This is a genomic window from Bacillus cereus group sp. BfR-BA-01380 (assembly GCF_022663535.1).
Classification (GTDB): domain Bacteria; phylum Bacillota; class Bacilli; order Bacillales; family Bacillaceae_G; genus Bacillus_A; species Bacillus_A cereus_BB.
Genome location: NZ_JAKUFS010000018.1, coordinates 1 through 106,459, shown reverse-complemented (window position 1 = coordinate 106,459; position 106,459 = coordinate 1). Strand labels below are relative to the sequence as shown.

Sequence of the window (106,459 nt, the reverse complement as noted above, 5' to 3'; positions counted from 1 at the left end):
GTCCGCCGCTAACTTCTTAAGAGCAAGCTCTTAATCGGTTCGCTCGACTTGCATGTATTAGGCACGCCGCCAGCGTTCATCCTGAGCCAGGATCAAACTCTCCAATAAAGTGTTTGTCTAGCATCATAAATAAAAATTGACGTTTCACGTTGTTTGTTTCGTTCAGTTTTCAAAGAACTTGTCCGTCGCTCATTTGCGACTTTCTCATGTTAACATCTTTGTTTTTCGATGTCAACATTGTTTTTTACTTCTTTTTTCATTTCGCTTTCTGCTTTCGTGCAGCAGCGACGTTTATTAATATATCATCTACTTTTTATAAAAACAAGCATTTTTTTAAAAAATATAAAGTTTTTTATGCTATCCATTCGATTCTTTTATAAACCTTTAGCTAACCATACAAGAAATACCTTACTTAAGAATTTTTTTAGGAATTTTTTACATGTTCTTAACTTTAATTCCCCGGCATTTGTTATATAGTAAAACAGTAACTAACAAACCCTATCATGGAGGAATTCATTTATGGAAAGATTAACAAAGTTTTCATTAAAAAATAGGGCCGCCATTATCATCATGGTTTTTCTCATCTCTGTATTAGGTATTTATTCCGGCTCTAAATTACCGATGGAATTTTTACCAAGCCTGGATCAACCAACTGTAACAATTACCACTTTATCTGAGGGGCTAGATGCTGAAGCAATGACGAAAGAAGTGACAGACCCTCTCGAAAAGCAATTCCGAAACCTTGCACATGTCGATACCATTACATCGTCAACAAGTGAAGGCTTATCAAAAATTGAAATTATGTATAAAGCAAAGACGAATATGAAAGATGCAGCGCGTGAAGTCGAAAAACTCACAAACGGAATCACACTTCCAAAAGACGTCATGAAACCTGTTATCAGCCAACTAAATACTTCTATGATTCCACTCGCACAAATTACAATTCAAAAGAAAAATGGCTTCACAAAAGCTGACGAGAAACAAATTGAAAAAGAAATTGTCCCACAACTTGAAAGTATCGATGGCGTTTCTAATGTTATGTTTTATGGGAAATCAACATCTGAGTTATCTATTGTATTAGATCCCGTTAAAATGAAAGATAAAAACATCGCAACATCACAAATCGTATCCGCCCTGCAAGGAAAAGAAGCTTCTATACCAGCTGGGCAAATATCTATAAATAATGAAAATTACCTACTTCGCGTAATTGGAGAAATAAAAAGCGTTGATGATATACAGAATGTTACACTAACACCTGAACTAAAGTTACGCGACATCGCAAAAGTTGAATTAAAACAACATCATGATGCTATTTCTCACATTAACGGCGATGACGGCGCTGTACTAGTCGTTGCGAAAGAACCGAGCAAAAATGCCGTTACAATCGGAAAAGAAATCGAGAAAAAGGTTGATGATATAAATAAGAAATATAAAGAAACTTTCACTATAAAAACACTTATGTCTACACACGAACAAGTCCAAAATGCTGTTACAAGTATGGGGAAAGAAGTTGTGCTTGGCGCGATTGCCGCTACATTCATCATTTTAATTTTCTTGCGTAACATTCGTACTACTCTAATTTCGATTGTTAGTATCCCATTATCCATACTTCTTACACTCTTTTTACTTAATCAGTCTAATATCACTTTAAACATTTTAACTTTAGGTGGATTGGCAGTTGCTGTCGGACGTCTCGTCGATGATAGCATCGTTGTAATTGAAAACATCTTCCGTCGTTTACAAAAAGATTCTTTCTCAAAAGACTTAATTATTGACGCTACGAAAGAAGTAGCAATCGCAATTACGTCTTCTACCTTAACAACCGTCGCCGTATTTTTACCAATCGGTCTTGTATCAGGCGGAATCGGTGAATTTATGTTGCCTATGGTATTAGCAGTTGTTTATTCAATTCTTTCATCTCTATTAGTGGCTTTAACAGTTGTGCCACTCATGGCTTTTCTACTTTTAAGGAAAACAACACATACAGAGCAAAAAGAAACGAAACGTTATACAGCCATTTTAAAATGGTCGTTATCACATAAATTTATTATTTTACTTACCGCTTTTTTATTATTTGTCGGTTCAATTGCAGCTTACATTCTACTCCCAAAAGCGAACATTAAATCTGATGATAACACCATGCTTTCTATTAATATGACATTCCCTGCTAATTACGATTTAGAGAAAGGGAAGCAGCAAGCTTTTGAATTTGAGAAAAAATTACTTGCAGATCCAAATGTAAAAAACGTTATATTACAAATGGGTTCCGCTGCAGAAGATGCACAATGGGGACAAACGAGAAAAAACAATCTTGCAAGTATATTTATAGATTTTAAAAAGGGCATTGACCTTGAACCGTACATTAATAAGCTAAAAAAAGAACAGAATCAATTTCAACCAGCGACATTTGATTATATAAAAGTAAGCTTTTCAAGTTTCGGCGGTGGAAACGCATTACAATTTAATATCACCGCAAACAATAAAAATGATTTAAAACAAGCTTCTGACCTTGTTACTACAAAGTTAAAAAGCTTAAATAATCTTTCAAAAGTAAAAACGAATACAGAAGAAGAGAAAAAGGAATGGGTTATTAACGTCGATCAAACAAAAGCAGAAAAGGCAGGCCTAAATTCTGAAGTCATCGGACAACAAGCTGCATTATTAATGAAAAAATCGCCAATTGGCCAAATCTCACTCGACAACGAAAAGACGACTATTATGATAGAAAACAAAAAAACAGAAACTCCTAATAAAGATTCAATTTTAAATGCAAATATTTTATCACCAATTACTGGTTTAATCGCATTAAAAGATGTGGCAACAATTTCTGAAAAACAAATACAAACAGAAATATTCCACAAAGATGGAAAAGAAACAGTTCAAGTGACAGCAGAAGCAAAAGGTGAAGACTTAAGTAAAGTAAGTGCAGAGGTAAACACAGCTATTGCAGATTTAAAATTGCCTGATGGAGCGAAAGTTAACATTGCCGGGGCAACAGAATCGATGCAAGAAAATTTCACTGATTTATTTAAGGTTATGGGAATTGCGATTGGCGTCGTTTACTTAATTATGGTTATTACTTTCGGGCAAGCACGTGCACCATTTGCAATTTTATTCTCTCTTCCATTAGCAGCTGTCGGCGGAATTTTAGGTTTAATTATTTCACAAACACCTGTCGATTTAAACTCTCTTATCGGTGCTTTAATGCTAATCGGAATTGTTGTAACGAATGCAATTGTATTAATAGAACGTGTTCAACAAAATCGCGAAAAAGGAATGGCAACAAGAGAAGCACTATTAGAAGCTGGTTCAATACGACTACGTCCGATTATTATGACAGCTATTACAACCATCTTCGCAATGCTTCCTCTATTATTCGGTGATGCACAGGCCGGAAGTATGGTATCAAAAAGCTTAGCTGTTGTAGTCATTGGCGGTTTACTAGTTTCTACATTACTAACACTAGTTGTCGTACCCGTTATGTACGAATTGCTAGATAAAATCGGTAGTAAAAAGCATCGCAAAAACCGACACGAACCTTATACAGATGTTCCTAAATCTTAACGTTACAACAGCCGTATTCAGACTTCTGAACACGGCTGTTGTTTTTTCTCTCAAAATTGTGTAGAACTCGCTCACTCCTTTGGCAAGAGGCAGAAAAAAGGACCTGACCGCTTCTACGCACGGCCAGACCCTCTCACCCATCTAAAAGAAAGTTCTTTTATCTCTGCTTTTCAACTTGTATTTATATAGAAGCAATTCATTGTTATAAAAAATAATATGAGGGAATGTTGTATAGAACAATCTAACAGCATTCCCTTATATACAAATCGTAGCTATACAAAACAAAAAGTAATCCCCACTCGCTTTCTCCCTTTGGTTTAAACCTTGCACATGGCAGAAAAAGGACCTGACCGCTTCTATGCACGGCCAGACCCTCTCGCCCACCTAAAAAAAGGAGTTTTTTATTCACTTTGTTTATAAAAGCTATGCTGCTTTTACCTTACTACTTTTACGTGAATTTTTCGCACCAGTAAAACGCTTATGAAGTACAGACGCAGTAAAACGAGCAATAATATTAAATAGTAATACCATAATAATTAATACTGCTGCTGACTTTGTTGCAATTAGTTTTGCATCAGGGATAATTCCCTCAGAATTCAACTTCCAAATATGCACCGCTAATGTTTCTGCAGGTCGAAATGGATTCAATGGATGTGAAGGGCTTGAAAAGTCTGCTGCCGAGTTTAAAATCGGTGACGTTAATCCAGCTGTGTAAATGAGTGCCGCCGCTTCACCAAAAATACGTCCAGCCGCTAAAATTACACCTGTAATAATTTGCGGCAATGCAGATGGAAGCATAATTCTTACAATTGTTTGCCACTTTGTTGCACCTAACCCGAGACTTGCTTCTTTCACATTCGGTGGAATTTCTGTCATTGCATTTTCACAAACGCGTGTTAAACCTGGTAAATTTAAAATCGTTAAGGCTAAAGCTCCGCCCATGACAGTATATCCCCAACCTGCCGTTGTAACGAACACAAGAAGTCCAAATAGACCAACTACAATAGAAGGTAAGGAAGCCATTGTTTCAATACATAAGCGAACAAAATTTAAAAACCGACCTTGTTTTGCATATTCCGCCAAGTAAATTCCTGCACCGAGGCCTAAAGGAATCGAAATAATCAATGTAATAACAAGCATATAAAAGGAGTTAAATAATTGAGGCCCAATCCCTCCTCCTGCTCTTGTATTACTCGGTTCTCCAAATAAAAAGCTCGGATCCCAAAATCCCCAACCTTTTTGTAAAATTTCATATACAAGAAAAACAAGTAGAGTGACTATAAAGAAGGCAATTGCATACAAAATACCTGTCCATATATTATTAACTGTTCTAGCATTCATCGTTATTTTTCACCTCTTTGGCCAATCGCTCGAATTATTACAATAAACAAGAACGAAATTAAAAGTAGTATCATCGCTAACGTCCATAGCGCATTATTCCAGGCTGTTCCATTTAACGTATTTGTCATATCCATTGTTAAAATACCCGTTAAAGTTGAAGTTGGACTATATATTCCTTCTGGTAATTTTATTGTATTTCCTATTACCATCTGTACTGCTAATGCTTCCCCAAAAGCTCGAGCTACTCCAAGAACAACCCCTGTTAAAATACCTTGTTTTGCAGCCGGAACAATAATACGACTAATCGCTTGCCATTTCGTCGATCCTAAACCATAAGAGGCTTCTAAATACTCAAAAGGAACCGAACGAATTGCATCAGAAGCAATACTTGCAATCGTTGGCAAAATCATAATACTTAGTACAATAATACCGGCGATTAAACTAAATCCTACACCACCAAAAGAATCACGTAAGAGTGGAATTAAAATCGTAACACCTAGTAAACCATATACAACAGATGGAATCCCTACCAACAATTCTAAAACTGGTTTTAACACCTTGTTTCCAAACTTTGGAGAAATTAGATTCATAAACACTGCAAGTGCAATTGCAATTGGTGCACTAATGATTACCGCACCAAGAGATACTAGCGTAGATCCAACTATGAAAATAACAGCTCCAAAACTTCCATTTCCTTCATTCGGAGCCCATTTTGTTGATGTAAACACTTCGGAAATCGAGATATTACTTTGTGTAAATGATTGAATTCCCTTTGCACAAATGAATGCGATAATAGCTAATGTAATAGCAACAATTAATAAACCACAAAGCGTCACAAGTGTTCTTCCAATATATTCACTTTTTACGTAGTTAATTTGTTTTTTCCCCTTCATCACAAGACCACAACCTCACTTCATATATTGAAATGAACAGGACTGGCTAAACAGCCAGCCCCGCTTTATCCCTCTATTCGCGAGCAGTAATACTCCCCCCCACATTCTGAACGAGCCGCTTCCGCATTTCTTAAGAAGTTAGGCGGGAGATAAACTGCTGGCATGCGCCCAATTGGTTCAACTAATAATCAGTGGGAGATAAAGAACCCCCCACTGATTAAAGTTTCACTTTATATTATTACTTTAATTTAGACATTGGGATGTAACCCATCTCTTCTACTTTCTTTTCAAAGTCTTTACCTTTTACATAATCAATGTAGCCTTTTGTTGCATCTTTCGCTTCACCTTTTGTAATCATGTATTCATAAGACCAGAACGGATATTTACCAGCAGAAATATTTTCAGTTTTTGGTTCTACACCATCAATTTTTAATGTTTTTAACGAGCCTTTTTTGTCACCAGTCATGTAGGACATAGCCAAGTAGCTAACAGATCCTGGTGTAGAGTTAATTGCTTGTTCTACTGCACCATTTGAATCTTGTGTTGTACCTGTAGCATCGTTAATTTTCACGTCTTTCATAACTGTTTTTTCAAACGTAGCACGTGTACCAGAAGCTGCTGGACGATTAACTATATTGATTTTTTCATCTTTTCCGCCAACTTCTTTCCAGTTTGTAACTTTACCAGAGAAAATATCTTGCACTTGTTTTAATGTTAAGTTATCAACCTTTACATCTTTATTTACAACTAATGCAAATGCGATACCTGCAACTTTGTTATCTACTAATTCTTTCGCTTTATCTGCTTCTTTTATTTTATCTGCAGCAGGAACATCGGAATTACCAACTTGAACAGCACCAGAAGCTACTTGGTTAATTCCAGTTCCACTACCGCCGCCTTGAACTGTAATTGATACTTTTGAATTTTTGTCCATAAATTCTTTAGCTGCCTCGTCTGCAAGTGGTTGAAGCGCTGTAGAACCAGCCGCTGTAATTGTACCCGATAATTCTTGCTTCGCTTCATTACCGCCTTTAGCAGTTTCCTTTGTGCTTTCTGATTTGCCGCACCCTACTAAAGCACCAGCAACTACTAATGCCGCTAAAGAAAATTTCAAGCCTTTTTTCATAACCATGTTTTGTACCCCCATTTAATTATCGCTTTTCATTTCCACGTTATTATGTTCATAATCCGTAATACAAATTCATTGTAGGACAATAATATTATGTCAGTGTTAAGCGTTTTTAAATTTTAAGTAAAGGTAGTAGATTCTTAGAAAAAGCTATATATATTCATTGTTTCTCTACAAAATAAAGTGAAAAATCTTAAGAAACCGTACATATTGTAAATTTAATTTTAATAATGTAAATTGAATGTAAATTTCAATTTATACTTCTACGATTTTAGTTTCTTCTTTTCAAACACCTAAAACCTCAGCGCGCAATTAATAAAGTGAAACTTCCATCAGTGGGGGATTTTTTCATCCCCCCACTGATGGTTAGTTGAACCAATCGGGCTTTTACGGGCAGTTTATCTCCCACCTAACTTCTTTGCTTTCGCTGAATTTTGAGGTGGGAGTATTACTGCCCACGAATAGCGGGATAAACTGGTTAGGACTGAAAGGAACACGATGTATTGCAAGGCTACTGACAATCCCATCCATATACGGAGAACGAAAAAGAAGATAACCAACGATACAAATTAGATGGTTATCTTCTTTTTCTCTTTAAACGGTCCTTTTCAATTCCCTCCGTATTACTCATGTTTCTTTTTTTGCTGCATTTGTTTTTGCCAAGGCTGTGCACCATATTCTTGTATTTTCTTATGAAGAAAATAAGCTGTATACGGTAGAGTTGCCATTAAAACCGTACATATAATCCCTAGAGTTGTAAACATGACGCTACTCCTTTACTCACTTCTCATCGGTAACACAGACCCTGTATGTTCAATACTTGGATGTACACGAACGATGATATTACTAGTACTAAAATAATTTTGGCCTTGATCCCAATTTCTTTTGACTTTTGTCCATTGCTTATAATTTTTGCGCTTGTAATACTCTCCTAACTCAAGTACATCCACTTTCAAATCTTTTTGAACAACTTTAACTGTTTTTTGTAGCTGTTCTTCCATTCCACTTGCAAGGTATTTACTGATTTCTTCAGAGCTCATCGCCTTATTATCTTTCCTTAAATAAACTTCTGCTAATGTCCCAGCTACATATACATCAATTACAAATTTAGGTTTTTTAGAATCCGTTAAGAATGTATGAATTTTCCGGTGCATGGAACGAATTTCAAATACAATCTGTTGATTTCCTCTTTGGATTTTAAAAAAACCTCCTGCTTTTTTCCCAATAATATAATTTAGTCCTAATGTTTCCATCCCATTTAATCTACCTACAAGTTTTTTGTCTTTCCCACGAAATACGGCTGCTCCTTCCATTTTAATCCCCTGACGCGTTAGTCCTAAGACTGGAAGAACAAAACTTCTGTCAGCAGACATTTTCTCTTGTAAATCACCGATTCGAATCGCTTCTAACATTTGGGCATTCTTCTGTGCATGATTTGATATCATACTTATATATTTAGCTGGTAAATTTTCTGGTTTTGCACTCTGTTTTAATACTTCTTCCGCCCTTTCTTTTGAAACGAAAATACGAATGTTCCTGCGCATCTCATGATCACGAAAAAACACATCTAATGTATCTTCTAAAACGAAAGGTTTTTTCAATCATTGCAGATGAAATACCATCGAGTAACACAATTGTATCTCCTGCTAATAGTGCATTCATAACATCCGGAAATGTCTTTGCGATACTCACTTCTCCAACTGACAAAAATTGATCCATTACTGTTTGCATAATTGGTGCTTGTTGAGGAATTTCTTCATACTGCAATGGCCGAATAATAAAACGATGAATCATATCTTTATTACTGAGTCCGCATAAAAAGATGACTGCACACCGATTATTTGTCCCCGAAAGAGAAAATTCACGCACAGTCAAGTCATTAGGTGAATCTAACTTATTTCGAATTTCGCTTGTTATTTTCGATAAGTTAGTATCTAATTCAATCATATATATCACCTAACTTTCTGTCACAAAATATTATAGTTATATTTCTCCACCTTAAACAAATATATACAAAAAGAGTTATCCTTTACTAACAGGATAACTCGAGCGAAACATGATCTTATTCTAGGCCTTTCATGAAATTCAAAACTGACGAAACAAATATGCTTACACCAATTGGCAAGGCATCCTCATCAATCGTAAAACGCGGATGATGATGGGAATATATAATCCCTTTATCTTCATTTCCAGCCCCTATAAAGAAAAATGTTCCTGGAGCTTTTTGTAAAAATGCTGAAAAATCTTCTCCAGCCATTGTTGGCTGTAAACGAACAACACACTCTCTTCCTAAAAGTTGCAACGCCGTACTCTCTACATGCCTTGTTACAGTCTCTTCGTTTACAACTGGACGATATCCATATTCGTATGTAAATGTATAAGATGCACCGTATACCTCTGTAATACTTTTTACAATTTTCTCAATACGCTCTGCTGTTTGCTTCCGAAGTTCATTTCGTAAGCTTCTCACTGTCCCGCCAATTGTTGCACTATCAGGAATTACATTATGAGTTGTCCCTGCATGGAACTGCGTTACCGATAACACCAATGAATCTAACGGATTCGTGAGCCTTGAGACAATTTGTTGTAATTGAGAGACAATTTGTGTACCAATCGCGATACTATCAATTGTTTCATGCGGAATACCAGCATGTCCACCTTTCCCAATAATCGTAATCGAAAATGCATCTGGAGCAGCCATCGCTGGACCAGATATAACGCCAACTTTTCCAACTTCAAGCGGTGACCAAAGATGTGCACCAATAATGCAATCAACGCCGTCCATAACACCAGCGTCAACCATTTCCTGTGCACCGCCCGGAAAATTTTCCTCAGCATGTTGAAATAAAAAGCGAATTTCCCCTTCAATTTGATCATATTTTTTTGAAAGTGTGTATGCTGTTCCCAGTAACATCGCAATATGTCCATCATGTCCGCACGCATGCATAACTCCTTTATAACGGGAAACAAAGTCAAACTGGTTTTCTTCTTCAATAGGCAATGCATCCATATCAGCACGTAGCGCAATTGTTCTTCCAGGTTGCTTACCAATCAATCGTGCCATTACACTATATTGCGTGGGACGCGAAACTTCTAGATGAGGAAAGGTTTGCAGTATATCATAAACCCTTTGAGATGTTTTTTCTTCAGCATAAGAAAGCTCTGGGTACATATGAAAATATCTTCTCCATTGAATAAGCTGTTCTTTTGAAATAGATGCCTCTTGGATTAGATCCATATACAATCATCCTTTCTTCATTACATTAACTGTATTATAACTTGTATACTAAGGAAAATAAAAACTATTCTGATGATTCAATTGATTCTATAGCCATTTTAATGTTTTGACATATAGTGGCAGAAAAAGCCCTGACCGTTTCTCTCCACGGCCAGATGCTCTCCCCTAAAAAGAAAGAATTCTTTTAACTTGTATACATAATCTCTAGCCAATGATCAATAGCGATTTACTCAAAGATTCGCCTTATCTATGAGTTGTAAAAAGAAATAAGCGGGCGCTACACAAAGTCCTAATACACTACTCGTTCCAATAATAAGAGAAAATAAGATACAAGAATATTTTAATGTATTTGTTTTTTTCCACCCATAACTCCAAATTTCAATGCTTAAGCCAATTAGTATAATTGCAACAAGTACTTCCCCAAGTAATAAAAGAGCTAAAGTTGATATTGACATGTATTAACACTTCCTTAGTTATATAATAGTAATATTTTACCATATACAGAAGCGAGTCTTAAAGAATATTATGAATCTCTTAAACAATGAAGGCTTTATGAAATTTGGTTATTAACATATGTTTCTTTGTAGCAAGGAGTTTGTTTTCTATTGCCAAACTATGCATCTATAAAAAAAAACCTGCTGAGACAATGTCCCAACAGGTTTTTGAAAGCATATTACATAGAGAAGAAAATCCAAACTGTACCAACAACCGTTATTGCTGCGATGAAAAAGTGGAATACGATTGTCATTGTTTGAATGACTCCCTCTCCTTCTGTCATGTGCATAAACATAACTAATTGCAATGCTGCTTGTGCCACTGCCATTACAAGAATACTTGTTAAGATTGTCGAAAGTGGCAAGCTTGTTTCTAACGTTACATATAAAGCAAGGAACGTTAATGCAAGCGATAAAATAAAGCCAAAAACGTGTGACCACGGAAATCCGCTATGAGCGTTTGTATTGTTTTGTCCCATTTTTACGCCACCATCCCGTTCAAGTAAACTAGTGTGTAAATAAAGATCCAAACAACATCAAGGAAATGCCAGTATAAGCTGATAATAAATACTTTACGAGCTGTAACTGGTGTCAGTCCTCGTTTTAAAATTTGGATAATAACACAAGTTGCCCAAATGATACCACCTGTTACGTGGGCACCGTGCGTTCCAAGAAGAACGAAGAATCCAGATAAGAATCCGCTTGTTTGTAGTGTAGCACCTTGGTGCACATACATCATAAACTCTTCAATCTCCATATAAAGGAAGCCAGCACCTAATAGTAACGTAAGGATAAACCATAGGAGCATACCATTTTTGTTTTCTTTACGCATTTCATGAATTGCAATCCCGCATGTGAAACTACTTGTTAAAAGTAGAAGTGTTTCAATCATAACAGGCTTTACTTCGAAAAGATGTGCTGATGTCGGCCCGTCTGCCGTGCGACCAGCTAATACTAGGTAAGAGGCAAAAAGCGTTGCAAACAGCACGATTTCAGCCCCAAGGAATATCCAAAACCCTAAAATATTCAATCTGCTTTGTTCAGTTTGATACTCTAGAGGTAAGCTTTTATCTAAAGCCGCCATTTCGTTTCACCTCTCATGCAACATGTTCTGTCTTTTTAATTTCATCTACACTAACGTAGTATCCGTCGTCGTAATCAAACGAGCGCCAGATCATACAACCTAACATACCAATACCACCGACAATTGCTAACCAGAACCAGTTAAATACTAGTGCAAAACCTGCAAGACCGATAAAACAAGACATAACAATTGGAACACCTGAATTGCTTGGCATATGAATTGGTTTTACTTCTTCAGGTTTTGGTATAATAGACTCTCCATTTTTCTTCATTTCCCAGAATACATCGCTATGCTTAATTTCTGGTAATTTTGCGAAGTTGTAATGTTGTACTGGAGATTGTGTTGCCCATTCAAGTGTACGACCGTCCCAAGGATCCCCAGTTAAGTCGCGCTCACCATGACGAATGCTATAAACTACGTTGTAGCATAATAGAATGAAACCAATCCCCATCATTACTGCACCGACAGATGCGATTTGGTTTAACAAGCCCCATCCAAGGTTTGCAGAGTAAGTGTACATACGACGAGTCATACCGTCTAAACCTAGGAAATACATTGGGAAGAAACAGATGTTAAATCCGCTCATAAAGATCCAGAATGTCCATTTACCAAGGCGCTCATTTAGCATATGCCCTGTGATTTTTGGATACCAGAATGTAAATCCAGCAAGCATTGCAAATACTGTACCTGCGATTAATACGTAGTGGAAATGAGCGATTAGGAAGTAGCTGTTATGGTACTGATAGTCAGCTGCTGCCATCGCAAGCATAACACCCGTAACTCCACCAATTACGAAGTTTGGAATAAACGCCAATGACCAAAGCATTGGAACTGTAAAACGAATACGACCTTTATAAAGTGTAAACAACCAGTTAAAGATCTTAACACCGGTTGGAATTGAAATTGCCATTGTTGAAATCGAGAAGAACGAGTTAACTGCTGGTCCTGCACCCATTGTAAAGAAGTGATGGAGCCATACAAGACCACTTAAAGTTGCAATAGCAACCATTGAGTAAACCATTGCTGTATATCCAAATAAACGTTTACGTGAGAATGTACTTACGATTTCAGAGAAAATACCGAATGCCGGTAAAATAACGATATATACTTCAGGGTGACCCCATACCCAGAACAAGTTCGCCCAAAGCATTGGCATACCGCCGCTCGCCATCGTAAAGAAGTGAGAATCAAATAGACGATCAAATGACATTAATGCAAGAGCAACTGTTAATACTGGGAAAGCAAAGATAATAATTATACATGTGATTAAGATAGACCATGTAAACATTGGCATTTGCATTAATTTCATGCCTGGTGCACGCATTTTTAAGATAGTAACAAGGAAGTTAATCCCTGTCATCAGTGTCCCAAGACCTGAAATCTGCAATGCAATTGCATAATAGTTGTTTCCTACGCCAGGGCTAAACTCTGTACCAGCCATCGGGAAGTATGATGTCCACCCAGCGTCTGGAGAACCACCGATAACGAAGGAGATGTTAAATAACATAGCACCTACAAAGAATAACCAAAAACTTAGTGAATTTAAGAAAGGAAATGCAACATCACGTGCCCCAATTTGAAGAGGTACAACAATGTTCATTAATCCCATAACGAATGGCATTGCCATAAAGAGAATCATGATAGTGCCGTGTGTTGTAAAAACGCCGTTATAGTGTTCAGCGTTTAAATATGTTGTGTCAGGAAATGTTAATTGGGCACGAATCATCAATCCGTCCATACCGCCACGGAACAGCATTACAATCGCTGAAAGAATATACATAGTCCCAATTTTCTTATGGTCAACAGAAGTTAACCACTCATCCCAAAGCCATCTCCACTTTTTGTACTTTGTTAGCACGAAAAGAATTGCTAACGTCATAAGTACAATAGATGCGTCCGCTCCGTAGATAAGCGGATCACCTGTGACAAAAAATTCATCAAGCTTCACTGTGTTCACTCCAATCTGTTGGAATAGTCGTTATTACTTTTTGTTTTTATAGTAGTTGTAATCACAATATTCAAGTGATTTTGGATCTACATATTTTAAATGTGTATTAGAGAATGTCATACGACCTACTACACCTGGTTGAATAATTTCTTTATATTTGTTTTCTGATAACTTAGGAGCACCTTTTGCTTCTTTTACCCACTTGTCGTATCCTTCTTTTGTTTTAGCTTCAAGTTCAAATTCCATGTTTGTGAAGCCTTCACCAGAGAAGTTTGCGCTACGTCCAGTGTAAGAGCCTGGTTTATCAGCTTGTAGGTATAGATCCATGATCATACCATCCATTGTGTATTTCATTCCACCCAGCTCTGGAATCCAGAAAGCGTTCATTGGACCAACAGAAGTTAATTTAAATTGAATTGGTACACCTGCTGGTACATTTAAATAGTTAACGGTTTCAATTCCTTCCTCAGGATAACTGAATAACCATTTCCAGTTAGCAGATGTAACGTAAATTTCAACAGGTTTTATATCCTTTGTTTGCTCTGGTGGTTTTTCCGATGCATATGTTGCTTTCACTGTTGGAATTGCTAACGCAACCACGATGATAATAGGGAAAATAGTCCAGATAACTTCTAAAAGAGTATTACCGTGTATATCAGGTGGCTCATAGTCCATATTTTCTGGTTTTTCACGGTAACGAATTAAAATAATTGTGAACAGGACGAATACGACTACAATAATTACTGACATCAGTATGAGTGACCAAATAATTAAGTCATACTGCGTTTTTGCAACAGGCCCTTGTGGATTTAATACAGCGATTTTTTCGCATCCACCGAGGAACAAGAGTAATGATAGTGGAAGAAGAGAAGCCAGCTTCCAAAATTTTTTTTTCAGTTGCACGATTGAAAATCTCCTTTCTCCTTGGATTGAAACTATGCCAATAAAACAATATAAACCTATTAATTTATAGATGGCAATAGTTTTTAAGATATTGTTAAAAAATAGACACAAATAAACCGTTTTTACGTTGAAAAACATTTGTAACTTGCTCATATTGTAAACTATTTTTGAACACATATATTGATTTTTAAAATTTTAAGATAAATAAAGTTATACCAGAATACCCAATAAATAGAAAAAAGTTATCTCATAATAGAATGAGATAACAGAAGATTCTATATATTTAGTTTATCATTCATGAGACGTTTTTTTGCTGCTCAAATGTGACAATTTTTTTATATTTTACTTTATAAAAAATGTAACAAATAATCATAAATGGAATGCCGCAATATAAAGCAATACGTTGATCTGGAATAAACGCTAAGCTTATAAATGTAATGAAGTTTAACGAGAACGCTAAAATAGGAACAAGCGGATATAGCGGCGCACGATATTTTAAGTCTCGTATATCCCCACCGTTCTTAATAAATTCTCTTCTAAAGAAAAATTGAGATGCAGCAATGGACATCCACACAACGACAGCTGCCATGGCCGCAATCGATGTTAATACTAAAAAGACAGTATCAGCGGCAAATACACTTGTTAACAGAGAAAGGCCCGCAAAGATTAAGCTGAAAATTAAAGCATTGATCGGTACCCCTTTTTTCGTTAATTTTGTAAAGCGCTGACTTCCCATTCCTTGTTTTGCCATCGCCCAAAGCATACGAGAGTTTGCGTATAAACCAGAGTTTGCCACCGATAATACAGCCGTAATAATGACAAAGTTCATAATGTCTGCTGCATATGGGATTCCAGCCGTGTCAAAAACGAGTACGAACGGGCTTTCTACAAGATTTGCTTCTTGCCATGGTAATAATCCTACGACTACAGAAATGGCAAGAACGAAAAAGAAAAGTGTTCGCCAAATTGTACTTTTTATAGCACGTGGTATTGTTATTTCCGGCTGCTTACTTTCACCCGAAGCAATACCAATTAATTCTGTTCCTTGAAACGCATAGTTAACGGTAATCATTGTAAGAAGAACAGCTGGAAGTCCGTTTGGAAATAATCCGCCATTTTCTGTGAAGTTATGGAACATTGGTGCCGGCTTACCGCTAAAGTCTAATACACCAAACATAACAGCGCCGCCGAGTAAAATAAAAAGAATAATTGTTATTACTTTAACACTTGCAAACCAAAACTCGGCTTCAGCATACGCACGCGCAGAGGAAGCGTTTACAATAAAGAGTATGACTGCAAATATAACACACCATATCCAAGATGAAACATCTGGAAACCAGCGCTTCATTAAAATACTGACAGTTGTTAATTCAACTCCGACGGTTACAGCCCAGTTTAGCCAATACATCCATCCAACCACAAATCCAAAACCAGGTGAAATATATTTGCTAGCATAACTTTGAAAAGAACCTGCTTCAGGCATTGCAACTGTTAATTCACCAAGACAAAGCATCGTTAAATACATAACAAATCCGCCGACTAAATAGGCAAGAATGGCTCCGCCAGGTCCAGCATTGTGAACCGTTTGTCCAGATCCCATAAATAATCCGGTTCCGATAACTCCTCCTAGAGCAATCATGAAGAGGTGTCTGCTTTGCATCGTACGTTTTAGTTCATTTGACTGCTTCTCCTTTTGGATCATATACCCCTCACCTCATATTTTTATGTTGTTAAGCGAAAATCATCAGTAAACCACTAATTAAATTTCTCCTCATTGAAGAAATTTAACTAAGTTAAACATATTTTACTTTAACAAAATATTCTAAAAATGTATATTTATTTTTCTTTTTATTTAAAAAAGTAAGAATCTTTAGACCTTAATATCGGAATAACAATCTATAGAATCGTTCTAGTAAACTAGCAGAAACAAAGGTACAATGAAGTGAGTATCACTTTCGAAATCTATAGAAAAACCCTCTTTCTTTTTATGTGGGCGAGAACATCTGGCCATGCATAGAAGCGGTCAGGGCCTTTTCCTGCCACATGCGAGGTTTAAAACAAAGGGACCAAGCAAGTAGTAGTCATATTGTATTCTGCATAGCAGCGACTTATAAAGAAAAGCGGAAGCGGCTCGTTCAGAATCGCAGGACGCCCACGCCCCCGACAGAGAGGTGCTTTTCACCTCGTCCGAGGGGGCGAAACGACCGGAGATTCTAGCCGCTGGAGCTAGACAAAGATATCGAAAATCAAAATGGATATATAGAGAAAAATAATTATGTAATGGAGTAGAGATATGTCTAGGAGTATCAAATATGTATGTATTTTAAGTATTGGAGTTATTCTTTGTGTGGCATGCAATAAAGAAGTTATGGGAGTCATTGAAACAGGGAAAAATAAAATCGTTCAAAAAACGCAGGAACTTCGCATAGACTTTTCATTTAAAGTGAAAGAACAAGTGATGATTGAAAATGTCCCATTTATAAAACAACTTCCTGAATTAGAACGCGGTTGTGAAGTGACAAGTTTAGCAATGTTACTACAATATAACGGGATTCAAGTGGACAAAATGAAGCTAGCGAGTGAAATTGCTCGTGTTCCATTTACAGCAAACGGTGTAAATGGAAACCCACATGAAGGATTTGTTGGAAATATTTACACAAAGTCTGAACAAGGCTATGGTGTATACCATCAGCCAATTTTTAAATTAGCACAAAAATATGTTCCAGATAAAACAATTGATTTATCCGGAAGAGAGATCAAGGATATATATAAAGTACTTAGTGCTGGTTCGCCAGTATGGATTATTGCTAATACAACTTTTCAGCCGCTAGATGCGGATAACTTTGAAAGTTGGAATACAAATGCTGGAGAATTAAAGATTACATATTTTGAACATAGTGCAGTTATTATTGGTTATGATAAAAACTTTGTATATGTAAATGATCCACTAGCAAATAACCCGCGTAAAAGTATTCCGCGTACTGAATTTGAAAAAGCGTGGGAACAAATGGGGAAACAAGCAATTACTATTCTTAAATAATAAAAAGCCATCGAAATCGATGGCTTTTTATTATTTCACAATTTAAAACCGACATAAAAACCCCTTTCTTTTGAGGGGAGGACGAGAGCATCTGGCCGTGCGTAGAAGCGGTCAGGGCCTTTTTTTGCCACATGCGAAGTTTCAAGCAAGCGCGGGGCATGGTGTATTCTGCATAGCAGCGACTTATGTGCCGAAACATGTAAATGGATTTATATATAAGGTGAAAATCGACGTCTCCCCTTTCTTTTTCAGGAGAGCATCTGGCCGTGCGTAGAAGCGGTCAGGGCCTTTTTCTGCCACATGCGAAGTTTCAAGCAAGCGCGGGGCATGGTGTATTCTGCATAGCAGCGACTTATATGTCGAAACATGTAAATGGATTTATATAGTACAGAAAACATTGTCTTTTTTTGTAGCATAACAGATAGAAATGTTTTATAATTTTAAATAGTTAAATAAATATGCAAGCGGATACAACATATTTCTTACTAATAAAGGAGGGTTACTATGCAGCACACAAACAAAGAAGAAAACTTAAACCGCGGGTTAAAACAACGTCATATTACTCTTATGTCACTTGGCTCTGCTATTGGGGTTGGACTATTTTTAGGATCCGCTTCCGCTATTAAACTCGCAGGACCATCTATTTTATTCGGTTATATCATTGCAGGCCTTGCGATCTTTTTTATTATGCGGGCACTTGGAGAAATGGCAATTGAACAACCTGTTGCCGGTTCATTCAGTAAATATGCACATGACTATTTAGGTCCGCTAGCAGGTTATATCACAGGCTGGAACTATTGGTTCTTATGGGTTGTAACTTGTATGGCTGAAATTACAGCAGCAGGAATTTATATGCAATATTGGTTCCCAAATACGGAACGTTGGGTCTGGGCGTTACTTGCTCTTGTATTAATGAGCGCATTAAACTTTTTATCGGTTAAAGTGTATGGAGAACTTGAGTTCTGGTTTGCTTTAATTAAAATTGTCACAATTATCTGTATGATCGTGATTGGTGCTGGTATTATTTTATTCGGTTTTGGAAATGGCGGCGTAGCGACTGGAATTTCAAATCTTTGGTCACACGGTGGTTGGTTCCCAAATGGATTTTCTGGCCTTCTTCTATCATTACAAATGGTACTATTTGCTTACTTAGGAGTAGAGCTACTTGGTGTAACAGCTGGTGAAGCAGAAAATCCGAAAAAAACATTATCTAAAGCGATTGATAACGTTTTTTGGCGCATTTTAATCTTCTACGTAGGTGCCCTATTCGTTATGATGGCAATCTATCCATGGAATGAACTTGGTGACAAAGGTAGTCCATTTGTACTAACGTTTGAACAAATCGGCATTGCGAAAGCAGCAGGAATTATTAACTTTGTTGTATTAACAGCTGCTCTTTCTTCTTGTAATGGCGGTCTCTTTAGTACAGGCCGTATGCTATTTACATTAGCACAGCAAAAACAGGCACCAGAAAAATTTGGTCAGCTAAATAAAAATGGAATTCCAAGCAAAGGAATTTTAGCAACAGCTTTCGTATTATTAATAGGCGTTGCATTAAACTACGTTGTTCCTGCAAAAGTATTTACGTGGCTAACGAGTATTTCCACGTTCGGAGCAATTTGGACTTGGGGTGTCATTGTAGTTGCGCAGCTTCGTTTCCGCAAGGGGCTATCACAGGAGGCGCAAAACAAATTAACGTACAAAATGCCATTGTATCCACTTAGCTCCTACGTTACGCTCGCTTTCCTTGCTTTAGTATTGGGAATTATGGCATATTCCGCTGATACACGTATCGCATTAATTGTTGGACCAATTTGGCTCATCGCTTTAGTAGTTGTTTATTATGCAAAAGGATTTCATACAATAGATAAAACATCGAAATCTTCTTCAAAAATCGGGTAATGCTACTCCCTTTCTCATATGAGGAAGGGATTTTTTCTCCTCTACTGCTGCATACAAAAATATTTCTCAACAAAATTTATCTTATTTTTAAAAGATTTTATAAATTCCCCCTTTCTTCTTCCGTTATATTCCGGTAAAGTAATATAGGGACACTTTTATTCGTAGGGGCAGCTGATAGTTAGTTGAAAGAATCGCACTCTTACTTAACTAAACGTACTTTAGGGGGATTATTATGAAGAAAGAAAAATGGCTGAAGCTCACATTAGCAACAGGAATGACTTTAAGTATGGCCACCATGTTTAGTTCAACAACTTTTGCTGAAAGCGCTGTAGATCCAGCTCCACAAATTGCAGCAAAAATTGTGAACGAAAACGCTGGAAAAAAAGTATTATTTGATAATACACATGGTCAAACAGCAGGAACAGCTGATTGGGTTATTGATGGGGGATTTTCTGATTTCGGAAACGGCATTGCAAACAAAGGCTTTTTTGTAAAAGAACTACGTAAATCAACACCTATTACATATGATGACTTAAAAGATTACAATGTGTTCATCATTCCAGAAGCAAACATTCCTTATAAAAAGTCAGAACAAGATGCAATGCTTCAATATGTAAAAAATGGCGGCAGTATCTTTTTTATCGCCGATCATTATAATGCTGACCGTAATAAAAATCGCTGGGATTCCTCAGAGGTTTTCAACGGGTATCGCCGCGGAGCATGGAGTAATCCCGCAAAAGGAATGTCTTCTGAAGAAGCATCTTCACAAGCTATGCAAGGTGTAGAAAGTTCTGACTGGCTAGCAAGCAACTTTGGCGTGCGCTTCCGCTATAATGCAATTGGCGATGTTTCTACAGATAAAATTGTAGCACCCGATCAATCATTCGGAATTACTACAGGTGTTTCATCTGTTGCTATGCATGCCGGATCTACAATTGCAATTGTAAACCCGAATTTAGCAAAAGGAATTGTCTACTTACCAGAAAGTTTACCTAAGTGGAATAACGCCGTTGATAGTGGTGTATATAACGGCGGCGGTATCGCTGAAGGTGCTTACGTTGCGGTGGCAAAAGTTGGTTTAGGAAAAGCAGCCTTTATCGGTGACTCTTCGCCAGTTGAAGATGCAACGCCAAAATATGTTCGTGAAGATACAGGACAGTCTAAAAAAACATATGATGGATATAAAGAAGAAAGCGATGCTACTTTATTAACAAATGTCGTAAAATGGCTCTCTGCAAAAGAAACATATACTAGCTTAGATCAAGTAAAAGGATTACAACTAGACACACCAACATCATTAAAAACATTTGAACAACCAAGTGCATCAACTGAGCCGCAACCAGAACCATGGGGTGCTCCTAACCAAGGATATCAATGGTTTAATCCAAGTACATTTAAACCTGGTTCTTACGGCTATAATACTAACAGCAATAATACTGATGATGGAAACGTCTCAACAAATGATTATAACTTTATTCACCCTAGTATTCTTCCAAACAGCGGTGTATTTCAACTAAAAATACAAGCAAATCATTTGTTACCGAATACTACTTACAATAATTACTCTTTAGGTATTTATACAAGTGGTGGTACACAAGTAGCAAAAGTTCAAAATGAAAACGGAATTTGGCCTTCTTCTTACGGTTATAGTAATTCATTTTCCTTTACTACAAATAGCCAAGGTTCCGCTGAAAAAGTCGTGAATGTACAAATTGCTCCTAATACAGTAGGACAAGCTACATTACGCCTTCGTCAAAATACAACTGTAAAAGAAAATAAAACAGTTGCAATTGGAACATCTGCTATTCGATAAAAGGAGCCCCCTTTCGTGATGAAAGGGGCTTTTTTTATGCATTACCCCTCCTTTATCATTATATAAGAATATTTTTCTACAAAAATAGACCTTTATTGACTTCACAAATTTAATAAAGTAAACTATTAATCAGATAAAATTATTAACTTTGTTTTTTATGTTAGGAGGAATTGCATATGGAAGCTGCGCTGCAGTTTGATGAAAAAAAACAGCAAAAAAAGAAACATCCTCCAGGTTTATACTTACTCTTTTTCACAGAAATGTGGGAACGATTTAGCTATTACGGATTACGAGGATTATTAACATTATATTTAACAACAGCCTTAATAAACGGTGGTCTTGGTTTTAGTAAGAGCTGGGCACTTACGATTTACGGCTTTTATACAGGCGCTTGTTATTTCACTCCATTAATTGGCGGATTTTTAACAGATCGTTTTCTTGGTAGACGATTAGCGATTACGCTCGGTGGTATAACAATTGCAATTGGTAACCTTACGTTATTTGCACTGCAAAGCCAATTAGGGCTATACCTCGGATTAGCGCTTATTATTATCGGGAACGGTTTCTTCAAACCAAATATTTCTACCCTTGTCGGAGAATTATATAAAGAAAATGATCCGCGCCGTGATGGTGCCTTCACAATTTTTTATATGGGAATTAACGTCGGTTCCTTCCTTGCTCCACTTGTTTGTGGATATTTATCAGAAGATTTGTTTAAAACAACAGTAGATGGCGTTATGCATTACGGTTTCCGATATGGATTTTTAGCTGCGTCTATTGGGATGATTGTCGGACAAATTTTATTTACAACATTATCAAATCGTTTTCTTGGTGATATTGGTAAAAAACCGACAGCAGCTTTACAAACAGGAACAGGCAACAAAACAGCTGGTAATACACCATTAACGAAAAAAGAAAAACAACATACAGCCGTGATTATCATTTTAACGTGTTTTGTTGTTTTCTTCTGGGCTGGATTTGAACAAGCTGGTAGTTCTTTAACATTATATACAAATAGCTTTGTAGACCGCTCTATATTCGGTTGGGAAATTCCAACATCTTGGTTTCAATCTGTAAACCCACTATTTATTATTTTATTAGCACCAGTTGTTTCTGCACTTTGGACAAAGCTTGCTTCTACAAAACGCGGTGATTTAAAAATCCCAACAAAAATGGGTCTCGGTATGATCTTACTTGGAATTGGTTATATGGTTCTTGTTGCTGCTACGTTAAAAACAGGAAGTAATGAACAAGCAATTACAGAAAAAGCAAACCTGCTCTTTATTGTCTTTACTTACCTATTCCATACATTAGGGGAATTATTCTTATCTCCAGTCGGACTATCAATGGTAAGTGCACTTGCTCCTATCAAACTCGCATCTTTATTAATGGGCGTTTGGTTAGCAAGTACAGGTGTCGCTAATGTTTTAGGTGGACAGTTAGCAAACTTTACAACATCATTAGGTTACTCAGAAGTATTTGCTGTTATTGGAGCTGTCGCTATTTTCTTAGGATGTATATTACTATTACTTTCAAAAAAATTAGTAAAGTGGATGGACTAAAAAAGCTGAGGGGTTGCCCCTCAGCTTTTTTTACGCATTTTCTCCTTTTTCTATCGCTTGCTTATAGAAGAAAGAAATTCCACCCTCAACGAAGGTGGAATTTCTTTTTAATTATTTCATTTTTTTCGTTTGCACCAAATTCCCAGATACTACATATCGCTTTGAATTATCAAGTACAGACGTACATGTAATAAGGGTTATTTCATTTTTTCCGTGATCTTCAACAACTTCCCACTTATCCGGAGTGACTTCTGTTACTTGTTGTACCGCATACTCATATTCATTTTCACTATCATATAAATATACTTTATCATTCTTTTTTAGTTTCGAAATATCGCTAAATAACACACCTTTTTTCGACATGTTATGTCCTGCTAATGCATAATTCCCTTTTCCCATCTCTTGTTTCTCTTTTACTGTTGCTGCACCTGATAATAAATTTTTCTCTGTTGAACCATTTAAAATTGGTAATTCTAATCCCATGCTCGGAATAGATATACGCCCAATAACTTGCTTTTTATCTAATGAAGCATTTGCCACATCTGCTAAATCCGGTTGTTTTATTTTAGAAGCATCAACAAATTTCGTTTCTTGTTTTTCATACTTCATTTTCTTAATAGCTTGTGCGTTTTCGCCTTGCATCTTTCCAGCTTTATAACCATCATAAAATGGTTTGGCAATTAAAATGCCACCTACAATAAATAAAAGAAGTGCCAGTATACTATAAATCTTTTTCTTATTCATACTCCAATTCCTTTCCTTCACAAAATTTTCCTTATATAAAATGATAAAGTAAGAATGCTAGATATACAAGTGACATATACAAGACAAAGGAAATGGCACTCCTTATTAGGAAGTGCCATAATTATCATTTTTGCAAACAATAAAAGCTCAATGTTCCATCTGCTTCATCTGCACTTACAAACATATTACGGTTGCTAATCTTATGAATCCCTTCCGGTGCTTTGCCTCCTGAAGGAACAAGACCAATATAAACAGGGAACATCGGGATTGTTATATCAAAAAAGAGTACTGCATTTGCCCTTTCAGCAGCAACAGCCATAATCGGACTTTCTTGTATTATTCCTGTCGCAACATTTTCCACTTCACTGCCTCGGCTATTACTACGACTATCTAAATATAAACCTTTAGCTGCCACTTTTTCATCAATAAGATTCATACTATCATATACAAGCGAACCATTTTGACTCCATACAGATATATTGCGTCCACCTGATTTCACACCATCTTTAAATTCATTTTTCCCTAGGTCGCCTTCATTAGCAGTAATTACAAAACGCCCCGATTGATCCCACGTTATACCATCTGGTTCTGGTCTTGCAATCAGTTCATCTTGAAAAGAAACAACACCATCATTTTGCAAATCTGCTTTATGCTTTGTTGTTCCAAGGCCAAATATTGTTTCAATGTTTTGTCCTTGCAAATTAACAATAGCAACTGCATTGTTTTCCTGTAATGTAACAGCTGCTTTTTCTCCATTTGGACTAATCGCCACATATTCTGGCTGCGGATCATGCTTGTACACTGTTCCATTTCCAATCTGACTTATATCAATTGATAGCTCATGGTGAATTCCTTTCAATACATCTCCATTAGGGAACGTGATGATAGAAATTGTACCCGGTCGCTTTGTTTTTTTCATATTGACTTCATTTCCGTCATTTGGATCTCCTTCTTCATCCTCATTACAAACAACAAGCTTTGTCCCATCTTTTGATAAAGCAATAGAATCTGGCCCTACACCCACCTCGTATATTTTCACAATATTTTCAGATGATAACTCTATAACTGCTATCTTTCCTCTATGCGCATTATACAAGTTATCCCCGGTACGAAAAGCAACGAGTGCATACTTACCATCTGGTGTAACTGTTGTACTCGTAACCTCTGCTTCGGAATGAATTCCTTTCAAACTCACTGTCCCTTTCAATTGAATGTCTTGTAAATTTTCAATTGAAAGGATGCTAATTTGTCCTAAGTCTGCTTCTGTTACAACTAACGCCTTACCATCTGGTGAAGATGCCGCGATTTCTGCTTTTTTGCTTGGCATTGAAAAAATGGCCGTTCTTTCTATTTTTGTATTCTTATGCTTATTACTAATGAATTTATTTACCATTTCCTCTACTTGCCCACGAAATGCTGGATTTGAAATACTCCCTTTTGGTAAACTTTCTATTTGATTGGCAAATTGTTTCGTTTCTTGATTGATTTCTTCTGCGTTTACATGATTGCCTGTCCATAATACACTCGCCATAATTCCGCCACAGAGCAAAGCCTTTCTCATTCTCTAATCCCCCCAATGTCAATACTTCTTCTATTGTAAAAAGGATTTGTAAACTCTCCCTATAGCATTTCATTAAACTTTTGTAAAAACACAGAAAAATCCCCTATATTCAAAAAAAAAGATGTGCTCTTTGGCACATCTTTTACACAACCTTATTACGATATAAAGAAATATGAAAGACTGTAGTTTGGATTAGCCAAATGAAGAATAGTACGTATAGTGGATATTCTGGAATGTTTTGATTGAATAGTGGATAAAAAACGGACAAGGCGACTGCAAAAGGCATAATAATTACTAATGAAAGTACGGTAGTTCGGCACGCTTTTGCTGTTAATATTTCTTCTCTCTCATCTTCACTTGGAAATAATAATGGAAATGTCCAAAATGATAATTTCTTATATTTCTTTTTTTGCACCTTGTAAGCAATGAAGATCCCTACTGCTATAATCAGCATTAATGTGATTGGTGTTAAATTCATCGTAACATACCACGTTTGCTTTTCAGTACGAATAATGTTTGCAAGTTCCGTAATGACATGAAAATACTCAACAAATACCCAGCATGTTATAGCAAGTATACCTATATTTATTACATAAGAAAGACCGATTCTATTCATTTCCTTCCTCCTCCTTTTGTAACACAAATACCTCTTCCATCTGCATACCAAATACATCACAAATCATGAGCGCTAGTAATAATGATGGGACATAATCCCCCTTCTCAATAGCAGCGATCGTTTGTCTCGTTACCCCCACCTTTTCAGCCAATATACTTTGTGAAAAATGAAAACGGGCTCGTAATTCTTTTACTCGATTATAAATGGTCAATTTTACCACCTCTCACCATTATTGTATGCTAAACTTTACAAAATGTAAAGTTAACTTAACATTTGATATAAAAAAATCTACTTTGCTTTTGCAAAGTAGACCTTTTGCTTTAATCTAAAATAATAACTTTAACCTGTCTTCTACCCCAAGAGCTAGAAGCCCCTTTATCTGGTACGAAAACATCAATGCGATATCCTTGAATTGCACCACCAGTATCAGCAGCAATAGCTTCGCCATATCCTTGAACCCATACGCGTGATAATGGCGGAATAACTGCTGGATCAACGGCAATTACTTTCAGATTTGGATTTGCAGTTAAATCGTATCCTCCCCATCTAGTATGTACATGTTCACCTGGCTGTTTACCATTTTCTGCTGGATCATTTGTATAAGCCGTAGCCTCTACAAAAATTTCACGACCGCTAGATGGTTTATCTAAAGGCTTGTCACTTGCTTTTGGTGCTTGTGAAGCTTGTGCAGCTTGTGCAGCTTGTGGTGCTTGTGGTGCTTGCAAAGCTTGTGCAGCTTTTGCAGCTTTTTCACGCTCTGCAGCTGCTGCCTGTTCACGAGCAATTGTATCTTGTACGCTCTTCATATCTGCTTCAAGCTTTGCTTTTTCTTGCGCAGCAAGCGTCAGCTGACTAGAAATTTGATTATACTTTGCTTGTACAGATTGTAGATTATCTTGACGTTTCTTTAAGTTGTCTTGTAAATCAGCTTGTACTTTTGCTAATTTTTGTTTATCGCCTTCTAAAGACTTTTCTTTTTCATCAATTATCTTTTTATCGGCTTCAATTTGGCGAAGATCTTGTTCTTGTAAACGAAGAATCTCTTTATCTGCATCCATAATTGTAGAAACCGCACTCATACGTTGCAGGAGCTCTGCAATGTTTTTTGAGTCTACAATTACTTCTACTACTAAATTTACATTTGAGTTATCTTGAACAGAGACCATACGTTTTTTCATAATACCTTTACGCATAAGTACTTTATTTTCTAAATTAATAATCTCTTTCATTTTTTGCTCAATTTGTTTATGCGTTTCATCGATTTTACGCTGAATTGCATCTTGTTCTTCTTTGTTTTTTGAAATTGTATTATTTAAGTCCGATAATTCCTTTTGAATTCCTTCAATGTCTTTCATTACAGCTTGCTTTTCTTTTTCTTTTTGCTGCATGTCATTATTATTATTTTGCAATTGCTGCTGCATGTTGTTTAATTTCTCGTCGTTTGACTCAGCTTTTACAGCAACTGTACTAGTGAAACAAACAAATCCAGCTAATACAAAACTACTGATACGCTTAAAATAGTTCATAATCCGACTCCCTTCTTCTACATTTATACATGATTTATTTTACAGTTTGTTTACAAACTCATTAAATACAGTTTATTTTTTATAACAAAATATAACGAATCATAGAAAAACTGTAATAAAATCATTCAAATATTTCCATTAATTTTTATATTTATATATAAAAATCTAATACTAAAATCTTAATATAAAGTGAAAAATTTCTCAATGAGAAGTTTTCGACATATAAGTCACTGCTATGCAGAATACAACATGACCTGCTCTCGCTTTCTCCCTTTGTTTTAAACCTCGCATGTGGCAGGAAAAGGTCCCGACCGCTTCTATGCATGGCCAGATGCTCTCGTTCTCCCCTAAAAAGAAAGGGGTTTTTATGTCGGTTTTTCAATTTGTATTTATATATGTTTACCAAAAGCAAAATCAAGTACAGGAATTAGAACATCAAAATGTTATCACTTCATTTTTTTTGTAAAAAATTGTCGTCCCCTTTACATTTACTCTGTTTTTTCTGAATAGTATTATACTTTATATGAAGTGAAACTTCCATCAGTGGGAGGGTTTTTTCATCCCCCACTGATGGTTACTTGAACCAATCGGGCTTTTATGGGCAGTTATCCCCCCACCTATCTTCTTTAGAAAAGCGGAAGCGGCTCGCTCAGAATCGCAGGACGCCCACGCCCCTGACAGAGAGGTGCTTTTTGCCTCGTCCGAGGGGGCGAAACGACCGGAGATTCTAGCCGCTAGAGCTGGACAACACTTCTCTCTCATTCTTGAGGTGGGGGTCTTACTGCCCGTTAATGCGGGATAAACACTTTTTGCTGAATCCATATGGAGCGGAGGAACCGTTATTGTAGGCTTACTAGGGGTGAATCTTTTACAGTAGGGTACCCTTCAAGACCCGAACCCGACAGCTAACTTCGTAAGCATAACTGGAGGGATTGCCTATGTTATGACTGAAGAAAAACAATGCTTATCTTATTACTTTACTATTTAAAAAAAGAGGGATCCATTATGTTCATTGTGACAAACACGCTTTATATAAAAATAGATTGCGAAAACGAAGTACTAAAAGTATTAAAACAATATTACCCATCTCCTAATACGCTAGGTTTTATTAATATAGAAGTCTCCTATACAAAACATGTTAGAGATGCTACTGAATTCTTCATTCGCACATTATGGAAAACGCAAGAAGACTATCGAGAATGGCTAACCTATAAAAAGAAATCTACTACAATTACGTGGCAGCAACAAATTCAACCGTATATTCTTTCTTCCAAATCCAATGTAACTCAACTACATTAGAAACCTACTAAAAAAGAGCATGGAAGCAATATAGTTCCCATGCTCTTCAAAATGAATATACTTTCTTTTCTTGATAATATAAGTGAATAACACATCATGTGTTATACCACCAGCTAACCACGGCAACTATAGCGCTTATATAAGGAGCCCTTCATCATGAAAAACATTCTAGTTATCCTTCTAGTAGAGGAAGGATGGCTTTATTCGATATTTAATGAAAATACTTTCGCTAAATATGGATTTAAAAACATCGCTGTTGGATCTACTGTTTGTCTCACTTCTAAAAAATGATGCCATTTTGGATATACTTGTTGCAACGTATCATATGTCATTGTATGCATTTTCCCCCAATGCGGACGTCCTTCATACTTTTGAAAAATACGTTCTACTGCTTGAAAATAAGGTGTGTACTGCATCCCTCTGTACATATGAACCGCAATATAAGCAGAATCTCTTCCATATGACGGACTAAGCCAAATATCATCTCCTTTTGCATAGCGACATTCAATAGGAAAATGTACTTGAAATTTTTTTTCGTAAATGAGATTATAAATTTCTTCTACCACTTCTTTCATATATTCTGCTGGAATACTATATTCCATCTCATAAAAGCGGACGTTGCGAGCAGTTGCAAACACCTTATAACTTGGACCTACGATTTTGGTATTTGGTACTCCTTTTGCTGATAATTGACTAACACTTTTACTTATAGAAGGAACAAGGCGACAACTCTCTGATAACAATGAAAAAGCCATATTTTCTATTAAAGCTGTTTTGAGTTTATGCCACTTTAGTTCTCCTCCTATTTCCTCCGTTACGTTTGTAATTTTCACTTGAACATCTTCAGAATATGGAAAAATAAAAAACTCAAAATGACGATTCTTCTTATATTCTTCCAATTTACTCATAACAGTAGCAAATGATTCTTTTTTACTTTCATAAGCAAGTGAATATGCTGGTATGACTTTTAGTTTAACTTTTACAATAATCCCCAGCATGCCAAGCGACAATTGAAACCCCTTCCAATATTGTGGATATTCTTTTTCAGAACACGTAATCACTTCTCCTGATGCAAGAACAGCTGTTACTTCCACAACTTGTGTTGCTAAATTTCCAAACGAAATCCCCGTTCCATGCGTTCCTGTACTAATTGCCCCAGCAATAGACTGCGCATCAATATCCCCTAAGTTCTCTTGTGCATATCCGTTCTCTTGCAATATTTCACCTAACTGAGACAGCTTTGTACCTGCCCATACTTCTGCGATTAATGATTGTGAATCAATCCCGCTGATCCCTTGTAATTCATCCAAAGAAATTAAAATCTCTTCTGTTTGAACAAGTGGTGTAAAAGAATGACCCGAGCCAACCACACGAATACGCTTTCCAACTTCTTTTGCAAATTTTACAGCCTCAGCAACCTCTTCAATGCTTTTTGGATACATCGTATACTGCGGCACCCCTTGTACATTCCCTGTCCAATTTCGCCACTGCCGGCCCCTTATAGGAAGCATTGCCCGTCCCCCCGATATGTTCGATATTCTCCTACTACTTCACCATCAGAAATACGATATAAAGAAGAAAACCTTTCACATAACTCCCCTGCTTTACTATGCCGAAACACAATGCCCTCTCCAATTCTTAATTGTTCTGTTCCTTCATAGTAAACAGGTGTTTGCACTTCACCTGCTCCTTCTAATGGAAGTAATTTTGCATCACTTGGCATATACGGCTGCGGTTGCTTATCCTTTCCAGTCATTCCCGATGCAATATATCCTCCACCTAAACATGTATAAACATGAGGTTCTGGCTGACGGACAATTGGTAATACAAATCCAACTGCTGGCTCAAATGCAATGTCTCTATAATAATCAAAAAGGGACGGAGAATAAAAAGCAGACCCAACCGTAATTTCTGTAACAGACTCATCTTGAACGGTTGTCTTTATACTCCCTGTTCCTCCGCCATTTACAAAACGTAATGAAATTCCTTTTTGCCCTAATGCTTGTACAATTAACTCTCGTCTGTTTGCAACTTCTCTTACTGACCGTCTTTTTAAATAAGACACCACTTTATTTTGGAAGTTTTGTTTTGGTACATGATCCCCTACACCTGCTATCTGTGCTTCATAGCCCATAACACCATCTATTTTCAAACAAGATGATTGTAAAACTCTATCAGCTACTTGTAGTACTTGTTCTGCAGTACGTAAAGGAGACCGTTTTACTCCAAAATGAAAGCCCAAAAAACGACTGCTCATATCAATATCAAAACAAATATGAAACGTTCCTTCTACTTGCAATGCAATATGCTCCAAATACAGAATATGCTCTTCGCAATCTACCATGCAAGTAATCTTGTATCCTTGTTTTGTAAGTATACTTATTTTCTTCAGAGACTCTTCATCCCAAACCGGATATCCAAGCAATAAATCATCAAATCCCTCTTCAATTAAAAACAGAACTTCCGCTGGTGAGTAACACATAATCCCTTGAAAACACGCATGTGATTGTAAAATTTTCTTCATCACTGAAACAGAGCGTAATGATTTGCTCGCAATCCGAACACGTTTTCCTTTATGAAGCTGAATAATAGATTGAATATTTCTCTCTAATGCATCTTCATTAAGAAAGGCACATGGCATTGAAAGTCCTTGAAATGTTCTACGATCCACATCTCTCCCTCCCCTTCTATATATTTCTTATATATATATTGGAAGGAACATGAAATTTTCCTCTTCAAAAGAAAAAAAGTTCCTTCTCATCGAAGAAACTTTTTCACTTATTTTATAGAAATTGTGGCTTGTACTGGATAATAATTGGGATACGCATATGTTTTGAACCAAGATTCGTCATTAACGATTTACATATGTATCAAACCATAAGTGAATATAACCAGCTATAACACGCTGTGCTTCCGTTAAGCGTTTTCCTGTCACCGGTGTCACTTCTGCTCGCCATTTATTTGCATATTCTTGAGATGTAACTGCTTTTACAAACCAATCTTTTGTTGAATCATTCACAACACCTGGATAATCTTGTTTAGCTGCTGCTGCCGCTTCGTGAATCCAATCTTCTGGATTTGTTCCCTTCCAGTTCCAATATCCGTTATTATCTGCAACTTTGTAGTTATCTTTAATTGTATCAACAAAATTTTCATACTTGGAGTGGAAGCCCATTGGATAAGAAAGATTCGTAAAGTTTGCTGCGTGCATCGGCTGAGTTACATCTCCTAAATAATGAAGAGATAATCCTAAATAGAAGAATGCTTGTTTCATATCTTTATTTTGGTATGCTTCGCCAGCAAGTTTAAAATATTTCGCACCCGTTTCTTTTGCCTGTTTTGCAGGAGAGATGTATGTTTTCTGTGTATCTGGATCATAAAAATGAGAAGCAAATGTAAAATTATCAAAATAAGGCTTCTCATGATCAGCAGAATAAATCCCGTTTTCTAAGTCGTCACGCCACTCATTTAATAAAGCAGTTTCATTTGGTTTTACAATTGTATGATTACGAGACATGATATCGATTGCACGGTTTACAATCCACAAATGAGAATTAACACCTTCTTTATGTCTATCCTCAGCAGACCATCTTAAAATTGGTGCCTGATTTCCACAATCATTTGTGTGTGCAAACGCTACACTTTGAACTGGAGCAGCCAAAGTAACCATAGCAGCTAATGCCAATACTTTCTTTTTCATAAAAAATCCTCCCATTTTATATTTATCTCTAACATGAAGTAATATCCTCTAGTGATATTCGGTTAACCTATAATAAGGATATATTATTTCCTAATCACTTTCTATCATTAAAATGAAATATGTAAATGTTCATATTTTGTTTTTTAGATTTATATTATAGAGGGTCTTGCAAAACCCCCATCAGTTTATTACTAACGTCATGAATAAATGATATAATCTATTTTTATCTGATGTAATAAATTAATTGAAAAGGTGAGAAGGCATGGAGAAATGGTTTACACTTCGAGAAATTTCTCGAAATACATCTATACCTATTCAAACGGTAAAGCGCTATGTAGAGGATTATCAGTCATATTTAAATATGCATGAAGAAGAAGAAGGAGTTTATATATTTCATGAAACATGTATTCCGACACTGCAAGAGGTTAGGAAATGCTATAAAAAAGGAAAGAATAAAGAAGAAATTGAAGAGATTTTGAACAAAGTTTGTAGCAATTCCACGGCAATGGTAGTCAAGAAAAGTACATGTAATGAGGGCCCTCTATTATTAGAAATACATAAACATTTTGAAAAAGAAAATAATGTTCATCAAAATCTTATCAATGTGATTCAAGAACAAAATAAAGAGATAATTAAGCTACATCAAAAATTAAATGAGCATTTAGTACAAAAAGAACGTATCGCAATAGAAGAAAGAGATCGTACATTAACACAATTACTTAGAGAGATACAAAATGTAAAAAGAGAACTAGCAAAATCAAAAAAGAAACCTTGGTGGAAGAAAGTTTTCCTTTCTGAAAAGAACTGAAATTACATTTATATACATATTCCTCGCGCTATTCGCGGGCAGTATAAGGCCTCCAGCGATTAAAGTTTCGCTTTCTTTTTAGTAGAATCGCGTATGTTTTCCTTTCTTTTTGAAAATGCTAGACTTTTTTTGACGATTTTATTAATGTAAATATTGTGCACAAAAAGGAAAGCTCAAATTTGAGCGTTGGGAGTAGTTTATGACACCAAGTAAACAACAAAAACGCTTATTATTCTTGCTAACCGCTGTGCTGGTTGCAGTATTCTTATGCGTTAGTTGTCAAAGCAAGAAAACAAGTTTGAAAAAGTCTCATGATGATGTAGCGGATGTACAAGAGGATAAAGATTCTGAAAAATCCAGTCAGAGCGATTCTTCTAAAGCAAATGTTAAAAATAATGTTTCTAATCAATCACCAAAAGACAATCTCTCGAATTCAGGAAATGAAGGTAATATTCCGAAACAATCAACTGAGACAAATCACGCTAGTGATTTACCTCAAAATAAGAATGATAGAGATTCAAGTGAAGAAAACTCTTCTAACGAAGTACAGAAGGAAGCTACTTTCGTTAAGTTAGGGCAAAACGACAACGACAACGATCAAACTTCAAACAACATGAATAATTTAATACAACCAGTACGAGTTAGTGAGGCACAAGAAAAAGAAAAGCTAGAAGCAGCTAGACAGCAAGCTGAAGAAGCTAAAAAGCAGGCAGATGAAGCTAGACAGCAGGCTGAAGAAGCTAAAAAGCAAGCAGATGAAGCTAGACAGCAGGCAGCAGCAGCTAGACAGCAAGAGGATGAAGCTAGACAGCAGGCAGCAGCAGCTAAAAAGCAAGCAGATGAAGCTAGACAGCAGGCAGCAGCAGCTAGACAGCAAGAAGAAGCTAAAAAACAGGCAGACGCAGCTAGACAGCAAGAAGAAGCTAAAAAACAGGCAGACGCAGCTAGACAGCAAGAAGAAGCTAAAAAGCAGGCAAACGCAGCTAGACAGCAAGAAGAAGCTAAAAAGCAGGCAGACGCAGCTAGACAGCAAGAAGAAGCTAAAAAGCAGGCAGAAGCTAGACAGCAAGAAGAAGCTAGAAAGCAAGAAGAAGCTGGAAAGCAAGAAGAAGCTGGAAAGCAAGAAGAAGCTAGAAAGCAGGAAGAAGCTAGACAGCAAGAAGAAGCTAGAAAGCAAGAAGAAGCTAAAAAGCAAGAAGAGGCTAAAAAGCAAGAAGAGGCTAAAAAGCAAGAAGAGGCTAAAAAACAAGAGGATAAAAATCATGTACTAAATGCGTTTGAAAAACGTGTTGCGGAGCTAGTTAATGTAGAACGAGCGAAAGCGGGATTATCTCCATTACAGATAGATACAGAGCTTAGTAAAGTAGCACGTATAAAATCAGAGGATATGTTGAAAAATAATTATTTTTCTCATACTAGTCCAGTTTATAATTCGCCATTTGACATGATGACACATTTTGGTATTTCTTATTCCGCAGCAGGTGAAAATATCGCTAAAGGGCAACCAACACCAGAAGAAGTTATGGACGCTTGGATGCACAGTCCAGGGCATCGTGCGAATATTTTAAACGGTGATTTTACCTATATAGGTGTTGGCTATGTGGAACAGGATAATATTTGGACGCAACAATTTATCAAAAAATAAATAAAAATTGTTGATAAACTCGAGTTTTTAGCAAAAAACTTTTTTGAATTTGCAAGTGATGGGATTTTAATTATGAAACGAATTCAACCGTTTGGTAAAAGGATTCCATAAAGAGTTCAATAAAAAGTTTTGAACGACAGAAGTCATTTTTACAAATGACTTCTGTTTTATTATTGTAAGCGTCAAATATTCCCCACCTACAATTTGTAAATAACCTATGAGAGAATCTCCTTACATACTCTATAAATACAAATTAAAAAATCGCCATGAAAACCCTCTTTCTTTTTAGCTGGGCGAGAGTATCTGGCCATGTATAGCAGCGACTTGTATGTCGGAAAATTAAAATAGATTGATATACATAGAATGAAGACATGCAAAAGTCTACTTTTCACTACCTTCTAATATCTTTCCTCTCCTATAATCCAATGCGTAAATTTCCAAACATGCCAATCAATTTCATTGCGGAGAAAATTAGCATTATGCCATAATAGCACAAGAGAGGTGAAAGAGTTGAAATACTTTATTTATTTTATTGTTATCATCGCATTTTTCGATACATTTTCACAATTGCCGATTATGAGTACATACGCACAAAACCTTGGGGGAACTCCTCTTATTATCGGTCTTGTCGTTGGAATGTACTCGTTTGCTAATATGATTGGCAATATTATTGCGGGTGCATCTGTTGATAAATATGGTGCCAAAAAAGTTCTTTATATTAGCATGGGTATTACAAGTCTCATAGTTTTGTTGTATATCTTTGTTCAAAGTGGAGAACAACTTATTATCGTTCGTTTTCTGCACGGATTTAGTGATGGATTTTTAATACCAGCCGCCTTCACTTTCTTATCAAAACAAACAAACTCAACAAAACAAGGGAAAGCAATGGCTTTATCTGGTGCAGCCGTTGGAACAGCAGCTATCATCGGTCCTGCTTTCAGTGGGATTATGAAAGCGAAAGCTGGTATACACTGGGTCTTCATTACAATTTCTATCTTAATGATACTTGGTACAATAATCTCACTTTTCTTGCTTCCAAATAATAGAACAAAAACAAAGCCATCACGGATACAAGCGATAAACAAAGAAGAGCTGCTCGAATTATTAAAATTCGAACCACTGTTACAAGCATATATCGGTGCTTTCACCTTAATGTTTTCACAAGGAATTGTCACATATATGTTACCTGTAAAAATAGAAGCTTTAGGACTAAAAACATCTACAACAGGAATGATGCTTAGTGTCTTTGGAATCACTGCAATCCTCTTCTTTTTACTACCTACAAATCGTATATACGATTTCTTTAACCGTCAAAAAATGATGGTTATCGGTATTGCAATCATGGCATTTGCACTATCATTACTTGGTATATTTACATCAAAGGGCATGCTTTTTGTTGTAATGATGATTTACGGAATTGGATTTGCAATTCTCTTTCCTTCTATTAATGCCTTGCTTGTTGAAAATACAACAGAAGACAATCGCGGAAAAGCATTTGGATTATTCTATGCATTCTTCTCATTAGGTGTTGTTGCCGGTTCATTTACAATTGGAGTAATCGGTGCCTCACCGAGCGTAAGCTTTGTAATTGGAACAGCTTTCTTATTTACCTTTGCTTCAACAATTTATGTACGAGGAAGATTAAAGAAGACAATGGTGGGATAGCCCCTATCGCCATCAAACTAATATTTGGGAGTATCCCCAAAACGAAAATTCGATCTCTTCATAGTTGACTATGAAGAGATCGAATTTTTTGTTTTTGGAACAATGAATCCCTTAAGTTGATAGGCATGTAATGCTGCCCCTATAGAAAAATTGGGTAGATCAGGAAAGATATTAATAACGTTTCATAAAATAACTTTCGACAATTCCCCCGGAAATATTTTTTCTCTCTGCACAACTCGATAAAATATTTAGGCATTTATTCCAAACTATACATCCATTTTAATTTTTCGACATACATGTACAACTTAATAATGTCGTTACTGCAAATGCCGAAAAAACGCGAAACGGTGTTTTCTTCCCTACTTCATACCTCTTCCATTTTTCTTTGAATTTAAACATCCTCATTTATTAATATAAATTATATTTGAAGAATTACTATGTATGAACCCCCGCTTTTTTTCGTTAATTCCCAATAAAAAAACTAGACTTTTGTCAGCTCCCTCTAGTGCACCTTGAATATTGGACATCGTCGAACCGCGATATATCAGTGGACATGTAAGAAGGAATTATCCATAAAAAAAAATGGTTCAACGTATCCGTTGAACCATTTTTTTTATATTATTTTCCTTGTGTTTTTTCCCAATCCGCTAAAAACTTCTCAATTCCTTGATCTGTTAATGGATGTTTCACTAATGAAGCGATAACGTTTGCTGGAATTGTTGCAATATGTGCACCGTTTAACGCTGCGTCTGTTACGTGAACAGAGTGACGTACAGATGCTGCAATGATTTCTGTTTCAATACCATGAATCGCGAAGATGTCAGCGATTTGACGAATTAAGTCCATGCCATTATGACCGATATCATCTAAACGACCTAAAAATGGAGATACATACGTTGCACCAGCACGTGCTGCAAGTAATGCTTGTACTGCTGAGAATACTAATGTTACGTTTGTACGAATTCCTAAATCAGCGAATGCTTTTACTGCTTTTAAGCCTTCTGTCGTCATTGGCACTTTCACAACAACGTTTGGTGCAATTTTCGCTAATTCTTTTCCTTCTTCAATCATTTTATCTGATTCTAAGCTAATAACTTCTGCGCTTACAGGTCCTGATACAACACTGCAGATTTCACGAATACGCTCATGAAAATCTACGCCTTCTCTTGCAACAAGAGATGGATTCGTTGTTACACCTGCTAATACGCCAAGGTCGTTTGCCTCTTTAATTTCGTCAATGTTTGCTGTATCAATAAAAAATTTCATGTTTTTTCTTCCTTTCTGAATGTGAGTATGTGTTTATTTTTTCTTAATACGGTCTAATTCAACCAAAATAATTTTTATTTTTTTCCTTTGCCACACTTACTACCGATGTAACTGCATTGGAATCCGTTGAAATGATACCGATTATATATTGCTTTTTAAACGAGATTTTGTACATCCACTACTATTCATTTAGCAGAAATATCAAAGCAATAACGAAGATTAGTTGTCAGACGTCTGTCCATAAAAATGAGTGTAAAACCCCTCAAAACATCATTTTCAATAAAAGGTACTCCTTTTCCTTTCTCAATGATGAGACCGGTTACAATTATCATTATAAGGACAGCAAGCAATCCCACTCCTATTGCAAAGAACGAATTCATACCAGCAATAAGTGTACGTAATAATGCTAAAATAGAACCTACTAATAAGTCAATACCTCTAAGTTAAAATTACGATAAAAGTCATAATCTTAAATGCATTTGACAGTTCCATATACGCTAATTAAAACTTCACCATCCTACAATTATCTGCACTTCTCGTAATTTATCTCTTGATGGCATACCACCTTGTGCTCCTAATTTTGTTACAGAAAGACCGGCTGCAATGTTTGCAAAATGAATTGCTTTTTGCAATTTTTCTCCTTCTGCAATCGCAACTGCTAATGCACCGTTAAATGTATCTCCAGCTCCTGTCGTATCAACAACTTCAACAGAGATGCTTGGTACATGAACAATTTCTGTCCCATTATGGAATCGAACACCGTTTCCGCCTTCAGTCATCAACAATTTATTAGGATATTTCTCAAGAAGTGATTCAATTGGTGATGTAAAGTCATCTAGAACGATTCGGCATTCATGCTCATTTGGTGTAATGTACGTTGCTTTTTGTAACACTTCTTCTGGCAATCTTTGCGCTGGAGCTGGATTTAAAATAACTGGAATTTGATGTTCTTCACAAATATTTAGTACATATTTTACTGTTTCAAGTGGAATTTCTAGCTGCAAAACAACCATATCCGCTTTCGTAAGAAGATCTTTTGCACGATTTATAAGGTGTTCATTTACAGAACGATTTGCACCTTGTACAACAATAATACTATTATCTTCTTCAGCCAATACGATATGGGCAATACCTGTCGTTTCATGCGTAATCGCTTCCACGTACTCAATAAAAATATGCTCATTCTCTAAATTTTTCCGAACAAATTTTCCGTAATTATCATTTCCAATTGCTCCAACCATCGCAACATTTGCACCTAAACGTGCTGCAGCTACAGCTTGGTTTGCACCTTTTCCACCTGGAACAGTATGAAAAGCTTCCCCAATTACTGTTTCACCAGCTTTCGGACGTTTTTTTGAGATGGCAACTAAATCTACGGAAATACTGCCAACTACCACAATATTTGGCAATTCCTCCCCCTCCTTATTGTACCGAATGCAATCAAATCATTCCCTGCTACGATACGATCAATTGCTATAACCGGCACTTTTACATTCATGTAATTACCGCTATTTTGCGGACCTTTTGCAGCAATAAAACCAGCGACATTATTTTGCATAAGCACATCGGTGTATTTTTTCTTTTTCTAAATTCCTATCAGAATCACATAGCACAACTGTATATCCTTGTTTATGAGCTACATCTTCTACCGCCTTGGTTACCTCTGGAAAGAATGGAGTTACGATGTTTGGGATGATTCATCCAATTAGACGAGAACTCTTCTTCTATAGAGAACGCGCACCGCACTTGGCTTATTATGCTCGCTTTACTTTTAGCGCACATTCTTTTCCCTCTCACCATATGTAACCGTTTACGAAAATAATATAACGTATTCATGAAAATCCGTCAATTATTTGTAAATGACAGGATAACACCAAACTCCTTTACTTTTCCAACATCCAAAGTCGCTCTCCCACCAGTAAAAATTGCGATTACATGTAAAAAGCATCGCCATTACCGGCGATGCTCTTCTTTATGATGATTAAGATACAATTGCATCTTTCTCTTCTATTTCACTCTTTTGTTCATCTGCTCCCTTTTTACGATCAGAAAGCTTGATTTTCTTCAAGAACAATGTAAATACAGCACCAACTAGAATAAATACTAATCCAGTTATAAATACATGATGAAGAGAATCTAATAATGATGTCTTTAATACAGGCACAATGCTATTTGCAATTGGTTCTGGGACTTTCTTCAATGCTTCTGGACTAAATAACATTGAATATAGCCCTTGTGGATCTGTGTGAATCATATCTTTAAACTTCGTCACGATTTGCCCTGCTTGTGGTGGGAACGTATTCAGTACAGGCACTAACTTATCTGTTAATACTGTACCAGATGTGTTATTCATAATGGAACCTAAAATCGTAATCCCAAATGTACCACCGATTTGACGGAAGAATTGACTTGATGAAGTGACAACTCCAAGATCTTTTTTCGGGAAACTTTCTTGTAATGCTAATGTTAAAGTTGGCATTACAAGACCCATTCCGAAACCAATGATCATCATGTACGACGTTGCAACAAGCTTACTTGTATGCATATCCATTGTCGTTAACATTCCAAATCCACCAGCCATAATCAGCATCCCAGTAATAATTTGTGGTTTTACTCCAACTTTTAACACAAGCTGACCACCAATAATACTCGTGATGATCATCGTGATCATCATTGGTGTCATAATCGTTCCTGATTCAGCAGCACTTACACCTACAATACCTTGCATAAAGAATGGAACAAACATGATTGCTCCGAACATTCCAATACTCATAAAGAAACCAATTGCATTTAATAATGTAAATGTACGATGTTTAAAGAAATGAACAGGTAAAATCGGTTCTTTTGCTTTTTTCTCGACCATCACAAAGCTTATAAGACCAATCACCGCAAGCACAAATAACCCAATGATTTGCCAAGAATCCCAAGCGTAGTCTTTTCCGCCAAATGTTAACGCTAATAATAAACTTACAACACCGACAATCATCGTGAAGATACCAGCAATGTCAATTTGAATTGGTCCTGTTTGTTTCTTCCCTTTTAAGCCCATTGCGATAAAGATGGTCGCTAAAATTCCAACTGGTAAGTTAATGTAGAATACCCATCTCCAGTTCATTGAATCAACAATCCAACCACCAATTTGCGGACCAATGACAGAAGCAAGACCATAAAGTGCTCCAAAAACCCCTTGCCATTTCGCACGTTCTTTTCCTGTAAACATATCCCCAATGATAATCATAGCCATCGGCATCATAATACCGCCGCCAAGACCTTGAATACCACGGAAAATAATTAGTTCTGTCATACCATTTGCCATACCACAAAGCGCAGAACCAATCATGAAGACGATTAATCCTGTCATATATACAGTGCGGCGACCTAATAAATCGGCTAATTTACCGGCGATTGGTACAACCGTTGTTGATGATAACATATATGCTGTTGTTAACCATGTCATTAAACTTAATCCACCAAGTTCACCGACAATACGCGGCATTGCTGTACCAACGATCGTCCCGTCCAATGCAGCAAATAGCATAGCGATAACTAAGCCAATTAACAGCAATGTTCTATTGTGATTTGCTTGTTGTTCCATATAATCTCCTCAGCTCTCTTTAGTTTGTCTCTTTCTTCTCCGCTGATTGGCAAATAATTGCTTCTAGTTTTTCAAATAATCGCAACAAGTCTTCTCTCTCTTGTACTTCTAATTCGGAAAAATACTTGGCAATATGTTGATTACGAGCAATCATTGCCTCTTCTAGTACAGCTTTCCCCTTTGACGTTAACTCAATTACAACAACGCGGCGATCATCTTGATCATGATAACGCAGAACTAACCCTTGATCGATTAAACGATCGATCATTACTGTAATTGCACTCGGCTTCACATACATTTTTTTCGCTAACTTTGTTGCTCGTGATGCACCGTAATGATCTAAAATTTTTAAAATATAAAATTGCGGTGGTGTTAGTCCAGATGATTGTAATTTCCCTAATAACTCCGTTTGCAATTTCTTTCCAATAGAAAATGCAAGAGCTTGAATTTTATCTATATGAGTCATGTCATTTTGCATATTTTCCACCTCTTATTTCAGCAATGAAATATTTAACGTCTTTAAATATTAAACTCTACAATTAATAATGTCAATGATTTTGTTTCTTACAAACTTTCGTAATTTTTTCAATAAAAACCCCCTTTCTTTTTAGGGGGGCGAGAGCATCTGGCCATGCATAGCAGCGGTCAGGTCCTTTTCCTTCCACATGCCATATTTTAAACAAAGAGAGCAAGCAAGTAGCGGTCATGTTGTACTTTGCATAACAGCGACTTATAAAGAAAAGCGGATCCGACTGTTTAGGCCCGTTGGCTAAGGTTCTTTCACACAGAAGGTGTTTTTTACCTTCTCGTGTGGAAGGTTCTTAGACATGAGGGCGTAGGAGGCAGAGCTAGACAAAGATGTTGAGAAATCAGAATGGATTTATATAGCTAAAATGCTAAGATGATTTTTCCACAACAAAAAACTACCATTACTATGCATATAAAACATAGCAATGGTAGTCTTCACCTTTTTATCCCGCTATTTGTGGGCAGTAATACTCCCATCTCAAAATTCGGCGAAAGCAATGTCCAGCTTCAGTGGCTAGAATGTTCGGTGGGAGATAAACTGCCCGTAAAAGCCCGATTGGTGAGGGCTGATAATCAGTGGGGGATGAAGAAAACCCCCACTGATGGAAGTTTCACTTTATGAAACCAATTCAATTGTTTCAATAATTTCGATGCTATCCTTCACAGATTGAAAAATTGTACAATTTTTCATCGCAAGTTCTAATGCCTTTTTTAACTGCTCTTGCGTAATTCCTTCTGCCTTTATTTTATAGTGTAAATGAACACTCTCCAATGGTTTCGGTAAAGTTTCGCTTCTTTTGATTTCAGTTTCCATTGTAAATTCATGATACGTAATACGTTTTTTTTCTAAAATCGTTCGAAGTACAATCGCACTGCACCCTGCAATTGAAGCAATCAAAAGTTCTAATGGTGTATACCCATTCTCTTTTCCAATCTGCAATTCACCATATGGAACCTTCGTTATGATTTCATCGCGCTTGACTATTAGTTGCACATGTATTCCCCATTTCCACCTTTTGCTGTCGCTTTTTATTTATATAATAATATATGTAGCAAAAAATAATAAATGGAATGCCGCAATATAATGCCATGCGTTGTTCTGGGATGAACGCTAAACTAACCACAACAACGCTGTTTAAAACAAGCGCTGCAATTGGAACAATTGGATACAATGGTGTCTTATATTTTAAATCTTCTAACTTGCCGCCGCTCTTTACATATTGTTGTCTAAAGCGAATTTGTGAAAATGCGATAATAATCCAACTCGCCACCGCAGATAACCCTGCAATAGATAGTAAATACATGTATACAGTACTTTCTGCGAATACACTTGTTAATAATGATAAAGCTGCAATAATCATCGTCACAACTAATGCTGTAATCGGGACCCCTCTTTTATTCACCTTCTTAAAAGAAGTTGGTGCCATTCCCTCATTTGCTAGCGACCATAAAATACGTGTTGCTGCATATAACCCTGAGTTTGCTACCGATAATAGTGCAGTGATAATAACAAAGTTCATAATATCCGCTGCATATGGAATACCAATTTTATCAAAAACAACAACAAACGGACTTTCAATAACTCCTGCTTCCTTCCAAGAAATTAATCCTACTAAAATCGTTATTGTTAAAATAAAGAACAACATAATCCGCCACACTGTATTACGAATCGCACGTGGAATTGTTTTTTCTGGCTCCTTACTTTCACCTGCTGCGATCCCGATTAACTCTGTTCCTTGGAAAGAGAAGTTTACCGTGATCATTGTTAGTAACACAGCTCCAATTCCATGTGGAAATAACCCACCATCATGTACAAAATTAGAAAAAAGCGGTGCTGCTGCTTTTCCATCGTATGGTAAAAATCCAAATAGTGCACTTCCCCCAAGAAGAATAAATGCAATAATGGTAATTACTTTAATACTTGAAAACCAAAACTCTAATTCTGCATAACTTTTTGCTGATACTGCATTTGAAATGAATAAAAGTCCTCCGAACACAAGGCACCATACCCAAACATTCACATCCGGAAACCATCTCTTCATCATTAAACCAATTGACGTTAACTCTAAACCAACCGTTACAGCCCAGCCTAACCAATACAGCCAGCCAATCATAAACCCTGTTCCAGGTCCGATAAATTTCGTCGCATATTTTTGAAACGATCCCGAAACGGGCATGGCAACTGTTAGTTCACCAAGGCAAAGCATCGTTAAATACATAATAAAACCACCGACTAAATAAGAAAGAATCGCTCCTCCTGGTCCTGCTTGATTAATTGTATATCCTGATCCGAGAAAGAAACCTGTTCCGATTACTCCTCCAAGTGCAATCATAAATAAATGTCTACTCTTCATTGTACGATGTAATTGCTCATTCGTTGCCTGATTCATTTTCTTCCTCCCCTTGCACACCCTCTATATTTTAAAATTTCAGATAATATAAAATATACAATAAAGCGTTTACAATTTCTATATAAAATTAAAACTTTTCTAAAAAAATAACTCTTGCATAAAATAAAATGCAAGAGTTATCCCACTATTCGTGGGCAGTAAGACCCCCACCTCAAGATTGAGAGAAAAGCGTTGTCCAGTTTCAGTGGCTAGAATCTTCGGTGGATTCGCCCCCCTACTGATGGAAGTTTCACTTTATCTACTTTCTAAACGTCTTGAAAAAAGAGACAAACTATAATTTACAATGAAATACATACATGCGACGAGGAGAAATGTTGGAATCATATAGTTTACATTTTGTCCATTAATAATTTGAGCATTATGCATTAATTCTGGCAATGAAATGACGACTGCTAACGATGTATCTTTTAAAAGAGATATAAATTGACTGACAAGCGGCGGTACCATACGCCGCAGCGCTTGCGGTAAAATAATATGCTGAAGCGTTTGTACATACGATAATCCAGACGCACGCGCTGCTTCAATTTGCCCCTTCTCAATTGAGAATAAACCACTGCGAACAATTTCTGAAATCATCGCTGCTTCAAATATCGTCAACGCCACAATGGCCGCTGTTGTAATTTCTAATTTCAATCCAGCTTCTGGGAGCGCAAAATATGTAAAGAAAATAATTAATAGCAACGGTAAATTACGAATGATTTCAACAATACAAGCAAGTATTGCTGATACAACCGGTATTTTCGCATATCGCAACGTACCAATTGCACTTCCAATTATAAAACTAAGAAAGATTGCGATAAGAGCAATTTCTAACGTAACAAGTAATCCTTTTAATAAAAAAATAAAATGATCTCCTGTATAAGCACCGCGAAAATCCATTTACACAGCTCCTTTCGCCAAGTGTTTCTCTAAATATCGAACACCCATGCTAAGCGGAACAGTTAAAAGTAAATAAAACATACCAACAAATATATATACATCAAATGTGACAAATGTTCTTGTAGAGATCAAATCACCTTGGTACATTAAATCCACCCCAGCGATAATACCTAATATAGAAGAGTTCTTCACTAAATTTAGAAATTGATTACCTAGCGGTGGAATTACAATTTTTATCGCTTGCGGCAAAATGATATGATACATCGCTTGTACATACGTTAAGCCAGAAGAACGCGCTGCTTCCATCTGCCCTTTCGGAACTGATAAAATCCCTGCACGAATTGCCTCTGTAATAAAAGCCGCTGTATATATCGTAAGTGCAGTTGTACCCGCAACAAAGCCACTTAATGTAACACCGATTACTGGAAAAGCAAAATAAAAAGCAAATGCTATTAGAACTAAAGGGATATTCCGAATAAACTCCACATATGCTGCACCCATCCAATTTAGAATCCGAATTGGCGCAATTCGCATCACTGCAATTATGATACCAAGAATAAAACTCCCAATTAACGCAATCAGACTAGACATCGCCGTATATTTGAATCCCTCTAAATACAAATCTAGATTATTTGAGAGAATAGAAAAATCGGGCACAAACGCTCCCCCTCTTTCTTCATAACAAGAGGATGATTATTTCTCATCCTCTTGTTATCCTATATTTTGTAGTCTTACTCTGGCTTTTTCCCAATCCACTTTTCATACAATTTATTGTATTCCCCGTTTGCTTGCATCTCTTTTAGTAACTCATTAATTACTTTTGTAAGCTCCGTTTCTCCTTTTCTCACCGCAATGCCATACGGTTCGTCAGTGAATTTTTTTCCAACCACTTCATAGTTGGCGTCTTGCTTTTCCATACCATATAAAATGGCATTATCTGTTGTTAACACATCGCCTTGTCCTGCTTTCAATGCCGTAAATGCTTCGCTATAATTTTCAAATTCAAGTACAGTCGCTTCCGGTGCTTTGGCGCGAATATTGTTCGTAGAAGTAGAACCTTTTACAGCTAACACCTTTACCCCTTTTTTCACGTCAGCTATATCTTTAATTCCACTTCCCTTTTTTACAAGTAAAGATTGCCCAGCTTTAAAATACACATCTGAGAAATCAACTTCTTTTTTGCGTTCCTCAGTAATTGTCATTGTCGCAATAATTGCGTCAATATCGCCGTTCTTTAGCATCGGGATGCGCGTTTTAGAAGTAACTTCTTTTAATTCTAATTTATTCTCATCGCCTAAAATTTTTTTCGCAAGTGCTTTCGCAACATCAATATCAAATCCTTCTACTTTTCCTGTTGCCGGGTTCTTTAATCCAAATAGATTCGTATCATACTTCACACCAACAACTAGTTTTCCACGTTTCTTAATTTGATCAATAACAGTTTCTTTCTCATTTTTTACAGCTTCTTTTTCTTTCTTATTTCCACAACCAGCTACAATCAGTACAAATAAACAGGCAAAAACGATAAGCGTAAACCACTTTTTCATTTTAATCATCAAATTCCTCCTTTAACGATTCAGCACACGACTTAAAAATAATCGAGCTCGTTCTTGCTTTGGATTTACAAAGAAATCAGCAGGTGCTGCTTCTTCCACAATTTCACCCTTGTCCATAAATAAAATGCGATCCGCTACCTCACGGGCAAATCCCATCTCATGTGTGACAACAACCATCGTCATGCCTTCTTTTGCTAATGCTTTCATAACGTCGAGTACCTCACCAATCATTTCAGGATCAAGCGCAGAAGTCGGCTCATCAAACAGCATAATCTCCGGTTTCATTGCTAGTCCCCTTGCAATAGCAACGCGCTGCTGCTGTCCGCCTGATAGTTGGTGCGGATAGGCATTTACTTTATCCGTAATCCCTACTTTTTCTAAGTAAAACATGGCAATTTTTTCTGCTTCTTCTTTCGGCATTTTGAGTACTTTTATCGGGGCAAATGTAATATTTTGAAGTACTGTTTTATGAGGATATAAATAAAAATGTTGAAATACCATGCCGATACTTCTTCTTAATTGATTTATATCCTTCTTTCCATCATGTATGTTTACACCATTTACAACCAACTCACCATTGGTAATCATCTCTAGTTGATTCATGCAGCGCAGCAACGTGCTTTTCCCTGATCCCGATGGGCCAACGACCACGACGACTTCCCCTTTTTCAATTTGTAAATTAATACTTTTTAAAACTTGAAAGTTGCCGTAATATTTATTGACATCGCGAAAAACAATCAACCTGCTCCCCTCCTTTACAACTCAAAAGGCCTGTATAGTTTTTTATATTCGAAAACATCTAAAAAAATAACTAGTAATCTTTTAGACATAAAGTGAAACTTTAATCAGTGGGGGTTTTCTTCATCCCCCACTGATTATCAGCCCTCACCAATCGGGCGCATGCCAGCAGTTTATCTCCCACCTAACTTCTTAAGAAAAGCGGAAGCGGCTCGTTCAGAATCGCAGGACACCCACGTCCCTGACAGAGAGGCGCTTTTTGCCTCGTCCGAGGGGGGCGAAACGGCCGGAGATTCTAGCCGCTAGAGCTGGGCAACAAAGAAATGTGGAAGTGGCTCGTCCAGAATGTGAGGGGGGATGGAGCTTCTGACGTAGAGGTGTTTTTTACCTCGTAGGAAGAAACGAAGCCACCGAACATTCTAGCCACTGGAACTGGACAATGCTTTCGTTGAATTTTGAGGTGGGAGTATTACTGCCCACGAATAGCAGGATAAAAAGAAAAACTGACCAAAACAACTATAATAGTGGTTTTGGTCAGTTTCTTGTATTTCTTACCATTCAACAATTGCTTTTCTCGCAACAATTCTCTTATAAATAGCATTTGTTAATGTTTGAAAATGCTCCGGCATTGCTTTACCGTTAAACTTTTTCATAATCGTTCCATATAGAGCAACATCTCGAAGGCGCATGAAAAGTGGTATCGTATCATATACGGAATCATCAAGAATATACTCTGTCTCATATCCTTCCCTCAATACTTGCAACTGGTGACGTGCAAAAATCGCCTTTTCTTCTTCTGACCAATCTTTTTGCAAAGCAGAATAATATAAAACCATTGCAAGATCATGTGCAAAATAATTGTACGTAGCATCATCAAAATCAAAAATGGTTAACTCTCCATTTTCATAGTGAAAATTCCCATGATGAATATCTCCATGAATCAATCCAAATGTACGATTTGTCACAGGTGAATTTTTAATTTCTGCTACAACTTCATACGCAATTGCCTGTAGTTCTTTATCTTCCTGTAACATATCAATAACAGTAATTTCATCGTCCATCCACGTAACACGATTCTCCGTCTTTGGATAATCCATCGTAAGTCGATGTAACTGCCCAATTGCTTTTCCCCAAGCGTAAAAAAGCGTATCATTCCAAACAGCAGAATCTACATCTTTCACTCTTTCTCCGTTTGCATAGTCAAAAAGTGAAACGTAAAAAGATGTTCCATCAGTTGCTTGTAGGCTTTCTACAAATATATCGTTCTGTGACCGATGCGGTGCCGCTACTTTCGCTCCGTTTTCCCCAAGATATGCTAGAAAATCTAATTCAGCTTCAATTTGCTTATATGTACGATGAGATGAATGTGTCAAACGCAAAACATATGATGTACAATCTTCTCCCTCAGCACGAAAAATATAATTTTCAAAATCTCCTAATGGTTCTTCCCTAACAGTTACACCGAAGCGTTTTGCCGCTTCTTGTAAAATTTCTTTTGTAAACACTTTTTCAACTGCTAATTCCATATGACCACTCCTCTCTTCTCTACATAATTCGTCATAAATCTTAAAATCACTGCTATAAAATATAAAAAAGAAGTAGAACATTCTACTCCTTTTCTATTCCAATAATAAGGAATTTATATCGATAACAGCATTACCATTTCCCTTCCAATATGAGCGTATAAATCCCCATACTCATAACAAACAGCGAAACCCCTAACGTAATAATCCAGAATGGAATTTTTAACTTTTTCACTTTAAAATAAGCTCCGTTCCCTTTATATTTAACAGAGCGATATAAACTGATTCCCCCTACGAAAATCATGAAAATACTTAAAATATGTACGACATACGGCAAGCTCCCACTCCTTTAAACAAATCCTCCCCCTAAGATTATCACACCTCCTTTTTCTATATCACCTTTTTTTTACAACATTACCTAAATAATACTTATTAAATATAAAAACAAATTTTCATGTATATAAATTCATTTAAATTTTTCAGCATATAAGTTACTGCTATGGAGAAAAAAGTGCCCTGCTCGCTCCAGTATACTTCTAAATTATTCTAATGTGAGTAAATAGTTGATTAACACATCTTGCTCTTGTTTTGAAAAACCTTTAGAAGAATCTACCCAATATTCATGTCCTTCCCCAGTAATATGTGCGTCTTGTAAATCCTTTGAATTTTTGTTTGCTTCGATTACTTTTCTTCTTAAGTTTTGATCAATTAATGCTCGTAAGCTGTTAAACGGATTAGGTTCAATTCCTTTTGATACTGTTCCTGTCATACCTAGTTCACTCTCCACGTTCTGGCCAACCGCAACGCCTCCATCATGTAAATACGGCGCTCCCCAATAAAGTCCTAACAAACTTGGAACTTTGTAACCACCAGGCGAACCATTTAACATATATGCTAAGTTAATCTTATCTTGATCTAATGAATAGGCTGGAACTTTTAACAATTTTGCTCCTTTTGGCACAGGTACAGGTGTATCCGATGAATAAATAATAGGCTCTGTTAAGTCTTTACCTATTGCTTCAAACGATTTTGCTCTTGATGGCTCGGTCTTAATTTCATTAACTGGAATAATTCGATTATTTGTGTAGGTTTGTCCCGCATGACAAGTAATACAACCTGCACGTGCAAAAATGGTCTTCCCTTTTTTCAGCGTCTTATCATCAACAGATAATGGTGGTTTCGGGGAAACAAATGTATTTTGTAATGCAGACATTCCATTATTTTGCTCCATAACCCGATAGCCAGGAGAACTTGATACTAAACCATTAGGAGAGATTAAAGACGGTCTTGGAAATGTCGGAAGCGCAATTAACTCATTTACGCCTGGGACTCCTGGAGTAGGGTCTACTGAAGCAAAAAACTCAGATGGTTTCTTTCCACTTTTAGGATCATATCGATATGTTAGATTCGCTGCATTTTGTAACATTGTTCCTAAATAAACTTCCTTGTCAATTTTGAAAAGGAATGGGCTAGCATGTGCTAATGTCGTTAAATCTGATCCTTGAATATTTACAGCACTATTAATTACACTGAGTCCTTTAAACGGACCAGCTTGTGCAAATCCATTCCACCCATAAGGATGATCTCCAAATGTAAAAGAATCTGGAATTTGTGTTGGATTATTCACCAAATCACTACTTGCATCAAAGTTTCCTCTTGGCCATTTTAATAAAGTACGATCTACAGCCTCCTCTATCATCTCTGGATCAGGAAGCGGAGCTTTTTTTCCATCAGAAGTTACTACTGTTCGTCCTAAATCTTTTATATAGTTTTGTAATGACTTAATTTCTGCACGAGAAAAATAAGCTGTCGAATTTGTTCCTAGTGCTAAAATGAGACCGCCATTAAAATCATTATTTGCAGCACCTTCAATAACTTGTTTTGTATCTCTAGTTACCGTTGCATGGCATGCGGCACAACTTACTCCTATCTTCTCTCTTCCTTCAGACTTAATAATAGGCATTCCTAATACTTCATTAGAACCTCTTGCAACATCTAAGCCAGTATCAACCTTTGTTCCTTTTTCAAACGTTTTATCTCCTATTTTCACAGTTTTCGCCAGTTCAACACGTAAATTTGTTGTCCCTTTTCCATGTAAGTCGTGAATTGCTTTTTTAATATTTTCTAAAGTTAACGCACCATTTAAAATACCCATTATGTCTGTAAGAAACACTTCATTTCCAAATGTTTCTTCATAAAAAGACTCTCTCCCCAAATTTAATAAATTCTTGTCAATTTTCACTGCTCCGTTTTGTGGTGATAATAAAGCTTTGCCTTCTTTCGTTTTCAACAACTCATTCGCCTTTTTTTGCGAAATCGTTTGTCCCCAAATATCATAGGCTGGTTGATTTTCCTCAGTTCCGTAATGATTTGGTTTGCTCTTTACAATTTGATCTTCAGAAGGAATATAAGCATATGTTGGTTTTGAAAAGTTAAAAAGGACAATACATACAAACATTATCCCCCCAACAAGAGATCTAGCCGACTTTCTATTTTCCATTTACTCTCCTCCATGTTCATCAAAAAATATTACAAATGCTTCCGTAGCAACCTTAATATTCCCTGTAAAAAAAGAAATACATACAAAACCATACTTTCATCGCTATAAATATTTAATCACTAATACGAATTTTCATAAAAAAATATATACATTTCTCTTCCCTTTCTAAAAAACATGTAGTATACTTACTTCAAAATCAGAGGAGAAAGGGAGCAAAGGACTATGCTTACAAATACAACTGTAGTTACATTTGCACAAAAACATCATCATCATACGTAAACCCTTGAAACCTAGCGGAAAAATTTACGCGTAGGTACAAGGGTTATTCCCGTTGTACCTACGTTAGGCAAAGAGCCATGTAGGTATTTTTTATCTACATGGCTCTTTTTTATTTCCAAAAAACACTAGGTACAATAAATCATAAAACAAAAAAACTATCATCAAAAGGAGTTAGACGATCATGGACACAAAAAAATGGGGTTTATGGATTTTAACAGCATTCGTTGTTGGAAATATGGTTGGCGGCGGCGTGTTTATGCTTCCGGCAAATTTAGCGCAAGTATCAGGACCAATGGGTTCCACGCTTGCATGGACAATTACCGGGCTTGGTGTATTCATGATTGCGCTCGTGTTTGGAAACTTAGCAATGCGAAAACCAAATTTAAAAGCAGGTCCGCAAAGCTATGCGCAAGCAATGTTCACTTCACCAAAAGCTGGGAAAGTTGCTGGTTATAGCATGGCTTGGGGTTACTGGGCGGCAAACTGGGCGGCAACAGCTTCTGTTATTATTTCATTTGCAGGATATTTATCTACATTTTTCCCAGTTCTGCAAAGTAAACAAGTTTTATTCACGACAAATGGTTTCTCATTAGAACTAGGAAAAGTCTTAACATTTGCTGTATGTAGTATTATGCTATGGGGCATTCAATATATTCTTTCTCAAAATATTGATCGTGCTGGTAATATGAACTTACTTGCAACAGTTGCAAAAATCATTGGATTTACGATGTTTATTATCATTACATTATTCATTTTTAATGCAGCGAATTTCGGCGATGGTCAAACCTTTATGAATGAGGCTGGAAAATCCATTCCATTAGGCGGACAAGTCAATGCTGCTGCCATCTCAACACTTTGGGCGTTTATTGGTATTGAATCAGCTGTTATGCTTTCAAACCGTGCAAAATCACAGCGCGATGTAAAAAAAGCAACAATTTTCGGATTAGTAATTGCGCTTCTTATTTATGTATCAATTACATTGTTAACAATGGGTGCTCTTCCGCAAGATGCGCTAAAAGGATCACAAAAACCATTAGTTGATGCATTGAATATGGCTATCGGTAATAAAGGTGCATACATTATGGCATTTCTAGCACTTGTCTCTCTATTCGGTTCTACAGTAGGTTGGATCGTTGTAAGTGCAGAAGTTCCATATCAAGCAGCAAAAGGTGGACTATTCCCTGCTTTCTTTGGAAAAACAAATAAAAAAGGAAGTCCGAAAAACTCATTATTATTAACAAATGTTATGACGCAAATATTCTTATTCTCTACTATTTCTGGGTCAGTATCAGAAGCGTATAACTTTGCAATTGTTGTCGCTACGCTTGCTTATTTAATTCCATATCTTGTTTCAACGTTGTATCAATTAAAACTCATTATTACTGGTGAAACATATAACAACATGCAAGGCTCTCGCAAATTGGACGGAGTCATCACAGTGCTTGCTCTTATCTATTCCATTTGGGTTATCAAAACAGGAACAGCTGATATGAAAACTTTCTTCCTGGGAATCGGATTATTTGTAGTCGGACTCATTCTTTATCCATTCATTATGAAAAGTTCATCAACATCCATGTCAGAAGCCAAATAATAGAACGAGTTAATCCCTAAAAAATGGACTGCTCGTAAGTCAATTACACTGACTTATAGAGCAGTCCATTTTTCTATCTCATACTTCCTATTTCATTTAATTAGAAGGATATTGAATATAATCTGGATTGTAATAAATCCATTCATCTCCACCTAAATTGAGCCAACCATTAAATACTTCATATACCGCATATTCAGTAATAGCATCCGTTTTGTTCAATTGTTTTATTACATCATAACCTCTAGCAGGACCTTTTCGTACATTTACTCCTATTCCATTAATTTTAGCAATACCAGGTGGATCTACAGAATCTTCATTTTCCAAAAAGATGATATAAGATTTATCATAATAAATCCATCCATCATCTTCTCCTTGTAACCATTGCCCAACTTGTTGAGAGATTAAAAAACTATCTGGTTTATTCACCTGTCGAATCACAGCCTCTCCAAGATTTGGACCTTTTCTTACGTTCACATGAGTTCCACGAATATAGGCTCGTCCTATAGATACCGTCATCATATCCCCTCCTTTCCTCTTGCTAATATTATATGAAGCATGTACTGATAAGTCCCTCTAACCAAACGTTCATTCGGCCTTTTTGTAAAAAATTTCTTTTCACTTTATAATAAAAATAAGCTTCTCCTCAAGAAGTTACTAACTTATTCGTATAAAGTGAAACTTTCATCGTCTAGGATTCTAAGAGTAGTTATCTTTTACATTCTCTCTTACTTTTCTCTAAATCTTAAAAGAGAGGGCTACTGACTACAAATAGCCAAATAAAATTTATATAAGAAAGAATAGGTGGAACTGATACATATGAAAAATCGCGTTCTTCAATTATTATTCGTTATTTCAATTTCAACTATTTTACTGATTGTATTAAACAGATCATCTATATCGTTATATACCTTCGCTGGAGCAGTATTCTTTATTACAGCTGTCGGCATTGCTTTTGTCATCTTTATTGAGAATCGCTCCCCGCAAAGTACGTTAGCTTGGTTTTTAGTATTAGCAGTTCTCCCTATTTTTGGTGTATTTTTGTATGCTTTATTTGGCCGAAGCAGATGGCGCCGAAAAAAACATTTACATCGTGCTGAAGAACAAAGAAAGCTATTCCGTGAAATTTTAGAAGGAAGACGATTGAAACAAGAAATACCATCATCTCTCAATGAACGCTCTGCCCATTTAACTACGATCATTCAAAAATTTGGCGGAGGTCCTATTGCTGATGAAACTAGAACGAAATTACTAACAAACGGAGAGGAAACATTTACAGAAATTTTATCCTCCATTCAAGAAGCAAAACATCACATTCATATTCAATATTACATTTATCGAGCTGATGAAATTGGAACAAAGATCCGGGATGCTTTAATTGAAAAAGCAAAAGCTGGTGTAATTGTCCGCTTTTTATTTGATGACCTCGGAAGCTATCCATTGCGAAGCACCTTTTTACAACCGATGAAGGACGCAGGAATCGAGGTAGTAGAATTCGATCCTGTCCTTTCTTCGTGGTTAATCGAAACTGTCAATTACCGTAATCACCGAAAAATTGTTATTATTGACGGGAAAATTGGATTCACAGGTGGATTGAATGTTGGGGATGAATATCTTGGTCGTTCTAAGAAATTTCCAATTTGGCGAGATAGTCATTTAAAACTTGAAGGAAAAGCATTATACAAACTACAAGCCATCTTTCTAGAAGATTGGTTATACGCACGTAGTGGATTAAATAACTATTCTTGGGAACCTTTTATGAATAAAGAGTATTTTCCAAGGTGGACGGCTCAGGCAGAAGGTGCTGTCCAAATTATCGCAAGTGGCCCGAGTGCAAATGACAAAACGATTCGAAATGCCCTATTAGCGGCAATGACATCAGCTAAACGTTCCATTTGGATTGCGACGCCATACTTTATTCCTGATCAAGAAACGTTAACATTACTACGTTTAAGTGCAATCGCTGGAATTGATATCCGTATTCTGTATCCTGGCATAAGCGATAGCGTTATAAGCGATCAAGCTTCTCAATCTTACTTTGCTCCGTTATTAGAAGCAGGTGTTTCTATTTATCGTTATAAAGATGGATTTATGCATGCTAAAATTGTATTAATCGATGAGGAAGTTGCAACAATTGGCACAGCAAATATGGACATTCGTAGTTTTGAACTGAATTATGAATTAATCGCTATGTTATATGATTCTCCGACTGTCCTTGATATTAAACGTGATTTCGAACAAGATTTTAAGGATTCGACAGAAATTCGCTGGGAAGTATTTTGCCAGAGAAGCATTCGAAAAAGAATGCTTGAATCACTGATGCGGCTTATTTCACCGCTTTTATAAAGTGAAACTTCCATCAGTGGGGGGCTTATGGAAAGCCCGCCCAATCGGGCTTTTACGGGCAGTTATCCCCCACCTATCTTCTTTGCTTCTCTCTAAATCTTGAGGTGGGGGGCTTACTGCCCACGAATAGCAGGATAAGGAAACATCTTCCAAATAGGGGGATGTTTTTTCTTTGCTTCGCTTATGAAAACACGTTATCATAAGAAGGATTGTTTACTTTATGAAAATAATGTTAGGTGGGAAATACATGTTAGAACAATTTCATATACATGAGGGATTAAAAGGGCAACTTGTAAATATTCATGAAACAAATAAACATACAGCTGGCAATGCGGCTACTTTAATTGGAACAAAAATGTATAAGGCATCGGATAACAGCATTATTGAAGATGCAATTACTGCGTTACTTCTTGGGAAAAACGTACTATTAAAAGGCCCTACTGGAAGCGGTAAAACCGTTCTTGCTGAAACGCTATCTTATCTATTCCAAAAGCCAATGCATAGCATTAACTGCTCTGTTGATTTAGATGTAGAAGGTATTTTAGGATACAACACATTAACAACAAAGGATGGTGCCTCTGAAGTTACTTTCGTAGATGGTCCGTTGATGAAAGCAATGAAAAATGGTCACTTCCTTTATATCGATGAAATTAACATGGCAAAACCAGAAACGCTTCCGCTTCTTCACGGTGCACTCGATTACCGAAAAATGATTACAAACCCATTCACACAAGAAGTTGTGTATGGCAGTGATGAGTATCGTGTAATTGCTGCGATTAACGAAGGGTATGTTGGAACGAGCGAACTAAATGAAGCGTTAAAAAACCGTTTCGTTATTATTGAAGTTCCTTATATTCAAGGTGAAACATTAAAAGAACTCTTATTAGCTGAATCAAAATTAAAGAGTGCAGCAACAATCGAAAAGTTTGTTGCATTCGCAAGTGACTTGATGCCGCTTGCTCGTGACGGCCGTGTAAGTGAAGAGGCTGCAAGTATTCGCGGTATTATCGATGCATGTGATTTAAGTGTGTATATTCCAGTGATGCGTGCAATTGAACGAAGCATTATTGCAAAATTAAGCGATGAGACGGAACAAATGACGGTACGTGAATTAGCAGAAAGCTATTTCTTTGAGGGATAATTCATGAGACAAATTTTTAGCGACAAAAAAATCGATGCGTCTCTGTTTCTGCAAATGGAAAATTTAATGTATGCTCTTCTAAAAGAAGAACATGCATATTTGGAATATGGTTATAAAGCATATTATGACGAAATCGAAAATAAAATTGTCATCAGTCATTTTTGGGATGACCGAAGCGAAACGGATAAAGTAATCGGCTTAAAAAGTGAAGTATATTTAAAAGCTCTTGGTTACAAACATCATTCCGATATGCAACTCATTCGTAATTATGCAAAAGAATTGCAGCAATCACCGCTTAAAAATTTTTTAACACAGCTATTCGTTCTATTAGAAGATTTACGAGTTGAAGAAATTGTGAATCGAGAACGCCCTGGTACAAAACCAATTTTTGCACGCCGAAAAGAAATGTATCGGAATTATTTCAGCTCACAATACGAAATTAACCGTATCCGGAATTATCATGCTGATATGCTCATTTGTTTATGTTACTTAACATTAACGAGCGACAAATACGAAATGTTTAACAACGACTACTTTGAGCACATTGAAGCAATCTTACACGAAACATTCCAAACACGTACAACAGAAGATACGATGTATGTTGTCGAAAAAATCCGCTATCGTTTAGAAGAACTTTTAGAACATGATATGATTAATAACTACTTTGGACTTGCGCCGCTCAATACTTCTGTCGTTTTTGAAAAAATTGAAGAACGAGTAGATGAATTAGCAAACGATGATGTTCAAATTGTGGACGATGATGATAATAAAAGTAAAATAAATGAAAGTTTTTCAACTTGGCATCGTGAAAATAAAAACAATGAAAACGAAAACTTCTTACGTTTTGAATTAGAAAGCGGTACAAAAACAAATATGATGGGTGATACTGCCCGTGAATCTGAGGATAGTGATCAAGCACTCGCTTCTGTGCAAGGTACTTCCCAGAAAAGTACGCAGTCGAATTTCGACGGAGCAGATGCTGAAGACACGAGAGCATCTCATGCTTCTAGCCAAAATGAAGGTGTATACGGTAAATATAACGCCGGCGCATCGCACATTTTTAAAGAAGCTCGCAAACCAAACCATGATGAAAAGAAAGACTATCAAGCTATCAAATCTGTCGTAAATAAAGATGTGAAAGAACTAAAGAAAATCATCGAAAAAACAATTGAAAATAAAACAAACGCAAATGCTGATAAATACTACGGAAGACTTCGTAAAAAGTTCTTACGTATTTATACAGAAAAAAAACCACGTATGTTTTATAAAAAAGGACAAGAATCACAAGAGCTTGACGTCGTCTTTCACCTGTTAGTTGACTGCTCTGGTTCGATGTATAATAAAATGGAAGAAACGAAAAAAAGCGTTGTTCTTTTCCATGAAGCTTTAAAATCGTTAAAAATCCCACACGCCATTAGCGGATTTTGGGAAGATGCTTCTAACGCAACACCCGAAAATAAACCAAATGTCATTCATGAAGTTGTAACATATCAAAACTCAACGCTTCCCAGTATTGGTCCGGAAGTCATGCAACTTCGTGAAGAAGAAGATAACCGTGATGGATACATTATTCGTATCGTGTCGGAAAAACTTGCAAAACGTCCAGAAAAACATAAATTCCTACTCGTCTTTACAGATGGCGAACCGTCTGCATTAGACTATCAACAAGATGGTATTTTAGATACACACGAAGCTGTAAAACTTGCTCGTAAAAGCGGCATAGAAGTCATCGGAATCTTTATCGAAGAAGGCGAAGCAAAAGAAGCAACCTATCAACTGATGAAGAATATTTACAACCACCACTTCTTAGTGGCGAATCATGCTGAAGACTTACGCTTGAAGATTAAACCGTTATTGAAGAAACTACTACTGAAGACGATTGAATAGAAACAGGAGCTGCGTGCAGCTCCTGTTTTTTAGTCGTTTTTTGTCAAAGAGTCTTTATTTCGTGTCGAAGCGCCGATAAAAAGTGAAAATTTTTTGGGCATATTAAGAATCAAATAGATGCGAAAGGATGGTTCTCCCCAAAAATGAAGGAACAATATACGGATGTTACTACTGCTGAAGCTAGACATCAATATGTCATTCCTGAGGAGTTTCCTGAAGGGCCTTACGGTTCTGCCTCTAATAAAAAATTAGGAAAATCAACTCCTTGGGATAAAGATCAAAAAACACATAAAGCATTTAACAACGAATATGAAAAACAATTTGAAGAAACGGAAAGGCAATATCCCGAAACCGAATGAAGTTAGGCCAACTAAAAAAGAACCGATTCAACACATTGAATCGGTTCTTTTCATATTAGCCAAGCACTAACTCAGCTTCTAATTTTTTTTTTAATTTTGCAAGCATATCAGCTGTCATTTTGTCTAAATCATAGTCTGCTTTAAAGCCCCACTCTTCTTTTGCTGCTGTTGCATCAATTGAGTTTGGCCAGCTATCTGCAATCTTTTGACGAGCTGGATCAACAGCGTAATCCATCGTAAATGTTGGAATGTGTTTACGAATAGATGCCGCAATTTGTTCTGGCTCGAAGCTCATTGCTGTAATGTTAAATGCATTGCGATGTTTTAACTTACTCGGGTCTGCTTCCATTAAAGAAATGATAGCTTGCAATGCATCTGGCATGTACATCATATCCATGTATGTTCCTTCTGCAATGTAAGAAGTGTACGCACCTTTTTTAATTGCTTCATAATAAATTTCAACTGCATAGTCAGTTGTTCCTCCTCCAGGAGGCGCAACGTATGAAATTAAGCCAGGGAAACGCACACCGCGCGTATCTACACCAAACTTTTCATAGTAATAATCACATAAAAGTTCTCCAGCTACTTTGTTTACCCCATACATCGTAGTTGGACGCTGAATGGTGTCTTGCGGCGTATTATCTTTTGGCGTTGTTGGACCGAATGCACCAATTGAGCTTGGCGTGAAAAACTTACAGTTTAACTCACGTGCCGCTTCTAACGCGTTTACAAGACCACCCATATTTAAGTTCCAAGCAAATAACGGATTTTTTTCTGCCGTTGCAGAAAGTAATGCTGCCAAGTGAATGATTGTATCCACTTCATTACGCTTTGCAATATCATGTAATTTTTGACCATCAGTTACATCTAAAATTTCAAATGGGCCAGACTTTACAACTTCGCTATCTGTTTCACGAATATCTGTTGCAACAACATTTGATGCACCGTATACATCACGAAGTTTCATTACAAGTTCAGAACCAATTTGACCTAAAGAACCGGTTACTAGAATTTTTTTCATTTTCCCCACTCCTCATTAGTAAGCTTTCTTAGATGTAATTGTGTTAAATAATACCCATTTTTTTTCCAACTTTTTCATACGTGCGAATTGCTTCATCAAGCATTTCTTTCGTATGTGCTGCTGTTGGCATATTACGAACACGTCCTGTTCCTTTTGCTACAGTTGGGAACACAATTGATTTTGCGTACACGCCCTCTTCGTTTAGACGTTTACTAAATTGTTGTGTTAATACTTCATCACCAATAATACAAGGTGTAATTGGTGTTTCACTTTCTCCAATGTTAAAACCAAGCTCTTTTAAGCCTTGTTTCAAATAGCGACCATTTTCCCATAAACTGTCATGCAGCTCAGTGCTTTCCATTAAAATTTCAATTGATCTCATACAAGCAGCTGCATCAGCTGGCGTTAACGCTGTTGAGAATAAGAATGGACGTGAGCGCACTTTTAACCAATCGATTAAATTTTTCTTACCAGCAACATATCCACCGATTACACCAATCGCTTTTGATAATGTACCGATTTGGAAATCTACTTTATCAGATAATCCAAAATGTTTTACTGTACCAGCACCTTTTCCAAGTACGCCAGAACCGTGTGCATCATCAACATACGTCATTAAATCTAGCTCTTCCGCAATTTCAACGATTTCTGGCAGTTTTGCTATATCGCCATCCATTGAGAATACGCCATCTGTAATAACCATTAATTTATTGTAAAGACCTGATTCCTTTGCTTCGATCGCTTTTTTACGTAAATCTTCCATATCGGAATGTTTATAAACAATAATTTTTGCTCTTGATAAACGAGAACCATCAATAATAGATGCATGGTTTAATTCATCAGAGAGAATTGCATCATTTTTATCCATAACAGCTGAAATCGCTGCCATATTACAATTAAATCCAGATTGATATGCAATTGCAGCCTCTGTATGTTTGAATTTCGCAATTGTTTCTTCTAATTTAATATGCAAATCAAGTGTACCGTTAATTGTACGAACAGCCCCTGCACCAACACCATATTTATGAATCGCGCCGATTGCTGCTTCTTTTAAACGCTCATCTGTTGCTAATCCAAGATAGTTATTTGAAGATAAATTAATATATTCTTTTCCGCCAATTGTGATGATTGGTCCATTCGAACTTTCAAGCGGATCAATAACGTTATAAAGCCCCTTTGATTTTAAATCCTCTAGGTTTTCTACTAAAAAATTGTCAAGTGTTTTGCTAGACATCGTGAAACCTCCCTATCATTCATATAAAGAAAATATTACCATAATACTCCCTTTATCAGCTTAACACGTTTTTAAAAATTGTTATAGGAAAATAGTTTAAAGTAAACGCTTTCAATTAATGATTATATCTTATATAATGACGGAAATCTATTATTATTATTTGGATTTTGATAGAATTAAAAAAACGCTTTCAAGGAGAGAATACAATGTCTTATACAGAAGCTGACGTTTACAATGAGGACTTATTTTTTGAACAATATATGAAACGCAGGCATCGAGCCGATAATCCAAACGACACGATTGAAAAGCCTGCTCTCTTACAGTTACTTGGCCATATAAAGGATAAAAGTATTCTTGATCTTGGCTGTGGTGATGCACAATTTGGAGTAGAGCTACTACAGAAAGGGTGTCAATCTTATACTGGAATTGAAGGCTCCCACCGTATGTATGAAGAAGCTCAAAAACAATTACAAAATACAAATGGAATTGTCCATCTTTTAAACCTCAAAGACTATACATACCCATCTTCTACTTTTGATATCGTTACATCTAGACTTGTCCTTCACTACATTGAACATATTGATGATACTTTCAAACAGATTTTTCAAACGTTAAAACCTGGCGGTACTTTTGCTTTTAGTGTTCAACACCCAGTTATCACCTCTGCATTTGAAAGCTTGCAAGCCACTGGAAAACGAACAAGCTGGCTTGTTGACGATTATTTTAAAGCTGGCAAACGCGTCGAGCCATGGATTCATGAACAAGTTGTTAAATACCACCGGACAATTGAACAATACTTCATATCTTTACAAAAATCTGGTTTTACGATCACTAGTTTACGCGAAGCAACACCAGATTTGCAGCATTTTCAAAATGAAGAAGAATATACACGTAGACTGCGTATCCCTTTGTTTCTATTATTCTCTTGCACAAAATAAAAATAAAGCCCCTTTCTTTTTAAGAGGGAGACGAGAGCATCTGGCCGTGCATAGAAAAAACACATCAACGATCCTTTATTTAAGAATTTAAACAATACAAAAATGGTAAATTATACAAAATAAAACTTCCATCAGTGGGGAATTACTGCCCAAAAGTAGCGGGATAAAATTGATGATGGAATTTGGAATACGACTGACGGTGTAATGGCTACTAGCTTAATATTAAATAATATTGAAAACACTTTGTAAGGTTAAAATCGTACTTTTCAACTCTCAATTTATTCCTATTAAAAACAACTTTCGTAATATAAGGGTTGTTTTTTTTTTGTATTCTTATGCAAAATATGTTATATTCTAAAAGTATCAAAAAGAATAATTCAGTATATCAGAAAAGTTTATTTAGTTGAAATTTTCTGATTAGTGATTATTTTACATTCTTTTTGAACGAGAAATAACACACTTGAAAACGCTTATTTTTAGTTTTTCATGGGAAAAATACGATAACGGAAGAAGTTTTCACAGAATTTACAAAATTTTTTATTCTATTTCCATATAATTCTATTGACTTCTAAATATTTTGTAAATTAAAATGATTACATAAATATCCGTTGATCAAGATTAGGAGGAATGAAGATGGATGCAGCTTTAAAGTTAGACAAGGCTGGAGAACAACAACAAAAAAAGAAACATCCTCCGGGATTATATTTGTTGTTCTTAACAGAAGCATGGGAAAGATTTAGTTACTACGGAATGCGTGGTCTTTTAGTTCTATATTTAACAACCGCTGTTATTAGTGGCGGTTTAGGATTTGATAAAGCAGACGCTGTACAGCTTTATGGTACATTTACAATGCTTGTATATTTTACACCAATTATTGGTGGATGGTTAACTGACCACTTTATCCCAAGACGTCTTGCCATTACTCTTGGCGGGATCATTATGGCAATTGGTAACTTTGTTCTATTCTCAATGAATACAACAACTGGACTTTATTTAGGTTTAGGATTATTAATTATTGGTAATGGATTCTTCAAACCAAATATCTCTACTCTATTAGGTGAACTATACAGTGAAAATGATCCACGCCGTGACAGTGCTTTCACAATCTTCTACATGGGTATCAATTTAGGAGCTTTCTTTGCACCACTTATTTGCGGTTTCCTAGCAGAAGATTTCTTTAAAACAAGCATCAATGGCGTTATGGTTATGGGTTATAAATATGGGTTCTTAGCTGCTTGTATTGGTATGATTGTCGGTCAGATTTTCTTTAACCTATTAGCTCCTCGTTTCCTTGGTGATGCGGGAACAAAAGTTATAGGTAAAAAATCAACAGACAAAAATGCAAAAGCTGTTGAGAAAAAACCTTTAACAAAACAAGAAAAGAGCCGTACTTGGGCAATCGTTATTTTAACTTGCTTCGTTGTCTTCTTCTGGGCAGGCTTTGAACAAGCAGGTAGTTCTTTTACTCTTTATACAGATAAGTTTGTTGATCGTACTATTTTCGGATGGGAAATTCCGACATCTTGGTTCCAATCTGTTAACCCAGCATTTATCGTTTTATTAGCACCATTTGTATCTGCATTATGGGCTAAGTTATCTAAAAGTAAACGCGGCGATTTAAATGTTCCAACAAAAATGGCACTTGGGATGATTTTATTAGGCGTCGGTTATCTTGCATTAACATTAGCAGTTCTAAAAACAGGAAGTGACGAAGCTCATATCGCAACAAAGGCTAGCTTAATGTTGGTTGTTATCACATACCTGTTCCATACAATAGGTGAATTGTTCCTATCACCTATCGGCCTATCAATGGTAAGTAAAATTGCACCTGTAAAATTAGCTTCTTTATTAATGGGTGTATGGTTAGCTGGTAGTGGGTTTGCTAATAAGCTATCAGGTATCTTAGCTGCTTACACACAATCTTTAGGTTATTTAGAAGTATTCTCAAGTATCGGTATTATCGTTATTATATTAGGTTTAATACTTCTTATGTTCTCTAAAAAAATTGCACATATGATGGAATAAATGTAAAAAGCGGAGAAAATTCTCCGCTTTTTTTTAATGCTCTTCTAATGCAGTGATGTCTACTTGTACTGTTTCATGTGGTGTTTTTATATCATGCACATTCGCAAGCCTACTTGTCTCATCACAGCTTTCAATCCAAACAGGCACACCTTGATATGTAACGTCAATTCTACTTGATGATGATAAAATTTGTTTTACTCGCTTTATATCCATCATTGTTCCCTCCTTATTCTTTTTTATCTTGCCGTGTCTGAATGAATTTTATCCCCTGTAACTTTCCCGACCCTCTCTTTATTTCTCAACAATCTAGAGATAAAGTGAAACTTCCATCAGTGGAGAGTTTTTTCATCTCCCACTGATGGTTAGCCCGCCCAATCGGGCGCATGCCAGCAGTTATCCCCCACCTATCTTCTTTAGAAAAGCGGAAGCGGCTCGCTCAGAATCGCAGGACGCTGGAGCCCCTGACAGAGAGGTGCTTTTTGCCTCGTCCGAGGGGGCGAAACGACCGGAGATTCTAGCCGCTAGAGCTGGACAACGCTTCTCTCTGAATCTTGAGGTGGGGGTCCTACTGCCCGTTAATACGGGATAAAGTTTCACTTTCTGCGAATAGCGGGATAAAAAAATAGGTATGTACAAGTACATACCTATTTTTTGTATAATATTTCAATTTTAAGAAAATAATGTTTTTAAAATTTCATTTACTTTCTCATTGTACACTTCATAATATACTTCTAAGCCACGTCTTTCAAAACGTACAACTTTATTTTGCTTTAATTTTGTTAAATGTTGAGATACTGTCGATTGTGGAATTTCTAATACTTCCTGCAACTGTGTTACGTTACAAACTCCACGCTGCATCAGCTCCATTACAAGACGAAGACGAAGCGGATGAGCTAATGCTCGTAACATTTGTACATCCTCTTCTGAAATACGACAATCAAATTGATTTTGATACATATTTTCCCCTCATTTTTTCAATTTATTTTATATTTATACATGTTTTATTTTTATATTTCTTATTCGTTATTCCATTCTATGTTCAATAACTTCCTATTAATAAAAACCACATTCCTCCTTTATATAGAGAGAAAACTCTCTTTTGATGTTTGAATATTATACTATACGACTTAGGGAAAAAGCAAAGTATCTACAAGGAAGTTCATTGCTTTCGAAAATAAATTTCTCAACATTTTTGTTATATTTTTTGTATCCTCTAATAGCACATCTCTCCAATTTATAGTAGAGAGCTAAAAATTATACAAGAATATATAAACAACATATAACATACCCTATCCGTATGCACTCTTTTCTGTATATCAATTCCCTTATTTCTCCCAATTTATTCATAAAGTGAAACTTTAATCAGCCCTCACCAATCGGGCTTTTACGGGCAGTTTATCTCCCGCCTAACTTCTTCAGAAAAGCGGAAGCGGCTCGCTTAGAATCGCAGGACGTTGGAGCACCCGACAGAGAGGCGCTTTTTGCCTCGTCCGAGGGGGCGAAACGACCGGAGATTCTAGCCGCTAGAGCTGGACAATGCTTTCGCCGAATTTTGAGGTGGGAGTATTACTGCCCACAAATAGCGGGATAAAATGTAGTGACATCTTTACAGTTACAGATTCTATGAAATAATTACACTTTACCACGTTGACAATAGTGTTTAAGGGGATTATACTAAAAACATAATTTGTTTGTGAATTATTTCACATTTTATGTGAACAAATTCACATTTTATACATAGGAGATGTCACAATTATGAGTACATGGACACAAATTTATGACCCCTTACACAATATTTGGCTATCAGCACTTGTAGCTGCAATACCAATTATATTTTTCGTACTATGCTTAACAATCTTTAAAATGAAAGGATACGTATCTGGATTTTATAGTGTTATTTTAGCTATCATTCTTTCTATATTTGTCTATAAAATGCCAGCAACTATGGCTGTATCCTCCGCTGCCTTCGGTGTAGTAGCTGGGTTTTATCCAATTTGTACAATTGTTATCGCAGCAATTTTCCTTTACAAACTAACTGTAAAAACTGAGCAATTTAACGTTATTCGCGATAGCATTTCTAGCATTACAAACGATCCTCGTCTTCAAGTATTATTAATTGCTTATTCTTTCGGTGCTTTCTTAGAGGGTGCAGCAGGTTTTGGTGTACCAGTTGCTATTACAGCAGCACTACTTGTAGGTATGGGATTTGATCCATTAAAAGCGGCAGGTATCTGTTTAGTTGCTAACATTGCCGGCGGTGCGATGGGTGCAATGGGTATTCCAGTTACAGTACCCGCTCAATTAACACAACTTGACGCATTAACTGTTGGTCGTAATGCAGTTGGATTTTTACCATTTATTAGTTTCGTCTTACCATTCTTACTTGTCGCAATCGTTGATGGTTTCAAAGGAATTAAAGAAACTTGGCAAGGTATTCTTGTAAGCGGCGGTTCTTTCGCTCTTACTCAATTCGTTGTAACATATTTCCTTGGTGCAGAACTTACTGATATTTTCGCAGCTGTAGTCAGCATGATTGCATTAGCATTATTCTTACGAGTATGGCAACCAAAATCTTCTGCAAAAGAGAAACCCAATAAACAAGAAAAACATAGTTATACTATGAAGCAAATTTTATATGCTTGGTCACCATTTGTATTCTTAACTGCACTTGTAACAATTTTCAACTTAAAAGCGGTAAAAGCATTATTCGCTCCAAATGGTGCATTAAGTAGCTTAGTATGGAATATTCAAGTACCTGGTCTGCACAATCACGTGATGAAAACAGCGCCAATCGTTAAAGCAAATACACCGTTTCCAGCAATCTTTAAGTTAGATGTATTCTCATCAACAACTACTGCAATTATACTTGCAATTATTGTATCTTTACTCGTATTCCGTGTAAGTGGTAAGTTAGTAAAAGAATTAACTATTGAAACATTAAAAGAGTTAAAAACACCAATTTATACAATCTGTAGTGTAATTGCATTAGCATATGTAACAAACTACTCTGGTATGTCTTCAACTCTTGGATTAGCTTTATCATCTACTGGAGATGCATTCCCTATTCTTTCTCCAATCTTAGGTTGGATTGGCGTATTCTTAACTGGTTCTGTAGTATCCAGCGGCTCTCTATTTGCGCCTCTTCAAGCTGTTACAGCCGCTCAATTAGATATCGTCCCTTCTACTCTCGTTGCCTTAAACGTAGTAGGCGGTACAATAGCAAAAATGGTATCACCACAATCAGTTGCTGTAGCTTGTGCGGCAGTTGGAATAGTTGGTAAAGAATCAGAGCTATTTAAAACAACAATGAAATATAGCTTACTCTTCTTATTAATTATTAGCTTACTTCAACTTAACGCTGTATTACATATTTTATAACACAAAAGGCTGATGACTCGTTCATCAGCCTTTTTCTTTCGTTTCCATTTTTCTAATCTCTATTCGCTTAATTTGATGCGTATCTTTTTCAAGAATAGTAAATGTCCATTCACCAACAACAGTCGTATCCCCTTCTGCAATTGGTTGTCCTTGCATCATCAACCATCCCCCAATTGTGTCCACATCCTGTTCATTCAATTGTAAGCCAAACAAATCATTGATCTCACTTACTAACACTTTTCCATCAACTACTTTACAATTGTCACTAATGTGTTGGATAGGTGGATACTCATCTTCATCATATTCATCTTGAATTTCTCCCACAATTTCTTCTAAAATATCCTCAAGCGTGACAAGTCCTGCCGTTCCACCATATTCGTCATATAAAATTGCCAAAGGAATACGTTTTTTTTGCATGCTCAATAACAAGTCATGTATTGGAATGTTTTCCATTACTTCAATAACCGGCCTTGTATATGTCATAATCGACTTTGCTTCTTGTTCCTCCCCATCGATATAGCGAATAAAGAAATCTTTTACATTCACCATTCCTATAACTTCATCTTTGTCTTCACCGAATACTGGATATCTTGTATATTTTTCCTGTCGAATCATTTCAATATGTGTTTCAAATAAATCTTCGGCATATAATCCAACAATCTCGGTCCGCGGCACCATAATCTCTTTCGCAAGACGATTGTCAAATTCAAAAATATTATTTACATATTTAAACTCTGCTTGATTAATTTCTCCGCTTTCATAACTCTCTGATAAAATGAGGCGGAGCTCTTCCTCTGAATGCGCTACTTCATGTTCAGAAGCAGGTTTTAGCCCAAATAAACTTGCCACAAAACGAGCTGCATGATTTAATGTCCAAATAAATGGATACATAATGCGATAAAAATATATCAGTGGCTTTGAAAACATCAGACTGACTTGCTCTGCTTTTTGAATTGCAAATGTTTTTGGTGCCAATTCACCAACTACAACATGTAAAAAAGTAATAATAGCAAATGCAATAACAAAAGATACGGTATTAGCAATTGGAGGAGAGAGTTGAAGTGTAATCAATACAGGCTCTAATACATGTTTTACAGTTGGTTCACCTAACCACCCAAGTCCAAGTGCTGTAATGGTAATTCCAAACTGGCACGCTGACAAATACTCATCTAAATTAGAAGTCACTTTTTTCGCCGCTATTGCTCCCCGCTTTTTTTCCCCTACAAGTTGATCAATGCGACTACTACGTACTTTAACAATCGCAAATTCAATTGCAACGAAAAAACCTGTTAACGCAATTAAAGCTGCAACTAATATTAAATTCCCTATTTCCAATAATCCCCTTTAGCTGCAGACAGCTAAAGTTACACCTCCTGCAAAGATAAAGTGAAGCCTCCATCAGTATGAGCATCCCCCGCTGATGGAAAGCCGCCCAATCGGGCACATGTGGGCAAGTTAGCTCCCACCTATCTTCCTTGTTTCTCTCTGAATCGTGATACGTGGCTTACTGCCAGCGAATAGCGAGATAAGTTTAATTTTTTTTATTTTCTCTCATTTCCTCATAAGAAAACCTGTATAAATTTCACAAATTTTCATTTCTCATATATTGGAATTGGAACAAGAAAATGTCGTTGCCAGACAAACCTTAGTCAGTATTTTATCCCGCTATTTGTGGGCAGTAATACTCCCGCCTCAAAATTCAGCGGAAGCATTGTCCAGCTTCAGTGGCTAGAATGTTCGGTGGCTTCGCTTCTTCCTAAGAGGTAAAAAAACACCTCTACGTCAGAAGCTCCATCCCCCTCACATTCTGAACGAGCCACTTTATTTTGTTCTATACAATATAAACATTTTTATAATACGATATATTTCATATATTTCATTTTTATGTCATTTAAAATTTTTTAATGAAAACCAATTGTATTTATGTAAAATAGAAAGTGTGCCTTTTTGAAAATTTTAAGAAAATATATGAATTGATTGTTTAAAGGAGAATTATTAATGAAACGTGATTTCGTAACGATAAATAGAGCATCCCAAAAACGCTCTAAGAAAAAACGTATACTCTGGTTTGTTCTCATTCCTTTATTCCTCTTGATTATTGGAGGAGGCAGCTATTGCTTCCATATATATAATAAAGCACAAGCTGTTGTTAATGGTGCTTACTCAGAATTAGGACGCGGCGATAAATCAGACAAACGTGAAAAAGCAGTGAAACCGATGACTGATAATATTTCAGTCCTAATTATGGGTGTTGATGAAAGCGATACACGAGCAAAAGATTATGGAACTGCAACTCGTACAGATGCGTTGTTATTTGCAACTATTAACAAAAATGATAAGTCTGTAAAGCTATTAAGCATTCCTCGTGATTCTCGCGTATATATTCCATCAGAAAAGAAAGAAGATAAAATTACACACGCACACGTATTTGGTGGCGTTGATAGCACAATTAATACAGTAGAACGCTTTTTAAATGTTCCTGTTGATTATTACGTAAAATTTAACTTTAAATCATTTATAAAAATTGTTGATTCTCTTGGCGGTATTGATGTAGATGTACCAGTTACATTTACTGAACAAGACAGTAAAGACCAACCAGGTGCTATCCACCTTGAAAAAGGGCACCAACACTTAAATGGTGAACAAGCTCTTGCACTAGCAAGAACACGTCATATTGATAGCGACTATATGCGCGGTCGACGTCAACAACTCGTTTTAGAAGCAATTGCTCAAAAAGCATTATCTGCAAATTCAATTAACAAACTCGGTAACTTACTTGATGCAGTCGATCATGATATAAAAACAAACTTAACTTTCGACGATATGATGGCAATTACAAAAAATTCAATGGACTCCCACTTAAAGATTGATAAATTGCAAGTCAAGGGCGAGGACAAATATATTGATGAGAGATACTATTATGTCCCTGACGAAAAGAATGTTCAAGATATTACGAAGGAACTACAAAACCATCTTGGTGTTACAGGTAAATTAGATCATAAGAAATTATAAGAAAAACAGCTGTTGATACAACAGCTGTTTTTCTTATGTACTTATCTTTTCCCCATAAAACTTACACTTCATGAAACAATTCAAGAAAAACTCTCTCGCTATTCATCCTCAAGATTCAGAGCGCAGCAAAGAAGATAGATAAGGAAGAAAACTCCCACTGGTGGAAGTTTCACTTTACTCTCCTGCATAAACTTTCTAATTATAGGAAATTATATTACAAAAATGTAACGTTTTTTATCAAATTGTTACACACGTAATAAAATTAATAGTATACTAGTGTATAAGAACTACTACTTTTATCATTTACACGTTAGAAATAATATATATTAATACGCCAAAAAACTTTCTGTTCGGAGGGAAATAAATGAAATTACGCAACTTGATTATTGGTTCTGCAATTGCTGGTGGAATCATCCTTTGTGCTGGTGGTGTTAGCGCTTATCAATATGTGTCCAAATTAGATCATCAGTTAGATACATACGTTTTACCCCACACAACATTTGAAGGTATTTCCATAGATGGCAAAACGAAAGCAGACGTTCAAAAAATGATTCAACAAAAAATTGATGAGTTAAATCAAAAATCTGTGAACTACGTCTTACAGGATGACAAACATACATATACTTGGCAAGATTTAGGGGTTGAATATAAGGGCACAGATGTTGCAGATAAAATTTTCAAAGAACAAAAGGGCAATATTTCTAATCGTTATAAAATGAGAAAACAAGCTGAGACAGGTGAATTAAAACGTGATTATAAGTTAGAACCTTCTATAAACAAAGCAAAATATGATGCATTTATTAAGGAAAAATATAATGATTCCTTAGCAGAACCTGTTAATGCCGACTTATCTATTTCTGGAACAACAATTACTATTAGCGATAGTAAAGATGGCGAAAAAGTTGATAAAGAGAAATTAAAAGCCCTCACAACAGAAGCCATTACGACAAATAAACAAGATATCCAAGTTCCAATTACAGCTGTGAAACCCGAACGCTCAACAGAAGATGTAAAAAATATGGGGATTCAAGAAGTAATTGCTGAATACTCTACCCCACTGGGTGGACGAAACGAAAGTCAAACTTTTAATGTAGAACGTGCTGCCGATACATTAACAGGAGTATTTGTTGCACCCGATGAGACATTTAGTTTTAATGGTCGCGTTGGCATAACAGATGGAGCACATGGTTATAAATTAGCAGGTATATACGTAAATGGAAAAGTAGAACAAAGTGCTGGGGGTGGTGTTTGCCAATTAAGCAGCACATTATATGGTGCCGTATTACGAGCTGATTTAGGAGTTGTAGATCGAAGTAATCATTCTTTACCAGTCCATTACTTACCTCTTGGGCAAGATGCAGCAGTTGCTGACTACGGCCCTGATTTGAAATTTAAAAATAATACAGGTAAATATATTTATATTCAAGCATTCGCGGGTGGCAGTAGTGTAACTGCTCGTATTTTCGGTACAAATACAGGAAAAAATGTAGAGGTTTCTTCGAAAGTTATAAGTGAAACTGATAAAAGCATTGTAGCTGTAACATATAAAAAAGTAACACAAAATGGGCAAGTGCTCTCCAGCGGTCAAATTTCAAAAAGCACATACAAAAAGGCGGGATGATTCACGCCTTTTTGTTTTGTAATATAGAAATAAAATTACCGATATGTACTTTTGCTTCTTCTATTGTCCACACACGACTTCCATATTGTTCAGCTTCTTGCCTTACTTTCTCCCAATCTTCTCTTTTTTGTATTTGAGCAAATTCTTGTAATAATTTTTCCTGCGTTTCTTGTTCTTCCTGTTCTTTAAATTGTTGCATAAGATGAGCCATTTCTTCTTCATATATACTTAATGTACAATACGCTCTAAGAAAATATTGAAATGTTGCATACATAAATTCCCCACCTTTCTTATTTCTCAGAAGGATAAGAAGTAATAATTTTAAAACCGAGCTGACTTCCTTTATCTCTCTGCAACACAGTCACTGTATTACGAAGTCCATCCTTTACACGCATATCCTTTTTTAATACTGCTTTTCCCACAGCAAAGTTATGCTTTGTATTCAATACAAGACGGTTTTCCTTCGATTCTTTCAACCATTTTTCAATTTCTTTTTCATGCTGCTTTAAACCATCTTTTACTGCCTTTGTTGCCGTTTCTTTATCATAATATGTACTTGCGGCAGATACATTATCTGTACGTAATCGTTCTTTCAACTGCTCATCTGTTTTCCCAACGTGACGTTCTAGCGTATGACCATTTTTTGGTGGTCCTTCCATTTCATCTAAAATTTTATCACTAACGTTTACAATTGATGATGCAGTATTATCTTTCGGTTTCGTTTGACTTGAACATCCACTTAATACAAGTATCATCATAAGCATGATGCTTATCATAACATTCCATAACTTTTTCATCGTATCACCTCTTTCATGATTATTGTATTATCTTTAGAAAAAGTCAATTCTATCGTATATATTCTGTTATCCCCTAGCCATTCTTTCTATAGAAATATGACTTTTTCTTCAAATAAATCTATGATCTTACAAAATTTTATTGTCTTCATATGAAAAGTGTGATGTAATGCTAAAAAAAGCAAAGGAAAACTAATTTATATGGCAGAAATGATTCATTCTTTTCTTATAGAGCATCAAGCAATGGCAATTCCGCTTAGCATCTTATTTAATATTCTTATTAGCCTAGCAGCTATTATTCCTAGTGTTTTTTTGACTGCTATTAACATTTCATTATTTGGGGTAACAACAGGAACAGTCATCTCAATTGCTGGAGAAGCATTAGGAGCCATTATTTCATTTTATTTATACCGGCTCGGCTTTCAAAACATTGCTCAAAAAAATATAGATAAATATCCAAAAGTAGGACAACTTCTTTATGTACAAGGAAAAGAAGCATTCTTCCTCGTTTTATCATTTCGCCTCATACCCTTTATTCCGTCTGGCATCGTAACACTATTTGCAGCCCTCGGAACGATGTCCATTCTGACTTTTAGCATCGCTAGTACCCTTGGGAAAATACCAGCTCTACTTATTGAAGCGTATTCTACCTACCAAGTTATAAACGGAACAAGTGAAGCAAAATGGATTATAACAATTGTCGGTTGCGCGAGCTTATTTTATTTGTGGAAAACATGGAAGAAAAAATGAAAAAAGGAGCATATGCTCCTTTTTCATTATATAAAGTAAAACTTTAATCAGTGGGGGTTTTCTTCATCCCCCACTGATTATTAGCCCTCACCAATCGGGCTTTTACGGGCAGTTTATCTCCCACCTAACTTCTTAAGAAAGGCGGAAGCGGCCCGCTCAGAATCGCAGGACGCCCACGCACAAGGCGGAGAGGCGCTTTCTGCCTCGTCCGAGGGGGCGAAACGACCGGAGATTCTAGCCGCTAGAGCTGGACAATGCTTTCGCTGAATTTTGAGGTGGGAGTATTACTGCCCCCCAAATAGCGGGATAAAGGGGAGTGGAACTTAGTTCACACCAACTGCATCATAAGACTGCTTCACAGCTGCCACTTCTGCAGAGTTTGCGCCGTATAAATCAGCTGCTGCTTGTACCAATCCAGCACGAGCTTGACCAAATGTTGTAGATTCAGTGAAATATTGTGTATTTGCACGATAGTAGATTGCACCTACTTTATCTTTACCAATACCATTTACCGTTACGCCATAATGTGTACCACCATTTGCTAATAAGTATGCAGCTTTATTAATAATACTACTGTTTGTATGAACGCCGCCGTTATCGTCCGTTCCTGTATAGCGTTTAGAATAATGATCTGGGTCACCATATTTTGTTGGATCACTCATAGAGCGAAGCGCATCCCCAGCTGTACCAGGCGTATAAATATCTTCACCAATTTCCCAATCTGGGTTACGGTTATCAGCATATTCTATTAATGTTCCAAAAATATCAGAGATTGCTTCATTTAATGCACCAGACTCATCTTGATAAATAAGATTCGAACTCGTTTCTGTCACAGCATGCGTTAATTCATGTCCGACAACATCTAATCCACCGGATAATGGAATAAATGTATATCCATCTCCATCACCATACACCATTTGGGATCCATTCCAGAAAGCATTATTATAACCGCTCTTATAATGAACTGTTGATTTTAACGTTCCACCAGCATTATCATAAGAATTGCGATTAAACGTCTTTTTATAGTAATCATACGTTACGCCAGCATAATAATGCGCATCTACTGCCGCTGCATCACGACTAGCATTAAAGATATTATCTGCATCTGCCCATAACGTTCCTGGAAGAGTCGTACGATTCTTTGCATCATATGTGTAAATTGCCGCACCACGTGTATTGTCTTGTAAATAATAGCTAGATCCAGATAATGTTGTATTAATAGACTTTGTATCTCCTAATACCCCTTTACCTGTCCCCACTTTATTTGTACCTGTTACAGGCTTAATCGGCGCCTTACTTGCAGGAGTTGCATTATGAATTGTGTTGTACTTATTCAATACTTTCCCACTGTTTGCTTCAACAAAATAATAATAATTTCCTGGCTCTGGATCTAAGAAATTTAATTTCACAACATATGCGTATGTTGTTTGCTCACCATTTTGATATACATATAAGTCCGCTGACGGCTCTACCTCATATTTTGGATTCAGTCCTAAATCTTTTTGTGCGACTGCAATTGCTTGTTTTCCGTCAATTTTATTTTTATTTTTTAGCTTCTCTTTCTTATCTAAATCAGGCGCAACAGTTCCTGATACAACTTTTAATGCACCATCTTTCTCAATATGAGCTACTTGAGTGGAACCCCACACTGGTACACCTTCATACACTTGCTGTAAGCGGACAACTGTTGCTCCTCCTACAGGATCTTTCACAACTTGTTGCACTTTAAAAGATTCCTCTGCACTTTTTTCGCCTAGTTTATAATCTTTTTTCGCAGCGTTTAAATAATCAAATACAACAGATTCTGCTTTTTTCCCAGACGCTCCTGTTAAGTCACCCGATACAAACTCTGGGGACTGTACAGTCTCATTGTATTTCTTTGTAGAAAGTACGTTCTTTGAATCTGCAAATGCGGAGCTTGTCCCCCCGAACGTTGTCACTGCCATTCCCGCTGCTAACACAAACGCTAAGCTCTTTTTCTTCATAATTCTCTTCCCCCTAACAAATTTTTTAAGAAAGTAGATTTATAGTAGCATTAAGTTTCCACTATTAAAATACTGAAAATTAAAATAATTTATTTCTCAAGATTTTGTGAACTTTGGATAACAATTATTTAGCCCCCCCTTTTTCAGCAGTACAGAGGGCTTATCTGTTATTCCATACTATTTAAATACTCACATTTACTTGATTCTAATATGATAAAAGAGTAGCGATCTTAATATTTAAATATTTTATTTCTCAAGTTTTGTAGAATTTTGACGAACAATTTAAAAACAAGAATAAAAAAACTGACTCAAAAAGCCGTTTTTTAACGACATTTCGAGTCAGTCTCATTCCAAATGGTCACCTTACATATTTACTGTTTCAACTGTATTAGTAGCTTGTCCAAAAACATCTGGTACGTGAGTATATTGCGTATCAGCTATAACAACTAATGCCACCATTGTTAAAACTATACCGATTACTGCTTTTTTCATCCTTATCCCCCCAGTATCGTTTCAAGAACTTCAATTGCTAACTTATAATAATGATTGCTTTCTTTAAATTGCAAAGAACTCTCAAAGTACTCAGCGAGTTCTATATATACTTTCTTCAATTCTTTTTTACTTCCTGCACTTTTGAAAAAAGGTATTGCTTCTGTTTCTAAAAATACTTTATATACACTTGGTTCTGTAAAATACTTATAACGAAGCATAAGGAGTAAGTACAACTTCGTATTACACCTTTCGTCTTTCTTAGCAGAAATGATTCCCTTATCAATCCACTCTTTTGCTTCTTCTAATTGTTCAAGGTGAATACATTGCAGGGCCATCTCATATACCGTACTGACATAGTTCACATCTTCTTCTCTTTGACATTGTAAACTTTTGGTATAATATTTTTTAGCTTCTTCATACTTTTTCTTTCTATAATGTATGTTGCCGATATTACTTAATACCATTGCCATCAATACATCTTTTTCAGAAAAAGAATCCGCTTCACGCAGTATACTCTCATAAATTTTTAACGCTTCATCATACTGTCCTTTTTCAACATAACTTAATGCAACGATGATTTGACAATTAATCACATTTCGAAATTTATATTCATTTCGAAATCCTTCCATGGCAATATTAGCAAAATGAAGTGCCATATGTGGAATTTCCAAATGAGTATATGCAAGCGCTAAATTATAATAAATTCCCGTTTCATAATAATCTTGTTCTTTTGCCATTAGCTCTGTCTGAACTAAAAGCTGTAATCCCTCTTGCCATTTATGCTGAAGGCAATAGCATAAAGCCTGACTATACTTATATAACAGTTGCTGAAAGGGAGAATATTTTTTATAAACTTTTTTTAGTTTCTCCAACTCCTCTTTAAGGGCTGGTACATTTCTCTTCATAATTAAATATCGTATATATAACAACTTATAATAATTTACAATTTCAAAATCAACAATTTGTTGCATTTCTGCTTCTAGTTCTCTATATAACTCTTCAACTTTATATTTATCTAAGTGAACTAGTGCCTTTAACCACTCCTCTAACTTTTCTTTCACCTCAGCTTCAATATCTCTTAAATCCGAAACTGCAATCTCTAATTTCGTACATAATAACTGCAATATTTCTTCTGAGGCTTCAATTTTCCCATTTTCAATTTTACTTAAATATGAGACGGAACAAATGCCTTGGCAGAGTTCTTCTTGTGTCATTTTTTGTTGGAGTCGTTTGTAAAAAATTTGCTTACCCATTTTTTCCAGGTTTTGTTGCATAGTCCCCTCCTCCATTCTAAGTTATACCCTAGTACTTTAATAATACATAAATTTGGCAAAAATATAAATTGATAAATAAAAATATTCCGAAGAATTTTTTGTTTTCACTTTTTAACATTTATGATATGTATAATTTTAAGCAAAAAATTTCAAAAAAGAGGTATACTATAACCAAAATATGGAGGTGTTTACGTTATGGTACATTATAAAGACGATAGCTACGCCTTACACACAGACTTATATCAAATTAATATGGCCTATACGTATTGGAAAGATCATATTCATAACCGCCGCGCAGTATTCGATTTATACTTTCGCAAGCTGCCTTTCGAAAATGGTTATGCTATTTTTGCAGGGCTCGAAAAGATTATAGAATATGTGGAGAACTTTAAGTTTACAGAAAGTGATATTGCCTATCTAAAAGAACTTCAATTTGAAGAAGATTTTTTACACTACTTACAAAATATGAAGTTTACTGGTTCTATTCGCAGTATGCAGGAAGGTGAAGTGGTCTTTCATAACGAACCCCTTTTGCGTATAGAAGCACCACTTGGAGAAGCGCAAATTATTGAAACCGCACTTTTAAATATTGTGAACTACCAAACATTAATTGCTACAAAAGCTGCACGGATGAAGCATGCAGCTGGTGATGATGAACTTCTTGAATTCGGAACACGCCGCGCTCATGAGTTTGATGCAGCACTTTGGGGAACACGAGCAGCATTCATCGGCGGCTTTTCTTCAACGAGTAATGTTCGAGCTGGAAAACGCTTTGGGATTCCGGTTGCTGGTACACACGCTCATTCATTTGTACAAGCGTATCGCGATGAATATATAGCCTTCAAAAAATATGCAGAAACACATGAAAAATGCGTTTTTCTCGTTGATACATACGACACATTAAAATCTGGTGTACCAAATGCGATCCGCGTCGCAAAAGAATTTGGTGACCACATTAACTTTTATGGCATCCGCCTCGATAGCGGAGATATGGCGTACTTATCGAAAGAAGCACGTAAAATGTTAGATGCTGCTGGATTTACCAATACAAAAATTATTGCTTCAAGCGACTTAGATGAATACACGATTTTACATTTAAAATCGCAAGGAGCAAAAATTGACGTATGGGGTGTTGGAACAAAACTGATCACATCATTTGAACAGCCAGCATTAGGTGCTGTTTATAAATTGGTTTGTATTGAAGATGAAAATGGCGTATTAAACGACACAATTAAAATTTCGTCCAACCCTGAAAAAATTACAACACCAGGATTAAAGCGTGTCTATCGTATTATCAATCGTATCAATCAGCATGCAGAAGGCGATTATATTGCATTGGAGACAGAAGAACCGCAGCAAGAAGAGCGCTTAAAAATGTTCCACCCTGTTCATACTTATATTAGTAAATTTGTCACGAACTTTGAAGCAAAAGAGCTGCATCATGATATATTTGTGAACGGACAGCTTACATACGAAGCACCTGACATCCTTCATATTCAGCGCCATACACAGAACAGCTTATCATGCTTATGGGAAGAGTATAAACGGACACTTAATCCAGAAGAATACCCAGTCGATTTAAGCCAAGCGTGCTGGGATCATAAAATGAATTATATTCAAACAGTGCGAGAACAAATTGCAAATTCAATCAAAAAATAAGGAGAGAAGCATCTTGCTTCTCTCCTTTTACAAATCTTTTACTCGCAATACACGCATCGCATTTAATACAGCTAGCAAAGTTACTCCAACATCTGAGAAGACTGCTTCCCACATCGTTGCAATGCCGAATGCCCCTAATAAAAGAACAACTCCTTTTATCCCTAAGGCAAAAATGATGTTTTGCCATACAATACTACGCGTGCGTTTTGCAATTTGAATAGCCGTTCCTATTTTCGAAGGTTCATCTGTCATAATGACAATGTCAGCTGCTTCAATTGCTGCGTCTGATCCTAAACCACCCATTGCAATCCCAACATCTGCTCTTGCTAATACAGGTGTATCGTTAATACCGTCTCCAACGAACGCAATTTTTTCTTTCGGATGTTTTGTCGCATCAATTTTTTCAATCTCTTCTACTTTTTGCTGCGGCAATAATTCTGTATGGACTTCATCAATACCAAGTTGTTTCCCAACTGCTTCTCCGACTGACTTTGCATCACCAGTTAACATGACGGTTCTTTTTACACCAAGTTGTTTTAATAATTGAATTGCTTGCTGAGCATCTTCTTTAATTTCATCAGAAATGACAATGTATCCAGCATACATACCATCTACAGCTATGTGCACAAGTGTTCCAACAGTTTGCGGTTGCTGGAATGGAATATTTTCTTTTCTCATTAACTTTGCATTTCCAGCAAAGATTTCTTTCCCATTCACTTTCACAACTGTACCATGACCAGAAATTTCATTATACTCTTCAATCATCTGTTCATTGACTACTTTTCCATATGCAGCTCGAATGGACTGTGCGATTGGATGATTCGAATATACTTCTGCAAATGCTGCATACTGTAACAATTCTTCTTTCGTCACAAATTCGCTTGGCTGCATATCTGTTACTTTAAAGACACCTTTTGTTAACGTACCTGTTTTATCAAATACGATATGTTTCACATCATTTAATGCTTCTAAATAGTTACTGCCCTTTATTAAAATTCCGCTCTTAGATGCTGCGCCAATACCACCGAAGAACCCCAGTGGAATCGAAACAACTAATGCACAAGGACAAGAAATAACAAGAAAGACGAGCGCTCTATAAATCCAATCCGAGAACGTTGCTCCCTCGATAATAAGCGGTGGAACAAAAGCTAGTACTGCAGCTGTAACGACGACAGCTGGTGTATAATAACGAGCAAATTTTGTAATAAAGTTTTCTGTCGGTGCTTTACGACTACTTGCGTTTTGTACTAAATCTAAAATTTTCGAAACAGTAGATTCACCGTACTCTTTCGTCACTTCAATTGTTAATACACCATTTTGATTCACAAAACCACTTAATACATCACTGCCGACCTCGACTTCACGAGGTACAGATTCTCCTGTTAATGCCGATGTATCTACCATTGATGTTCCTTCGATTACTTTACCGTCTAATGGTACTTTTTCACCTGGTTTGACGATAATGAAATCACCAATGTGTACATCTTCCGGCGATACTTGTTTCGTTTCATTTCCTACCTTTAAGTTTGCATAATCAGGTCGAATGTCCATTAACGAACTAATCGACTTACGCGAACGATTCACCGCAATACTTTGGAACAATTCACCTACTTGGTAAAAGAGCATAACCGCGACAGCTTCTGAATAGTTTTGAGTCCCAAAAGCACCAAGTGTTGCAATTGCCATTAAAAAGTTTTCGTCAAACACTTGCCCGCGTACAATATTCTTTGCAGCACGTAAAACTATATCGCCGCCTATAATAATATAAGCAATCACGAAAAGTGGAATTGTGATGATTTGCGGTAATGAAGCTAGTGCAGCAATAGCAGTTAAAATCGCTCCGATTGATAACCGCCAAATCATTTTTTTCGTATTCGCTTCTCCGTGATCATGACTATGATTATGTTCTGTATTCTCTTTCTCACGCACTACGTTTACTTCTGGTTCTAATTTCTGTATGACTTCTTTTATGTTCGCAACAGTTGTCTCTAATTCTTGTTTATTTGCTACTTCTATTTTTAATTTTTTAGAAACAAAATCAACAGATGCGGATGTAATTGCAGGCATTTCGTTTATTTTTGTTTCAATTTTCATCGCGCAGTTTGCACAATCCAAACCTTCTAATATAAATGTTTCTTTTGTTGCTTTTGTTTTTTGTTCTTCTCTCACATGAACATGCGGTTCTAATTTATTTACAAGTTGCGTTGCTTCTTTGACAACATGTTCTTCGTTTTGTTTCGATGTTTCTACTGTCATCGTTTTCGTTACGAAGTTCACAGAACAGGATGATACATCCTCTAGTTCTCCTACACCTTTTTCAATTTTCATCGCACAGTTTGCGCAGTCTAATCCTTCTAACACAAGTTTTCGTTTTACCAGTGCGTCCCCCATATTTCTCCCTCCTTGTGTTTTTTCTATTTTTCTTCATTTACGTGCTCAAATGCTTGCTCAAAAATATGAATAACGTGATGGTCTGCAAGTGAATAGTACACTACTTTTCCTTCTTTACGATTTTTCACAAGCTTTGCTTGCTTTAATACGCGTAATTGATGAGAAATAGACGACTGTGTCATTCCGAGTAAATATGCTAAATCGCATACGCACATTTCTGCTTCAAATAAGGCGTGTAAAATACGTGTGCGCGTACGGTCTCCTAATACTTTAAATAATTCTGCTACTTGACTTAAGCTATCATCCTGTGGAATCGTTTGTTGTACTTTTTCAATAACTTCTTGATGAATGACATTTTGTAAACACGTTTCTTCATTTGTTTCTACTTTTTGTTCCGTCACAATAGCTCACCTCTTCACTTGAACATATGAATAACTGTTCATATATGTTATATTTTTATTATATGAGTGATTGTTCATATGTGTCAATAATTTCCGCTTTTTATTTTTTAACATTGTATATAGAAATGGGGGAAAACGTTATGAAAAATAAACAAAACCAAAAAATTTATAAAGTTTGGTCTACATTTTATGATTTCTTCATGCAAAATCGTTTCTTTATTAAGGCAAGGAAACGAGCCTTTTCTCTTGTACCTTTTACAAAACATCAAAAAATATTATTAGTTGGCGTCGGTACAGGGCAAGATATCCCGCTTCTTCCGAACAATACCCTCATCACTGGAATCGACCTCTCAGATCATATGTTAGCGCAAGCGAAACGGAAATATCCTTATCCTCATGTTGTATATCAACAAATGAATGCTGAAGAGCTTGCATTTCCAGACAATTCATTTAACCTTGTTATTTTAAACCTCATTTTAAGTGTTGTTGAACATCCTCATATTGCACTTTCAGAAGCATTACGCGTTATGAAAGACGGAGGAAACATCATTATCTTAGATAAATTTCTTCCTGAAGAAAAACAGCTATCTCCATTTAGAAAATTAATGAACCTATTTACCGAGAGACTTGGAACAAATATTAATCGTAAGTTGGATGATATTATTGGAACTTTACCGCTTACCATCCAATATGAAGAACCATCTATTTTTCATGGTAATTATCGCATTGTGCTTTTAAAAAATGAAAAAAAGAACCGCTGAACGGTTCTTTTTTTCGTTATTTAGGCTTAACTGCATCTACAATCAATGAAACAAAACCAAGTTGTCCATCTTGATTGCGATGATCGAAACGTTTGGAACGATAAATAAAGCCGTCTTTTTCATTCCAGTCATTATAATGAAATTCTCCGTTTTCATCACAGTACTCTAGTAACTTCACTTCAAAACCAGCTTCTTCAAACATTGAAGTCATCGTTTTATAGTTATGAACAATTTTGTGGCTCGCTGCCGGATGATCTAATAGGCCTGGTCCGCCAACTTGATAATCTTCATCTGGAAAAAATGCATCTGGTACGGCACAGCGAAGATGACTGCCTGGCTGTAAAAATTCATAACAAATTTTTGCTACTTCTCTTCCTTCTTCATATGTTAAATGCTCCCACACATGCTCTGCTAAGATTGCTTCTATAGAGTTTGGAGCAAATTGTTTCGTCCAATCTTCCCTTTTTAATAAATTTAACGTATTTCCGAAAGAAGTCCCCATCTTCAAGCGCGTGACGGGCAACAGCCCAGTGGTAAGATGGGGGTGAATTTCGGTTAAGCATCGCCTAACTGATTTGTAAGAACTGCCAATTATTCGTATGGTGTATACGTTCTATCTCTGATTTCTTCACTTGTTTATAAGATTTCGCAGGATTTTGTATATATTGTCCATGTATATCTTGTATGTATACCATTTTTCCTGTAAATCCTGTCACAAATCCTACTTGCCCAAACACTTTCACTTTATCACCCAAATAGATTCCATCTATATGCGGTGTATTTTTGTTGTTCCGTTTTGCACTTGTATTCTTTGTTTTCCTTCCTTTTCTTGCGGTTGCTTCATGTAGGGAACGTTTTTTCTTTCTAAATTGCTTGATGTGAAATTCGCCGCTTTGATCATATTCTTGTATTTGTGTTGGATTGGTAATTGCAATTGCGTCATTTACATGTGTTTTGGATAAACCTAACTCTTTTCGTTTTAGCGTGGTGTAACTGCCATACGTAATGTCACAATCTAAATGATTCATGATTTGTAACCGCAATATATTCATAAAAGCAGTCTCTTTATATTGTTTTGGTTTCTTGAAAGTGTGTTTGAGTGTCCCTTGATGAAATTTTTGATGGCATTCATCATGTACTGTAACAAGATTATCTGCCATATCTGAACCACCTTTGCAGCGCTCGATGATATGATGCGTATGCAAAATGCCACCTTTCTTCTTACAAAGTTGACAGGTATAATTGTCTCTTGCGAATACATAATATCTCGTATTCCAAAAGCCAAAAGCATCTCCTTGTTGGTATTCGATTCCTTGTATATCGGGATTTTTTAGCTTTTGTGCATCAAATTTTCCTACTTCGACAATCACCTTTGGCGAAGGTAACAATGACTTGAATGTTTCAATGCAATGAATTTGGTTATCTACTCTGCTTTGAATGGATGGTGGCAACCATCCTTCTTTCTTTTTTCGATTGAGAAAACGAGCTTTGCGATACCTCGTTTTTCTTTGTCTTCTGCCTCTGCGTAATGTAGCTCTCAGTGTAAGGTTATCTTTGACGTCCTGACGTAACTCAGTAGTTCCTTTTGCTAACACTTTGTCTTCAGTAGTAATCGCAATGCCGATATGCTTGGCTCCACTGTCAACACCGATTGTAACGGGTTGCACCGCTTCACCTGTGGCATATTGCAATTGAATTGTAAATGGGGTGTATCCAATAATCTTTGCTTTTCCTTGTTTAAGAAGAAGCCGTGCCTTACGAGGACTGCAAGGCATAAGCGGTACTCCTCTTAAATTCTTGACAAATACACGCATGTTTTGTCCCTCCTAAGAGTTTGTTTCCCTTCGCCAATGTTTGTAGGTGTTGGCAACTTCTTATACAAGAAGACTTGTGGTTGACCGTTCCTTCCCAATTAGAACTGTTACAGAGCCACCATAGAGCCAAGAACTAGGGAATCATTCTTGGGTATGCAACCTACGAACGGAGTCCACGAAAGACCAAGGCTAGACAACTAGGGCCTTTTTTCAAGCCCACACTTCAAAACGTGTTAGCGTTTAAGTGGTGGGTAGTTGACGTCACTTTCTTGTGTATGTAACCACCCTGGATTATTGTTATATCCTTCAGCCCCAACTACAACTCTTACTTCTTCTTTTACAACCATTATTTTCCTTCCGTTTCCGTATTTCGACATATGTTATTCTGCAAGGTTTCCTAAAATCCCTTCAAAAGCATAAAAAAGCCTTATGCGCTCCCCAACGCATAAGGCTTTCTTCCCTTTAATTTGCTTGTTTTAAATGATCTTGCGAACTTTTATCTTGTTGCAGGTGGCTATGTTTCTTAGAGTATACGAAGTATACGATAACTCCTAGTACAAGCCAAGCACCGAAGTATAACCATGTTGTAAGCGGTAAGTTAACCATTAAGAACAGACAACATGCGATTGAAATAATTGGCAATACTGGCACAAGCGGTACCATAAAGCCACGTTGTAATTTCGGATGTGTTTTACGAAGGATTAGTACAGAAACACCTACCATCGCAAATGTTAATAACGCTCCAATATTCGCTAAATTTGACAATTCTTTTAAATCGACAAATCCGGCAATTAAAGCACTTCCGATACCTGTTAACCATGTTGAAAATACCGGAGCTTCTGTTTTTTTGTTAATTTTCGCAAATGATTTTGGAAGTAAACCATCACGGCTCATCGCAAAGAATACACGTGTTGTCGCGTAAATATAAGCGAAAATTACGGCCATGATACCAATTACTGCACCAATTGCAATAACACCTGCTACTTTATCTTGTCCAACAACTTCTAATACATAAGACATCGCTTCTGGTACATTTAATTCTTTGTATGACACCATTCCTGTCATAACAAGACAAACTGCAATATAAATAACTGTACAAACAGCAAGTGATGCAATAATACCAATCGGTAAGTCACGCTGCGGATTTTTTACTTCTTCAGCTGAAGTTGCTAACGCATCAAACCCTAAGAAAGCAAAGAATACTGCAGCTCCTCCGGCAAAAATCCCACTGATACCATACGGTGCAAATGGCGTCCAGTTTGTTGGTTTTACATAGAATACACCAACTGCAATAAACAATACAACAATACAAATTTTAATTAATACCATTGCATTATTTACACGTTTACTTTCTTTCGTACCGCGAGATAGTAACCATGTTAATACTAACGTAATACAAACCGCTGGAAGGTTCACAATTCCGCCATGAGCTGGAATCGTTAACAGTTGTTTCGGAATTTCTAATCCCAATCCGCTTACTAAATTATTAAAGTAACCCGTCCAACCGCCAGCTACCGCTGCTGTTGTTAAAACATACACTGACAATAATGTCCATCCCATTAAATGGGCAACAAATTCTCCAATTGTTGCATATGCATACGTATATACACTACCTGATACAGGCAGTGCTGTGGCAACTTCTGCATAACATAATGCTGCAAAGCCACAAACAATTGCCGCAATCATAAACGAGAAAATAACAGCTGGACCAGCATCTCTTGCTGCTACTAATCCAGTCAATACAAGAACTCCTGTACCGATAATTGCTCCAATTCCTAACATCGTTAAGTCAAATGCCCCTAATGTTTTTGTCAAAGTCTTACTTTGACTTTGCCTTAACAATTGTGTTACAGATTTCTTTTTGAATAGGTTGGCCACGGCTTTTGCCCCCTTCTAGTAAAAAGAGCTAAGAGACACTTCTCTTAGCTCTCATCTTGTTGTATGAAAATATTGTTCGATACTTAAATTAGCAAGATACTGCTTCTGCTTCTAATAATTCTTTTGCTGCTTTATATTCTACACCGTGTGCTTCTGCAACAGCTTCGAATGTTACATAACCATCTAATGCGTTAATACCTTTTAATAATGCAGTATTTTCTAAGCAAGCTTTTTTGTAACCTTTGTTTGCGATTTGTACTGCGTATGGTACTGTAACGTTTGTTAATGCAAGTGTAGATGTACGTGGAACCGCACCAGGCATATTTGCAACTGCATAGTGAACTACGCCGTATTTTACATAAGTTGGGTCGTCATGTGTTGTAATACGATCAGTTGTTTCGAAAATACCACCTTGATCGATTGCGATATCAACTACAACAGAACCTGGTTCCATTGATTTAATCATTTCTTCTGTTACAAGTTTTGGTGCTTTTGCTCCTGGAATTAATACTGCACCAATTACAAGATCAGACTCTTTTACAGCTTGTGCAATATTGTAAGGATTAGACATTAAAGTTGTCACTTGGTTACCAAAAATATCATCTAATTGACGAAGACGATCTGCGCTTAAGTCGATAATTGTTACATTAGCACCTAGACCAACTGCAATCTTAGCAGCATTTGTACCAGCTTGTCCACCACCGATAATTGTTACTTTACCACGTTTTACTCCTGGAACGCCAGCAAGTAAAATACCTTTACCGCCTTTATTTTTCTCAAGGAATTGTCCACCAAGTTGTGCTGCCATACGACCTGCAACTTCACTCATAGGCGCTAATAATGGTAAAGAACGATTTTCTAATTGAACTGTTTCGTAAGCGATTGCTACTACTTTATTGTCAATTAATGCTTTTGTTAATTCTGGTTCTGGAGCTAAGTGTAAGTAAGTGAATAAAATTAAACCTTCACGGAAATATTTATATTCGCTTGCAATTGGCTCTTTAACTTTCATTACCATTTCCATAGACCAAGCTTCTTCAGCTGTTTCTACGATTTTTGCTCCTGCTTCTACATATTGCTCATCAGTGAAACCTGATCCTAATCCTGCACCCTTTTGAATGAATACTTCGTGATTGTTACGAATTAAATGTACAACACCTGCTGGTGTCATAGCTACACGGTTTTCGTTATTTTTAATTTCTGTTGGTACCCCAATACGCATAATGAAATGCCCCCTTATAATTAACAGAAAAAAAGAATTCTTTTTTCTTTTTTAAATAATTGATAACTTATGAACTTATTCTAGCATAACTTGAAAATTATGAAAACGCTAACATATCAAATTAAAAGAAGTTTTTATATTTGGAATAGTAAAAATATAAAAACTTTATTTTACAAGGAGATTGCGTGTTTTTTTATTATCTATCATTCTATTTTTATTATAACAATAGAAACTACACATTCATTATTTATTATTTAAAAATAATATAACAATGTAAAAAACCCAATACAAATCGCATACATATACATTTCAAATTCCCTGTAACATTTTAGAAGTATATTCTTTTTATATCAATTCATTTTAATTTTTCGACATATAAGTCGCTGCTATGCAGAACAAAAAATGACCGTTACTTGCTTTCTCCTTTTATTTTAAACATTGCATGTGGTAGGAAAAGACCCTGACCGCCCGTTGCTCCCGTCCCACTAAAAAGAAGAAGGGGTTTTATGTCGTTTTTTTGACTTATATATGTTAAAAGTCACTCAACAATAAAGGCCTATCCCTGTTTAGGATAATCCTAATGAAATGTATTCTATAATACAATTCGCTTTTCAGTTATGAATGTCGAAAAATCTACATATCAGTTTCCATAATACTGCGCTAGTTTCTTATAATCACTCCAGCTATTCACATCATAAAAAAGGGCTGCTTCTTCATACGATATCGTTATGCCCTTTACAAATGAAGCTTGAAAAATAGCGCGAGCTCCTTGATCACCTTGTAATGATTGCAAGAAAGGGAATGTTTTCTTTGCAAACAAAACAGGAGGTCTTGCAATTCCGCGATACTTTGCTGCTACATAATAGACCGTTTTATGTTGTTTATAACAATCTATTAATTCATTAATTAACTCTGTTTTAATAAAGGGTTGATCAGCAAGTAAGACAACAATCCCATCCGCTTTCATATCCATTGCTTTCTGAACACCGCAGCGGAGTGAATGTGATTGTCCTTCTCTAGAATCAGAACAAGAAAGAATGTGCACGTTCTCATATCGTAATGATTGTGAAACCCAACTCGCGTCATTTGTGACAATAATCATATCGGAGAGGTTTGAAGACAAAGCGGTTTTGAGGGCTGTATTACCAAGTGGTTCATTATGTAAAGGAAGAGAAAGTTTATGGATTCCTGGTCCCATCCGTCTACTATTTCCAGCAGCCAAGTATACACCAATGATTTTCATCTCACTTCCCCCGTAATTGCCCGATGATTTCAGCCATGATACTAATGGAAATTTCACTTGGACCTTGTGCACCAATTGAAATTCCAACAGGAAAATAGAGATGATGAGGGATTGGCTTACCTTCTAATAAGCGCTCTGTACGATGACGTGGTCCTAAAACACCTATATAACGAACATTTTTTTCTAATAAGAGAAATAGTAATTGTCGATCTTTTTCAAAGTGATGCGTCATAATGACAAGAAAATCACTTGGATGTAAGGAAAGGTTTTGTATCATTTCTACCGGAAAACCAACCACACATGCATCAGCATTTGGAAATTGATCAGTATTACATAAGCCCTCTCGCCAATCGCAAACTGTTACAAAGAAGCTTGTTTCCTTCGCAAAATGAACGAGTGGCTTGGCGTCTTCTCCTGCCCCAAAAATAAACAGCCGGGGCTTCGGTATAAAATGTTGGCTATAATATTCATCTTGTAACCCATTTTTCAAGTCAGTTGCGTGCGGAAGAGAGCCTTCCCAATTACCAAAAATATTATCATTATCATATATAAGTGCGGTTTGCTCTAACGAAAGGTTTTTCACCATCCAAGCGGAGGAACCATTAGCAAGATGAATATATAAGTCTTGTAAAATCGCTTTATAGGTGTCATCTATATGTTCCACTAATACATGAATGACACCATTACATCCTACTCCCCAAGACAAATCGTCTTCTGCTTTCGTATTAAATGTATGAATCGCCCACGTTTTATGCTCCATAACATCTGCAGCATAGTAGAAAAGCTCTTCTTCTATGCAGCCTGCACTTAGCATTCCCACTTTTGTACCATCTTCTCGAAAAAGCATCATGGTTCCTTCTTTTCTATATGCCGATCCTTCAACATGAATAATCGTCGCTAATGCACAGCGTTTTTCACAACATAACAGCGCTTCTAATACATCATATGTGGAAGTCATTATGAATCTCCTCGCTGCTTTTGTAAGACAGACTTTATAGCTTCTTCAATTTCTTGATAACTCGTGCATCGGCAAATATTAGAACTTAACCATTCTTCAATTGTTCGATCATCTGCATCAGGTCTGTGCGTAACAAGTCCGTGGCAATTCATAATAAATCCTGGTGTACAGTATCCGCATTGAAATGCCCATTTCTCTTCAAAGGCTTGTTGAATAGGAGCTGATTGTAATCCCTCAATCGTTGTAATTTTCTTTCCAACCGCTTCAACAGCCAACATAATACAAGACTTGATTGGCATCCCTTCAACAAGGACTGTGCAAGCACCGCAATCACCATTTTCACAGCCAGGCTTTGCTCCTGTTAAATCCAATTCATGACGTAATATATATAACAGCGTATCGGCCATTCTTCCAACTACTTCTCGCACTTCTCCATTTACATCCAAAATGAGCTGCACGTTTCTCATCCTTCTTCCCCCTTTGCAAAGTTTCTCAATAGATCTTGCAGCACCGATTGAAATACAAATGTCCGATAAGCACGCGAGCCTCTTATATCATCTAACACAGGAGCAGGAATATAAGTAAGGGTACGTTCAATCCTTTTCTCTAATGGAATATGCTTATTATTCAAAGCCGCTTCCATCATAAGTGAACGAAATGGAAAAGCGCATAAACCGCTGCACGCCATCCGAATTTCTTCGCCATATTTCATTGCCGCAACTGTCACAAGTGGATAATCAATTTGTTCTAGTTGATGTTTTCTCACACTATAATACGGCGCTTTCACATACCGCCGCTCTGTAATCATTTGTACAAGAAACTCACCCTTTTGTAATTGAAGTGTTTTTATAAAAGCTTGATGAGCAGGTACATGTTTCATACCCTCTGTTCCTGCAATGACAAATGTACTATCAGCTAGTAAAAACGGCAGTACAGCCTCCCTATATCTAATCCTTCCCGCAACATTTCCGCCAATTGTAATTTTATTTCTTGCTGTACGATCCGCAACACGGCCCGCAGTTTCACCAAGGAGCAGAAAGACCTTCGCATCTTGAACACTCGTTATCGTTAATGTTGCCCCAAGTAAAAGTTTGTCGTCCTGCCATTCACAAACATTACATTCCGGAATTTCTTTTATATCAATAACAGCTTTCGTTCGAACTCGCTGCGAACGCCCCATCGTAATAATTTCTGTCCCGCCGCCATAGTAAAGTGGCTTCTTTCCCTCTTTATCTAGCTGGTGAAATAGCTGAATTGCTTCTTGAATAGAATCCGGACGATAATACTCAAAATCAAATGGTATCATTCCATTCCTTCTCCTTTTTGCGTCTCTTTCCAAATTAATTCTGGAGTAAGCGGTAAGTTTCGCAATGAAATACCAGCCGCAATAGATAAACTGTTCGCTAAAGCTGCCGGCATGCCAATAATTCCATGTTCCCCAAGTCCTCTAGAACCAAATGCAGCTTCTTCATGCGGTACTTCTACAAAATCCACTATATATTTTGGCTGTTGGCCGTAATGAACTACTTTATAAGAACGAAACTGGTAATTCAAATTTCTTTCTTTTGCATCATAGTGAAAAGTTTCGCGCGTTGCAAAACTTAATCCCATGCTCATTCCTCCCATAATTTGTGTCTCTGCTCCCTTTCTATTTAAAACGGTTCCCGCATCTGCAACTGTTACAGCATTCAATAGTCGATATGTATAGTCTTTAGGATTAAACTCCACTTCGACCGCTTGCGCTCCTACTCCCCATTCAGGACCTTGTTTCCCTTTCCCTGTCTCATAATCAATGTCTGTAATTCCCTCAAGTACGTAACTCCCTTTCCCTACCACTTCTGTTCCTTTTACATTTCCATTTGAATCTACATACCCAAACACAATTTTAGAAAAAGGCACATGTATATTCGGGTTAGCTTTGACACAGATTTCTTTTCCTGCAACTTCTAATTCTTCTGCGGGGTACCCGAGTATATTTGAAGCCGTTTGACAGAGCTGCCTCATTGCATCTTCTGCAGCCATTACAACCGCATTTCCAACAAGAAGCGTCGTTCGACTTCCTGCTGTTTTCCAATGCTTTGGAGCAACTTGTGTATTAACTTCCATCATGACATACACATCATCAACATCCATGTTCATTTTCTCGGCAACCATTTGTGTTAGCACCGTTTTTGTTTCTTGCCCAATTTCAACAGCACCGCAATTGATATTGACACTACCATCGCCGTTAAAGGTTAACACAGCACCCGCTCCGGCATTACTTGGTGTAGTCGAATTTTTCCATAAGCAGCTAACCCCTTTTGCACGTATCATGCCATTAGATAGAGTAACTTTATTTCCCTCTTCCCAATTTATAAGCGATTTTAATTTTTGTAGGCACGCTGTCACATCTCCCGTATTACTTGATGTTACAGGTACTTGTGTCGGTGTTGTATCCCCTGGCCTAATGGCATTTTTCAGACGAAACATAAGCGGACACATTCCTAATTTCTTAGCAAGAATATCAATCGTTCGTTCCATTGCAAATGTATACTCCGAATGCCCAAAACCTCTAAACGATGTTGCATATGTATGGTTTGTATACATACCAAGCGAATCACACCAAATGTTCTCAATCGCATATGGACCTGTGCAGTCAAGTCCAGCCGCCTTACTCATCGTTACTGCCCGATCAGCATAAGCACCGCCGTCAAATAAATACAAAATTTCTGCTGCTTGCAGCTTTCCATCTTTTGTACATCCAAGCTTTACTTTTGCTTGTAAACCAATATGAACAGGAGACGTTATAAAATCTTCCTCTCTACTATTTCGAAGAGTAACTCGTCTTCCCCCTACTGCTTTTGAAGCAATATACGCTAAATATTCAAGTTGTACTGCTGTTTTTCCACCATATGCTCCTCCAACTAACGGCACATATACAATGATTTTCCCTTTATCAATTTGAAACGCTTCACTTAACAACCTCTTTATTTCAAAAGGAGCCTGTGAGGTAGAATGAACAATAACATCTCCATTCGGCTTAATTTCTACCCTCGCACACCGTGTTTCTATCGCTGCATGATCGGATTGCCGAAAAGAAAACGTTTCCTCGACAATCGCGTCACTGCTAGCGAAACCTTTTTGAATATCACCCTTACGAATTTTCGTCCGATTCGCAATATTTGTATGCGGCTTTGGGTATACTTTTTCTTCTAATTTATATTGTTCCACATGTTCATGGACTAATATGTTCGATTCATTATAGGCTTGCAAAGGTGAACGAATAATCGGGAGTTCTTCATATATAACACGAATTCGTGCTGTTGCCTCTTTTGCAATTGCTTCATCATCCGCTACAACAAGCGCAACCGGTTCACCAAAATACCGTACTTTCTCAAAGGCTAACGGAGGACGATCAACGATACTGGAACCGACAAGAATCGGATAATCCGCTCCCGTTACCACAGCATGTACGCCTTGTACTTTCTTCGCTTCACGAACATCTATGCTTCGAATATAAGCATGGGCATATGGACTCGTAAGAAGTTTTGCATATAGCGTGCCAACCTCTATTTCATCATTGATATACTTTGCTCTTCCCGTTACTTTATCAGCACTTTCTTTTCGCTTTACACTTTTGCCTATGACACGATATCGTTCCATTCCCGGCCTCCTTTGCTCTGCTCTTCTACCATCCTATTTACACGACTAACAATTTAGTACAGATCTCTCTGTACTAAAAAATAGGCTACTAGCATTTAGCTAGCAGCCTATTATTCCATGAATAGCTTTGCAAATAAGTCTTCCGTTGTTTCAGTAATTTTCTCAAGTATATCCGTTTCATTTTCTTCTTGCTCTTTGAGCATTTTAATCGTGGCTCTTGCATCTTCTGGATAGTCTGTAATAATTCCATCCACATTCAATTTATAATACTTCCTTAAGTTTTCCATATCATTTACAGTCCATACGTAAATCGGTTTATTTAATTTACGAGCTGATTGTACTAAGCGCTTATTCAACATGTATTCTTCCGCTACATAAAAATCCGCTGGAACATTTTTTAAATTTGCTACGCTTGCGTATAGTATATATCCTACTTTTATATCTGGATTTGTACGTTTAAATTCTTTAATAAGCGGGTAATGCAATGTTTGAATCACACACTGCTTTTCAAATTCATTTCTCTCAATGGTTTTTAAAACTTTCTTTACAAAATCATTTTCATCTTCATTTCCATGGAGCTTCACTTCTATATTAAGCTTAATCTTCCCTTTTGCAAGTTTAATAATTTCATCAAGTGTACTAATTCCCCCTGAGAATTCACCTTGCCTTAGCGTAAGCCTTCGAAGTTCATCCATCGTTAATTCTGACACTTGTACATTTTCATTCGCAAGACGCTTTAATTTCAAATCGTGTATAACAGCCAATTCTCCATCTTTCGTTTGCAGTACATCAATCTCCGCATAATCTGCTTTCGCATCAATCGCTCCTTGTACAGATTCTTTTGTATTCTCTACTCCTTTAGATATATAACCGCGATGCCCCATAATAATCGGCTCTTTATAAGAATTCGTAATAAACGTTACAATAAAAGCCAATACCATCCCAATTACAACAACCCCGCCAATATATACACCTATAAATTTCAATCGATGTTTCTGAAAGAAGCATTTCTCCACTTTTGTTTTCGAATAGTCAAGGCCATCTTCTACTAAAACAGCTTCAACGGGAACCTTCTGTAAATATAACCTTATCAGCGCCATAATATAAAATGGCGTAACGATAAAGCCAAATATATATAATGTACTCGTTACAAAGACAGATATAGTCGATTGTGCTAATAAAGCAAATGTTCCTTCTGGATTTGTAAATTCATAGACTGTAAACAGTAACAAGAAATAAACACTTGTAAACAGTAAAAAGACAACGCCTATAGAGATGAAAAATCCCACTAAAAAGAACAGGACTTTCAAAAAGTTTTCTTTTACTAACTTCGCACTTTGACGAGCAGCTACGCGAAACGGCTTTTCCTCTAAAACAATGATGGGTAAAACAAAAATCCAACGCAGATTGAAATAGGCAACTACGCCGAAAAAGGTATAATATCCAATTTGGCCCATTGTTGTTTTCAATAATTCACCTGAAATAAAATTAGGAATCTGAATTTCAGGAAGAAGTGCAGATTTATAACCGATGCTTAAAAGAGGTAGTAAAACCACAACATACAAAATAAATCCCGGTAAGCAATAGGTGAAAAAAGAAGGTAAATACGTTACCGTTTTATATAAAATTGGACGTAGTCTCACCTTTTGTCGTTTATGCGCAAAATACGAAATAATAATAAGTACTGCAAATTCGATAAAAATGAGAAAAAGTGCTAGCACAGATAAAACGACAATGGCTACAATTCCATACGGTGTTTTAAAAAACGCAAGTAATTCATCATTTGTCGCATTTGCATATCCACCCCAGTACAATAACTTGTTGAAAATCATACCGAACAGTGGGATAAAGACAATTGCGGCTAAGAGTTTATACATGAGTTGAAACGATAATACATTTCCAAAGGCGAACCTTACTGTTTGAAAGGATTGTTTCATTACCCCTGGTATCGATAGTTTTTTACGGTGTAGCATAGATTCCTCCATATTCTGAAACTATATAAATCCAAATTAAAAAACCGACATAAAAGCATTCTTTTTAGATGGGCAAGAGGATCTGGCGGCGCATAGAAGCGGTCAGGACCTTTTTCTACCACATGCAAAGTAAAAACAAAGAGAGAAAGCAAGTACGGGCTCCCTTTTTCTGCATAGCAGAAACTTATATGTTGAAAAATGAAAATAGTTATATATTAAAACCCATCTCTTTCATCATAATATATTCTACTAAACATGTAAAAGAGCGATAGATTCTAAATCCATCGCTCTTTTTCTTATTAGTTCTTCTTTTCTAGCCCTTGACCAAATGCTTTCAAAAAGTTAAATCCAAATGTAATTGCTCGATTTATATCTGGATCTCGTAATACTTTAAAGAAATCCATCACATTTGTTCTCTGCCCTTTTTTTAATTCATCTGTTGCATATTGTAAACCTGTAATTAAACTAGATGTTACTTGCTTGGTCACTTCTGGTTCTACTGAAGATAGCGCTTCTCCTGCACCCATCATATTATTTAATGCATTTTTCACTGGCTCACGATTTAATTGTTCCATTGCAATTTTCGAAACATCTTCTTTCGCTGCCAGCAAGCTTACAGCAGCATCTAACAAACCAGCTTTTTGAAGCTGTGCTAACAAATGAATCGTTTCTTCAATTGCCTGTTGATTCTCTCCTAACTGTTGTAATAATTCCTCAGAAACTTGTTGTTTCTGTTGTTCCTCTGTTACAACTGTTTTTTGAATCATCGTAATTTCTTTTGCCACAATGCTCGCCCCCTAGTTTTCATCCACAAGTGATACATATTGTTTTCGTTGCCATTTCTGCTGCACTTCGACACCATTTTGCGGATGACGCTTTTTATTTCGCGGGTTGGAAGCAGGAAGTGGACGATTTCCTTTTTCACGCAGCACACGCATTTTAACGCGCGTTTGTTTATATGCTGGTGTACATGTATAAAGATCCGTTGCCGTTCCTGTTAAAATATTAATTGCTTCTTCATTTACTGTTGCATGCATCGGTAAATATAGTTCGTTTCCAGTTACACGATCTGTAATAAGCGCCGGAACTTTGATTTTTCCAAACGGTGATGCAAGTTCGACAAGACCTCCATCCTTCACATTTCGCTCCATCGCTAGTTCAGGGGAAATCTCAACAAATACCTCTGACATTTTTGATAAAATACCTGCCGATTTCTTTGTCATATTCCCTTCATGGAAATGTTCGAGCATACGACCATTATTTAATAATAAATCATATTCTTCCGGTGCTTCGACTGGCGGTACCCATTCATCAAGTGATAGACGTGCCTTTTTATCAGGAAAATTAAATCCATCTACATATAATAACGGCGTGTCACTACCATCATGACTACCCCAGCATAAGCTATTCCATCCTTCTAAACGATCATATGTTGCCTGAGAATATAAAGGAGCAAGTGATGCGATTTCATCCATAATTTCACTTGGATGTTCATAGGTCCAATTTGCACCTAATGCACGAGCTACCTTTTGTAAAATCCACCAGTCTGGTTTTGAATCACCAAGCGGCGGCATAACTTCGTATAAACGCTGAATACGACGTTCTGTATTCGTAAATGTTCCTTCTTTTTCTAAACTCGGTGCTGCTGGTAAAATGACATCTGCAAAACGAGCTGTTTTCGTTAAAAACATATCTTGTACAACAAGGAAATCAAGATTTTCTAAAATGTGCTGCACATGATTCGCGTTAGAATCAACTAATGCCATTTCTTCTCCCATCACATACATACCACGTAATTTCCCTGCTTCTGCAGCAATCAGCATCGCAATATTATTTAATCCAGGCTCTTTCGGAATCGAAACGCCGTATGCTCTTTCAAATTTCGCGCGCAGTGCATCATCGGATATCGCTTGGTAACCAGGCAGCCAGTTTGGCAATGTTGCCATATCACAAGCGCCTTGTACGTTATTATGTCCGCGAAGCGGGTATGCTCCTGCACCGCGGCGACGGTAGTTTCCTGTTACAAGAAGTAAATTAGAGATTGCAGCTGATGTCGTACTTCCACCTGTATTTTGCGTCACTCCCATACCCCAAAGTACACATGTGCCATCTGCATCACGAATCATTTTTGCCATTTCTTTTAATGTATCTTTTGAAATGCCCGTTACACTTTCTGTATAATCAAGCGTATACTTCTCTAACATTGTTTTATATTCATCAAAATTCTTTACGTTTTCAGCTAGAAATGCTTGATCATGCCAATCTTGATCGATAATATATTTTGTTACACCTGCTAGCCAAACATGGTCTGTACCTTGACTTGGGTGAACAAATAAATCTGCACGCTCTGCCATTTCATGTTTACGCAAATCAGCCACAATTAATTTTTGCTCATGCAGTTTATGTGCACGTTTCACACGCGTTGCAAGAACAGGATGACCTTCTGTCGGATTTGCTCCAACAATAATGATAAGTCCTGCCTCTGCAATATCTTTAATTGTTCCTGCATCACCGCCCATGCCTACTGTTTTAAATAAACCATCTGTTGCTGGTGATTGACAGTAGCGAGAACAGTTGTCCACATTATTTGTCCCATATACTTGGCGCGCTAACTTTTGCATTAAATAATTTTCTTCATTCGTTACTTTAGAAGAAGAAATAAATCCAAAAGCATTATTGCCGTATTGCTCTTTAATATGACTCATATTTGCTGCAACAACTTCCAGTGCCTCTTCCCAAGTTGCTTCAACAAACATGTCTCCTTTACGGATAAGCGGCTTTGTAATACGTTCTTCACTATTTACAAAATCCCATCCAAATTTCCCTTTTACACACGTTGAAATCCCATTTACCGGTGCATCCGATGACGGTTGTACTTTTAAAATTTGACGATCTTTCGTCCATACTTCAAATGAACATCCTACACCACAAAACGTACAAACGGTTTTCGTTTTATTGATTTTCGTTTTACGCATTGCTGCCTCTACTTCCGAAACAGCTAAAATACTGCTATAACCCGGTTCTACATCTTTCACAAAATCAATCATTGGATGTAATACATCTTGTTTGATCCCCGTCATAAAACCAGCTTCTCCAAGCATCGATTTTTCCATTAGGGCATTACATGGACAAACCGTTACACATTGACCACAACTTACACAAGAGGAATTATTAATTGATACGCCATCATCCCAAATGACACGCGGGCGATCTAAATTCCAATCGATAGATAAAGTTTCATTTACTTGTAAGTTTTGACACACTTCTACACATTGACCACATGCAATGCACTGATTTGGATCGTAACGATAAAACGGATGAGACATATCCACCTCCGAAGCGCTCACTTTCGGTTCGTACGGATATTTCTGTTCTTCAATTCCCATCATATGCACTGTATTATGGACTTTACAATTCCCGTTATTATTATCGCAAACAGTACAATATAATAAATGATTCTCTAGTATCCGATCCATTGCTTCTGTTTGGGCTTCAACCGCTCGCTTCGATTTTCTTTCAATATGCATACCTTCTTCAAGGCTTGTTGAGCAAGCGCGCATCAGCTTTCCATTCACTTCAACAATACATGTATCACATGTCTGAATCGGATCTACTTCTGGTACATGACAAATTTGCGGGTGTTCAAGCTCTCTTTCGTTTAATAACTGCAATATCGTTTTTTTACTAGATGAAATATACTCTGTACCATCGACAGTTACACGAATTTTGTGTTCTGACATCTTTACCCTCTCCTTACAACCAACCGTACAACACATTTTGAATACGTTTTCAAAGCGGTGTTGCTACACGCTCTTTTTCAAAACAAAAAACAGTTCTTAGAAGTAGATTCTTGATGTATAAAATAAGCTTACAATTGATGTATATGACTACGATTCTATTATATCGTAGAATACAAATAATAACCAAGGAATGTATGGGAGTACAAATTGAAAAACAGACATAAAAACCCCTTTTTTTAGGGGTGGACAAGAGCATCTGGCCATGCATAGTAGCGGTCAGGGCCTTTTTCTGCCACGTGCGAAGTTTACAACAAAGGGAGAAAGCGAGTATAGGCCCCTTTTTTCTTCATAACAGCGGCTTTTACATTATAAAACTAAGATGGATTTCTATATAAATACAAATCCCCCCTTTTCTTTTTAGGCAGGCAAGAGCATCTGGCCATGCATAGTAGCGGTCAGGGCCTGTTCCTGAAAATCAAAATCGATTTATATATACAAAACAAATGCTTTTCTTTTTTTGTTGTCTTATGATAAATATGGAAGAATAATTGATAAAGGGGAAAATCGGATGGAGTCTGTTCAAAGCACATATACAATGGTTCGTTACCAAGGTGGGACATTTCATCAAAAAGATGATGAAATTGTAACAGAATATCCACTTACAATTAAGCTAAATGGTGAAGAATATGTAACAATTGTCTGTACACCTGATCATATTGAAGACATGGTCGTTGGCTTCTTAGTATCAGAAGGTATTATTCCTTCCTATAAACATATTGAACAATTATGGATCCAAAAAGAAAAAGGATTTGCGCATGTCACAACGACGCAAACAAATCCACTCTATCAAACTTGCTATAACAAACGATATGTTACATCGTGCTGCGGGAAAAGCAGACAAGGTTTTGTATTTGTAAATGATGCTGCAAAAGCAAAAACAATGCACGATATTCATATTACCTTGGGGCCTGAAGATTGTTTTCGTCTAATGAAGGATTTACAGCAATCCTCTACTACTTTCAAAGAAACAGGTGGTGTACATAACACCGCATTATGTGATGAAAAACAAATTCTCGTTTCACGAATGGATATCGGGCGTCATAATGCTTTAGATAAAATTTACGGTTATTGCCTACGAAACAACATTTCGATAACAGGAAAGGTAATTGCCTTTAGCGGACGCATTTCATCTGAAATCTTACTTAAAGTTGCAAAAATCGGCTGTGAAATTGTCCTATCAAAATCCGCTCCGACAAAATTAGCTCTAGAACTTGCTCATGATTTAGGAATTACTGTTGTTGGCTTTATTCGCGGTGATTCTTGTAATATTTACACACACCCAGAACGAATTGAAGGGTATCAACAAGCGTAATTGAACTACCCCCACCTACCGTTGCGCACTTGAGATAGGGGTCTTCTCGCCAGATATGATAAAGTGAAACTTCCATCAGTGACGCTTTTCTCACTGATGGTTAGCCCGCCCAATCGGGCTTTTACGGGCAGTTTTCTTCCCCGTATTTCCCCAGCCTTTACTGCCCGGTAATGCGGGATAAATAAAGCGATAAAAAGATTTCTCACATGAGAAATCTTTTTATATAAATTCATTTTAATTTTCCGACAGATGAGTCGTTGCTATGCACGGCCAGATGCTCTTGTCCCCCTTAAAAGGACAGATGTTTTCATGTCGTTTTTTCAACTTATATATATGGTTATAAAAATGTAACATATATATAAGTTGAATAGTTAATGAAGTTAATATATAATTTCATTACATAAAAACCATTAGGGGGTTAACTGATATGAACATTCGTGTATTAACAAAAGAAGCTGCAAATATATATTTACAGCTTTGCATAGAAGGATTAACGCAAAGCCCAGAAGCATTTGGTTCCTCTTATGAAGATATTATGAAACAAGAAGATCCCGTTGCTGCAATTGCCAAACGGTTAGATAACCCTGAAAAATTTACAATAGGTGCTTTTAAAGAGGATGAATTAATCGGTATTGCCACTCTTGAAATAAAACCATTTGTCAAACAGGAGCATAAGGCGAAAATCGGATCTGTATACGTTTCTCCAAAAGCACGTGGCCTTGGTGCTGGAAAAGCGTTAATGGAAACAATCATTGAAAATGCCCCTCGATTAGATATAGAACAAATTATGCTTAATGTTGTTGTCGGAAATGAACCGGCAAAGAAATTATATGAATCACTTGGTTTCCAAACATTCGGCTTACAAGAACGTGCTTTAAAATATAACGGACAATATTGGGATGAAGAACATATGGTTTTATTTCTCAATGCTTAACTCCTCTTTTAACATAAAAACACCCACTTCTAGATCTTGAAGTAGGTATTTTTCCTGTATCAAATGCTGTTTATTTGCATCACAAAAGCCTCGTACAATGTACGAGGCTTTTTATCTGCTTTAGCAAGCATGTTTATCTATCTCACAATGAAAAATTATTTATAACAACCAAAAAAATTTTCTAGCACAAACAATGATTATCATCATTGATACCGCAATGCAGATTATAGCTACATTTCGTTCTTGTTTCTGCTTTTCAAGGAATTTTTCTTCTTTGTTCACTATCAAAATCCCCTTTATCTACATTCAAAAAAAAGCCGTGAGATAGAAATTTTTCTTATCCGATGCGAGGTGAATACGAAAAATGTTCTCTATCTCACGTACACAATAGAATGGAATTTGTCATTTTGAAATCAAAATGACATGACGTTATGTCGCAACATAGGGTATTTTTGTGCTGCTACACTGCTTATTATAAAAAAAAGATGTGCAAAAGTAGTGCATTTTTTATGGCAATTATCCTTTTCTTTACCATATGAACAGTGTTTTTTGTAAAGTTCATGTAGAATAATATAAAGGAAACTTCTATTAGTGAGAGTTTGATTCTCTTATCTTTTCCTTCTAACTCTTAATGCAGGAGTAAATAATGAAAATTTGAGGTGGACATCATTATGGCCAAACTATTATTAGTAGATGATGAAGAACGCATGCTTCGCTTATTAGATTTATTTTTAAGTCCGCGCGGATATTTTTGCATGAAGGCAACATCAGGACAAGAAGCACTTGAACTTGTTCAGCAAAAAGAATTTGATCTTATTTTGTTAGACGTGATGATGCCAAAAATGGACGGTTGGGAGGCTTGCCTTCAAATTCGGCAAATCAGTAACGTCCCCATTATTATGCTAACAGCGCGTAATCAAAATTATGACATGGTGAAAGGACTCACATTAGGTGCTGATGACTATATTACAAAACCGTTTGATGAGCAAGTATTAATTGCTCGTATAGAAGCTGTACTTCGCCGTACGAAGAAAGAGGGATTTGTAAACTTTAACGGCATCGAATGGGATAAAACTAGACATACAGTAACTGTATATAATGAAAAACTCTCTCTCACGCCAATTGAGTTTTCCTTACTTGGACTCTTTTTACAAAATATAAACCGTGCTTATAGCCGCGATGAGCTTATCGAAATAATTTGGGGATTTCAAACAGATATTGAATATCGTACCGTTGATTCTCACATTCGTAATATACGCGAAAAGCTTCGAAAAGCAGGATTTCCTATCGAAGATTACCTAGAAACTGTTTATAAAATAGGTTACAAATGGAAAAGCGGCCCCTCATAAAGATAAAGTTTAACTAATCATCAGCAAGGATGCTTCTTCTTTCCCCGCTAATGATTAGTTGAACTATTTAGGCATATACTAGCAGTTTTTCTTCTATCGATTTTCGTTGTTTCTTCATAACTTTGCGGTAGAGGTCTTACTGTCTGTTAGTACAGGAAAAGGTTGTGAATCATAATGAATAAACTTTCTATAAAGCTTGGGACGTACTTTTTATTATTAGCTCTTTGCATTGAATCTGTACTATTTGTATCTTTTCATACAACACTGGCACAAATGCGTGTAGACGAAGAAACTACGGCCTTATTAGAAAAAGGAACTTGGTATCGTAATATTATTGAAAAACGCTATAGAGAAGGAATATTTGAACGTGTAGCAACGATAGAATCTAATTCTCCTTCTCATACAAAACTTGTCATAACAGATTCAACAGGCCACATATTAGATTCTTCTGATGCCATTACAGAAGACATGCGCAAACAACTGGAACAAAAGATTACGTACATTCCTAGAGATGGAATGATAACCGAAGATCGCTGGAAAGAATCAAAATATATTTCAACAGTTAGCCCTATTGTAAAATATGGAGTAGTAATTGGCTATGTCCATATGTTTTTAGAAACTACATCTATAAAAAAAATGATTTTTCGATTAACGAAACAATTTGTTACCGTCGGTGCATTGACAGTAGCTCTCACAACAATTTTAATATTTTTATTTTCAAGGGTCATTACAAACCCACTTATTAAAATGAAGCGAGCAACTGAAAAAATGATGAAACAAAATGAGCCCATTACTTTAGGTATTAAAAGTAAAGATGAATTAGGCAGCTTAGCAGAAACAATTGAACGACTTTCTAGTGAGTTAACATACATGAAAAAAGAACGAAACGAGTTTCTTGCAAGCGTCGCACATGAATTGCTAACCCCGCTTACATATGTAAAAGGATACACAAAAGTGGCAAAAAGAGGGTCTTTATCTAAAGAAGAACGGGAAGAATATTTACAAATCATTGAAGAAGAAACAGAAAATATTACTGAACTCGTCCAAGACTTATTTGAACTTGCGCAGCTTGAACAACATCAATTTACGATAAAGAAACAGTCAATCGCACTGTTGCCATTTGCCGAGCGTATGGTTGAAAAAATAAAACCATCTCTTAAAAAAAAGCAAATAGATATCTCTTTATATTGCCAAGAGGATTTATATGCTTGCATAGATGATCGCCGCATGGAGCAAGTCATGCTAAATTTATTACATAATGCACATCAGCATTCCCACGAAAATTCTCATATTACAGTACTTGTATTAAAAAAGGAGCATACTTTTCTTATACAAGTACAAGATGAAGGAGAAGGAATTCCAAGTGAAGACTTACCACATATTTTTGACCGCTTCTACCGGGTTGATAAATCCCGAACACGAGCAACTGGTGGAAAAGGTATTGGTTTAGCTGTTGCAAAAGAAATTGTAGAATTGCATGGTGGTTCCATACATGTAACAAGCGAAGTCGGAATCGGAACTACATTTACTATAGAATTACCTTTCAAATAGCTATTTTTATTTATATGTAAACCCTTTTCTTTTTAAATGAGCGAGAGCATCTAGACATACATAGTAGCGGTCAGGACCTTTTCCTGCCACGTGCGAGCAAGTAAATGGAGGTCATGGTGTATTCTGCATAGCAGTGACTTATATGTTGAAACATGAAAATGGATTTATCCCGCATTAACGGGCAGTAATACTCCCACCTCAAAATTAAGCGAAAGCATTGTCCAGCTCTAGCGGCTAGAATCTCCGGTCGTTTCGCCCCCTCGGACGAGGCAGAAAGCGCCTCTCTGTCGGGTGCTCCAACGTCCTGCGATTCTGAGCGAGCCGCTTCCGCCTTTCTTAAGAAGTTAGGTGGGAGATAAACTGCCCGTAAAAGCCCGATTGGTGAGGGCTGATAATCAGTGGGGGATGAAGAAAACCCCCACTGATTAAAGTTTCACTTTATATATCGAGCCTATTTTTTGAAAGTATTATGATTTTAATATAAAATATAACATTACCACCAAAGAATTGGAGGATGATACAATTGGAAATTCGTGTATTAACGAAAAAAGATGCAGAAATTTACTTAGCACTTCGCGTCGAGGGATTACAGCAAAATCCAGAAGCGTTCAGTTCTTCTTACGAAGATATTATTAATAAGGAAGATCCTGTTGAATATAAAGCGCAAATATTAGACCAAAACGAAAATTACACGCTTGGTGCTTTTAAAGGCAACGAGTTAATTGGTGTTGCAACTTTAGAAACAAAATCATTTTTAAAACAAGAACATAAAGCAAAAGTCGGTTCTGTTTACGTCTCTCCAAAAGCGCGCGGAATGGGCGCTGGGAAAGCACTTATGCAAGCAACAATTGAAAAAGCAAAAGAATTAGAAGTAGAACAACTTATGCTTGATGTTGTCGTTGGCAATGAAGGTGCAAAGAAACTCTACGAATCGTTAGGCTTTAAAACATTTGGCGTACAAGAACGTTCGTTAAAATATAATGACCAATATTGGGATGAAGAGCATATGGTTTTATTTTTACATGAAGAAAACAAATAGAGAAAAGGGATCCCCTTTTCTCTATTTTTATTTTGCCTTTTGTTCTAAATCATGTAACGCTTGCGTTAACTGATCATTTAAATTTCCAAGCGTTTGTTTATCGAGAGGGCTTATTTGAGATCCTGCTACTTCTGGATTCAGAGATTTTTCAATCTTCTCGTAGAGATCCGGATATCGCGGTTTTACTCCATCCTCAAATGTTTTCCAAATATCTTCTAATTTTGGCCCGATCTCTTTTACTTTCTTTTCATCACCCGCATTGATTGCTTGTTTTAATTCATCCGTTTTTGTAAGTAGCTTTGAAACCCCAGCTTTAACTTGATCGACAGGAATGAGTTTCTCTGAAATTTGATATAAAACATCAATCAACTGATTATCTAATTTTAAAAGTGTATCTTTATCAATCGTGCTTGCCTTCGAGCCTGCTACGATTGGATCAAGGTATTTTTCAACTTGTGCGTATTGATCAGGGTATTGTGATTTTACACCATCTTCAAATTTCCCCCAACTCTCTTCAAGTTTCGGACCAATCTCTTTCATTTTTGCTTCATCATTCGCATTAATGCCTTTCTTTAGCTGTTTAGCATCATGCAGTAAATTTGCAACCCCATCTTTCACATTCGTTGCAGTAGTTTGCTCTTTACTTTTTGATTGCTCTGCAGCCTTGGACGAACTAGATGCAGAATGATTATCTGAATTACAACCAGCTAAAGCTAATGTTCCGGTCATGGCTACTGCCGCAATGATTTTCATAGTTTTCATAGAATGTATTCCTCCTGATATTTGAAATATGCTATTTTAATTGGACATTATTTTCTTTATCCCCCTATTTGTGGGCAGTAATACTCCCACCTCAAAATTCAGCGAAAGCATTGTCCAGTTCCAGTGGCTAGAATGTTCGGTGGCTTCGCTTCTTCCTACGAGGTAAAAAACACCT

General features: G+C 36.6%; 86 protein-coding genes, 1 rRNA gene, 4 pseudogenes and 1 riboswitch. Of the genes and pseudogenes, 27 read left to right on the top strand and 64 right to left on the bottom strand.

All coding sequences use genetic code 11. From position 1 onward, the window contains the following. Positions 1 to 108, bottom strand: a 16S ribosomal RNA gene (locus tag MR076_RS16890); the annotation flags it as partial. Between the two features lie 411 nt (positions 109 to 519). Here MR076_RS16890 and MR076_RS16885 point away from each other — a divergent pair. After that, the gene (locus tag MR076_RS16885; protein ID WP_242222403.1) at positions 520 to 3,564 is read left to right on the top strand and encodes an efflux RND transporter permease subunit; all 3,045 of its coding nucleotides are present in this window, start codon (positions 520 to 522) and stop codon (positions 3,562 to 3,564) included. A gap of 423 nt (positions 3,565 to 3,987) precedes the next feature. On the opposite strand, the gene pstA is transcribed toward MR076_RS16885, so the two are convergent. From pstA to MR076_RS16820, 13 genes and pseudogenes are all read right to left on the bottom strand, one after another. Then, complete coding sequence (gene pstA / locus MR076_RS16880; protein ID WP_242222402.1) at positions 3,988 to 4,905, bottom strand: phosphate ABC transporter permease PstA; 918 nt, start codon at positions 4,903 to 4,905, stop codon at positions 3,988 to 3,990. A 2-nt stretch (positions 4,906 to 4,907) separates the two neighbouring features. After that, positions 4,908 to 5,798: a phosphate ABC transporter permease subunit PstC gene (gene pstC, locus MR076_RS16875; RefSeq protein ID WP_242222405.1), complete on the bottom strand. Its 891-nt coding sequence runs from the start codon at positions 5,796 to 5,798 to the stop codon at positions 4,908 to 4,910. A 238-nt stretch (positions 5,799 to 6,036) separates the two neighbouring features. Then, complete coding sequence (locus MR076_RS16870; protein ID WP_242222401.1) at positions 6,037 to 6,930, bottom strand: phosphate ABC transporter substrate-binding protein PstS family protein; 894 nt, start codon at positions 6,928 to 6,930, stop codon at positions 6,037 to 6,039. 620 nt (positions 6,931 to 7,550) lie between these two features. Next, positions 7,551 to 7,691 carry a hypothetical protein gene (locus MR076_RS16865; RefSeq protein ID WP_242222400.1) on the bottom strand — a complete coding sequence of 47 codons (141 nt, stop codon included), beginning with the start codon at positions 7,689 to 7,691 and terminating at the stop codon, positions 7,551 to 7,553. 12 nt (positions 7,692 to 7,703) lie between these two features. Next, positions 7,704 to 8,492 (bottom strand): Ger(x)C family spore germination protein, encoded by a 789-nt coding sequence (locus tag MR076_RS16860; protein ID WP_242222399.1) that lies wholly within the window; start codon positions 8,490 to 8,492, stop codon positions 7,704 to 7,706. Between the two features lie 34 nt (positions 8,493 to 8,526). Further along, positions 8,527 to 8,874: pseudogene (locus tag MR076_RS16855) on the bottom strand (spore germination protein); the annotation flags it as partial. Positions 8,875 to 8,989: 115 nt separating this feature from the next. Further along, positions 8,990 to 10,165: a M20 family metallopeptidase gene (locus tag MR076_RS16850; RefSeq protein ID WP_242222398.1), complete on the bottom strand. Its 1,176-nt coding sequence runs from the start codon at positions 10,163 to 10,165 to the stop codon at positions 8,990 to 8,992. Positions 10,166 to 10,395: 230 nt separating this feature from the next. After that, positions 10,396 to 10,620, bottom strand: a complete 225-nt coding sequence (locus tag MR076_RS16845) for a DUF4022 family protein (RefSeq protein WP_242222397.1) — start codon at positions 10,618 to 10,620, stop codon at positions 10,396 to 10,398. A 218-nt stretch (positions 10,621 to 10,838) separates the two neighbouring features. Further along, the gene (qoxD, locus tag MR076_RS16840; protein WP_242222396.1) at positions 10,839 to 11,138 is read right to left on the bottom strand and encodes a cytochrome aa3 quinol oxidase subunit IV; all 300 of its coding nucleotides are present in this window, start codon (positions 11,136 to 11,138) and stop codon (positions 10,839 to 10,841) included. Positions 11,139 to 11,140: 2 nt separating this feature from the next. Next, entirely contained in the window at positions 11,141 to 11,743 is a 603-nt protein-coding gene (gene qoxC, locus MR076_RS16835; RefSeq protein WP_242222395.1) for a cytochrome aa3 quinol oxidase subunit III, read from the bottom strand. Positions 11,744 to 11,756: 13 nt separating this feature from the next. Next, complete coding sequence (qoxB, locus tag MR076_RS16830) at positions 11,757 to 13,691, bottom strand: cytochrome aa3 quinol oxidase subunit I (RefSeq protein WP_242222394.1); 1,935 nt, start codon at positions 13,689 to 13,691, stop codon at positions 11,757 to 11,759. A 33-nt stretch (positions 13,692 to 13,724) separates the two neighbouring features. Next, positions 13,725 to 14,594: a cytochrome aa3 quinol oxidase subunit II gene (gene qoxA / locus MR076_RS16825; RefSeq protein ID WP_242222393.1), complete on the bottom strand. Its 870-nt coding sequence runs from the start codon at positions 14,592 to 14,594 to the stop codon at positions 13,725 to 13,727. 295 nt (positions 14,595 to 14,889) lie between these two features. Further along, complete coding sequence (locus MR076_RS16820) at positions 14,890 to 16,296, bottom strand: amino acid permease (RefSeq protein WP_242222392.1); 1,407 nt, start codon at positions 16,294 to 16,296, stop codon at positions 14,890 to 14,892. A gap of 591 nt (positions 16,297 to 16,887) precedes the next feature. Here MR076_RS16820 and MR076_RS16815 point away from each other — a divergent pair. The 4 genes from MR076_RS16815 to MR076_RS16800 all read left to right on the top strand — a co-directional run bounded on the left by MR076_RS16815 (position 16,888) and on the right by MR076_RS16800 (position 22,911). After that, positions 16,888 to 17,634, top strand: coding sequence for a C39 family peptidase (locus MR076_RS16815; RefSeq protein ID WP_242222391.1), 747 nt, complete (start codon positions 16,888 to 16,890; stop codon positions 17,632 to 17,634). Between the two features lie 504 nt (positions 17,635 to 18,138). Continuing rightward, on the top strand, positions 18,139 to 19,536 hold the full coding sequence (locus MR076_RS16810) for an amino acid permease (protein ID WP_242222390.1): 1,398 nt from the start codon (positions 18,139 to 18,141) through the stop codon (positions 19,534 to 19,536). 232 nt (positions 19,537 to 19,768) lie between these two features. After that, the gene (locus tag MR076_RS16805; protein ID WP_242222389.1) at positions 19,769 to 21,349 is read left to right on the top strand and encodes a DNA-binding protein; all 1,581 of its coding nucleotides are present in this window, start codon (positions 19,769 to 19,771) and stop codon (positions 21,347 to 21,349) included. A 176-nt stretch (positions 21,350 to 21,525) separates the two neighbouring features. Next, entirely contained in the window at positions 21,526 to 22,911 is a 1,386-nt protein-coding gene (locus MR076_RS16800) for a peptide MFS transporter (protein ID WP_242222388.1), read from the top strand. A gap of 111 nt (positions 22,912 to 23,022) precedes the next feature. Here MR076_RS16800 and MR076_RS16795 read toward each other — a convergent pair whose 3' ends face one another. The 5 genes from MR076_RS16795 to MR076_RS16775 form a co-directional block, all read right to left on the bottom strand. Continuing rightward, positions 23,023 to 23,655: a class A sortase gene (locus tag MR076_RS16795; RefSeq protein ID WP_242222387.1), complete on the bottom strand. Its 633-nt coding sequence runs from the start codon at positions 23,653 to 23,655 to the stop codon at positions 23,023 to 23,025. 124 nt (positions 23,656 to 23,779) lie between these two features. Continuing rightward, positions 23,780 to 25,216, bottom strand: a complete 1,437-nt coding sequence (locus tag MR076_RS16790) for a choice-of-anchor I domain-containing protein (protein ID WP_242222386.1) — start codon at positions 25,214 to 25,216, stop codon at positions 23,780 to 23,782. Positions 25,217 to 25,358: 142 nt separating this feature from the next. After that, positions 25,359 to 25,832: a DUF2178 domain-containing protein gene (locus MR076_RS16785; protein ID WP_242222385.1), complete on the bottom strand. Its 474-nt coding sequence runs from the start codon at positions 25,830 to 25,832 to the stop codon at positions 25,359 to 25,361. After that, positions 25,825 to 26,052 carry a helix-turn-helix transcriptional regulator gene (locus tag MR076_RS16780; RefSeq protein ID WP_242222384.1) on the bottom strand — a complete coding sequence of 76 codons (228 nt, stop codon included), beginning with the start codon at positions 26,050 to 26,052 and terminating at the stop codon, positions 25,825 to 25,827. Before MR076_RS16780 ends, MR076_RS16785 begins: the two co-directional genes overlap by 8 nt. 100 nt (positions 26,053 to 26,152) lie before the next feature. Then, entirely contained in the window at positions 26,153 to 27,358 is a 1,206-nt protein-coding gene (locus tag MR076_RS16775; RefSeq protein ID WP_242222383.1) for a 3D domain-containing protein, read from the bottom strand. An 800-nt stretch (positions 27,359 to 28,158) separates the two neighbouring features. Next, a riboswitch (cyclic di-AMP (ydaO/yuaA leader) is annotated at positions 28,159 to 28,293 on the top strand. A 70-nt stretch (positions 28,294 to 28,363) separates the two neighbouring features. Here MR076_RS16775 and MR076_RS16770 point away from each other — a divergent pair. After that, positions 28,364 to 28,657 carry an antibiotic biosynthesis monooxygenase family protein gene (locus tag MR076_RS16770; protein ID WP_242222382.1) on the top strand — a complete coding sequence of 98 codons (294 nt, stop codon included), beginning with the start codon at positions 28,364 to 28,366 and terminating at the stop codon, positions 28,655 to 28,657. Between the two features lie 200 nt (positions 28,658 to 28,857). Here the strand turns inward: MR076_RS16770 and MR076_RS16765 are convergent, their stop codons facing one another. From MR076_RS16765 to MR076_RS16755, 3 genes are all read right to left on the bottom strand, one after another. Further along, positions 28,858 to 30,168 (bottom strand): D-arabinono-1,4-lactone oxidase, encoded by a 1,311-nt coding sequence (locus MR076_RS16765; protein WP_242222381.1) that lies wholly within the window; start codon positions 30,166 to 30,168, stop codon positions 28,858 to 28,860. Next, entirely contained in the window at positions 30,156 to 31,328 is a 1,173-nt protein-coding gene (locus tag MR076_RS16760) for an amino acid deaminase/aldolase (protein WP_242222380.1), read from the bottom strand. Before MR076_RS16760 ends, MR076_RS16765 begins: the two co-directional genes overlap by 13 nt. A gap of 180 nt (positions 31,329 to 31,508) precedes the next feature. Then, complete coding sequence (locus tag MR076_RS16755; protein ID WP_242222379.1) at positions 31,509 to 32,357, bottom strand: phospholipase C; 849 nt, start codon at positions 32,355 to 32,357, stop codon at positions 31,509 to 31,511. A gap of 262 nt (positions 32,358 to 32,619) precedes the next feature. On the opposite strand from MR076_RS16755, the gene MR076_RS16750 reads away from it, so the two are divergent. The 3 genes and pseudogenes from MR076_RS16750 (at position 32,620) to MR076_RS16740 (ending at position 36,475) form a co-directional block, all read left to right on the top strand. Then, positions 32,620 to 33,165, top strand: a complete 546-nt coding sequence (locus MR076_RS16750; protein ID WP_242222378.1) for a DUF3967 domain-containing protein — start codon at positions 32,620 to 32,622, stop codon at positions 33,163 to 33,165. Between the two features lie 1,267 nt (positions 33,166 to 34,432). After that, a pseudogene (locus MR076_RS16745) lies at positions 34,433 to 34,810 on the top strand (CAP domain-containing protein); the annotation flags it as partial. 510 nt (positions 34,811 to 35,320) lie between these two features. Beyond that, positions 35,321 to 36,475 carry an MFS transporter gene (locus MR076_RS16740; protein ID WP_242222377.1) on the top strand — a complete coding sequence of 385 codons (1,155 nt, stop codon included), beginning with the start codon at positions 35,321 to 35,323 and terminating at the stop codon, positions 36,473 to 36,475. Positions 36,476 to 37,093: 618 nt separating this feature from the next. Here MR076_RS16740 and fsa read toward each other — a convergent pair. From fsa to MR076_RS16670, 14 genes and pseudogenes are all read right to left on the bottom strand, one after another. Then, positions 37,094 to 37,741 carry a fructose-6-phosphate aldolase gene (fsa, locus tag MR076_RS16735; RefSeq protein WP_242222376.1) on the bottom strand — a complete coding sequence of 216 codons (648 nt, stop codon included), beginning with the start codon at positions 37,739 to 37,741 and terminating at the stop codon, positions 37,094 to 37,096. 509 nt (positions 37,742 to 38,250) lie between these two features. Then, positions 38,251 to 39,150, bottom strand: a complete 900-nt coding sequence (gene rbsK, locus MR076_RS16730; protein WP_242222375.1) for a ribokinase — start codon at positions 39,148 to 39,150, stop codon at positions 38,251 to 38,253. Positions 39,151 to 39,200: 50 nt separating this feature from the next. Beyond that, positions 39,201 to 39,462 (bottom strand): annotated as a pseudogene (locus MR076_RS16725) (transcriptional regulator); the annotation flags it as partial. Positions 39,463 to 39,722: 260 nt separating this feature from the next. Beyond that, entirely contained in the window at positions 39,723 to 41,336 is a 1,614-nt protein-coding gene (locus MR076_RS16720; protein WP_242222374.1) for an MDR family MFS transporter, read from the bottom strand. A 19-nt stretch (positions 41,337 to 41,355) separates the two neighbouring features. Next, the gene (locus MR076_RS16715; protein WP_242222373.1) at positions 41,356 to 41,814 is read right to left on the bottom strand and encodes a MarR family winged helix-turn-helix transcriptional regulator; all 459 of its coding nucleotides are present in this window, start codon (positions 41,812 to 41,814) and stop codon (positions 41,356 to 41,358) included. 666 nt (positions 41,815 to 42,480) lie between these two features. Then, positions 42,481 to 42,858, bottom strand: a complete 378-nt coding sequence (locus MR076_RS16710; RefSeq protein WP_242222372.1) for an OsmC family protein — start codon at positions 42,856 to 42,858, stop codon at positions 42,481 to 42,483. Then, on the bottom strand, positions 42,833 to 44,254 hold the full coding sequence (locus tag MR076_RS16705) for an amino acid permease (protein ID WP_242222371.1): 1,422 nt from the start codon (positions 44,252 to 44,254) through the stop codon (positions 42,833 to 42,835). The genes MR076_RS16710 and MR076_RS16705 overlap by 26 nt, the downstream gene beginning before the upstream one ends. Before the next feature lie 255 nt (positions 44,255 to 44,509). Continuing rightward, complete coding sequence (locus tag MR076_RS16700) at positions 44,510 to 45,154, bottom strand: amino acid ABC transporter permease (protein WP_242222370.1); 645 nt, start codon at positions 45,152 to 45,154, stop codon at positions 44,510 to 44,512. Continuing rightward, positions 45,155 to 45,811 carry an amino acid ABC transporter permease gene (locus MR076_RS16695; RefSeq protein ID WP_242222369.1) on the bottom strand — a complete coding sequence of 219 codons (657 nt, stop codon included), beginning with the start codon at positions 45,809 to 45,811 and terminating at the stop codon, positions 45,155 to 45,157. 74 nt (positions 45,812 to 45,885) lie between these two features. Further along, positions 45,886 to 46,710, bottom strand: coding sequence for a glutamate ABC transporter substrate-binding protein (locus MR076_RS16690; protein ID WP_242222368.1), 825 nt, complete (start codon positions 46,708 to 46,710; stop codon positions 45,886 to 45,888). 12 nt (positions 46,711 to 46,722) lie between these two features. Continuing rightward, positions 46,723 to 47,451: an amino acid ABC transporter ATP-binding protein gene (locus tag MR076_RS16685; protein ID WP_242222367.1), complete on the bottom strand. Its 729-nt coding sequence runs from the start codon at positions 47,449 to 47,451 to the stop codon at positions 46,723 to 46,725. 548 nt (positions 47,452 to 47,999) lie between these two features. Continuing rightward, complete coding sequence (locus MR076_RS16680) at positions 48,000 to 48,974, bottom strand: phosphotransferase enzyme family protein (protein WP_242222366.1); 975 nt, start codon at positions 48,972 to 48,974, stop codon at positions 48,000 to 48,002. A gap of 130 nt (positions 48,975 to 49,104) precedes the next feature. Continuing rightward, on the bottom strand, positions 49,105 to 49,308 hold the full coding sequence (locus tag MR076_RS16675) for a hypothetical protein (RefSeq protein WP_242222365.1): 204 nt from the start codon (positions 49,306 to 49,308) through the stop codon (positions 49,105 to 49,107). Between the two features lie 204 nt (positions 49,309 to 49,512). Further along, the gene (locus tag MR076_RS16670; RefSeq protein WP_242222364.1) at positions 49,513 to 51,471 is read right to left on the bottom strand and encodes an electron transport protein; all 1,959 of its coding nucleotides are present in this window, start codon (positions 51,469 to 51,471) and stop codon (positions 49,513 to 49,515) included. A gap of 460 nt (positions 51,472 to 51,931) precedes the next feature. Here MR076_RS16670 and MR076_RS16665 point away from each other — a divergent pair, with 460 nt between their 5' ends. Then, the gene (locus MR076_RS16665; RefSeq protein ID WP_242222363.1) at positions 51,932 to 53,341 is read left to right on the top strand and encodes an amino acid permease; all 1,410 of its coding nucleotides are present in this window, start codon (positions 51,932 to 51,934) and stop codon (positions 53,339 to 53,341) included. A gap of 96 nt (positions 53,342 to 53,437) precedes the next feature. On the opposite strand, the gene MR076_RS16660 is transcribed toward MR076_RS16665, so the two are convergent. Then, positions 53,438 to 53,857, bottom strand: a complete 420-nt coding sequence (locus MR076_RS16660; protein ID WP_242222362.1) for an SH3 domain-containing protein — start codon at positions 53,855 to 53,857, stop codon at positions 53,438 to 53,440. A 300-nt stretch (positions 53,858 to 54,157) separates the two neighbouring features. Between MR076_RS16660 and MR076_RS16655 the strand changes: the two genes are divergently transcribed. The 4 genes from MR076_RS16655 (at position 54,158) to MR076_RS16640 (ending at position 59,071) form a co-directional block, all read left to right on the top strand. Beyond that, positions 54,158 to 55,684, top strand: coding sequence for a cardiolipin synthase (locus tag MR076_RS16655; RefSeq protein ID WP_242222361.1), 1,527 nt, complete (start codon positions 54,158 to 54,160; stop codon positions 55,682 to 55,684). A 247-nt stretch (positions 55,685 to 55,931) separates the two neighbouring features. Next, a complete protein-coding gene (locus tag MR076_RS16650; RefSeq protein ID WP_242222360.1) occupies positions 55,932 to 56,825 on the top strand; it encodes an ATP-binding protein in 894 nt (297 codons plus the stop codon). 3 nt (positions 56,826 to 56,828) lie between these two features. Next, positions 56,829 to 58,712 (top strand): vWA domain-containing protein, encoded by a 1,884-nt coding sequence (locus tag MR076_RS16645; protein WP_242222359.1) that lies wholly within the window; start codon positions 56,829 to 56,831, stop codon positions 58,710 to 58,712. A 143-nt stretch (positions 58,713 to 58,855) separates the two neighbouring features. After that, positions 58,856 to 59,071 carry a hypothetical protein gene (locus MR076_RS16640; RefSeq protein WP_242222358.1) on the top strand — a complete coding sequence of 72 codons (216 nt, stop codon included), beginning with the start codon at positions 58,856 to 58,858 and terminating at the stop codon, positions 59,069 to 59,071. Positions 59,072 to 59,126: 55 nt separating this feature from the next. Here the strand turns inward: MR076_RS16640 and MR076_RS16635 are convergent, their stop codons facing one another. Further along, positions 59,127 to 60,101 (bottom strand): L-threonine 3-dehydrogenase, encoded by a 975-nt coding sequence (locus MR076_RS16635; RefSeq protein WP_242222357.1) that lies wholly within the window; start codon positions 60,099 to 60,101, stop codon positions 59,127 to 59,129. Between the two features lie 34 nt (positions 60,102 to 60,135). After that, on the bottom strand, positions 60,136 to 61,326 hold the full coding sequence (locus tag MR076_RS16630) for a glycine C-acetyltransferase (RefSeq protein WP_242222356.1): 1,191 nt from the start codon (positions 61,324 to 61,326) through the stop codon (positions 60,136 to 60,138). A gap of 206 nt (positions 61,327 to 61,532) precedes the next feature. On the opposite strand from MR076_RS16630, the gene MR076_RS16625 reads away from it, so the two are divergent. Both MR076_RS16625 and MR076_RS16620 read left to right on the top strand, forming a co-directional pair. Then, complete coding sequence (locus MR076_RS16625; protein WP_242222355.1) at positions 61,533 to 62,264, top strand: class I SAM-dependent DNA methyltransferase; 732 nt, start codon at positions 61,533 to 61,535, stop codon at positions 62,262 to 62,264. A gap of 633 nt (positions 62,265 to 62,897) precedes the next feature. After that, the gene (locus MR076_RS16620) at positions 62,898 to 64,289 is read left to right on the top strand and encodes a peptide MFS transporter (RefSeq protein WP_242222354.1); all 1,392 of its coding nucleotides are present in this window, start codon (positions 62,898 to 62,900) and stop codon (positions 64,287 to 64,289) included. 33 nt (positions 64,290 to 64,322) lie between these two features. On the opposite strand, the gene MR076_RS16615 is transcribed toward MR076_RS16620, so the two are convergent. Next, positions 64,323 to 64,502 (bottom strand): acid-soluble spore protein H, encoded by a 180-nt coding sequence (locus MR076_RS16615; RefSeq protein ID WP_242222404.1) that lies wholly within the window; start codon positions 64,500 to 64,502, stop codon positions 64,323 to 64,325. 456 nt (positions 64,503 to 64,958) lie between these two features. Beyond that, on the bottom strand, positions 64,959 to 65,246 hold the full coding sequence (locus tag MR076_RS16610; RefSeq protein ID WP_242222353.1) for an ArsR/SmtB family transcription factor: 288 nt from the start codon (positions 65,244 to 65,246) through the stop codon (positions 64,959 to 64,961). A 798-nt stretch (positions 65,247 to 66,044) separates the two neighbouring features. Here MR076_RS16610 and MR076_RS16605 point away from each other — a divergent pair. Then, the gene (locus MR076_RS16605) at positions 66,045 to 67,667 is read left to right on the top strand and encodes a lactate permease LctP family transporter (protein ID WP_242222352.1); all 1,623 of its coding nucleotides are present in this window, start codon (positions 66,045 to 66,047) and stop codon (positions 67,665 to 67,667) included. 24 nt (positions 67,668 to 67,691) lie between these two features. Here the strand turns inward: MR076_RS16605 and MR076_RS16600 are convergent, their stop codons facing one another. Beyond that, positions 67,692 to 69,002 carry a hemolysin family protein gene (locus tag MR076_RS16600; protein WP_242222351.1) on the bottom strand — a complete coding sequence of 437 codons (1,311 nt, stop codon included), beginning with the start codon at positions 69,000 to 69,002 and terminating at the stop codon, positions 67,692 to 67,694. Positions 69,003 to 69,665: 663 nt separating this feature from the next. Between MR076_RS16600 and MR076_RS16595 the strand changes: the two genes are divergently transcribed. Further along, positions 69,666 to 70,679, top strand: coding sequence for an LCP family glycopolymer transferase (locus MR076_RS16595; RefSeq protein WP_242222350.1), 1,014 nt, complete (start codon positions 69,666 to 69,668; stop codon positions 70,677 to 70,679). Between the two features lie 364 nt (positions 70,680 to 71,043). After that, positions 71,044 to 72,300, top strand: a complete 1,257-nt coding sequence (locus tag MR076_RS16590) for a VanW family protein (protein WP_242222349.1) — start codon at positions 71,044 to 71,046, stop codon at positions 72,298 to 72,300. Position 72,301: 1 nt separating this feature from the next. Here MR076_RS16590 and MR076_RS16585 read toward each other — a convergent pair whose 3' ends face one another. Together MR076_RS16585 and MR076_RS16580 are read right to left on the bottom strand one after the other, a co-directional pair. Next, entirely contained in the window at positions 72,302 to 72,574 is a 273-nt protein-coding gene (locus MR076_RS16585) for a hypothetical protein (protein WP_242222348.1), read from the bottom strand. A gap of 16 nt (positions 72,575 to 72,590) precedes the next feature. Continuing rightward, the gene (locus MR076_RS16580) at positions 72,591 to 73,097 is read right to left on the bottom strand and encodes an RNase A-like domain-containing lipoprotein (protein WP_242222347.1); all 507 of its coding nucleotides are present in this window, start codon (positions 73,095 to 73,097) and stop codon (positions 72,591 to 72,593) included. Positions 73,098 to 73,295: 198 nt separating this feature from the next. Between MR076_RS16580 and MR076_RS16575 the strand changes: the two genes are divergently transcribed. Beyond that, positions 73,296 to 73,844, top strand: a complete 549-nt coding sequence (locus tag MR076_RS16575) for a TVP38/TMEM64 family protein (RefSeq protein ID WP_242222346.1) — start codon at positions 73,296 to 73,298, stop codon at positions 73,842 to 73,844. Positions 73,845 to 74,167: 323 nt separating this feature from the next. Here the strand turns inward: MR076_RS16575 and MR076_RS16570 are convergent, their stop codons facing one another. The 3 genes from MR076_RS16570 to MR076_RS16560 form a co-directional block, all read right to left on the bottom strand. Next, entirely contained in the window at positions 74,168 to 75,829 is a 1,662-nt protein-coding gene (locus MR076_RS16570; protein ID WP_242222345.1) for a M4 family metallopeptidase, read from the bottom strand. A 363-nt stretch (positions 75,830 to 76,192) separates the two neighbouring features. Next, the gene (locus MR076_RS16565; RefSeq protein ID WP_242222344.1) at positions 76,193 to 76,321 is read right to left on the bottom strand and encodes an NprX family peptide pheromone; all 129 of its coding nucleotides are present in this window, start codon (positions 76,319 to 76,321) and stop codon (positions 76,193 to 76,195) included. A gap of 2 nt (positions 76,322 to 76,323) precedes the next feature. Continuing rightward, positions 76,324 to 77,595, bottom strand: a complete 1,272-nt coding sequence (locus tag MR076_RS16560) for a helix-turn-helix domain-containing protein (protein ID WP_242222343.1) — start codon at positions 77,593 to 77,595, stop codon at positions 76,324 to 76,326. Positions 77,596 to 77,790: 195 nt separating this feature from the next. Between MR076_RS16560 and MR076_RS16555 the strand changes: the two genes are divergently transcribed. Beyond that, entirely contained in the window at positions 77,791 to 79,254 is a 1,464-nt protein-coding gene (locus MR076_RS16555) for a nicotinate phosphoribosyltransferase (protein ID WP_242222342.1), read from the top strand. A gap of 27 nt (positions 79,255 to 79,281) precedes the next feature. Here MR076_RS16555 and MR076_RS16550 read toward each other — a convergent pair whose 3' ends face one another. Next, entirely contained in the window at positions 79,282 to 81,645 is a 2,364-nt protein-coding gene (locus MR076_RS16550) for a heavy metal translocating P-type ATPase (RefSeq protein WP_242222341.1), read from the bottom strand. 23 nt (positions 81,646 to 81,668) lie between these two features. Beyond that, positions 81,669 to 82,046, bottom strand: coding sequence for an ArsR/SmtB family transcription factor (locus MR076_RS16545; RefSeq protein ID WP_035434518.1), 378 nt, complete (start codon positions 82,044 to 82,046; stop codon positions 81,669 to 81,671). Positions 82,047 to 82,186: 140 nt separating this feature from the next. On the opposite strand from MR076_RS16545, the gene MR076_RS16540 reads away from it, so the two are divergent. Then, entirely contained in the window at positions 82,187 to 82,807 is a 621-nt protein-coding gene (locus tag MR076_RS16540) for a class I SAM-dependent methyltransferase (RefSeq protein WP_242222340.1), read from the top strand. 16 nt (positions 82,808 to 82,823) lie between these two features. On the opposite strand, the gene MR076_RS16535 is transcribed toward MR076_RS16540, so the two are convergent. From MR076_RS16535 to fdhF, 13 genes and pseudogenes are all read right to left on the bottom strand, one after another. Continuing rightward, the gene (locus MR076_RS16535) at positions 82,824 to 83,309 is read right to left on the bottom strand and encodes a class I SAM-dependent methyltransferase (protein WP_242222339.1); all 486 of its coding nucleotides are present in this window, start codon (positions 83,307 to 83,309) and stop codon (positions 82,824 to 82,826) included. Between the two features lie 64 nt (positions 83,310 to 83,373). Then, positions 83,374 to 84,621 carry an RNA-guided endonuclease IscB gene (iscB, locus tag MR076_RS16530; protein ID WP_242222338.1) on the bottom strand — a complete coding sequence of 416 codons (1,248 nt, stop codon included), beginning with the start codon at positions 84,619 to 84,621 and terminating at the stop codon, positions 83,374 to 83,376. A 254-nt stretch (positions 84,622 to 84,875) separates the two neighbouring features. After that, a pseudogene (locus tag MR076_RS26835) lies at positions 84,876 to 84,968 on the bottom strand (class I SAM-dependent methyltransferase); the annotation flags it as partial. Between the two features lie 115 nt (positions 84,969 to 85,083). Then, complete coding sequence (locus MR076_RS16520; protein WP_242222337.1) at positions 85,084 to 86,499, bottom strand: amino acid permease; 1,416 nt, start codon at positions 86,497 to 86,499, stop codon at positions 85,084 to 85,086. Between the two features lie 88 nt (positions 86,500 to 86,587). Next, a complete protein-coding gene (gene ald, locus MR076_RS16515) occupies positions 86,588 to 87,721 on the bottom strand; it encodes an alanine dehydrogenase (protein ID WP_242222336.1) in 1,134 nt (377 codons plus the stop codon). Between the two features lie 640 nt (positions 87,722 to 88,361). Beyond that, complete coding sequence (locus tag MR076_RS16510; RefSeq protein WP_242222335.1) at positions 88,362 to 88,964, bottom strand: nucleotidyltransferase family protein; 603 nt, start codon at positions 88,962 to 88,964, stop codon at positions 88,362 to 88,364. Position 88,965: 1 nt separating this feature from the next. Beyond that, positions 88,966 to 89,922, bottom strand: a complete 957-nt coding sequence (locus MR076_RS16505) for an XdhC family protein (protein ID WP_242222334.1) — start codon at positions 89,920 to 89,922, stop codon at positions 88,966 to 88,968. Beyond that, on the bottom strand, positions 89,922 to 90,389 hold the full coding sequence (locus MR076_RS16500; protein ID WP_242222333.1) for a (2Fe-2S)-binding protein: 468 nt from the start codon (positions 90,387 to 90,389) through the stop codon (positions 89,922 to 89,924). Before MR076_RS16500 ends, MR076_RS16505 begins: the two co-directional genes overlap by 1 nt. Beyond that, positions 90,386 to 91,228 carry an FAD binding domain-containing protein gene (locus MR076_RS16495; protein WP_242222332.1) on the bottom strand — a complete coding sequence of 281 codons (843 nt, stop codon included), beginning with the start codon at positions 91,226 to 91,228 and terminating at the stop codon, positions 90,386 to 90,388. Before MR076_RS16495 ends, MR076_RS16500 begins: the two co-directional genes overlap by 4 nt. Beyond that, positions 91,225 to 93,564, bottom strand: coding sequence for a xanthine dehydrogenase family protein molybdopterin-binding subunit (locus MR076_RS16490; RefSeq protein WP_242222331.1), 2,340 nt, complete (start codon positions 93,562 to 93,564; stop codon positions 91,225 to 91,227). Before MR076_RS16490 ends, MR076_RS16495 begins: the two co-directional genes overlap by 4 nt. Positions 93,565 to 93,674: 110 nt before the next feature. Next, on the bottom strand, positions 93,675 to 95,537 hold the full coding sequence (locus MR076_RS16485) for a glycerophosphoryl diester phosphodiesterase membrane domain-containing protein (protein WP_242222330.1): 1,863 nt from the start codon (positions 95,535 to 95,537) through the stop codon (positions 93,675 to 93,677). Between the two features lie 299 nt (positions 95,538 to 95,836). Further along, positions 95,837 to 96,322: a helical membrane plugin domain-containing protein gene (locus MR076_RS16480; protein WP_242222329.1), complete on the bottom strand. Its 486-nt coding sequence runs from the start codon at positions 96,320 to 96,322 to the stop codon at positions 95,837 to 95,839. 12 nt (positions 96,323 to 96,334) lie between these two features. Then, a complete protein-coding gene (gene fdhF / locus MR076_RS16475) occupies positions 96,335 to 99,277 on the bottom strand; it encodes a formate dehydrogenase subunit alpha (protein WP_242222328.1) in 2,943 nt (980 codons plus the stop codon). Positions 99,278 to 99,845: 568 nt separating this feature from the next. Between fdhF and fdhD the strand changes: the two genes are divergently transcribed. Both fdhD and MR076_RS16465 read left to right on the top strand, forming a co-directional pair. Beyond that, positions 99,846 to 100,649 (top strand): formate dehydrogenase accessory sulfurtransferase FdhD, encoded by an 804-nt coding sequence (fdhD, locus tag MR076_RS16470; protein ID WP_242222327.1) that lies wholly within the window; start codon positions 99,846 to 99,848, stop codon positions 100,647 to 100,649. A 427-nt stretch (positions 100,650 to 101,076) separates the two neighbouring features. Further along, entirely contained in the window at positions 101,077 to 101,583 is a 507-nt protein-coding gene (locus tag MR076_RS16465) for a GNAT family N-acetyltransferase (RefSeq protein ID WP_242222326.1), read from the top strand. Between the two features lie 159 nt (positions 101,584 to 101,742). Here MR076_RS16465 and MR076_RS26405 read toward each other — a convergent pair whose 3' ends face one another. After that, positions 101,743 to 101,865, bottom strand: a complete 123-nt coding sequence (locus tag MR076_RS26405; protein WP_277928521.1) for a hypothetical protein — start codon at positions 101,863 to 101,865, stop codon at positions 101,743 to 101,745. A gap of 389 nt (positions 101,866 to 102,254) precedes the next feature. Between MR076_RS26405 and MR076_RS16460 the strand changes: the two genes are divergently transcribed. The 3 genes from MR076_RS16460 to MR076_RS16450 all read left to right on the top strand — a co-directional run bounded on the left by MR076_RS16460 (position 102,255) and on the right by MR076_RS16450 (position 105,522). Next, a complete protein-coding gene (locus tag MR076_RS16460; protein ID WP_242222325.1) occupies positions 102,255 to 102,932 on the top strand; it encodes a response regulator transcription factor in 678 nt (225 codons plus the stop codon). Between the two features lie 174 nt (positions 102,933 to 103,106). Beyond that, positions 103,107 to 104,483, top strand: coding sequence for a HAMP domain-containing sensor histidine kinase (locus MR076_RS16455; protein WP_242222324.1), 1,377 nt, complete (start codon positions 103,107 to 103,109; stop codon positions 104,481 to 104,483). A gap of 523 nt (positions 104,484 to 105,006) precedes the next feature. Beyond that, positions 105,007 to 105,522 carry a GNAT family N-acetyltransferase gene (locus MR076_RS16450; protein ID WP_242222323.1) on the top strand — a complete coding sequence of 172 codons (516 nt, stop codon included), beginning with the start codon at positions 105,007 to 105,009 and terminating at the stop codon, positions 105,520 to 105,522. Positions 105,523 to 105,549: 27 nt separating this feature from the next. Here MR076_RS16450 and MR076_RS16445 read toward each other — a convergent pair whose 3' ends face one another. Then, positions 105,550 to 106,284: a hypothetical protein gene (locus MR076_RS16445; RefSeq protein ID WP_242222322.1), complete on the bottom strand. Its 735-nt coding sequence runs from the start codon at positions 106,282 to 106,284 to the stop codon at positions 105,550 to 105,552. Positions 106,285 to 106,459 lie beyond the last annotated feature (175 nt).

What these genes read in the sequence shown, in the direction of transcription:
- pstC (WP_242222405.1), bottom strand. Translation starts at nt 5,798, where the DNA reads ATGAAGGGGAAAAAACAAATTAACTACGTAAAAAGTGAATATATTGGA.
- pstA (WP_242222402.1), bottom strand. Translation starts at nt 4,905, where the DNA reads ATGAATGCTAGAACAGTTAATAATATATGGACAGGTATTTTGTATGCA.
- MR076_RS16680 (WP_242222366.1), bottom strand. Translation starts at nt 48,974, where the DNA reads ATGGAATTAGCAGTTGAAAAAGTGTTTACAAAAGAAATTTTACAAGAA.
- MR076_RS16565 (WP_242222344.1), bottom strand. Translation starts at nt 76,321, where the DNA reads ATGAAAAAAGCAGTAATCGGTATAGTTTTAACAATGGTGGCATTAGTT.
- MR076_RS16510 (WP_242222335.1), bottom strand. Translation starts at nt 88,964, where the DNA reads ATGAAAATCATTGGTGTATACTTGGCTGCTGGAAATAGTAGACGGATG.
- MR076_RS16505 (WP_242222334.1), bottom strand. Translation starts at nt 89,922, where the DNA reads ATGACTTCCACATATGATGTATTAGAAGCGCTGTTATGTTGTGAAAAA.
- fsa (WP_242222376.1), bottom strand. Translation starts at nt 37,741, where the DNA reads ATGAAATTTTTTATTGATACAGCAAACATTGACGAAATTAAAGAGGCA.
- MR076_RS16605 (WP_242222352.1), top strand. Translation starts at nt 66,045, where the DNA reads ATGAGTACATGGACACAAATTTATGACCCCTTACACAATATTTGGCTA.
- MR076_RS16555 (WP_242222342.1), top strand. Translation starts at nt 77,791, where the DNA reads ATGGTACATTATAAAGACGATAGCTACGCCTTACACACAGACTTATAT.
- MR076_RS16715 (WP_242222373.1), bottom strand. Translation starts at nt 41,814, where the DNA reads ATGCAAAATGACATGACTCATATAGATAAAATTCAAGCTCTTGCATTT.
- MR076_RS16575 (WP_242222346.1), top strand. Translation starts at nt 73,296, where the DNA reads ATGGCAGAAATGATTCATTCTTTTCTTATAGAGCATCAAGCAATGGCA.
- MR076_RS16495 (WP_242222332.1), bottom strand. Translation starts at nt 91,228, where the DNA reads ATGATACCATTTGATTTTGAGTATTATCGTCCGGATTCTATTCAAGAA.
- MR076_RS16550 (WP_242222341.1), bottom strand. Translation starts at nt 81,645, where the DNA reads ATGGGGGACGCACTGGTAAAACGAAAACTTGTGTTAGAAGGATTAGAC.
- MR076_RS16720 (WP_242222374.1), bottom strand. Translation starts at nt 41,336, where the DNA reads ATGGAACAACAAGCAAATCACAATAGAACATTGCTGTTAATTGGCTTA.
- MR076_RS16870 (WP_242222401.1), bottom strand. Translation starts at nt 6,930, where the DNA reads ATGGTTATGAAAAAAGGCTTGAAATTTTCTTTAGCGGCATTAGTAGTT.
- MR076_RS16755 (WP_242222379.1), bottom strand. Translation starts at nt 32,357, where the DNA reads ATGAAAAAGAAAGTATTGGCATTAGCTGCTATGGTTACTTTGGCTGCT.
- MR076_RS16770 (WP_242222382.1), top strand. Translation starts at nt 28,364, where the DNA reads ATGTTCATTGTGACAAACACGCTTTATATAAAAATAGATTGCGAAAAC.
- MR076_RS16765 (WP_242222381.1), bottom strand. Translation starts at nt 30,168, where the DNA reads ATGCTTCCTATAAGGGGCCGGCAGTGGCGAAATTGGACAGGGAATGTA.
- MR076_RS16500 (WP_242222333.1), bottom strand. Translation starts at nt 90,389, where the DNA reads ATGAGAAACGTGCAGCTCATTTTGGATGTAAATGGAGAAGTGCGAGAA.
- MR076_RS16815 (WP_242222391.1), top strand. Translation starts at nt 16,888, where the DNA reads ATGTCTAGGAGTATCAAATATGTATGTATTTTAAGTATTGGAGTTATT.
- MR076_RS16810 (WP_242222390.1), top strand. Translation starts at nt 18,139, where the DNA reads ATGCAGCACACAAACAAAGAAGAAAACTTAAACCGCGGGTTAAAACAA.
- ald (WP_242222336.1), bottom strand. Translation starts at nt 87,721, where the DNA reads ATGCGTATTGGGGTACCAACAGAAATTAAAAATAACGAAAACCGTGTA.
- MR076_RS16535 (WP_242222339.1), bottom strand. Translation starts at nt 83,309, where the DNA reads ATGGGGACTTCTTTCGGAAATACGTTAAATTTATTAAAAAGGGAAGAT.
- MR076_RS16690 (WP_242222368.1), bottom strand. Translation starts at nt 46,710, where the DNA reads ATGATTAAAATGAAAAAGTGGTTTACGCTTATCGTTTTTGCCTGTTTA.
- MR076_RS16865 (WP_242222400.1), bottom strand. Translation starts at nt 7,691, where the DNA reads ATGTTTACAACTCTAGGGATTATATGTACGGTTTTAATGGCAACTCTA.
- MR076_RS16645 (WP_242222359.1), top strand. Translation starts at nt 56,829, where the DNA reads ATGAGACAAATTTTTAGCGACAAAAAAATCGATGCGTCTCTGTTTCTG.
- MR076_RS16460 (WP_242222325.1), top strand. Translation starts at nt 102,255, where the DNA reads ATGGCCAAACTATTATTAGTAGATGATGAAGAACGCATGCTTCGCTTA.
- MR076_RS16845 (WP_242222397.1), bottom strand. Translation starts at nt 10,620, where the DNA reads ATGTCAATATCAACTTTAGCTCTTTTATTACTTGGGGAAGTACTTGTT.
- MR076_RS16785 (WP_242222385.1), bottom strand. Translation starts at nt 25,832, where the DNA reads ATGAATAGAATCGGTCTTTCTTATGTAATAAATATAGGTATACTTGCT.
- MR076_RS16795 (WP_242222387.1), bottom strand. Translation starts at nt 23,655, where the DNA reads ATGAATAAGAAAAAGATTTATAGTATACTGGCACTTCTTTTATTTATT.
- MR076_RS16455 (WP_242222324.1), top strand. Translation starts at nt 103,107, where the DNA reads ATGAATAAACTTTCTATAAAGCTTGGGACGTACTTTTTATTATTAGCT.
- MR076_RS16580 (WP_242222347.1), bottom strand. Translation starts at nt 73,097, where the DNA reads ATGAAAAAGTTATGGAATGTTATGATAAGCATCATGCTTATGATGATA.
- MR076_RS16585 (WP_242222348.1), bottom strand. Translation starts at nt 72,574, where the DNA reads ATGTATGCAACATTTCAATATTTTCTTAGAGCGTATTGTACATTAAGT.
- MR076_RS16775 (WP_242222383.1), bottom strand. Translation starts at nt 27,358, where the DNA reads ATGAACTATTTTAAGCGTATCAGTAGTTTTGTATTAGCTGGATTTGTT.
- MR076_RS16650 (WP_242222360.1), top strand. Translation starts at nt 55,932, where the DNA reads ATGTTAGAACAATTTCATATACATGAGGGATTAAAAGGGCAACTTGTA.
- MR076_RS16490 (WP_242222331.1), bottom strand. Translation starts at nt 93,564, where the DNA reads ATGGAACGATATCGTGTCATAGGCAAAAGTGTAAAGCGAAAAGAAAGT.
- MR076_RS16670 (WP_242222364.1), bottom strand. Translation starts at nt 51,471, where the DNA reads ATGGAAAATAGAAAGTCGGCTAGATCTCTTGTTGGGGGGATAATGTTT.
- MR076_RS16655 (WP_242222361.1), top strand. Translation starts at nt 54,158, where the DNA reads ATGAAAAATCGCGTTCTTCAATTATTATTCGTTATTTCAATTTCAACT.
- MR076_RS16445 (WP_242222322.1), bottom strand. Translation starts at nt 106,284, where the DNA reads ATGAAAACTATGAAAATCATTGCGGCAGTAGCCATGACCGGAACATTA.
- MR076_RS16885 (WP_242222403.1), top strand. Translation starts at nt 520, where the DNA reads ATGGAAAGATTAACAAAGTTTTCATTAAAAAATAGGGCCGCCATTATC.
- MR076_RS16465 (WP_242222326.1), top strand. Translation starts at nt 101,077, where the DNA reads ATGAACATTCGTGTATTAACAAAAGAAGCTGCAAATATATATTTACAG.
- MR076_RS16705 (WP_242222371.1), bottom strand. Translation starts at nt 44,254, where the DNA reads ATGAATCAGGCAACGAATGAGCAATTACATCGTACAATGAAGAGTAGA.
- fdhF (WP_242222328.1), bottom strand. Translation starts at nt 99,277, where the DNA reads ATGTCAGAACACAAAATTCGTGTAACTGTCGATGGTACAGAGTATATT.
- MR076_RS16570 (WP_242222345.1), bottom strand. Translation starts at nt 75,829, where the DNA reads ATGAAGAAAAAGAGCTTAGCGTTTGTGTTAGCAGCGGGAATGGCAGTG.
- MR076_RS16590 (WP_242222349.1), top strand. Translation starts at nt 71,044, where the DNA reads ATGAAATTACGCAACTTGATTATTGGTTCTGCAATTGCTGGTGGAATC.
- MR076_RS16820 (WP_242222392.1), bottom strand. Translation starts at nt 16,296, where the DNA reads ATGATCCAAAAGGAGAAGCAGTCAAATGAACTAAAACGTACGATGCAA.
- MR076_RS16800 (WP_242222388.1), top strand. Translation starts at nt 21,526, where the DNA reads ATGGAAGCTGCGCTGCAGTTTGATGAAAAAAAACAGCAAAAAAAGAAA.
- MR076_RS16790 (WP_242222386.1), bottom strand. Translation starts at nt 25,216, where the DNA reads ATGAGAAAGGCTTTGCTCTGTGGCGGAATTATGGCGAGTGTATTATGG.
- qoxC (WP_242222395.1), bottom strand. Translation starts at nt 11,743, where the DNA reads ATGGCGGCTTTAGATAAAAGCTTACCTCTAGAGTATCAAACTGAACAA.
- MR076_RS16805 (WP_242222389.1), top strand. Translation starts at nt 19,769, where the DNA reads ATGAAGAAAGAAAAATGGCTGAAGCTCACATTAGCAACAGGAATGACT.
- MR076_RS16750 (WP_242222378.1), top strand. Translation starts at nt 32,620, where the DNA reads ATGGAGAAATGGTTTACACTTCGAGAAATTTCTCGAAATACATCTATA.
- MR076_RS16850 (WP_242222398.1), bottom strand. Translation starts at nt 10,165, where the DNA reads ATGGATCTAATCCAAGAGGCATCTATTTCAAAAGAACAGCTTATTCAA.
- MR076_RS16540 (WP_242222340.1), top strand. Translation starts at nt 82,187, where the DNA reads ATGAAAAATAAACAAAACCAAAAAATTTATAAAGTTTGGTCTACATTT.
- MR076_RS16595 (WP_242222350.1), top strand. Translation starts at nt 69,666, where the DNA reads ATGAAACGTGATTTCGTAACGATAAATAGAGCATCCCAAAAACGCTCT.
- MR076_RS16660 (WP_242222362.1), bottom strand. Translation starts at nt 53,857, where the DNA reads ATGACGGTATCTATAGGACGAGCCTATATTCGTGGAACTCATGTGAAC.
- MR076_RS16560 (WP_242222343.1), bottom strand. Translation starts at nt 77,595, where the DNA reads ATGCAACAAAACCTGGAAAAAATGGGTAAGCAAATTTTTTACAAACGA.
- fdhD (WP_242222327.1), top strand. Translation starts at nt 99,846, where the DNA reads ATGGAGTCTGTTCAAAGCACATATACAATGGTTCGTTACCAAGGTGGG.
- iscB (WP_242222338.1), bottom strand. Translation starts at nt 84,621, where the DNA reads ATGCGTGTATTTGTCAAGAATTTAAGAGGAGTACCGCTTATGCCTTGC.
- MR076_RS16625 (WP_242222355.1), top strand. Translation starts at nt 61,533, where the DNA reads ATGTCTTATACAGAAGCTGACGTTTACAATGAGGACTTATTTTTTGAA.
- MR076_RS16640 (WP_242222358.1), top strand. Translation starts at nt 58,856, where the DNA reads ATGAAGGAACAATATACGGATGTTACTACTGCTGAAGCTAGACATCAA.
- MR076_RS16615 (WP_242222404.1), bottom strand. Translation starts at nt 64,502, where the DNA reads ATGGATATAAAGCGAGTAAAACAAATTTTATCATCATCAAGTAGAATT.
- MR076_RS16700 (WP_242222370.1), bottom strand. Translation starts at nt 45,154, where the DNA reads ATGGATTTTCGCGGTGCTTATACAGGAGATCATTTTATTTTTTTATTA.
- MR076_RS16665 (WP_242222363.1), top strand. Translation starts at nt 51,932, where the DNA reads ATGGACACAAAAAAATGGGGTTTATGGATTTTAACAGCATTCGTTGTT.
- MR076_RS16630 (WP_242222356.1), bottom strand. Translation starts at nt 61,326, where the DNA reads ATGTCTAGCAAAACACTTGACAATTTTTTAGTAGAAAACCTAGAGGAT.
- MR076_RS16620 (WP_242222354.1), top strand. Translation starts at nt 62,898, where the DNA reads ATGGATGCAGCTTTAAAGTTAGACAAGGCTGGAGAACAACAACAAAAA.
- MR076_RS16610 (WP_242222353.1), bottom strand. Translation starts at nt 65,246, where the DNA reads ATGTATCAAAATCAATTTGATTGTCGTATTTCAGAAGAGGATGTACAA.
- MR076_RS16485 (WP_242222330.1), bottom strand. Translation starts at nt 95,537, where the DNA reads ATGCTACACCGTAAAAAACTATCGATACCAGGGGTAATGAAACAATCC.
- qoxD (WP_242222396.1), bottom strand. Translation starts at nt 11,138, where the DNA reads ATGGGACAAAACAATACAAACGCTCATAGCGGATTTCCGTGGTCACAC.